General features: G+C 61.5%; 105 protein-coding genes and 4 tRNA genes (1 of these 109 only partly in view). 56 read left to right on the top strand and 53 right to left on the bottom strand.

Annotation, left to right across the window (positions count from 1 at the left end; translation table 11 throughout):
* Both QMX88_RS06790 and QMX88_RS06785 read left to right on the top strand, forming a co-directional pair.
* Positions 1-415 carry the final stretch of an NCS1 family nucleobase:cation symporter-1 gene (locus QMX88_RS06790; RefSeq protein WP_282367560.1) on the top strand. The gene continues 1037 nt to the left of window position 1, outside the view, so the window shows 415 of its 1452 coding nt (coding positions 1038-1452); its start codon lies beyond the left edge, outside the window; the stop codon is at positions 413-415.
* Positions 416-597: 182 nt separating this feature from the next.
* Positions 598-723: a PA1414 family protein gene (locus QMX88_RS06785; RefSeq protein ID WP_122535674.1), complete on the top strand. Its 126-nt coding sequence runs from the start codon at positions 598-600 to the stop codon at positions 721-723.
* A 125-nt stretch (positions 724-848) separates the two neighbouring features.
* On the opposite strand, the gene QMX88_RS06780 is transcribed toward QMX88_RS06785, so the two are convergent.
* On the bottom strand, positions 849-1139 hold the full coding sequence (locus QMX88_RS06780; RefSeq protein WP_282367555.1) for a hypothetical protein: 291 nt from the start codon (positions 1137-1139) through the stop codon (positions 849-851).
* A gap of 352 nt (positions 1140-1491) precedes the next feature.
* Positions 1492-2442: an agmatinase gene (gene speB, locus QMX88_RS06775; protein ID WP_282367553.1), complete on the bottom strand. Its 951-nt coding sequence runs from the start codon at positions 2440-2442 to the stop codon at positions 1492-1494.
* A gap of 165 nt (positions 2443-2607) precedes the next feature.
* Here speB and QMX88_RS06770 point away from each other — a divergent pair, with 165 nt between their 5' ends.
* Together QMX88_RS06770 and QMX88_RS06765 are read left to right on the top strand one after the other, a co-directional pair.
* Positions 2608-3501 (top strand): LysR family transcriptional regulator, encoded by an 894-nt coding sequence (locus tag QMX88_RS06770; protein ID WP_282367551.1) that lies wholly within the window; start codon positions 2608-2610, stop codon positions 3499-3501.
* 10 nt (positions 3502-3511) lie between these two features.
* Complete coding sequence (locus QMX88_RS06765; protein ID WP_282367549.1) at positions 3512-4102, top strand: tRNA-uridine aminocarboxypropyltransferase; 591 nt, start codon at positions 3512-3514, stop codon at positions 4100-4102.
* Between the two features lie 12 nt (positions 4103-4114).
* Here QMX88_RS06765 and QMX88_RS06760 read toward each other — a convergent pair whose 3' ends face one another.
* The 3 genes from QMX88_RS06760 to QMX88_RS06750 all read right to left on the bottom strand — a co-directional run bounded on the left by QMX88_RS06760 (position 4115) and on the right by QMX88_RS06750 (position 6491).
* Positions 4115-4336, bottom strand: a complete 222-nt coding sequence (locus QMX88_RS06760) for a DUF6316 family protein (RefSeq protein ID WP_192172835.1) — start codon at positions 4334-4336, stop codon at positions 4115-4117.
* Positions 4337-4489: 153 nt separating this feature from the next.
* Entirely contained in the window at positions 4490-5104 is a 615-nt protein-coding gene (locus QMX88_RS06755) for an NAD(P)H-dependent oxidoreductase (RefSeq protein ID WP_122535668.1), read from the bottom strand.
* Positions 5097-6491, bottom strand: a complete 1395-nt coding sequence (locus QMX88_RS06750) for a class II fumarate hydratase (protein WP_282367543.1) — start codon at positions 6489-6491, stop codon at positions 5097-5099. Before QMX88_RS06750 ends, QMX88_RS06755 begins: the two co-directional genes overlap by 8 nt.
* A gap of 261 nt (positions 6492-6752) precedes the next feature.
* On the opposite strand from QMX88_RS06750, the gene QMX88_RS06745 reads away from it, so the two are divergent.
* Complete coding sequence (locus tag QMX88_RS06745) at positions 6753-7289, top strand: DUF2059 domain-containing protein (protein ID WP_065992947.1); 537 nt, start codon at positions 6753-6755, stop codon at positions 7287-7289.
* 12 nt (positions 7290-7301) lie between these two features.
* Positions 7302-7598 carry a BolA family protein gene (locus tag QMX88_RS06740; protein ID WP_065992949.1) on the top strand — a complete coding sequence of 99 codons (297 nt, stop codon included), beginning with the start codon at positions 7302-7304 and terminating at the stop codon, positions 7596-7598.
* A 51-nt stretch (positions 7599-7649) separates the two neighbouring features.
* Here the strand turns inward: QMX88_RS06740 and QMX88_RS06735 are convergent, their stop codons facing one another.
* From QMX88_RS06735 to QMX88_RS06725, 3 genes are all read right to left on the bottom strand, one after another.
* On the bottom strand, positions 7650-8213 hold the full coding sequence (locus QMX88_RS06735; RefSeq protein ID WP_192172833.1) for a TetR/AcrR family transcriptional regulator: 564 nt from the start codon (positions 8211-8213) through the stop codon (positions 7650-7652).
* Positions 8214-8318: 105 nt separating this feature from the next.
* Positions 8319-9020 (bottom strand): glutathione S-transferase family protein, encoded by a 702-nt coding sequence (locus QMX88_RS06730; protein ID WP_192172832.1) that lies wholly within the window; start codon positions 9018-9020, stop codon positions 8319-8321.
* Positions 9021-9154: 134 nt separating this feature from the next.
* The gene (locus QMX88_RS06725; RefSeq protein ID WP_282367534.1) at positions 9155-9781 is read right to left on the bottom strand and encodes an FMN-dependent NADH-azoreductase; all 627 of its coding nucleotides are present in this window, start codon (positions 9779-9781) and stop codon (positions 9155-9157) included.
* Positions 9782-10005: 224 nt separating this feature from the next.
* Between QMX88_RS06725 and trhO the strand changes: the two genes are divergently transcribed.
* The 5 genes from trhO (at position 10006) to QMX88_RS06700 (ending at position 17014) form a co-directional block, all read left to right on the top strand.
* On the top strand, positions 10006-10977 hold the full coding sequence (gene trhO, locus QMX88_RS06720; RefSeq protein WP_282367532.1) for an oxygen-dependent tRNA uridine(34) hydroxylase TrhO: 972 nt from the start codon (positions 10006-10008) through the stop codon (positions 10975-10977).
* A 36-nt stretch (positions 10978-11013) separates the two neighbouring features.
* On the top strand, positions 11014-11616 hold the full coding sequence (locus tag QMX88_RS06715) for a DsbA family protein (protein ID WP_192172951.1): 603 nt from the start codon (positions 11014-11016) through the stop codon (positions 11614-11616).
* Complete coding sequence (locus tag QMX88_RS06710; RefSeq protein WP_282367530.1) at positions 11564-13450, top strand: ABC transporter ATP-binding protein; 1887 nt, start codon at positions 11564-11566, stop codon at positions 13448-13450. Before QMX88_RS06715 ends, QMX88_RS06710 begins: the two co-directional genes overlap by 53 nt.
* Positions 13451-13715: 265 nt before the next feature.
* On the top strand, positions 13716-16181 hold the full coding sequence (locus tag QMX88_RS06705; RefSeq protein WP_282367528.1) for an EAL domain-containing protein: 2466 nt from the start codon (positions 13716-13718) through the stop codon (positions 16179-16181).
* Positions 16182-16216: 35 nt separating this feature from the next.
* Positions 16217-17014 (top strand): TenA family transcriptional regulator, encoded by a 798-nt coding sequence (locus tag QMX88_RS06700; RefSeq protein WP_282367526.1) that lies wholly within the window; start codon positions 16217-16219, stop codon positions 17012-17014.
* A gap of 4 nt (positions 17015-17018) precedes the next feature.
* Here the strand turns inward: QMX88_RS06700 and QMX88_RS06695 are convergent, their stop codons facing one another.
* From QMX88_RS06695 to QMX88_RS06675, 5 genes are all read right to left on the bottom strand, one after another.
* The gene (locus tag QMX88_RS06695; RefSeq protein ID WP_282367524.1) at positions 17019-17945 is read right to left on the bottom strand and encodes a GGDEF domain-containing protein; all 927 of its coding nucleotides are present in this window, start codon (positions 17943-17945) and stop codon (positions 17019-17021) included.
* 286 nt (positions 17946-18231) lie between these two features.
* Positions 18232-18978, bottom strand: coding sequence for a YciK family oxidoreductase (locus tag QMX88_RS06690; RefSeq protein WP_282367521.1), 747 nt, complete (start codon positions 18976-18978; stop codon positions 18232-18234).
* 58 nt (positions 18979-19036) lie between these two features.
* Positions 19037-19708, bottom strand: a complete 672-nt coding sequence (gene mupP / locus QMX88_RS06685; RefSeq protein WP_282367519.1) for an N-acetylmuramic acid 6-phosphate phosphatase MupP — start codon at positions 19706-19708, stop codon at positions 19037-19039.
* A gap of 3 nt (positions 19709-19711) precedes the next feature.
* Positions 19712-20410 (bottom strand): bifunctional 2-polyprenyl-6-hydroxyphenol methylase/3-demethylubiquinol 3-O-methyltransferase UbiG, encoded by a 699-nt coding sequence (ubiG, locus tag QMX88_RS06680; RefSeq protein WP_192172823.1) that lies wholly within the window; start codon positions 20408-20410, stop codon positions 19712-19714.
* 67 nt (positions 20411-20477) lie between these two features.
* Positions 20478-21809, bottom strand: coding sequence for a TRZ/ATZ family hydrolase (locus tag QMX88_RS06675; RefSeq protein WP_282367515.1), 1332 nt, complete (start codon positions 21807-21809; stop codon positions 20478-20480).
* A gap of 163 nt (positions 21810-21972) precedes the next feature.
* Here QMX88_RS06675 and mtnA point away from each other — a divergent pair, with 163 nt between their 5' ends.
* From mtnA to fabF, 17 genes are all read left to right on the top strand, one after another.
* A complete protein-coding gene (mtnA, locus tag QMX88_RS06670; RefSeq protein WP_282367513.1) occupies positions 21973-23049 on the top strand; it encodes an S-methyl-5-thioribose-1-phosphate isomerase in 1077 nt (358 codons plus the stop codon).
* Positions 23050-23354: 305 nt separating this feature from the next.
* Positions 23355-26150: a DNA gyrase subunit A gene (gene gyrA, locus QMX88_RS06665; protein WP_282367511.1), complete on the top strand. Its 2796-nt coding sequence runs from the start codon at positions 23355-23357 to the stop codon at positions 26148-26150.
* A 259-nt stretch (positions 26151-26409) separates the two neighbouring features.
* Complete coding sequence (serC, locus tag QMX88_RS06660) at positions 26410-27495, top strand: 3-phosphoserine/phosphohydroxythreonine transaminase (RefSeq protein ID WP_282367509.1); 1086 nt, start codon at positions 26410-26412, stop codon at positions 27493-27495.
* Positions 27495-28589, top strand: a complete 1095-nt coding sequence (pheA, locus tag QMX88_RS06655; RefSeq protein WP_192172818.1) for a prephenate dehydratase — start codon at positions 27495-27497, stop codon at positions 28587-28589. The genes serC and pheA overlap by 1 nt, the downstream gene beginning before the upstream one ends.
* A gap of 54 nt (positions 28590-28643) precedes the next feature.
* On the top strand, positions 28644-29756 hold the full coding sequence (gene hisC, locus QMX88_RS06650; RefSeq protein ID WP_282367506.1) for a histidinol-phosphate transaminase: 1113 nt from the start codon (positions 28644-28646) through the stop codon (positions 29754-29756).
* A gap of 28 nt (positions 29757-29784) precedes the next feature.
* Positions 29785-31992: a bifunctional prephenate dehydrogenase/3-phosphoshikimate 1-carboxyvinyltransferase gene (locus QMX88_RS06645; protein WP_282367608.1), complete on the top strand. Its 2208-nt coding sequence runs from the start codon at positions 29785-29787 to the stop codon at positions 31990-31992.
* A complete protein-coding gene (gene cmk / locus QMX88_RS06640; protein ID WP_282367504.1) occupies positions 31989-32678 on the top strand; it encodes a (d)CMP kinase in 690 nt (229 codons plus the stop codon). The genes QMX88_RS06645 and cmk overlap by 4 nt, the downstream gene beginning before the upstream one ends.
* A gap of 121 nt (positions 32679-32799) precedes the next feature.
* On the top strand, positions 32800-34491 hold the full coding sequence (gene rpsA, locus QMX88_RS06635) for a 30S ribosomal protein S1 (RefSeq protein ID WP_065992985.1): 1692 nt from the start codon (positions 32800-32802) through the stop codon (positions 34489-34491).
* A gap of 201 nt (positions 34492-34692) precedes the next feature.
* On the top strand, positions 34693-34992 hold the full coding sequence (gene ihfB, locus QMX88_RS06630; RefSeq protein ID WP_037011901.1) for an integration host factor subunit beta: 300 nt from the start codon (positions 34693-34695) through the stop codon (positions 34990-34992).
* Between the two features lie 17 nt (positions 34993-35009).
* Entirely contained in the window at positions 35010-35249 is a 240-nt protein-coding gene (locus QMX88_RS06625) for a lipopolysaccharide assembly protein LapA domain-containing protein (RefSeq protein WP_192172815.1), read from the top strand.
* Positions 35250-35445: 196 nt separating this feature from the next.
* Positions 35446-36819, top strand: coding sequence for a phosphomannomutase (locus QMX88_RS06620; RefSeq protein ID WP_282367493.1), 1374 nt, complete (start codon positions 35446-35448; stop codon positions 36817-36819).
* 123 nt (positions 36820-36942) lie between these two features.
* Entirely contained in the window at positions 36943-37911 is a 969-nt protein-coding gene (locus tag QMX88_RS06615; protein WP_282367491.1) for a UDP-glucose 4-epimerase family protein, read from the top strand.
* Positions 37908-38924 (top strand): MraY family glycosyltransferase, encoded by a 1017-nt coding sequence (locus tag QMX88_RS06610; RefSeq protein WP_192172812.1) that lies wholly within the window; start codon positions 37908-37910, stop codon positions 38922-38924. Before QMX88_RS06615 ends, QMX88_RS06610 begins: the two co-directional genes overlap by 4 nt.
* A gap of 109 nt (positions 38925-39033) precedes the next feature.
* Positions 39034-41028, top strand: a complete 1995-nt coding sequence (locus QMX88_RS06605) for a polysaccharide biosynthesis protein (protein ID WP_407073233.1) — start codon at positions 39034-39036, stop codon at positions 41026-41028.
* 198 nt (positions 41029-41226) lie between these two features.
* Positions 41227-41571: a ComEA family DNA-binding protein gene (locus QMX88_RS06600; protein ID WP_192172811.1), complete on the top strand. Its 345-nt coding sequence runs from the start codon at positions 41227-41229 to the stop codon at positions 41569-41571.
* A gap of 171 nt (positions 41572-41742) precedes the next feature.
* Positions 41743-42546 carry an SDR family NAD(P)-dependent oxidoreductase gene (locus tag QMX88_RS06595; protein WP_282367487.1) on the top strand — a complete coding sequence of 268 codons (804 nt, stop codon included), beginning with the start codon at positions 41743-41745 and terminating at the stop codon, positions 42544-42546.
* Positions 42547-42586: 40 nt separating this feature from the next.
* Positions 42587-43861 carry a beta-ketoacyl-ACP synthase II gene (fabF, locus tag QMX88_RS06590; RefSeq protein WP_282367485.1) on the top strand — a complete coding sequence of 425 codons (1275 nt, stop codon included), beginning with the start codon at positions 42587-42589 and terminating at the stop codon, positions 43859-43861.
* A gap of 57 nt (positions 43862-43918) precedes the next feature.
* Here the strand turns inward: fabF and QMX88_RS06585 are convergent, their stop codons facing one another.
* A complete protein-coding gene (locus tag QMX88_RS06585; protein WP_192172808.1) occupies positions 43919-44482 on the bottom strand; it encodes a TetR/AcrR family transcriptional regulator in 564 nt (187 codons plus the stop codon).
* 140 nt (positions 44483-44622) lie between these two features.
* Positions 44623-45390 carry a thiol:disulfide interchange protein DsbG gene (gene dsbG / locus QMX88_RS06580; RefSeq protein ID WP_442969438.1) on the bottom strand — a complete coding sequence of 256 codons (768 nt, stop codon included), beginning with the start codon at positions 45388-45390 and terminating at the stop codon, positions 44623-44625.
* Between the two features lie 201 nt (positions 45391-45591).
* Here dsbG and QMX88_RS06575 point away from each other — a divergent pair, with 201 nt between their 5' ends.
* On the top strand, positions 45592-46275 hold the full coding sequence (locus tag QMX88_RS06575) for a response regulator (RefSeq protein WP_282367483.1): 684 nt from the start codon (positions 45592-45594) through the stop codon (positions 46273-46275).
* Positions 46272-47606 (top strand): ATP-binding protein, encoded by a 1335-nt coding sequence (locus QMX88_RS06570; protein WP_282367481.1) that lies wholly within the window; start codon positions 46272-46274, stop codon positions 47604-47606. The genes QMX88_RS06575 and QMX88_RS06570 overlap by 4 nt, the downstream gene beginning before the upstream one ends.
* A 70-nt stretch (positions 47607-47676) precedes the next feature.
* On the opposite strand, the gene QMX88_RS06565 is transcribed toward QMX88_RS06570, so the two are convergent.
* Complete coding sequence (locus tag QMX88_RS06565; protein ID WP_282367479.1) at positions 47677-48126, bottom strand: SgcJ/EcaC family oxidoreductase; 450 nt, start codon at positions 48124-48126, stop codon at positions 47677-47679.
* A 357-nt stretch (positions 48127-48483) separates the two neighbouring features.
* On the opposite strand from QMX88_RS06565, the gene QMX88_RS06560 reads away from it, so the two are divergent.
* The 3 genes from QMX88_RS06560 to QMX88_RS06550 all read left to right on the top strand — a co-directional run bounded on the left by QMX88_RS06560 (position 48484) and on the right by QMX88_RS06550 (position 51205).
* Entirely contained in the window at positions 48484-49761 is a 1278-nt protein-coding gene (locus QMX88_RS06560; RefSeq protein WP_282367477.1) for a serine/threonine transporter, read from the top strand.
* Between the two features lie 30 nt (positions 49762-49791).
* Complete coding sequence (locus QMX88_RS06555) at positions 49792-50355, top strand: GNAT family N-acetyltransferase (RefSeq protein ID WP_192172802.1); 564 nt, start codon at positions 49792-49794, stop codon at positions 50353-50355.
* A 67-nt stretch (positions 50356-50422) separates the two neighbouring features.
* Positions 50423-51205 carry a DeoR/GlpR family DNA-binding transcription regulator gene (locus QMX88_RS06550; RefSeq protein WP_282367473.1) on the top strand — a complete coding sequence of 261 codons (783 nt, stop codon included), beginning with the start codon at positions 50423-50425 and terminating at the stop codon, positions 51203-51205.
* On the opposite strand, the gene QMX88_RS06545 is transcribed toward QMX88_RS06550, so the two are convergent.
* The 4 genes from QMX88_RS06545 to QMX88_RS06530 all read right to left on the bottom strand — a co-directional run bounded on the left by QMX88_RS06545 (position 51183) and on the right by QMX88_RS06530 (position 57440).
* Positions 51183-52748, bottom strand: a complete 1566-nt coding sequence (locus QMX88_RS06545) for a sensor domain-containing diguanylate cyclase (RefSeq protein ID WP_282367471.1) — start codon at positions 52746-52748, stop codon at positions 51183-51185. The genes QMX88_RS06550 and QMX88_RS06545 overlap by 23 nt on opposite strands.
* Before the next feature lie 392 nt (positions 52749-53140).
* Entirely contained in the window at positions 53141-54466 is a 1326-nt protein-coding gene (locus tag QMX88_RS06540; RefSeq protein ID WP_282367469.1) for an MFS transporter, read from the bottom strand.
* Positions 54467-54762: 296 nt separating this feature from the next.
* Positions 54763-56316, bottom strand: a complete 1554-nt coding sequence (locus tag QMX88_RS06535) for a UxaA family hydrolase (protein ID WP_282367467.1) — start codon at positions 56314-56316, stop codon at positions 54763-54765.
* Positions 56317-56531: 215 nt separating this feature from the next.
* Positions 56532-57440: a LysR family transcriptional regulator gene (locus QMX88_RS06530; protein ID WP_282367465.1), complete on the bottom strand. Its 909-nt coding sequence runs from the start codon at positions 57438-57440 to the stop codon at positions 56532-56534.
* A 257-nt stretch (positions 57441-57697) separates the two neighbouring features.
* Between QMX88_RS06530 and QMX88_RS06525 the strand changes: the two genes are divergently transcribed.
* The 3 genes from QMX88_RS06525 to QMX88_RS06515 all read left to right on the top strand — a co-directional run bounded on the left by QMX88_RS06525 (position 57698) and on the right by QMX88_RS06515 (position 60239).
* Entirely contained in the window at positions 57698-59011 is a 1314-nt protein-coding gene (locus QMX88_RS06525; RefSeq protein WP_282367463.1) for an L-fuconate dehydratase, read from the top strand.
* Between the two features lie 452 nt (positions 59012-59463).
* Positions 59464-59892: a YidH family protein gene (locus QMX88_RS06520; RefSeq protein ID WP_282367462.1), complete on the top strand. Its 429-nt coding sequence runs from the start codon at positions 59464-59466 to the stop codon at positions 59890-59892.
* On the top strand, positions 59889-60239 hold the full coding sequence (locus tag QMX88_RS06515; protein WP_282367461.1) for a DUF202 domain-containing protein: 351 nt from the start codon (positions 59889-59891) through the stop codon (positions 60237-60239). Before QMX88_RS06520 ends, QMX88_RS06515 begins: the two co-directional genes overlap by 4 nt.
* Positions 60240-60353: 114 nt before the next feature.
* On the opposite strand, the gene QMX88_RS06510 is transcribed toward QMX88_RS06515, so the two are convergent.
* From QMX88_RS06510 to QMX88_RS06455, 12 genes are all read right to left on the bottom strand, one after another.
* The gene (locus tag QMX88_RS06510; RefSeq protein WP_282367459.1) at positions 60354-61949 is read right to left on the bottom strand and encodes a gamma-glutamyltransferase family protein; all 1596 of its coding nucleotides are present in this window, start codon (positions 61947-61949) and stop codon (positions 60354-60356) included.
* A gap of 70 nt (positions 61950-62019) precedes the next feature.
* Entirely contained in the window at positions 62020-62928 is a 909-nt protein-coding gene (locus QMX88_RS06505; protein ID WP_244655934.1) for an ABC transporter permease, read from the bottom strand.
* A complete protein-coding gene (locus tag QMX88_RS06500) occupies positions 62928-63872 on the bottom strand; it encodes an ABC transporter permease (protein WP_037011865.1) in 945 nt (314 codons plus the stop codon). The genes QMX88_RS06505 and QMX88_RS06500 overlap by 1 nt, the downstream gene beginning before the upstream one ends.
* Positions 63873-63915: 43 nt before the next feature.
* On the bottom strand, positions 63916-65415 hold the full coding sequence (locus QMX88_RS06495; protein WP_282367453.1) for an ABC transporter substrate-binding protein: 1500 nt from the start codon (positions 65413-65415) through the stop codon (positions 63916-63918).
* Complete coding sequence (locus QMX88_RS06490; RefSeq protein WP_282367451.1) at positions 65412-66545, bottom strand: ABC transporter ATP-binding protein; 1134 nt, start codon at positions 66543-66545, stop codon at positions 65412-65414. The genes QMX88_RS06495 and QMX88_RS06490 overlap by 4 nt, the downstream gene beginning before the upstream one ends.
* The gene (locus QMX88_RS06485; protein ID WP_282367450.1) at positions 66542-67546 is read right to left on the bottom strand and encodes an ABC transporter ATP-binding protein; all 1005 of its coding nucleotides are present in this window, start codon (positions 67544-67546) and stop codon (positions 66542-66544) included. The genes QMX88_RS06490 and QMX88_RS06485 overlap by 4 nt, the downstream gene beginning before the upstream one ends.
* Complete coding sequence (locus tag QMX88_RS06480) at positions 67543-68280, bottom strand: FadR/GntR family transcriptional regulator (protein WP_282367447.1); 738 nt, start codon at positions 68278-68280, stop codon at positions 67543-67545. Before QMX88_RS06480 ends, QMX88_RS06485 begins: the two co-directional genes overlap by 4 nt.
* 331 nt (positions 68281-68611) lie before the next feature.
* Positions 68612-69415 carry a 2,5-didehydrogluconate reductase DkgB gene (dkgB, locus tag QMX88_RS06475; protein ID WP_282367445.1) on the bottom strand — a complete coding sequence of 268 codons (804 nt, stop codon included), beginning with the start codon at positions 69413-69415 and terminating at the stop codon, positions 68612-68614.
* Between the two features lie 395 nt (positions 69416-69810).
* On the bottom strand, positions 69811-70371 hold the full coding sequence (locus QMX88_RS06470; RefSeq protein ID WP_282367443.1) for a DUF1003 domain-containing protein: 561 nt from the start codon (positions 70369-70371) through the stop codon (positions 69811-69813).
* Between the two features lie 102 nt (positions 70372-70473).
* The gene (locus QMX88_RS06465; protein WP_065993044.1) at positions 70474-70680 is read right to left on the bottom strand and encodes a hypothetical protein; all 207 of its coding nucleotides are present in this window, start codon (positions 70678-70680) and stop codon (positions 70474-70476) included.
* A 123-nt stretch (positions 70681-70803) separates the two neighbouring features.
* Positions 70804-71286, bottom strand: coding sequence for a GreA/GreB family elongation factor (locus QMX88_RS06460; RefSeq protein ID WP_282367603.1), 483 nt, complete (start codon positions 71284-71286; stop codon positions 70804-70806).
* 54 nt (positions 71287-71340) lie between these two features.
* Positions 71341-71736, bottom strand: a complete 396-nt coding sequence (locus tag QMX88_RS06455; protein WP_282367440.1) for a hypothetical protein — start codon at positions 71734-71736, stop codon at positions 71341-71343.
* A 123-nt stretch (positions 71737-71859) separates the two neighbouring features.
* Here QMX88_RS06455 and earP point away from each other — a divergent pair, with 123 nt between their 5' ends.
* Together earP and QMX88_RS06445 are read left to right on the top strand one after the other, a co-directional pair.
* Positions 71860-73005: an elongation factor P maturation arginine rhamnosyltransferase EarP gene (gene earP, locus QMX88_RS06450; protein ID WP_282367438.1), complete on the top strand. Its 1146-nt coding sequence runs from the start codon at positions 71860-71862 to the stop codon at positions 73003-73005.
* A gap of 87 nt (positions 73006-73092) precedes the next feature.
* On the top strand, positions 73093-73662 hold the full coding sequence (locus QMX88_RS06445) for an elongation factor P (RefSeq protein WP_037011849.1): 570 nt from the start codon (positions 73093-73095) through the stop codon (positions 73660-73662).
* 348 nt (positions 73663-74010) lie between these two features.
* On the opposite strand, the gene QMX88_RS06440 is transcribed toward QMX88_RS06445, so the two are convergent.
* The 3 genes from QMX88_RS06440 to QMX88_RS06430 all read right to left on the bottom strand — a co-directional run bounded on the left by QMX88_RS06440 (position 74011) and on the right by QMX88_RS06430 (position 76130).
* Positions 74011-75030 carry an alpha/beta hydrolase gene (locus QMX88_RS06440; protein WP_282367433.1) on the bottom strand — a complete coding sequence of 340 codons (1020 nt, stop codon included), beginning with the start codon at positions 75028-75030 and terminating at the stop codon, positions 74011-74013.
* A gap of 51 nt (positions 75031-75081) precedes the next feature.
* A complete protein-coding gene (locus tag QMX88_RS06435) occupies positions 75082-75501 on the bottom strand; it encodes an organic hydroperoxide resistance protein (RefSeq protein ID WP_065993050.1) in 420 nt (139 codons plus the stop codon).
* A 155-nt stretch (positions 75502-75656) separates the two neighbouring features.
* A complete protein-coding gene (locus QMX88_RS06430) occupies positions 75657-76130 on the bottom strand; it encodes a MarR family winged helix-turn-helix transcriptional regulator (RefSeq protein ID WP_282367425.1) in 474 nt (157 codons plus the stop codon).
* Between the two features lie 238 nt (positions 76131-76368).
* Between QMX88_RS06430 and QMX88_RS06425 the strand changes: the two genes are divergently transcribed.
* Entirely contained in the window at positions 76369-77100 is a 732-nt protein-coding gene (locus QMX88_RS06425) for a sulfite exporter TauE/SafE family protein (protein ID WP_423572919.1), read from the top strand.
* Between the two features lie 20 nt (positions 77101-77120).
* Here the strand turns inward: QMX88_RS06425 and QMX88_RS06420 are convergent, their stop codons facing one another.
* Positions 77121-77975, bottom strand: a complete 855-nt coding sequence (locus QMX88_RS06420) for a LysR substrate-binding domain-containing protein (RefSeq protein ID WP_065993052.1) — start codon at positions 77973-77975, stop codon at positions 77121-77123.
* Between the two features lie 96 nt (positions 77976-78071).
* Here QMX88_RS06420 and QMX88_RS06415 point away from each other — a divergent pair, with 96 nt between their 5' ends.
* Both QMX88_RS06415 and QMX88_RS06410 read left to right on the top strand, forming a co-directional pair.
* A complete protein-coding gene (locus QMX88_RS06415; protein ID WP_282367422.1) occupies positions 78072-78305 on the top strand; it encodes a DUF1127 domain-containing protein in 234 nt (77 codons plus the stop codon).
* A 49-nt stretch (positions 78306-78354) separates the two neighbouring features.
* Positions 78355-79602, top strand: a complete 1248-nt coding sequence (locus tag QMX88_RS06410; RefSeq protein WP_282367420.1) for a winged helix-turn-helix domain-containing protein — start codon at positions 78355-78357, stop codon at positions 79600-79602.
* Positions 79603-79839: 237 nt separating this feature from the next.
* Here the strand turns inward: QMX88_RS06410 and QMX88_RS06405 are convergent, their stop codons facing one another.
* Positions 79840-81186 carry a class II 3-deoxy-7-phosphoheptulonate synthase gene (locus tag QMX88_RS06405; RefSeq protein ID WP_282367418.1) on the bottom strand — a complete coding sequence of 449 codons (1347 nt, stop codon included), beginning with the start codon at positions 81184-81186 and terminating at the stop codon, positions 79840-79842.
* Positions 81187-81414: 228 nt separating this feature from the next.
* Here QMX88_RS06405 and QMX88_RS06400 point away from each other — a divergent pair, with 228 nt between their 5' ends.
* Positions 81415-82170, top strand: a complete 756-nt coding sequence (locus tag QMX88_RS06400) for a spermidine synthase (protein ID WP_192172778.1) — start codon at positions 81415-81417, stop codon at positions 82168-82170.
* Here the strand turns inward: QMX88_RS06400 and QMX88_RS06395 are convergent, their stop codons facing one another.
* Positions 82171-82962, bottom strand: a complete 792-nt coding sequence (locus QMX88_RS06395) for a crotonase/enoyl-CoA hydratase family protein (RefSeq protein ID WP_282367414.1) — start codon at positions 82960-82962, stop codon at positions 82171-82173.
* Positions 82963-83378: 416 nt separating this feature from the next.
* On the opposite strand from QMX88_RS06395, the gene QMX88_RS06390 reads away from it, so the two are divergent.
* Entirely contained in the window at positions 83379-85055 is a 1677-nt protein-coding gene (locus tag QMX88_RS06390; protein WP_133776427.1) for a DEAD/DEAH box helicase, read from the top strand.
* Positions 85056-85227: 172 nt separating this feature from the next.
* On the opposite strand, the gene QMX88_RS06385 is transcribed toward QMX88_RS06390, so the two are convergent.
* From QMX88_RS06385 to QMX88_RS06375, 3 genes are all read right to left on the bottom strand, one after another.
* On the bottom strand, positions 85228-85461 hold the full coding sequence (locus QMX88_RS06385) for a DUF7683 domain-containing protein (protein WP_192172775.1): 234 nt from the start codon (positions 85459-85461) through the stop codon (positions 85228-85230).
* A complete protein-coding gene (locus tag QMX88_RS06380; protein ID WP_282367409.1) occupies positions 85458-86591 on the bottom strand; it encodes a colicin E3/pyocin S6 family cytotoxin in 1134 nt (377 codons plus the stop codon). The genes QMX88_RS06385 and QMX88_RS06380 overlap by 4 nt, the downstream gene beginning before the upstream one ends.
* Positions 86592-87004: 413 nt before the next feature.
* A complete protein-coding gene (locus QMX88_RS06375; protein ID WP_282367407.1) occupies positions 87005-87772 on the bottom strand; it encodes a DODA-type extradiol aromatic ring-opening family dioxygenase in 768 nt (255 codons plus the stop codon).
* 105 nt (positions 87773-87877) lie between these two features.
* Here QMX88_RS06375 and QMX88_RS06370 point away from each other — a divergent pair, with 105 nt between their 5' ends.
* Positions 87878-88534, top strand: a complete 657-nt coding sequence (locus tag QMX88_RS06370; protein ID WP_282367405.1) for a thiopurine S-methyltransferase — start codon at positions 87878-87880, stop codon at positions 88532-88534.
* Between the two features lie 73 nt (positions 88535-88607).
* On the opposite strand, the gene htpX is transcribed toward QMX88_RS06370, so the two are convergent.
* Positions 88608-89495 carry a protease HtpX gene (gene htpX, locus QMX88_RS06365; RefSeq protein WP_037011815.1) on the bottom strand — a complete coding sequence of 296 codons (888 nt, stop codon included), beginning with the start codon at positions 89493-89495 and terminating at the stop codon, positions 88608-88610.
* Between the two features lie 220 nt (positions 89496-89715).
* Positions 89716-90927 carry a pyridoxal phosphate-dependent aminotransferase gene (locus QMX88_RS06360; protein ID WP_065993069.1) on the bottom strand — a complete coding sequence of 404 codons (1212 nt, stop codon included), beginning with the start codon at positions 90925-90927 and terminating at the stop codon, positions 89716-89718.
* A gap of 192 nt (positions 90928-91119) precedes the next feature.
* Here QMX88_RS06360 and msrB point away from each other — a divergent pair, with 192 nt between their 5' ends.
* Positions 91120-91518 (top strand): peptide-methionine (R)-S-oxide reductase MsrB, encoded by a 399-nt coding sequence (gene msrB, locus QMX88_RS06355; protein ID WP_192172770.1) that lies wholly within the window; start codon positions 91120-91122, stop codon positions 91516-91518.
* 84 nt (positions 91519-91602) lie between these two features.
* Positions 91603-92103, top strand: a complete 501-nt coding sequence (locus QMX88_RS06350; protein WP_282367383.1) for a glutathione peroxidase — start codon at positions 91603-91605, stop codon at positions 92101-92103.
* 12 nt (positions 92104-92115) lie between these two features.
* Here QMX88_RS06350 and QMX88_RS06345 read toward each other — a convergent pair whose 3' ends face one another.
* Complete coding sequence (locus QMX88_RS06345; RefSeq protein WP_282367381.1) at positions 92116-94434, bottom strand: hybrid sensor histidine kinase/response regulator; 2319 nt, start codon at positions 94432-94434, stop codon at positions 92116-92118.
* Positions 94435-94520: 86 nt separating this feature from the next.
* On the opposite strand from QMX88_RS06345, the gene QMX88_RS06340 reads away from it, so the two are divergent.
* Both QMX88_RS06340 and QMX88_RS06335 read left to right on the top strand, forming a co-directional pair.
* The gene (locus QMX88_RS06340) at positions 94521-95414 is read left to right on the top strand and encodes an ATP-binding protein (RefSeq protein ID WP_282367379.1); all 894 of its coding nucleotides are present in this window, start codon (positions 94521-94523) and stop codon (positions 95412-95414) included.
* A complete protein-coding gene (locus QMX88_RS06335) occupies positions 95411-95893 on the top strand; it encodes a GAF domain-containing protein (RefSeq protein WP_282367377.1) in 483 nt (160 codons plus the stop codon). Before QMX88_RS06340 ends, QMX88_RS06335 begins: the two co-directional genes overlap by 4 nt.
* 48 nt (positions 95894-95941) lie before the next feature.
* Here the strand turns inward: QMX88_RS06335 and QMX88_RS06330 are convergent, their stop codons facing one another.
* On the bottom strand, positions 95942-96715 hold the full coding sequence (locus QMX88_RS06330) for a hypothetical protein (RefSeq protein ID WP_192172765.1): 774 nt from the start codon (positions 96713-96715) through the stop codon (positions 95942-95944).
* A gap of 264 nt (positions 96716-96979) precedes the next feature.
* On the opposite strand from QMX88_RS06330, the gene QMX88_RS06325 reads away from it, so the two are divergent.
* From QMX88_RS06325 to QMX88_RS06300, 6 genes are all read left to right on the top strand, one after another.
* Positions 96980-97055: transfer RNA gene (locus tag QMX88_RS06325), tRNA-Glu, on the top strand.
* A gap of 2 nt (positions 97056-97057) precedes the next feature.
* Positions 97058-97133, top strand: a tRNA-Gly gene (locus tag QMX88_RS06320).
* 103 nt (positions 97134-97236) lie between these two features.
* Positions 97237-97312 (top strand) — tRNA-Glu (locus QMX88_RS06315).
* 3 nt (positions 97313-97315) lie between these two features.
* Positions 97316-97391, top strand: a tRNA-Gly gene (locus QMX88_RS06310).
* A gap of 239 nt (positions 97392-97630) precedes the next feature.
* The gene (locus QMX88_RS06305; RefSeq protein WP_442969437.1) at positions 97631-98632 is read left to right on the top strand and encodes an ABC transporter substrate-binding protein; all 1002 of its coding nucleotides are present in this window, start codon (positions 97631-97633) and stop codon (positions 98630-98632) included.
* Positions 98633-98680: 48 nt separating this feature from the next.
* Positions 98681-100969: a molybdopterin guanine dinucleotide-containing S/N-oxide reductase gene (locus tag QMX88_RS06300; protein ID WP_282367374.1), complete on the top strand. Its 2289-nt coding sequence runs from the start codon at positions 98681-98683 to the stop codon at positions 100967-100969.
* 120 nt (positions 100970-101089) lie between these two features.
* On the opposite strand, the gene QMX88_RS06295 is transcribed toward QMX88_RS06300, so the two are convergent.
* From QMX88_RS06295 to QMX88_RS06275, 5 genes are all read right to left on the bottom strand, one after another.
* On the bottom strand, positions 101090-102277 hold the full coding sequence (locus tag QMX88_RS06295) for an acyl-CoA dehydrogenase family protein (RefSeq protein WP_282367372.1): 1188 nt from the start codon (positions 102275-102277) through the stop codon (positions 101090-101092).
* Positions 102274-103644 carry an LLM class flavin-dependent oxidoreductase gene (locus QMX88_RS06290; protein ID WP_282367370.1) on the bottom strand — a complete coding sequence of 457 codons (1371 nt, stop codon included), beginning with the start codon at positions 103642-103644 and terminating at the stop codon, positions 102274-102276. The genes QMX88_RS06295 and QMX88_RS06290 overlap by 4 nt, the downstream gene beginning before the upstream one ends.
* Positions 103645-103668: 24 nt before the next feature.
* Positions 103669-104691: an ABC transporter substrate-binding protein gene (locus QMX88_RS06285; RefSeq protein WP_192172758.1), complete on the bottom strand. Its 1023-nt coding sequence runs from the start codon at positions 104689-104691 to the stop codon at positions 103669-103671.
* Between the two features lie 331 nt (positions 104692-105022).
* Complete coding sequence (locus QMX88_RS06280) at positions 105023-106603, bottom strand: rhodanese-related sulfurtransferase (protein ID WP_282367362.1); 1581 nt, start codon at positions 106601-106603, stop codon at positions 105023-105025.
* Positions 106600-107208, bottom strand: a complete 609-nt coding sequence (locus QMX88_RS06275; protein ID WP_282367360.1) for a cysteine dioxygenase — start codon at positions 107206-107208, stop codon at positions 106600-106602. The genes QMX88_RS06280 and QMX88_RS06275 overlap by 4 nt, the downstream gene beginning before the upstream one ends.
* A 201-nt stretch (positions 107209-107409) precedes the next feature.
* Between QMX88_RS06275 and QMX88_RS06270 the strand changes: the two genes are divergently transcribed.
* Complete coding sequence (locus QMX88_RS06270; RefSeq protein WP_282367358.1) at positions 107410-108315, top strand: LysR family transcriptional regulator; 906 nt, start codon at positions 107410-107412, stop codon at positions 108313-108315.
* Positions 108316-108394: 79 nt separating this feature from the next.
* Here QMX88_RS06270 and QMX88_RS06265 read toward each other — a convergent pair whose 3' ends face one another.
* Genes QMX88_RS06265 through QMX88_RS06255 form a run of 3 tightly spaced genes read right to left on the bottom strand, consistent with a single transcriptional unit; the run spans position 108395 to position 112600 of the window.
* Positions 108395-109051, bottom strand: a complete 657-nt coding sequence (locus QMX88_RS06265; RefSeq protein WP_282367356.1) for a DUF1266 domain-containing protein — start codon at positions 109049-109051, stop codon at positions 108395-108397.
* 10 nt (positions 109052-109061) lie between these two features.
* On the bottom strand, positions 109062-110282 hold the full coding sequence (locus tag QMX88_RS06260) for a hypothetical protein (RefSeq protein WP_282367354.1): 1221 nt from the start codon (positions 110280-110282) through the stop codon (positions 109062-109064).
* Positions 110273-112600, bottom strand: coding sequence for a hypothetical protein (locus tag QMX88_RS06255; protein WP_282367352.1), 2328 nt, complete (start codon positions 112598-112600; stop codon positions 110273-110275). The genes QMX88_RS06260 and QMX88_RS06255 overlap by 10 nt, the downstream gene beginning before the upstream one ends.
* 531 nt (positions 112601-113131) lie before the next feature.
* Here QMX88_RS06255 and QMX88_RS06250 point away from each other — a divergent pair.
* A complete protein-coding gene (locus QMX88_RS06250) occupies positions 113132-113950 on the top strand; it encodes a class II aldolase/adducin family protein (RefSeq protein WP_282367350.1) in 819 nt (272 codons plus the stop codon).
* Positions 113951-114048: the final 98 nt, after the last annotated feature.

Here is a 114048-nt window from a genome sequence, read left to right as displayed (position 1 = left end):
CGGGATGATCGCGGCAGTGGCGTCGGTCTTCATTACGCCCTGGAACCTGTTCAACAACCCCGCCGTCATCCATTACACGCTGGACGTGCTGGCGGCGTTCATCGGGCCGTTGTTCGGCATCCTGCTGGTGGACTATTACGTGATCAAGAAGCAGCAGATCGACGTCGATGCGCTGTTCAACGATGGGCCGACCGGGCGCTATTGGTACACCGGCGGGGTGAACTACACGGCGGTCAAGGCATTGATCCTGGCAACGGTGGCGGGCATTGCGATCACCTTCGTCCCGGCGTTGCAGCCGATGGCCAACTTCGCATGGTTTACAGGATGTTTCCTTGGCGGCGGGCTGTTCTATCTGTTCGCCAGACGCCGCCAGGCCCATGAATGTGCGGCTTTCACGGCTGTGGGCGCCGGTTGACCGCCTTGCCGTTTGTCGCGTGAAGTCTTCGAATGGGCGATTAGCAGTGTCATAACGTCATGTAGGGCAAAAAATTCCTGCCGCGACACTCGGTAGCAGGCGTAAAGTGCGCCTTAGCACTATGATCTGCTCTAGGCAGTTCGGACATTGGCTGCCGAGTATTTCCCTGAAGGGGGCGTTATATGAACAGCAAATTGCAAGAATGGCTTCACGATGTAGGCGTCGCGCTCGGGTTGATCGAAAAGCCAAAGCTGCAACCCATTCCCGTGCGCAGCAATGATGATGAGCGTCGTCGTCCACGGCGCTAAGCGCTCTTCGCCAGACGCGCTGAAAAGCGGCGCTATCGCCCGATAGCCCGCTCTGTTTCCTCCGACCGTTCGGTCAAACACCCAGCTCGCCTCACTATCTTTTCTAAATCAATCCCATCTGCGGCTCAGTGATGAGTTCTGCGTTTCATCTCGACGAGAATCAGGTCGACCAGGCCCTGCAAAGTCAGTTGGTCATTGGCTGAATGTGCTGACATCCCTGCAATATCGGCTTTGATTTGGTTGGGCAGGACGATGCCGAAGTCGCTTTGCAGAATCGAGAAGAACTCTCTGAAGTCTTCTTCATCCAGTTCAAGCGCACTTAGCATCACGTCGTCTTCTTCCTGAATGAGGGTCTTGTCGACCAGGATCTTTCCGATCGTGTCGATCACATGCTGTCTGACTTCTCTCCGCTTCATGGCAGGCCTCTGCTTTGATTTAAGTGGTAATCACCCCAGCATCAAAATACAGAGGGTTGTGGCAGGAATCCCCAAAAGCAACCACCCTGAAAAACCCGCGCTGCGTTGCACAACGCCGACGGTCTCGCATTAAGGCTAGCCCAAGTTCGCGGAAGGGGAATGACAGGTGTGGGGAGATTTTTTGTATCGGCGCGCAATGGAGGAGCGGCGCGCCCGATGCAGGGCACTCATTGAGGGACCGGCTTTAGCCGGGAAAGCCTCAGTCGTCACGCCGCGAAAATTGAGGGCACTCGGACGGGCCTTTCCCGGATGAAGCCGGTCCCACTAAACAGCGAAGCATCCACGCCCGCTGTCAGCGGTGCGCCACACCCGGCAGCACGCAGAGCATTTCATACAGCAGGTTCGCGCCCAGTAGCGAGGTGTTGCCGGTGGTGTCATAGGGCGGCGAGACTTCAACAAGGTCACAGCCAATCAGGTCCAGCCCCTGGCACCCACGAATGATCTCGATTGCCTGAATTGTGGTCAGCCCGCCGATTTCCGGTGTGCCAGTGCCCGGTGCCCAGGCCGGGTCGATGCCGTCGATGTCGAAACTGAGGTACACCGGACCGCCGCCCACCTTCTCGCGCACCTCGGCCATCAGCGGCGCCAGCGACTTGTGCCAGCATTCCTCGGCCTGGACCACCCTGAACCCCTGCTTGCGGCTCCAGTTGAAGTCTTCAGCGGTATAACCCTGAGCGCGCAGACCGATCTGAACCACGCGATCGCAGTCCAGCAGACCTTCCTCCACCGCCCGGCGGAACGTGGTGCCGTGGGCGATCTTCTCGCCAAACATGTGATCGTTGACGTCCGCATGGGCGTCGATGTGCACCAGCCCGACCTTGCCGTACTTCTTCTTCATGGCGCGCAGGATCGGCAACGTGATGGTGTGATCGCCGCCGAGGGTCAGCGGGATGATGTCGTGCTCGAGAAAACCGTCGTAGGCCTCTTCGATGATGCGCACCGCATCCAGCAGGTTGAAGGTGTTGATCGCCACGTCGCCGATGTCCGCCACTGACAGCGAATCAAAAGGGGCGGCGCCGGTGGCCATGTTGTAGGGGCGAATCATCACCGATTCAGCGCGGATTTCCCGTGGGCCGAAACGGGTGCCGGCGCGCAGGGATGTGCCAATGTCCAGCGGCACGCCAACGAAAGCCGCGTCCAGACCGGCCGCGGTTTGCAGGTGCGGCAAGCGCATCATGGTGGCGATGCCGGCGAAGCGCGGCATTTCGTTGCCGCCCAGTGGTTGATGGAAAATCTTGTCCACGGGAATGCCTCATCGGTGGTAATCAAAAGGGCGGAAGCGGGCTTCCAGCATGGCCCCGATTCTGTTTACCGCGCCCGCTGCGAACAATCGGCCAGGCGAAATACTTAGTTCAGATATTCCTGAAGTATCGGGTAAGCTGCGCGCAAAACCCACCCTGGAACGACCATGGCCAGCGCGCTTCCCGACCTCAAATTGCTGCGCATCTTTGCCTGCGTGGTGCGCCATCAGGGCTTTGCCAGTGCTCAGCAAGAACTCAATCTGTCGACGTCGGCGATCAGCACCTACATGAGCCAGCTCGAAGCGGCGTTGGGTATCGTGCTCTGTCATCGCGGGCGCGGCGGGTTCAGCCTGACCAGCAAGGGCGAGCTGTTTCATCAGGAAACCCTGCGCCTGCTCGGCGAGCTGGAAGGTTTCGAACTCTACGCTGCGGCGCTCAAAGGCGAGCTGCGCGGCACGCTGAACCTGGGGGTGCTGGACTCGACGGTCAGTGACCGCGCTTTGCCCTTTGCGGAAGTCATCGGCGCCTACAGTGCGGAGCATCCAGCCGTGCATTTGCACCTTGCTGTGATGAGCCCCTATGAACTGCAGCTGGGCGTGCTGGACAACCGACTGGACCTGGCGATCGGCTCGTTTTCCACGCGCATGAACGGCCTGCTCTATCAGCCGCTGTACCGCGAGCAGCATTGGCTGTACTGCAGCAATCGCCACGCGCTGTATGCCGAACGGCGCATCCCGGAACCGGTCATCACCCAACAACGCATGGTCGGACGCGGCTACTGGAGCCAGGCCGAGCTCGCCCGACACGGCTTCAAGCACAGCGCAGCGACCGTCGAGAGTATGGAAGCGCAGCTGATTCTGGTTCTGTCCGGCGCCTACATCGGTTACCTGCCCGAGCACTACGCCCAGTCGTGGGTGGATTCGGGGCACCTGCGCGTGTTGCTCCCGGCGACCTTTGGCTATCAGGCACCGTTTTCGATGATCCTGCGTCGCGGACGCAGCCGTGAGCCTTTGATCCAGACCTTTCGCGATCTGCTGAAAGCACAGCTCAATCCACTGTAGGAAACCGACAATGTCCCGTGCCCGCTGCGAACGCTGCCTGCGTCCGACCGATCACTGCCTGTGTGCGCTGATTCCTGCGTTGGGCAGCCGCACGCGCGTGTTGATCCTGCAGCACCCCAGCGAAGTCAATCACGCGCTCAACACGGCGCGCCTGGCAGCACTAGGCCTGACGAATGCGCAATTGCAGGTGGGGGAGGTGTTTGAGGATCTGCCGCAATGGCTGAGCCAGCCCGGTTACCAAGCGTGTTTGCTGTTTCCGGGGGAGGAGGCTGTTTCGCTGAAGGCTAACCGTGTCGACGATGCACCCGTGCTGCTCGTCGTACCCGATGGCACCTGGCGCAAGGCGCGCAAGCTGCTGCACCTTAATCCGCTGCTGGCGGCGCTGCCCAGAGTGGTGCTGACCAACGCGCCAGCGTCGCGCTACCGATTGCGCAAGGCACCGGGCCCCGAGGCGTTGTCGACACTGGAGGCCATCGTCCATGCGCTGCACACGCTGGAGCCGGAGACGTCATTCGATGGCTTGTTGCGTCCCTTCGATGCACTGATCGACGGACAGATCGCAGCGATGGGCGAGGAGACCTTTCGCCGCAATCATTCCTGAAAGCGGGCTGAATCAGCCGTTGAGCGAGGAGGGCATGCCTGGCTGATACGCGCTGGCGGCCTGCATGCGCCGGACATAGACCTCGGTTTCCCGAGCAGCGTCTTCCTTGCTCATGAATGGACCCTCGAGGGTGTTTTCCCGGGTGCTGAAGAAATACAGGCCATTGACGCGGGATACGCGGTCGCTGCGAAAACGTACGGTGGGAGCTGGATCTTGTTCACGCTTGCTTAACATGGCCTTCTCCGGGCATTAGTTCGGTACGCGAGTGATCTGGGTGGGCGACAAGTGTCGCCACAGGTAAGTCAGAGCATTTGAATAGTAGCGTTCTTAACGGTTCCATCAACGTGCGAGCCCGCGCAACCTGCCTGGCGATGCGGGCCTCGGGTTTCAGCGTTTGCCCAGCGCCTCGGCGTCGCGAATCCACTGTTGACGCTGCTCTTCGGTAGAGGTGCGTACCGGCGAGAACTCCGTCAGCCGTGTGGTCTTGATCCCACAGAACTCAAGGATCGTCCTGACCATCTGCCGGTGGGCAGGGGCCTTGAAGACCCAGCGAAAATAGCGCGACGGCGTGTCCATTGTCACCAGCAATTCTGCTGTTCGGCCCTTCAGCAGCTCATTGGAGGGGTGATGCCTGCCATGGGCCTTGAAGGCAAAACCGGGCATGAACACCCGGTCGAAGAATCCACCGAGCAGGCTCGGCAAACCGCCCCACCAGACCGGATAAACGAACACCAGATGCTGGGCCCAGTGCACCTCGCGCTGGGCTTCAAGCAGATCGTGTTCCAGTGTCTGGGCGGATTCGTAGCCACCGCGCAGCACCGGGTCGAAATCCATCTCGTCAAGTTTGAGCACCCGCACCACATGACCTTTGCTCCGCGCGCCCTGGGCATAAGCCTCGCCCAGCGCGTGGCCGAGGCTGATGCTTTTCGGCGTGCCGATGATCATCAGAATGCGTTTGCCGTAGCCTTCCAGTGGCGTGGCGCCGCTGATGGGTTCAGCCATTGCTGCCGGCCTCGAGCATTTTTTCCGGGCGCACCCAGGCGTCGAACTCGGCGTCGGTGAGGAAACCCAGTTGCAGCGCCGCTTCACGCAGGGTCAGGCCTTCGCTGTAGGCTTTCTTGGCGATTTGCGCCGATTTGTCGTAGCCGATGTGAGGGTTCAGCGCGGTCACCAGCATCAGGCCGCGTTCCAGATGCTCGGCCATCTTGGCGGCATCTGGTTCCATGCCTGCGATGCAGTGCTCGTTGAAGTTGCGGCAGCCATCCCCCAGCAAGCGGATCGATTGCAGCAGGTTGTGGATGATCACCGGCTTGAACACGTTCAGCTGCAAGTGGCCCTGACTGGCGGCGAAGGTGATCGTGGTGTCGTTGCCCATGACCTGGCATGCCAGCATCGACAGCGCCTCGCACTGGGTCGGGTTGACCTTGCCCGGCATGATCGAGCTGCCTGGCTCGTTGGCTGGCAGCTTTACTTCAGCCAGGCCCGCGCGGGGGCCGGAACCCAGCAGGCGCAGGTCGTTGGCGATCTTCATCAGGGTCACGGCGAGGGTTTTCAGCGCGCCGGACAGCGCGGTCAGCGGCTCATGCCCGGCCAGCGCGGCAAACTTGTTCGGCGCGGTGACGAAGGGCAGGCCGGACAGCGCAGCCAGTTCGGCGGCCACCGCTTCGGCGAATCCATGGGGCGAGTTCAGGCCAGTGCCGACGGCGGTGCCGCCCTGGGCCAGCTCGCACACGGCCGGCAACGCGGCGCGAATGCTTTTTTCGGCGTAGTCCAACTGAGCGACGTAAGCCGAGAGCTCCTGGCCGAAGGTGATCGGTGTGGCGTCCATCATGTGCGTGCGGCCGGTTTTCACCAGCTTCATGTGCCGCGAAGACTGCTCGGCGAGGCCGGTGGACAGTTCGGCGATGGCCGGCAGCAGTTGCTCTTTCACCGCTTGCACGGCCGCGATGTGCATGGCGGTGGGGAAGCAGTCGTTGGAGCTTTGCGAGCGGTTGACGTGATCGTTGGGGTGAACCGGCGATTTGCCGCCGCGAACGCCACCCGCCAGTTCGTTGGCACGGCCGGCAATGACTTCGTTGACGTTCATGTTGCTTTGCGTGCCGCTGCCGGTCTGCCAGACCACCAGAGGAAACTGGTCGTCGAGCTGGCCCTGCAGCACTTCGTCGGCGGACTGCTCGATCAGGTTGGCGATGTCGGTGGGCAGGTCGCCGTTGCGGTTGTTGACCCGGGCGGCGGCTTTTTTGATCAGCGCCAGCGCGTGCAATACCGGCAACGGCATGCGTTCCTGGCCGATGGCGAAATTGATCAGAGAGCGCTGCGTCTGCGCCCCCCAGTAAGCGTCTTCGGGGACTTCGATCGGACCTATGCTGTCGGTTTCGGTACGGCTCACTGGACTCTCTCCTTAAGATCGATTTGCGCAGTTTAGTAACCGGGGAGCCGGTGGGGTTCCCCGTGGCTGCTGTGCGGTCGGAACAGGTGCGGACAGTGTGCGACAAAAGCCCCGGACTGGTCGCCCTAAACCTTCATGCGCGCGAGTGCGTCAGGTCCGCGGGATAACCGCTCGTAGGGTCAGGGGTTGAGGGAAATGCGCAAAGGGGCGCAGAATGGCCGGCCTTGGGGTTCTGCCTCGCCTGCTAGATAAGGAAACTCGATGACCCGTCTTCGTGCCATTTGTGCTGCGGTTGCTCTGGTATGTGCCAGCGGCCAGGTTCTTGCCGATACCGCCAGCCATGAAGCCAGTGCTGTAGCGTTCCTCAAACTGGCTCACGCCGATCAACTGGGTGCGCCGGTTTACATGCAAGTCCAGCAGATGTTCGCTCAGCGCTTCGCTGAAACCAAAGCACCTGCGTCCAAGCAAGCCACCCTCGAAACCTATCAGGGCAAGGCCAATGCCGCGCTGGATCAGGTGATCAGCTGGCCAAAGCTGCAGCCTGACATGGTCAAGCTGTACACCTCCAACTTCACCGAAAGCGAGCTGAAAGATCTGGTTGCCTTCTACCAGTCTCCACTGGGCCAGAAAGTCCAGGCCAAGATGCCGCAGATCAGCCAGCAGTCGTTCCAGCTGACCCAGAGCAAACTGGAAAGCGCGGTGCCTGTGGTCAACAAGCTGCTCGCCGACATGACCAAGGAACTGACCCCGGCTGGCGCCAAGCCTGCTGCACCGGCTGCTCCTGCCAAGAAGCCATAAGCGAAGCCTGACATGAGCATGCAACAGCGAATCGAATCCGCGTTGACGGTCTTTCAGCCCGAGTACCTCCAGGTGCTCAATGAAAGCCACATGCACAGTCGCGGCACGGACACTCACTACAAAGCGGTGGTGGTCAGCGAGCAGTTCGCCGGCCTCAACGCGGTCAAGCGTCATCAGAAGGTCTATGGCCTGCTCGGTGGCCTGATGGGTGAGTTCCACGCGCTGGCGCTGCACACCTACACCCCGGAAGAATGGGCGAAGCTCGGCGCCGCGCCGTCTTCCCCGACCTGTGCGGGTGGGCACGACTGACGCGCGCCGCCCGAAGAAGGTGTTCAGCCTTCTTCGGGCGGCAAGCGACTGTTACGCCGGCAGGGGACCATAGGCACGGTAGGCTTCAATCAGCGTGTCGAAAACCGAAATGTCTGACGTGCTTCTCGCGATCAGTTGCGCACCCGCGACGGCCGAGAAAATGGCGCGCGCGCGGATGTCGCTGTTGGCTTCCTCGCAGTATTTCGCCGAGACGAGCAGTCGGCTCAGCCATTCAACGTTCACCTGAGCGAAAGCCTGCATCTCCTTGACCATTGCGGGGGGAAGATTATCGGCTTCAGCCCCTACAAAACTTCCCAGGCACAGCCGGTTGTCGGCCTCCAGCGAACGACGAAAAATTTCGGGGAATCGGCGCAATGCCTCCACCGGATCCGGCGTCTGCTCGCTGAGCGTTTCCAATGCGGCCGCACCGTCCTGCCAGTATCGTTTGGCGACAGCAATGCCCAGATCGGCCTTGCTCGGAAAGTGGTAGTAGATACTGGCTGCCTTGATGCCAACCTCATGGGCCAGGTCGCGAAAATTCAGGCCGTTGTAACCCTGTGACTGGGCAATGTTTCGGGCAGCCAGGAGTATGGCCTCGCGGGCGTTGATGCTCATTGTCTTGCCTTTCATGGGTCGGACGAGTTGCAGTGGAGCCGGCCATCTTAAAGCAAAAGCTCCAGCCCTCGTCCTCTCAGATCATGACGTGCCCATCCAGCCGGATCACGCGGAAGGCGAATCCAGCTCCGGTATGCCACTGCTGCGATCGGCGTAAGCGGCCTGGAAAGCCGGACGTTTCTGCCAGCGCTGCCAGTAGCTGTCCAGGTGCTCGAAGCGCTCGTCCAGCGGAGTGGCGTTTACCGGGAACTTGGAAAAGGCAATGGCGGTGGCCAGCGTGATATCGGCAAACGTCGGTTCGGCCCCGCCCAGCAGCCATTCGCGACCGTCGGCCAGATGACGATTCACCAAGGCAGCATGCATCAGTGCCTCTTTGCGGCAGTGCTCACCCCATGCCTCATTCTTCGTCAGCTCCAGCTTGAAGCCCAGCCCGGTGTGCAAGACGTGAAAAGCCGTGACGATCCGATAAAGGATATGCACCCAGATGCGGTTATCCCACATGTTGTCCAGGCCCTGCTCCAGCGCGGTTTCGCCCATGATCTTGCGGCCGGGATAAGACTGGTCGAGAAAACGGGCAATGGCCGGTGTTTCGGAAATAAAGCTGCCATCCGCCAACTGCAGCGTAGGGGTTTCTCCCCACGGGTTCATATTCAGGTGACGCCAGCCACGCTGCTCGCCTCCGGGCGCCATGTCATAGATGGTTTCATCGAACTGATCGGCGATGCCCTTTTCGTGCATGAACAAGCGCAGTCGCTGGGGATTGGGGTACGCCGAAGGAGAGGTGAATAGCTGCAGTCTGGTCGTCATGGCGCTGTCCTGTGGGGGAAGATTAATCACCTAACGGTTGTTAGGTAGGCCAACCTTAGGCTTGAATACCGCCTCGGTCAATAGGCTACCTAACATTCGTTAGGTACGAATGCCCCCCCTGATTTGACGGGCGTTCATGTCAGGTCGGCCGCCAGCTTCGAGGCCTGCGCCAGCGCCGCGTTGAAATTCTTCTCCGCCGTCGTCGCATCCGCGAGGGTGGCTTCCGAGATCACTGCATCGATGGCCGGAATACCCACCATCCGGGCCCAGGTTTTCAGGTAAGCGACCTGATGATCGTAGTCCTCCGTGGGGAAGTCCTCCCCAAGCGCTACCCCACGGGTAGCAAACACCACCACTTTCTTGCCTTTGAGCAGACCGCGCATGCCCTGAGCGTCGAAATCGAACAGCACGCCCCGCTGCGACACGGCGTCGATCAGATGCTTGAGGCGGTAAGGAACACCGAAATTCCACATCGGCACGCTGAAAACGATGACGTCGGCGCGATGGAAGCGCTCGCCCAATGTGTGGATCTGCTCCCACACCGCCTGTTGCTCGGCGTTCATCTGCACGCCTTGCAGATCGGCGTACTTGGCCTCCAGCGCGGCACCGTCGAAGGGCAGCAGATCGGTCGTCCAGACGTCCATGACATCCACCGTGGCGTCGGCGTGCAACGAGGTCAGGGTCTCGAGATAGCGCGCAGCGAGTTTGAGAGAGGCAGAGCGATCGCCGCGGGGAGAGCTGGCAAGGTGAAGAATATGCATGGGATTCGTTCCTGTGAGGGTGGGCAAGCGATGTCATTTAGTCCGTGACGCTCAGGCCGATGTTCCCGGCAGGTGGACGGGGTGATGAGGCGATTGATCAACCCTCCTGCCTGCCCACGTTCGATTCTTGATAGAATCCGCGCCGCGTTGCCCGGTCGGCACGCGTTCATCTGAATCATTCACCCGGTAGGCCCTTTGCGAGGGTCACCACCTGGAGACGCCACATGACCCAACCCGCACCCATCGTCGTCGCGGCGCTGTACAAATTCGTCACCCTTTCCGATTACGTCGCACTGCGCGAGCCACTGCTGCAGGCGATGGTCGACAACGGCATCAAAGGCACCTTGCTGATCGCCGAAGAAGGCATCAACGGCACGGTGTCCGGCAGCCGCGAGGGCATCGACGGCTTGATGGCCTGGCTGAAGAAAGACCCGCGCATGGTCGACATCGACCACAAGGAATCGTACTGCGACGAGCAGCCGTTCTACCGCACCAAGGTCAAACTCAAGAAAGAGATCGTGACCCTCGGCGTCCCGGGCGTTGACCCGAACAAGGCCGTCGGCACTTACGTCGACCCCAAGGACTGGAACGCGCTGATCGCCGACCCAGAAGTGCTGCTGATCGACACACGAAACGATTACGAGGTGTCCATCGGCACTTTCGAAGGCGCGATTGACCCCAAGACCACTTCATTCCGTGAATTTCCCGATTACATCAAGGCGAATTTCGATCCGGCCAGGCACAAGAAGGTCGCGATGTTCTGCACCGGCGGCATTCGCTGTGAGAAGGCCTCCAGCTACATGCTCGGTGAAGGGTTCGAAGAGGTCTATCACCTCAAGGGCGGCATTCTCAAATACCTGGAAGAAGTGCCCCAGGAAGAAACCCGCTGGCAGGGCGACTGCTTCGTGTTCGACAATCGCGTCACCGTCCGCCACGACCTGACCGAAGGCGACTACGATCAATGCCATGCCTGCCGCACGCCGATCAGCGCAGAAGACCGTGCCAGCGAACATTATTCGCCGGGCGTCAGCTGCCCGCACTGCTGGGATTCGCTGAGCGAGAAAACCCGTCGCAGCGCCATCGACCGGCAAAAGCAGATCGAACTGGCGAAGGCGCGCAATCAGCCGCACCCGATCGGTCGCAATTACCGTGCGCTTGACGGCCAAGCGACTGAAACCCACAACAACGAGGCCTGAGCCATGTCCACCCGCCTGCTGTATGTGATGGACCCGATGTGTTCGTGGTGCTGGGGTTTTTCTCCGGTGGCCGAAGCATTGGTCGAGCAGGCGGCAGCGGCGGGGGTGCCGCTGCATCTGGTGGTGGGCGGATTGCGCACGGGCAGTGGCGCGGCCCTGGAGCCGACGACCAAACGCTACATTCTTGAACACTGGCAAGCGGTGCACGACGCCACGGGGCAGGCATTCCGTTTCGACGGCGCCTTGCCCGACGGTTTCGTCTACGACACCGCGCCGGCCTGCCGTGCCATCGTTGCGGCGCGCAGCCTAGCGCCGGATGTCGCCTGGCGGCTGGTCAAAGAAATCCAGCAGGCCTTCTACCTGCACGGCCGCGACGTCACCCACGGCTCGGTGCTGGCCGAGCTGGCGGAAAAAGCCGGCCTGCCGCGCATCGAGTTCGCCGAAGCCTTCGACAGCGTCGAACAGCACACCGCGACCGCGTCGGATTTCTCCTGGGTTCAGGACTTGGGCATTGCCGGCTTCCCGACGCTGCTCGCTGAGCGCAATGGCCAGCTGGCGCTGCTGACCAACGGCTATCAACCCCTCGATGTCCTCGGGCCTTTGCTGGGTCGTTGGCTGGAGCGCAACGCCAGTGCCTGACGCCCCCGACCTGGAACATCGCAGTAGCGCCGCATCGGCACATGAGCGTCCGGCCGGTGATCGCCTGAACTGGGAGCAGATCCGCCGCCTCGTCCTGCAGCACAAAAAGGCGCTGTGGGTGGCCAATGGTGTCGCTGTCCTGGCGGTCCTCTGCTCAGTGCCGATCCCGCTGCTGCTGCCCTTGTTGGTCGATGAAGTGCTGCTGGGCAAAGGCAATTCGGCGCTGATCTTCATGAATCAGTTCCTGCCCGACAGCCTGCACAAGCCTGTTGGCTACATCGGGCTGATGCTGGTGGCGACACTCTGCCTGCGACTGGGCGCGCTGGTCTTCAACGTGATTCAGGCGCGGTTGTTTGCCGGGCTGGCCAAGGACATCGTCTACCGCATCCGCACGCGCCTGATCGAACGGCTCAAGCGCATCTCGCTGAGCGAATACGAAAGCCTGGGCAGCGGCACCGTCACCGCGCATCTGGTGACGGATCTGGACACCGTGGACAAATTCGTCGGCGAGACGCTGAGCAAGTTTCTCGTGGCGATGCTCACCCTCACAGGCACCGCTGCGATCCTGATGTGGATGCATTGGCAACTAGCGTTGCTGATCCTCCTGTTCAATCCGCTGGTGGTGTTCGCCACGGTGAAGCTCGGCAAGCGCGTCAAACACCTCAAAAAACTGGAAAACGACAGCACCTCGCGGTTCACCCAGGCGCTCACCGAGACCCTCGACGCCATTCAGGAAATCCGTGCCAGCAACCGTCAGGGCTATTTCCTCGGTTTGCTCGGCCTGCGCGCCCGGGAAGTGCGCGATTACGCGGTGTCATCCCAGTGGAAAAGCGACGCGTCGGGCCGCGCCAGCGGCTTGCTGTTTCAATTCGGCATCGACATCTTCCGCGCTGCCGCCATGCTCACGGTGCTGTTCTCCGACCTGTCCATCGGCCACATGCTCGCAGTGTTCAGCTACCTGTGGTTCATGATCGGGCCGGTCGAACAACTGCTGAATCTGCAGTACGCCTATTACGCGGCCGGCGGCGCCCTGACCCGCATCAATGAACTGCTGGCCCGCGCGGACGAGCCTCAGTACCCGGGAAAGACCAATCCGTTCGTGGGGCGGCAGACGGTGAGCATCGACGTGCGCGGTTTGAGCTTTGGCTACAACGACGAGCTGGTCCTCGATCAGCTGGACCTGTCGATCAATCCCGGCGAAAAAGTCGCGATCGTGGGGGCCAGCGGCGGCGGCAAAAGCACGCTCGTCCAGTTGCTGCTTGGCCTGTACACCGCCCGATCCGGGGTCATCCGTTTCGGAGGTTCAAGCTTGCAGGAGATCGGCCTGGACACCGTCCGCGAGAACGTCGCGGTGGTGTTGCAGCACCCGGCGCTGTTCAACGACACCGTCCGCGCCAACCTTCTTATGGGCCGCGAGCAGGATGACATTGCCTGCTGGCAGGCGCTTGAAATCGCTCAGATGGATGCGACGATCCGCGCGCTGCCCCTGGGGCTGGACAGCGTGGTCGGGCGTTCGGGGGTTCGACTCTCCGGCGGGCAACGCCAGAGGCTGGCCATCGCGCGCATGGTGCTGGCTGACCCCAAGGTGGTGATTCTCGACGAGGCCACTTCTGCGCTGGATGCCGCCACCGAGTACAACCTGCACCAGGCCCTGAACCGTTTCCTCAGCGGCCGCACGACGCTGATCATCGCCCACCGGCTGTCAGCGGTGAAACAGGCCGATCGCGTGTTGGTGTTCGATGGCGGGCGCATCGCCGAAGACGGGGATCATCAGCAATTGATTGCAGACGGCGGGCTCTACGCTAGGCTCTATGGACACCTGCAACAGGTGTGATACGACCGGGCGAGCTACGGGGCAGTACGCAATAGCGTATTGCCACTGGAGCACGTCAATTCTTGGGCTATGCTTGCTCAGGCACTTACCGAAAATGTGAAAAGCGTCATATTTACGTCTTCGCACCCAATTGGCTGGTTACGTCTTGTAAAAGATGTGAGAGATTGTCTGCTGCGTCGTGGAATTAGCGAAGTCCCTCAGGCTCCAGGAAGGTTGCCTGGCGTGGGGGGACTGAGAATCTGGCAGTGCTGATCAAAGGGACACCATGAAGCAAAAGCGGATCCTCGGGAAGCCTCGTCTTCTGGGCATCGTCTGGCCGTTTATCGCTGTTGTGCTGTTACAAGCACTGCTCGGCTGCGTCAGCTTGTCCATGATGTCCGCGGTCCGCAGCTACATCGGCGGTGAGAGCCTGTGGTCGAAGGGCCAGAAAGACGCCATTTATTATCTGAATCTCTACGCCAACAGCCGCGACGACATCAACTACCTGAAATACCAGCAGGCGATCGCCATTCCTCAGGGCGGGCATGACTTGCGCCTGGCGATGGATCAGCCGGTGCCCGACATCGTGCGCGCCAAGGCCGGGATTCTGCAGGGGGGTAACCATCCCGACGATGCGCAGAGCATCATCTGGCTCTATCTGAACTTCCAGCACTTCAGCTACCTGGAAAAGGCCATCGACCTGTGGAAGGTCGGTGACAACTATCTCGTGCAGCTCGATGAAGTCGCCCGTGAAATGCACGCCCGGATTCAGGAAGGCAACGTCACCAACAGTGAAGTCCTGGGCTGGCGCCAGCGCATCAGCGCCATCAACGAAGGTGTCACGCCGGCGGCCATGGCTTTCAGCGACGCACTGGGGGAGGGCTCGCGGGTCATCCTGCGGATTCTGCTGGTGGTCAACCTCGCCACGGCGCTGTGCCTGATCATCCTTGCGCTGCTGCGCACCCATAAACTGCTGGAGCAGCGCCACGCCTTTGCGATCGCGCTGCAGGCGGAAAAAGAGCGCGCGCAGATCACCCTGGAGTCCATCGGTGACGGCGTCATCACCACCGATGTCGACGGCTCCATCGTCTACATGAACCCCGCCGCAGAGCTCATGACCCACTGGAAGAACGAGCAGGCGGCCGGTCTGCCGCTGGCCGCGCTGTTCAGCCTGCTCGACGAGAACGATCAGAAAGACACCTCGACCCTGATCGAGCGCATGCTCAGTGGCAATCTGGGCGGCGGCAGTGAAAGCTCACGACTGATTCAGCGCCTGGACGGCAGTACCGTTTCGGTCGCGTTGGTCGGCTCGCCGATCCGCACCGAAGGCAAGGTCAGTGGCGCGGTGCTGGTGTTGCACGACATGACCCAGGAGCGTCAGTACATCGCCAACCTGTCCTGGCAGGCGACCCACGATGCGCTGACCGGACTGACCAATCGCCGCGAGTTCGAATACCGCCTCGAGCTGGCCCTCAACGGCCTGGCCGAGCAGCCGGCGCAGCATGCCTTGATGTTCCTTGACCTCGATCAGTTCAAGCTGGTCAACGACACCAGCGGCCATGCCGCGGGTGATGAGCTGCTGCGGCACATTTGCACGCTGCTGCAGCAGGGCGTGCGCGAAGGCGATACGCTGGCGCGCCTTGGGGGCGACGAGTTCGGCATCCTTCTCGAACACTGTGCGCCGGAGGCCGCCGAGCGCGTAGCCGAAAGCCTGCGGCAAACCGTGGAAAGCCTGCACTTTGTCTGGAAAGGCCGGCCGTTTGTCACCACCGTCAGCATCGGTCTGGTGCACATCGACGATGTCCCGACCACGCTGGAGACCTCGCTGCGCGCCGCCGACATGGCCTGCTACATGGCCAAGGAAAAGGGCCGCAACCGGGTTCAGGTCTACCACGACGACGACTCTGATCTGTCCACCCGCTTTGGCGAAATGGCCTGGATTCAGCGCCTGCACATGGCCCTCGAAGACAACCGCTTCTGTCTGTACTCCCAGGAAATTGCAGCACTGGGCCGCAACGCCGTGCAAGGCCCTGGCCATATCGAGATTCTGCTGCGGCTGCGCGACGAGTCCGGGCGCATGATCCTGCCGGACAGTTTCATCCCCGCCGCCGAGCGCTACGGCATGATGACCACCCTGGACCGCTGGGTCGTGCAGCACGTTTTCATGATCATCGCCGACTGTCTCAAGTCCGGACACGGCAAAGGGCCGATGGCCGTATGTGCGATCAACCTGTCCGGGACCAGCATTGGCGACGACGCCTTTCTTGAGTATTTGCGACAGCAGTTCCAGATCTACGCAATCCCTCCTGAACTTATCTGTTTTGAAATCACCGAAACCAGTGCGATCGCCAATTTGGGCAGCGCCATTCGGTTCATCAATGAACTTAAAAGTCTGGGATGCCGTTTCTCTCTGGATGACTTCTGTGCAGGCATGTCGTCATTCGCTTACCTGAAGCACTTGCCTGTGGACTTCCTGAAGATTGATGGCAGTTTCGTAAAAGACATGCTCGACGATCCGGTCAACCGGGCGATGGTGGAAGTGATCAACCATATCGGGCACGTAATGGGCAAACAGACGATCGCCGAGTTCGTCGAAAGCCCCCAGATAGAGCAGGCGTTATTGGAAATCGGTGTGGACTACGCTCAGGGGTACGTTATCGAGCGACCGCAATTATTCACCTGTGAATGTCTGCACGCACGGCCCGCGAGGCAGACCCCACTGTTGTTCAGCGCTCCCGGGACTTTTCGCTGAACACATCCTACGCAACTTACATAAGGAGCTACACAGTGATCGATATGTTCATTAGAACCGGTCCGCTGATGGATGCCAGCAGTTACCCCGCTTGGGCACAGCAATTGATTGACGATTGCAGTGACGCCAAGGCCAAGGTGGTAGGGCATGAACTTTATCAACGCATGCGTGACGGGCGGCTCAGTTCTAAGACCATGCGCCAGTACCTGATTGGGGGCTGGCCGGTCGTCGAACAGTTCGCGGTCTATATGGCGCATAACCTGACCAAAACCCGATTCGCCCGACACCCGGGTGAAGACATGGCGCGACGATGGTTGATGCGCAACATTCGGGTCGAACTCAACCACGCCGATTACTGGGTCAACTGGAGCGCTGCCCACGGGGTGACGCTGGAAGACTTGCAGGCGCAGTTGGTGCCCTCGGAACTCCACGCACTGAATCACTGGTGCTGGCACAGTTGTTCGTCGGATTCACTGGTAGTCGCCATCGCGGCGACCAACTACGCCATCGAAGGTGCCACCGGTGAATGGTCGGCGGTGGTCTGTTCCCAGGACACCTACGCGGACATGTTCCCGCCGGACACACGAAAGCGGGCAATGAAGTGGCTGAAGATGCATGCGCAGTACGACGATTCCCACCCTTGGGAAGCGCTGGAAATCATCTGCACCCTGGCCGGCAACAACCCCAGCGAGCAATTGCAGAGCGACCTGCGAATGGCGGTCTGCAAGAGCTATGAGTACATGTTCCTGTTCCTTGAACGGTGCATGACGCTGGAACGATCCCAGGAAAGTAGCGGCTCGGTCCGTGAACACCGGATCCCCGCCCGCGCCTGATCGGTCAGCCCGCCATTTCCAGGCGGTTGCGGCCCTTGCGCTTGGCGGCGTACAGGGCCGTGTCGGCACGGCGCAACATGCTGTCGGACGATTCGCCCGGCAGCAGCGTCGAGCAACCGAGGCTCACGGTCAGATCCAGAGGCCGTCCTGTCACCGGATAACTGAGTTGCAGTGCCGCACTGCGCAAGCGCTCGCCTACCAGCGCGGCTGACTCACGGCTGGTGTTGGTCAGCACGATGAGAAATTCCTCACCGCCAAATCTGAACACCTGATCGATATTGCGCAGGCGATCCTTGACCGCGTTGGTCACCGCCCGCAGCACTTCATCGCCCGTGGCATGGCCATGGGTGTCGTTGATGCCCTTGAAGTGGTCGATGTCGAGCATCAGCACCGACAGCGGTTGTTGCTGGCGGCGTGCGATCTCGAACTCCCGAATGAGAGACTGCTCCATGGCGATCCGGTTACCGGCGCCGGTCAGCGGGTCACGCAGCGCACTCAGGCTGGCGTGGCGATACAGCAGGGCGTTGCGCAGGGGATACAGCAGGCTGGACAGCAACGATTCGAGTTGCTCAAGCTCATCCTCGGCGAAACGGTGGTCGCGCTGGAACGACAGCTCGCCCAACTGCTCGCCTTCGTGGGTCATGCGGTAGATAGCGCTGTGCCGGGCGCGCTCCCCAAGTTCCAGGCGCAGATCGGTGGGCAGGTGTTTGTAGCTGAGGGCATTCAGCGGGATGAGTTGCTGAACGCTCTGGAAAAGCATCGACAGGATCTTGTCCGCTTCGAGGCTGGTCTGCAGTTGCAGATCGAGCTGACGCCTGAGCTGTTCGTAATCGAGGGCAGGCCGGACGAGGCTGTGGGGCGGCGCGAAACCATGGCGTTGCAGCCGGGCGCTGTCGAAATCTATGGCATTGGTGTTGGTTGGAAAACTCATGGTTCCGCTCCTTCGCCTCTACGGGCTTGAAATGGAGAGAGCGAAACTCGTGCCAATTCGACTGCCTGCGTGAAAAGTATTGTCAATCAATAAGTTGCGGCGGATTGTGACAGGTTTGATACCTTTCCGCGCCTTGGATTTGACTAACGTATCGATCCTGAAGGCATTCTGCTACACAAGACGGCAGGAAACTGCCGAGTGGAGGGTGCCCGGCGTTGTCTGATATTCAGATGAGGGAGCGCGTTCGGGAGCGCCCCTTGTGGTTAGCGGACGACTGGCCCCAAAGTCAGCGGGTCTGCGCATCCAGTGCCTGTCCGTTGATGCCTGTGCTGTCCGGGCCCATCAGGTACAGATACACCGGCATGATCTCGTCCGGCGTCGGGTTGCTGGTCGGATCTTCCGCCGGGTACGCCTGGGCGCGCATGTCGGTGCGGGTTGCGCCCGGATTGATGCTGTTGGCGCGTAGCGACCCAAGCCCGTCGATTTCATCGGCCAGCGTCTGCATCAGCCCTTCGGTGGCGAACTTGGACACACCATAGGCGCCCCAATACGCGCGGCCTTTGCGCCCGACGCTGCTGGAAGTGAAGGCGATAGACGCGTCACCCGAGAGCTTGAGCAGCGGCAGCAACGCGGTTGTCAGCATGAAGGTGGCGTTGACGTTGATGTGCATCACCTGCATGAACTGCTCGCCGGTGAGCTGCTCGATCGGCGTGCGCGGGCCAATGATCGAGGCGTTGTGCAACACGCCATCGAGCCGGCCGAACTCCGCTTCGATCATCGCGGCGAGTTCGTCGTATTGATGGGGCAGGGCGGTCTCGAGATCGAACGGGATGACCACCGGCTGCGGATGACCGGCAGCTTCGATCTCGTCATACAGCGCGCTCAGGTTCGCTTCGGTCCTGCCCAGCAGCAAGACTGTCGCGCCGTGGGCGGCGTAGGTTCTCGCGGCGGCGGCACCGATGCCTCGGCCGGCGCCGGTGACCAGAATCACCCGGTCCTTGAGCAGATCGGGGCGGGCGGAATAATTGAACATGGGGGCTCCTCTCTCTATGTAGTGCGCTGTGTCTATGCCGAGCTGCGCTGATGAGCGATCAGCAGCTGCACAACGCATCATCCAGCACCCGGCGCAGCTCCAGTGGGTGATTCACCACCACGTCAGCCCCCCAGTGATCGGGATTGTCGTTGGGATGGATGTAGCCATAGCGTACGGCGGCGGTCTTGGTGCCGGCGTCGCGGCCAGATTCGATGTCACGCAGGTCATCGCCCACGAACAGCACGCTGGCCGGGTCCAGATCGAGCATCTTGCAGGCCAGCAACAGCGGCTCCGGGTCGGGTTTGCTCCTAGTCACATGGTCCGGGCAGATCAGCACCGCAGAACGCTCCGACAAACCCAGCTGCTCCATGATCGGCTGAGCGAAACGCACCGGCTTGTTGGTCACCACGCCCCAGATCAGCTTGGCTTTTTCGATGTCGGCGAGCAAGTCGGCCATGCCGTCGAACAGCTTGCTGTGCACGGCGCAATCGGTCTGGTAGCGCGCCAGAAATTCCAGTCGCAGCGCCTCGAATTCAGGCGCCTCGGGGGACATGGCGAACGCCGCCGAGACCATCGCCCTGGCCCCGCCGGAGATCTCGTCGCGAATCAGTTTGTCGTCCACACGCGGGAAGCCGCGTTCGGCCAGCATCGCCTGGCAGATCGCGATGAAGTCCGGCGCGGTGTCGAGCAGCGTGCCGTCCATGTCGAAGAGAACTGCCCTCAAGCGCATGGCTCAGACGCCTCTCAGTGTCTGGATCATGTAATTGACGTCGACGTCGGACGCCAGCTTGTAGTGCTTGGTCAGCGGGTTGTAGGTCAGGCCGATGATGTCCTTGACCTGCAGCCCGGCATCGCGGCTCCACGCGCCCAGCTCGGAAGGGCGGATGAATTTCTTGAAGTCATGGGTGCCGCGCGGCAGCAGGTTCATGATGTATTCGGCGCCGATGATGGCGAACAGGTACGCCTTCGGGTTTCGGTTGATGGTGGAGAAAAACACCTGACCGCCCGGCTTGACCATCTTGTAGCAGGCGCGAATCACCGACGACGGGTCCGGCACGTGCTCCAGCATTTCCAGGCAGGTCACGACATCGAACTGCTCGGGCATTTCGTCGGCCAGTGCTTCGGCGGTGATCTGCCGGTATTCCACGTTCACGCCAGATTCGAGCTGATGCAGGCGCGCCACGGCCAGCGGCGCCTCGCCCATGTCGATGCCAGTCACGGTGGCGCCGCGCAAGGCCATGGCCTCGCTCAGAATGCCGCCGCCGCAACCGACGTCGAGCACCTTCTTGCCGGCCAGATTCACGCGCTCGTCAATCCAGTTCACCCGCAACGGATTGATGTCGTGAAGCGGCTTGAACTCGCTGTTGCGATCCCACCAGCGATGGGCGAGGGCTTCGAATTTGGCGATTTCGGCGTGGTCGACGTTGCTCATGTGTGATCCTCTAAAACTTGAATTCGTTGTCCGGCCACGGTATCTGACCGTGGCGGTGCTCAATGGGTCAGGCTTTGTCTGCCGCGATGCGGTTGCCCCAGGCTTTGGCGGTTCGGGTCAGCGCTTCTTCGTCCATGCGGGTCAGGCGTTTGTCCTGCAGCAATGGCTTGCCGGCGACCCAGACGTGCGTGACGCAGTCGCGACCCGTCGCATAAATAAGTTGTGACACCGGGTCGTAGACCGGCTGTTGCGCCAGGCCCGAGAGGTCGAACGCGACCATGTCGGCGGCCTTGCCGATCTGCAGCGAGCCGGTGTGATCATCGATGCCCAGGGCGCGGGCGCCGTTCAGCGTGGCCATACGCAGCGCACGGTGGGCGTCCAGCGCAGTGGCCGAGCCGGCCACCGCCTTCGCCAGCAGCGCGGCGGTGCGGGTTTCGCCGAGCAGGTCCAGGTCGTTGTTGCTGGCCGCGCCGTCGGTGCCGATGGCGACGTTGACCCCGGCCTGCCATAGGCGCTCGACCGGGCAGAAGCCGCTGGCCAGTTTCAGGTTCGATTCGGGGCAGTGAATGACGCTGGAGTTGCTTTCGACCAGCATCGCCAGGTCGTCATCGCTGATCTGGGTCATGTGCACCGCCTGGAAACGCGGGCCCAGCAGGCCCAGACGCTGCAGCCGGGCGATAGGCCGTTCCTGGCGTTGCTGAACGGCCTCGTGTACTTCAAAAGCGGTTTCGTGAACATGCATCTGGATCATTGCATCCAGTTCATCGGCGATGACCCGGATCTTCTCCAGGTTCTCGTCGCTGACGGTATAAGGCGCGTGGGGCCCCATGGCGATCTTGATGCGATCGTGGTGGGCGAGGTCGTTGAACAGCTCGATACCGATGTGCAGCGATTCATCGCTGTTGCGCGCGCCGGGTATCGGGAAGTCCAGCACCGGCACGGTGATCTGTGCGCGAATGCCACTGTTGTGCACCCGCTCGCAGGCGACCTTCGGAAAGAAATACATGTCGGAGAAGCAGGTGATGCCGCCTTTCAACTGCTCGGCAATGGCCAGATCGGTGCCGTCGCGGACGAAATCCTCATCGACCCATTTCGCCTCGGCTGGCCAGATATGGTCCTGCAGCCAGGTCATCAACGGCAGATCGTCCGCCAAGCCGCGGAACAGCGTCATGGCCGCATGGCCGTGGGCGTTAATCAGCCCGGGACTGAGCAGCATGCCCGGCAACTCGCGCACTTCGATGGCCGGCTGGCGCAGGGCCTCGGCGCGGGGGCCGATGTAAACGATCAGGCCATCGCGGATGCCGATTCCGTGCTGCTTCAACACAACGCCGGCGGGTTCGACCGGTACCAGCCAGTCCGGCAGCAACAACAGGTCGAGCGGGGCAGCGGAATGGGGCATGGGGCGGGCATCCAATGGCTTATTACGGGGACGGCGAAGTATACCCGAGCGTCTTCGCAGGCGGCTCGCTATAATCGGCGGCTTTTTAAGGTGCTGGCGATTTGCTTCTTTGCACCGTCGCTGTGGCGGCAGCTTTTCAAAAATTCATCAAGTGGGGTGTGCAATGCGCGATCGATTACTGGCTGCGGAGAAGGTAAAGGCCATCGATTGGCGGGACGGCACGTTGCATCTGCTGGATCAGCGGGTCCTGCCCTTCGAAGAAACCTGGCATCCCTACACCACAGCTGAAGGCGTGGCCGAAGCCATTCGCACGATGGTTGTGCGCGGCGCGCCAGCCATCGGTATCAGTGCGGCCTACGGCATCGTATTGGCGGTCATTGATCGTCTGGCCGAAGGCGGCGACTGGCAAATGGCCCTGGAAGAAGACTTCGACCTGCTGGCCAACTCCCGGCCCACGGCGGTCAACCTGTTCTGGGCGCTGAATCGCATGCGCGAACGCCTGTATCGCCTGAAGGATCATGAAGATCCGCTGAAGGCCATGGAAGCCGAAGCCGTGGCCATTCACTTGAGCGACCGCGAAGCCAATCTGACCATGGCGCAACTGGGTGCCGAGCTGATCCGCAAGCACCAGGGCAATCTGCAGACCGTGCTGACCCATTGCAACACCGGCGCGCTGGCCACTGGCGGCTTTGGTACCGCGCTCGGCGTCATCCGCGCGGCACATCTGGAAGGCATGATCGAACGCGTCTACGCCGACGAAACCCGTCCCTGGCTGCAGGGCTCCCGTCTGACCGCGTGGGAATTGGTCAACGAAGGCATTCCGGTCACCCTCAATGCCGACTCCGCGGCCGCGCACCTGATGAAAACCAAAGGCATCACCTGGGTCATCGTCGGCGCCGACCGCATCACCGCCAACGGCGACGTCGCCAACAAGATCGGCACTTACCAGTTGGCGGTGGCGGCGATGCACCACGGCGTGCGCTTCATGGTCGTGGCGCCGAGCTCGACCATCGACATGAACCTTGCCAGTGGCGACGACATTCCCATCGAAGAGCGCGACGGCCGTGAATTGCTTGAAGTCGGCGGCAAGCGCGTGGGTGCCGACGTCGACGCCTTCAACCCTGTGTTCGATGTGACGCCCGCCGATCTGATCGACGCCATCGTCACCGAGAAGGGCATCGTCGAACGCCCCGACACGACCAAAATGGCCCTGTTGATGTGCCGCAAACGCCTGCATTGATCACCCCGCAGCCGATAATGCCATTCGTCGCCAAACGCGCTATCGGGCTCTGTGAGCGCGTATCAGGCGTCTGCTGGCGAAATGGCGTGTTCACGGCGCCTGCAAAGACTTCGTGCCTGACGGCGATTGTGGTACCATCCGGCGCTTTCCAAAGGGGCGCATGGCGACCCTTATGACTGCGCACATTCATGGCATAACTCGCTGATTTGTCGTAAGTCGTTGCCTGACAATCGTCGGCAGCGGCAAGCCTTGTTCATCCCGGATGGCTGAGCGAGGTTTCACCAGAAAAAGGAATCAGGCTTCTCATGGGCGAACTGGCCAAAGAAATCCTCCCGGTCAATATCGAAGACGAGCTGAAGCAGTCCTACCTCGACTACGCGATGAGCGTCATCGTCGGACGAGCTCTGCCCGATGCGCGCGACGGCTTGAAGCCCGTGCACCGGCGGGTACTGTTCGCGATGAGCGAACTGGGTAACGACTGGAACAAGCCGTACAAGAAATCCGCCCGTGTGGTCGGTGACGTCATCGGTAAGTACCACCCGCATGGCGACACCGCGGTCTACGACACCATCGTTCGTATGGCCCAACCCTTTTCCCTGCGCTACCTGCTGGTAGACGGCCAGGGCAACTTCGGTTCGGTGGACGGCGACAACGCCGCTGCCATGCGATACACCGAAGTGCGCATGACCAAGCTGGCCCATGAGCTGCTGGCCGACCTGCACAAGGAAACCGTGGACTGGGTGCCGAACTACGACGGCACCGAACAGATTCCTGCGGTCATGCCGACCCGTATTCCCAACCTGCTGGTCAACGGCTCGAGCGGCATCGCTGTGGGCATGGCGACCAACATTCCGCCGCACAACCTCGGTGAAGTCATCGACGGCTGTCTGGCGCTCATCGACAACGGCGACCTTACCGTCGACGAGTTGATGCAGTACATCCCCGGCCCCGACTTTCCGACTGCCGCGATCATCAACGGTCGTGCCGGCATCGTCGAAGCCTACAAGACCGGCCGTGGCCGCATCTATATGCGCGCCCGCTCCATCGTCGAAGACATCGACAAGGTCGGTGGTCGCCAGCAGATCGTCATCACCGAACTGCCGTACCAGCTGAACAAGGCCCGTCTGATCGAGAAGATCGCCGAGCTGGTCAAAGAGAAGAAGCTCGAAGGCATCACCGAGCTGCGCGACGAGTCCGACAAGGACGGCATGCGCGTGGTCATCGAGCTGCGTCGCGGCGAAGTGCCTGAGGTCATCCTCAACAATCTCTACGCCCAGACCCAGCTGCAAAGCGTCTTCGGCATCAACATCGTTGCGCTGATCGACGGCCGCCCACGCATCCTGAACCTCAAGGACCTGCTGGAAGCCTTCATTCGTCACCGTCGCGAAGTCGTTACCCGCCGCACCGTGTTCGAACTGCGCAAGGCCCGCGAGCGGGGTCACATCCTCGAAGGTCAGGCCGTTGCCCTGTCGAACATCGACCCGGTCATCGCCCTCATCAAAGCCTCGCCGACCCCGGCTGAAGCCAAAGAAGGCCTGATCAGCACGCCGTGGGAATCCAGCGCCGTGGTCGAGATGGTCGAGCGCGCAGGCGCCGAATCGTCCCGCCCGGAAAACCTCGATCCTCAGTACGGCATGCGTGACGGCAAGTATTTCCTGTCGCCGGAACAGGCTCAGGCGATCCTTGAGCTGCGTCTGCACCGCCTGACCGGTCTGGAACACGAGAAGCTGCTGACCGAGTACCAGGAAATCCTGACTCAGATCGGCGAGCTGCTGCGCATCCTCAACAGCGCCACGCGCCTGATGGAAGTCATCCGCGAAGAGCTGGAGCTGATCCGCGCCGAATACGGCGATGTGCGTCGCACCGAGATCCTTGATGCGCGCCTGGACCTGACCCTCGGCGACATGATCCCCGAAGAAGAGCGCGTCGTGACCATCTCCCACGGTGGCTACGCCAAGACTCAACCGCTGGCCGTTTATCAGGCCCAGCGTCGCGGCGGCAAAGGCAAGTCGGCCACCGGCGTCAAGGATGAGGACTACATCGCTCACCTGCTGGTCGCCAACAGCCACACCACGCTGCTGATGTTCTCCAGCAAGGGCAAGGTGTACTGGCTCAAGACCTACGAGATCCCGGAAGCGTCCCGCGCTGCCCGTGGTCGTCCGTTGGTCAACCTGTTGCCGCTGAGCGAAGGCGAATACATCACCACCATGCTACCGGTCGACCTCGAAGCCATGCGCAAGCGGGCTGACGAAGAAGAAGCCGAAGGCGTGGACACCGACGCCGAAGACCTCGAGAACAGCAACGAGACCGAAGAAGAGCGCAAGGCGCGCATCAAGGCCGCCGACAAGAAGAAGGCGCCGTTCATCTTCATGTCGACCGCCAACGGTACCGTCAAGAAGACCCCGCTGGTGGCGTTCAGTCGTCAACGCAGCGTCGGTTTGATCGCGCTTGAGCTGGACGAAGGCGACATCCTGATTTCCGCCGCCGTCACCGATGGCGAGCAGGAAATCATGCTGTTCTCCGACGGCGGCAAGGTCACCCGCTTCAAGGAATCCGAAGTGCGCGCCATGGGCCGTACGGCTCGCGGTGTGCGCGGCATGCGTCTGCCTGAAGGGCAGAAGCTGATTTCGATGCTGATTCCGGAGCAGGGCAGCCAGATCCTTACAGCTTCCGAGCGTGGCTACGGCAAGCGCACGGCGATCACTGAGTTCCCCGAGTACAAGCGTGGCGGTCAGGGCGTCATCGCCATGGTCAGCAACGAGCGTAACGGCCGTCTGGTCGGCGCGGTCCAGGTGCAGGACGGCGAGGAGATCATGCTGATTTCCGACCAGGGCACGCTGGTGCGTACCCGCGTTGGCGAAGTATCGAGTCTGGGCCGTAACACTCAGGGCGTGACCCTGATCAAACTGGCCAAGGACGAGAAACTGGTCGGTCTGGAGCGCGTGCAGGAGCCATCGGAAGTTGAGGGCGAAGAGCTGGAAGGCGAAGCGTTCAAGGGCGAAGAGGTTGATGGCGACGTGATTGGCGCCGTTGACACCGACGAGTCCGCTGACGATGTGCAGGCGGATCCCGCGGCTGACGAAGAAGAGCCGCAGGAATAACGCTTAGAGGGGGGCTGGTGATCCGGCCCCCTCCTTAGAATCGTGGGACGCATTCTGTCAGACAGATCGCTTTCGCGACCGTCGCAAACTCCGATTGCTCCTACAGTCGATCTCAGCGCCCGACCAGGGAACGTCTGTAGGAGCAATCGGAGGTAACGACGGTCGCGATGCGGATCTTCTGACACAATACAGTCCCTGTTTCGCACTTCCCCGCATTTCACCCGTTCCAAATTAATTCAGTGACACGACGAGAGTGGATATGAGCAAGCGAGCCTTTAACTTCTGCGCAGGTCCTGCCGCGCTCCCTGAAGCTGTTCTGCTGCGCGCCCAGGCCGAACTCCTGGACTGGCACGGCAAAGGCCTGTCCGTCATGGAAATGAGCCATCGCAGCGACGAGTTCGTCTCCATCGCCACCAAGGCGGAGCAGGATTTTCGCGATCTGCTGTCTGTCCCCTCCAATTACAAAGTGCTGTTTCTTCAAGGTGGCGGCAGTCAGCAATTCGCTCAGGTTCCGTTGAACCTGCTGCCGGAAAACGGCAGGGCCGACTACATCGACACCGGCATCTGGTCGCAGAAAGCCATTGAAGAAGCATCGCGCTACGGCAACATCAATGTCGCCGCCAGCGCCAAACCCTCCGATTACTTCGCCATTCCCGGCCAGAGCGAGTGGAAGCTGTCGAAAGACGCGGCCTACGTTCACTACGTGCCCAACGAGACCATTGGCGGTCTGCAATTCAACTGGATTCCGGATACCGGTGACGTGCCGCTGGTCGCCGACATGTCCTCGGACATCCTCTCGCGCCCTGTCGACGTCTCGCGTTTCGGCATGATCTTCGCCGGTGCCCAGAAGAACATCGGCCCGAGTGGCATCGTCGTGGCGATCATTCGCGAAGACCTGCTGGGTCACGCACGCGCGCTCTGCCCGACGATGCTCAATTACAAGGTCGCGGCCGACAACGGCTCCATGTACAACACGCCACCAACGCTGGCCTGGTACCTGTCCGGTCTGGTCTTCGAATGGCTGAAAGAGCAGGGCGGCGTCGAGGCCATGGCCAAGCGCAATGGACTCAAGCAACGCACGCTGTACGACTTCATCGACGCCAGCGGTCTGTACAGCAACCCGATCAACCCCTCCGACCGCTCGTGGATGAACGTGCCGTTCCGTCTGGCCGATGATCGCCTGGACAAGCCGTTCCTCGCGGGTGCCGAAGCGCGCAACCTGCTCAACCTCAAAGGCCACCGTTCTGTCGGCGGCATGCGCGCGTCCATCTACAATGCCATCGACCTCAGTGCGGTCAACGCCCTGACCGCGTACATGGCAGAGTTCGAGAAGGAACACGGCTAATGTCTGAACAAGAGCTCAAGGCACTGCGGGTCCGCATCGACAGCCTGGACGAAAAGGTTCTGGAACTGATCAGCGAGCGCGCCCGCTGCGCCCAGGAAGTGGCGCGGGTCAAGATGGCTGAACTGCCGGCAGGCGAAGAGCCGGTGTTCTATCGGCCCGAGCGTGAAGCGGCGGTGCTCAAGCGCGTCATGGAGCGTAACCGTGGCCCGCTGAGCAACGAAGAGATGGCGCGGCTGTTCCGCGAAATCATGTCCTCGTGCCTGGCGCTGGAGCAGCCGCTCAAGGTCGCGTATCTCGGCCCTGAGGGCACCTTCACTCAAGCCGCTGCGCTGAAGCATTTCGGCCACGCCGTGATCAGCAAGCCCATGGCAGCGATCGACGAAGTGTTCCGTGAAGTGGTCGCCGGTGCGGTCAACTTCGGCGTGGTCCCGGTGGAGAACTCCACCGAAGGTGCGGTCAACCACACTCTGGACAGCTTCCTTGAGCACGACATGGTCATCTGTGGCGAAGTCGAGCTGCGCATTCACCATCATCTGCTGGTGGGCGAGAACACCAAGACCGACAGCATCAGCCGCATCTACTCCCACGCCCAGTCCCTGGCGCAATGCCGCAAGTGGCTGGACGCACATTACCCGAACGTCGAACGCGTCGCCGTGGCCAGCAACGCCGAAGCGGCCAAGCGGGTCAAGGGTGAGTGGAACTCGGCGGCGATCGCCGGTGATATGGCGGCGGGCCTTTATGGCTTGACGCGGATTGCCGAGAAGATCGAGGACCGTCCGGACAACTCCACGCGCTTCCTCATGATCGGCAATCAGGAAGTGCCGCCGACCGGCGACGACAAGACGTCGATCATCGTCTCGATGAGCAACAAGCCGGGCGCGCTGCATGAGCTGCTGGTGCCTTTCCACCAGAACGGCATCGACCTGACGCGCATCGAAACGCGTCCCTCGCGAAGCGGTAAATGGACCTACGTGTTCTTCATCGATTTCGTTGGCCACCACCGCGACCCGCTGATCAAGGCCGTTCTCGAGCAGATCAGTCAGGAAGCCGTGGCGCTCAAGGTGTTGGGTTCCTATCCGAAAGCAGTGCTTTGATCCTGCGTCCGGACTTGCAGCCCCACGGGTTTTTCTGAAGAGGTAAAGCGGTACATGAGCGGCGACTTCCTCGCGCTGGCACAGCCCGGCGTGCAAAAACTATCGCCTTACGTTCCCGGCAAACCGGTGGACGAACTGGCGCGTGAACTGGATATCGATCCGGCGCGCATCATCAAGCTGGCGAGCAACGAAAACCCCATGGGCGCCAGCCCCAAGGCGTTGCAGGCGATCAAAGACGCACTGGCGGAGTTGACCCGCTACCCTGACGGCAACGGTTTCGAGCTCAAGCAGCGCTTGTCGCAAGCCTGTGGCGTGCAGCCCGAGCAAGTGACGCTGGGCAACGGCTCCAACGACATTCTGGAAATTGTCGCCCGTGCCTACCTGGCGCCGGGGCTCAATGCGGTATTCAGCGAACACGCGTTTGCGATCTATCCGATCGTCACCCAGGCCGTGGGCGCCACCGCCCACGTCGCCAGGGCGAAAGAGTGGGGTCACGACCTGCCGGCCATGCTCGCCGCAATCGACAGCAACACCCGGGTCGTCTTCATCGCCAACCCGAACAACCCCACCGGGACCTGGTTCGGACCGGGCGCCCTGGCTGACTTCCTCGCGCAGGTGCCCGACAACGTGTTGGTCGTGCTGGACGAGGCCTACATTGAATACGCCGAGGGCGCTGACCTGCCTGACGGCCTCGACTTCTTGAGCGATTACCCGAACCTGCTGGTGTCGCGTACGTTCTCCAAGGCCTATGGCCTGGCCTCTTTGCGCGTTGGTTATGCCCTGTCCTCGCCGGTCGTGGCCGACGTGCTGAACCGCGTGCGTCAGCCATTCAACGTCAACAGCCTCGCACTGGCCGCTGCGTGCGCCGCGCTGGACGACGTTGACTATGTTGCGCATAGCCGTCAGTTGAATGAAGCCGGCATGCAGCAGCTGGAAGCAGGGCTTGGTCAGATGGGCCTAAGCTGGATTCCTTCCAAAGCCAATTTCATTGCCGTTGACCTGGGCCGCGAAGCCGCTTCGGTCTATCAAGGATTGCTGCGCGAAGGCGTGATCGTTCGCCCGATCGGCGGTTACGGCATGCACGATCACCTGCGGGTGAGCATTGGTCTGCCGGCCGAGAACAGTCGTTTCCTCGAGGCGTTGAGCAAGGTTCTGGCGCGTGGTTGATGTCACGTCGCCGCAACCCGCTGCGCCTGTGATCGGCCGCCTGGTGGTGGTCGGTCTCGGATTGATCGGTGGTTCGTTCGCCAAAGGGTTGAAGGAAAGTGGCCTGTGCCGCGAAGTCGTGGGTGTCGATCTCGACCCGCAATCGCGCACGCTGGCCGTCGAACTGGGCGTGGTCAATCGCTGTGAAGACAATCTCGCGGCCGCCTGCGTGGGGGCTGACGTCATTCAGTTGGCCGTGCCGATCCTGGCCATGGAAAAGCTCCTCGGCGTACTGGCGGGCCTGGACCTGGGCAATGCCGTGCTGACCGATGTCGGCAGCGCCAAAGGCAACGTGGTCCGCGCTGCCCGCGAAGCATTTGGCGTGATGCCGGCGCGCTTCGTGCCGGGTCACCCGATTGCCGGCTCCGAGCAGAGCGGGGTGGAAGCCTCCAACGCTGAGCTGTTCAAACGGCACAAAGTCATTCTCACTCCTCTGGCGGAAACCGATCCGTCGGCGCTGGCTCTGGTCGACCGTCTCTGGTCGGCTCTGGGCGCAGACGTCGAGCACATGCAGGTCGAGCGCCACGATGAAGTGCTGGCGGCGACCAGTCATCTCCCGCACCTCCTGGCGTTCGGTCTGGTGGACTCGCTGGCCAAGCGCAACGAAAACCTCGACATCTTCCGTTATGCGGCGGGCGGTTTCCGCGACTTCACGCGCATCGCCGGCAGTGATCCGGTGATGTGGCATGACATCTTCCTGGCGAACCGCGAGGCCGTGCTGCGCACCCTCGACACCTTCCGCAGTGATCTCGATGCGCTGCGCGACGCCGTGGATGCAGGCGATGGCCACCAGTTGCTCGGTGTGTTCACCCGGGCTCGCGTCGCCCGGGAGCATTTCGGCAAGATCCTCGCCCGTCGCGCCTACGTTGAAAAAGCAGCGTGCGCCGACCTGACGTTTATTGCCCAGCCGGGCGGCGTTGTCCGGGGGCGGGTCCGCGTGCCGGGTGACAAGTCGATTTCTCACCGGGCGATCATGCTCGGGTCACTGGCCCAAGGCACCAGCGTCGTCGAAGGCTTTCTCGAAAGTGAGGACGCGCTGGCGACGCTGCAGGCATTCCGCGACATGGGCGTAGTCATCGAAGGGCCGCACCACGGTCGCCTCACCATTCACGGCGTCGGTCTCAACGGGCTTCAACCGGCGCCGGGGCCGCTTTATCTGGGTAACTCGGGCACGTCGATGCGCCTGCTCTGTGGCCTGTTGGCCGCGCAGCGATTCGACAGCGTGCTGACCGGCGATGCCTCGCTGTCGCGGCGCTCGATGACCAGCGTCGTTGAGCCGCTGCGCCAGATGGGCGCCGTGATTGAAACCGCAGAGGACGGCCGGCCGCCGCTGACCCTTCGCGGCGGGCAGGGTCTTCAGGCCATCCGCTACGACATGCCGTTGCCCAGCGCTCAGGTGAAATCCGCGCTGTTGCTCGCCGGTCTCTACGCAAATGGCACAACGATGGTGCATGAGCCCGCGCCGACCCGGGACCACACCGAGCGCATGCTGCAAGGCTTAGGTCATTCGGTTGCCGTTCATGACGCGACAGTGGCGCTGCATTCAGGGGTTGAGCTCAAGGCCGCACCCATCGAAGTGCCCGGCGACATGTCCTCTGCGGCGTTCTTTATGGTGGCAGCGTCCATCGCTGAAGGCTCCGACCTGATTCTGGAAGGCGTGGGTGTCAACCCGACGCGCTCCGGCGTTATTGATGTCCTGCGTCTGATGGGCGCGGACATCACGCTGCACAACCCGCGCGATGCGGGCGGCGAGCCGGTGGCTGATCTGCACGTGCGCCCTGCGCGCCTCATGGGTATCGCCGTTCCGCGGACGCTAGTGTCTCTGGCGTTCGACGAGCTTCCAGCACTCTTTATTGCCGCCGCGTGCGTGGAAGGGCGAACAGTGTTTAACGGTGTCCAAGGCTCACGCGTCAGGGAATCCGGCCGTCTTGAGGCCATGGCCGACGGTCTGGCGACGCTCGGTATAAACGTTGAATCCACCGCAGATGGCATCATTATTGATGGTGGAACCGTTGGCGGTGGTGAAATCAATGCGCAGGGTGATCACCGTATCGCCATGGCATTCAGTATCGCGTCGTTGCGCGCGGCCAGTCCGATCCGCATCCGGGACTGCGCCAATGTGGCGACTTCATTTCCCAGTTTCCTGACGCTGTGTGCTCAGGTGGGTATTCGTGTAACGCAAGAGGGGCAATCGTGAAAGTTCAAGCTCCGGTCATTACGATCGACGGACCCAGCGGTTCCGGGAAGGGCACGGTGGCCGGCAAGCTGGCCAAACGTCTGGGCTGGTCCCTGCTGGATTCCGGCGCGCTGTATCGGCTGCTGGCCTTCGCCGCGGTCAATCATGGCGTCGATCTGACCAATGAAGAAGCATTAAAGCTGCTGGCTGCGCATCTGGACGTGCAGTTCATGGCAGCGACCGACGACCACGGTCAGCGCATTATCCTGGAAGGGGAGGACGTCACGTCAGCCATCCGCAATGAGCATGTCGGCAGTGGCGCGTCGCAGGTGGCCTCGTTGCCGGCTGTTCGCGAAGCACTGCTGCAGCGCCAGCGGGCTTTTCAGGAGTTTCCGGGCCTGATCGCCGACGGCCGCGACATGGGCACGGTGGTCTTTCCCGGCGCGCCACTGAAGATTTTTCTGACGGCCAGCGTCGACGAGCGTGCCCGTCGGCGATATTTGCAGTTGAAGGCCAAGGGTGACGATGTTAGTCTGCCGAGTCTGCTAGATGAGATCCGTGTCCGCGACGAGCGCGACACCCAGCGAGCGGTAGCCCCGCTCAAGCCGGCGCATGACGCCATTCAGCTGGATTCCACCGAATTGTCCATCGAGCAGGTGCTTGAACGCATCCTGAGTGAAGTCGCACTCCGCGATATCGCCGGATGACCAGAAAGCCATGTGGGAGACCAGTCATAGTCCCGCAGGCTTTCTTTCATATGAACGAAACCCACGTTGTCTGGAGCGTGGCAGATGGGCGTATTCTTCGCCCTTATCAACAGGAATTAAAATGAGCGAAAGCTTTGCTGAACTTTTCGAAGAAAGCCTAAAGACTCTTAACCTTCAGGCCGGTTCGATCATCACCGCGATCATCGTCGATATCGATTACCAGGCTGGTTGGGTCACCGTTCACGCTGGTCTGAAGTCTGAAGGCCTCATCCCGCTGGAGCAGTTCCACAACGATGCTGGCGAGCTGACCATCAAGATTGGCGATGAAGTCCACGTTGCGCTGGACGCGGTCGAAGACGGCTTTGGCGAAACCAAGCTGTCCCGCGAAAAAGCCAAGCGTGCTGAGTGCTGGATCGTTCTGGAAGCGGCTTTCGCAGCTGAGGAAGTGGTCAAGGGCGTTATCAACGGTAAGGTTAAAGGCGGCTTCACAGTCGACGTTAACGGCATCCGTGCGTTCCTGCCAGGTTCTCTGGTTGACGTCCGTCCAGTGCGCGACACCACGCACCTGGAAGGCAAAGAGCTGGAATTCAAGGTCATCAAGCTGGACCAGAAGCGCAACAACGTTGTCGTTTCCCGTCGCAGTGTCCTGGAAGCCGAAAACAGCGCCGAGCGCGAAGCTCTGCTGGAATCGCTGCAGGAAGGCCAACAGGTCAAGGGTATCGTCAAGAACCTCACCGATTACGGCGCATTCGTCGATCTGGGTGGCGTCGATGGCCTGCTGCACATCACCGACATGGCCTGGAAGCGCATCAAGCATCCATCGGAAATCGTCAACGTTGGCGATGAGATCGATGTAAAGGTTCTGAAATACGATCGCGAGCGCAATCGTGTTTCCCTGGGTCTGAAGCAACTGGGTGAAGATCCATGGGTTGCTATCAAGGCTCGTTACCCGGAAGGCACTCGCGTTACCGCGCGTGTTACCAACCTGACCGACTACGGCTGCTTCGCAGAGCTGGAAGAAGGCGTGGAAGGCTTGGTACACGTTTCGGAAATGGACTGGACCAACAAGAACATCCACCCGTCTAAAGTCGTTCAGGTTGGCGACGAAGTGGAAGTCATGGTTCTGGACATCGACGAAGAGCGTCGTCGTATCTCCCTGGGCATCAAACAGTGCAAATCTAACCCGTGGGAAGATTTCTCTGGCCAGTTCAACAAGGGCGACAAGATCTCCGGCACCATCAAGTCGATCACCGATTTCGGTATCTTCATTGGTCTGGACGGCGGCATCGACGGCCTGGTTCACCTGTCCGACATCTCCTGGAACGAAGTGGGCGAAGAAGCCGTACGTCGTTTCAAGAAAGGCGACGAGCTTGACACCGTGATCCTGTCGGTTGATCCAGAGCGTGAGCGCATCTCGCTCGGTATCAAGCAGCTGGAAAGCGATCCGTTCTCCGAGTACGTCACTGTCAATGACAAAGGCGCTATCGTCCGCGGTATCGTTAAAGAAGTTGACGCCAAAGGCGCCATCATCACTCTGGCCGACGACATCGAAGCGACCCTCAAAGCCTCCGAAATCAGCCGTGACCGCGTTGAAGACGCGCGTAACGTTCTGAAAGAAGGCGAAGAGATCGAAGCCAAGATCATCAGCGTTGACCGCAAGAGCCGCGTGATCAGCTTGTCCATCAAGTCGAAAGACGTTGAAGACGAGAAAGAAGCGATTCAGAGCCTGCGTAGCAAGCCTGAAACCGCTGAAAGCACTGGTCCTACCACTCTGGGTGACCTGCTGCGTGCTCAAATGGAAAAACAGAACTGAGTTCTGTCTGACCATTGAAAAAGGGCGACTTCGGTCGCCCTTTTTTGTGGGCGGGTGTTTTTGCGCTGTGTTCGGCCAATGCCTGGTGAGGATCTTCAATCTCCACTCATTTAAGTCTGGACATACTCTGTTCAAATCCTTCTGGTCATGCTAAAACCTTCAAAGCGCTTTACCTAGCTGCTTGAAAAAGAAGGGAAAAATATGACGAAGTCGGAGTTGATCGAACGAATTGTCACCCATCAAGGACTGCTCTCATCCAAGGATGTGGAGTTGGCCATCAAGACCATGCTCGAGCAGATGTCGCAGTGCCTGGCGACGGGCGACCGTATTGAAATACGCGGCTTCGGCAGCTTTTCCCTGCACTATCGCGCACCTCGCGTCGGCCGCAATCCGAAGACAGGTCAGTCTGTCAGCCTCGACGGCAAGTTCGTACCTCACTTCAAACCAGGCAAAGAGCTCCGCGACCGGGTGAACGAAGAAGAGGAGCATGAGCTCCAATAGCTCTTTGAGGAGTTCTCATGCGAAATGTGAAGCGTCTGATCTTTCTGGCTATCGCCCTGTTGATCGCAGCGGTGATTGTCGTATTTGTGCTGGAAAACCAGCAGAACGTCGCCCTGGTGTTCTTTGGCTGGAACGCACCCGAGCTGCCGGTCGCCGTGCCGGTGATCTTTGCATTGCTGGTGGGCATGTTGATTGGCCCCCTGTTGGTTTCAGTTGCGCGTCTGCGCAGGAAACCCAAGGCGTCACGTCTACCCTGATAGAATCCCCGCGCGCCAGACACCTCGACGCTTGCGTTGAAGATAATTACAAGCGCACCTATAACTAATCTCCTTTTTCAATGCCTAACCCACGCCTCAAGCTTTCAGGCGCGAGGGTTGCGTGCAGTTCATCATTCGAGCTGCTTCTACTGAACAGAGGAACCTTCGGGTTTTTTCGTCGCATAGGTTTTTACACATGAATTCCGACTATCCCGCTCTTCAGACTCGCTGCTTCAAGGCCTACGACATCCGTGGTCAGGTGCCCAATGACCTTGACGATGACATTGCATACCGCATCGGCCGGTCCATGGTGGTTGAACTGGGTGCCAAAAATATCGTAGTGGGCCGAGACATGCGTCTTGAAAGCCCGGCCTTGGCTCAGGCGTTGATCAAGGGCATTCAGGAAGCCGGCGCGGATGTCATCGACATCGGCCTGTGCGGCACCGAAGAAGTCTACTTCGCCACCAGCCACTACGATGCAGACGGCGGCGTGATGGTCACGGCCAGTCATAACCCGAAGGGTTATAACGGCATGAAACTGGTGCAGAAATCGTCACGTCCCATTAGTGGTGATACAGGCCTTGATGCCATTCGCCAGCGCGTGGATGCGGGCGACTTCGGTCAAGTGGCCGCTCAGCACGGCAGCGTCCAGTCCAAGCCGGACAAGACCGCCTACATCGAGCATCTGCTGACCTACGTCAAAGGTGCCGACCTTCGTCCATTGAAGATCCTCGCCGATCCGGGCAATGGCGCTGTCGGTCCTGCACTGGACGCGATCCGCTCCCAGCTGCCGTTCGAGTGGGTGATCATCAACGCCGAGCCGGATGGCAACTTCCCGAACGGCGTGCCGAACCCGCTGCTGCCGGAAAACCGCAGCATCACCCGCGACGCGCTGCTCAAGCACGGCTGCGATCTGGGCCTGGCGTGGGACGGCGATTTCGACCGCTGCTTCTTCTTTGACGAGCAAGGCCGTTTCGTCGAGGGCTACTACCTGGTGGGCCTGCTGGCTGAAATGCTGCTCAAGCAACACCCGGGTTCGAAAATCATTCACGACCCGCGCCTGACCTGGAACACCATCGATCAGGTCAAGCAGGCGGGCGGTACGCCAGTGCTGTGCAAAACCGGTCACGCGTTCATCAAGGAGCGCATGCGCCTGGAAGACGCCGTGTATGGCGGCGAAATGAGTGCTCACCACTACTTCCGCGATTTTGCCTACTGCGACAGCGGCATGATCCCGTGGCTGTTGGTCGCCGCGCTGATGTCGGTGTCCGGCAAGAAGTTCTCGCAACTGGTTGATGAACGCATGGCGGCCTACCCGTGCAGCGGCGAAATCAACTACAAGGTCGACGACGTCAAATCCATCATCGCCAAGATCCTGGAACACTACACGCCGTCTTGCTCGAACATCGACAGAACCGACGGCATCAGCCTTGAGTTCGCCGAATGGCGTTTCAACCTGCGCGGCTCCAACACCGAGCCGCTGCTGCGTCTGAACGTCGAGAGCCGTCGTGATCCAGCCCTTGTAGAAGTCAAGGTCAAAGAGATCGAAGCGCTGATCAACGGCAAGTGATGCACCGGGCGCGCGGTCCCTCTTGCTGATTGGCGGGGCCGCACGCCAATCGTCTACAATGGCGCCGCTGTTTCGCAGCGGCCGTCATGATGGACGGCGAATTCTTATGTGCATGGATCGGATATGACCAGAAAAATCCTGGTAACAGGCAGTTCGGGATTTTTGGGAACAGCGCTGGTTGACCACCTTGCACACCTGCCCGACGCGCACATTTTCGCGGTCAGCAGACGGGCGACGCCCCATTCTTCTCCAAACGTGACGACGGCCAGTGTTGCCGGGCTGACTGCCGACACCCCATGGCAGGAAGTTCTGCACGGCGTCGATACGGTCATTCACGCCGCAGCGCGGGTGCATGTCATGCACGACACCGCGGCCGATCCGCTTTCGCTGTACCGGGAGGTCAACACCCTCGGCACGCTGAATCTGGCTGAGCAGGCCGCCGCCGCAGGCGTCCGGCGTTTCATCTTCATCAGCACGATCAAGGTCAACGGTGAGTCCACCGCGCGGGGCGACTGCTTTCGTCCGGACGACGCGCCCAATCCGAGCGACCCCTACGCCATCTCCAAGCACGAAGCGGAACAAGGCCTTCTGGCCCTGGCCACGACCTCGGCAATGGAAGTGGTGATCATCCGCCCGGTGCTGGTTTACGGCCCCGGCGTCAAAGCCAACTTCCTGCAACTGATGCGCACGTTGCGCAAAGGCGTGCCGCTGCCGCTGGGCGCGGTGAACAATGCGCGTAGCCTGGTCTCGCTGGACAACCTGACCGACCTGATCCGCGTCTGCATCGATCATCCTGCCGCCGCGAATCAGGTCTTTCTGGTCAGCGATGGCCAGGACCTCTCCACGACCGAACTGGCCAGCCGCCTCAAGGCGCAGATGGGGGCATCGGGTTGGCTCATTCCCGTACCCGAATCCCTTATCATGCTCGGCGCCACACTGTTGGGTCGCAAATCGGCGGCCGAGCGTGTGCTGGGTTCGCTGCGCGTGGACATCAGCAAAACCCGCGAGCGGTTGCAGTGGCAGCCGCCGGTGTCGGTAGAGGACGGCCTCAAGAAGACCGTCGAGCATTTTCTGGTGACGGATCGAGCATGAATTATTGGTGGGTCGCGGTTGCGGTTGTCGTGTTTTCGTTTGCGCTGACGCATGTATTGCGACGCTATGCGCTGCACAAAAGCTTGCTTGATATCCCGAACGGTAGAAGCTCCCACACCCTTCCCACGCCACGGGGCGGCGGCGTGGCGATTGTCATCAGTTATCTGGTCGCGCTGGTCTGGATGCTATGGGCGGGGCTGATGGGCCGCGACCTGTTCCTGGCCATGTTCGGCGCGGGCGCGTTGATCGCGGCGCTGGGGTTTCTCGACGATCACGGCCATATCGCCGCGCGATGGCGCCTGCTGGGGCATTTTTTCGCAGCGGCGTGGGCGTTGTTCTGGCTGGGGGGGCTTCCGGCAATCAGCGTGTTCGGCATGACCCTCGATCCGGGCTTGATCGTTAATGTGCTGACGGCGTTCTACCTGGTGTGGCTGCTCAATCTGTATAACTTCATGGACGGCATCGACGGCATCGCCAGCGTAGAGGCAATCTGTGTCTGCGTTGGCGCTGCGATCATCTACGCCCTGAGCGGCGTTGCCACTCTGGTGTGGCTGCCGATCCTGTTGGCGTGCGCCGTCGCGGGGTTTCTGTTCTGGAATTTTCCTCCGGCGAAGATCTTCATGGGCGACGCCGGCAGCGGATTCCTCGGCATTATGCTCGGTTGTCTGTCACTGCAGGGGGCGTGGATTTCCTCGCAGTTCTTGTGGGTATGGCTTATTCTCCTCGGGGTTTTCATCGTAGACGCTACAGTAACCCTCATCCGTCGGCTCGTTCGGGGCGACAAGGTCTATGAGGCGCACAGAAGTCACGCTTACCAATTCGCCTCGCGACGGTTTGGCAAGCACCTTCCGGTGACGTCCGCAGTCGGTGTAATCAATCTGTGCTGGCTGTTGCCGGTCGCTGTGTGTGTCGCCCGTTTCGGGCTGGATGGCGCACTCGGCGTGATCATTGCTTACGCTCCATTGCTCGCTCTGGCAGTCATCTTTAAAGCAGGGGCGCTTGAAAAGGGCTGAGCCCGGACATTGGCGCTGATGCTGTTGATCCGATTCCCCTGTGGGGCAGGAATCAATGGCCGGTGCAGGGGTCGACTGAAAGGAGTTTGAACGCGTGCTTGAGGGGATGATGGGAAAAATACGCACTTCGCTGCTGGCGTTGCCTCGCCGGCACAAGCGGATCATGCAGGTCGCCGCAGACGTCTGTCTGATCTGGTTCGCGTTGTGGATGGCGTTTGTCGTCCGCCTGGGCATCGATGAACTCATCAACCCTTTGGAAATCCATACCTGGCTGTTCGCAAGCGCGCCTGTGGTCGCGATCCCGTTGTTCATTCGTTTCGGCATGTACCGCGCGGTGATGCGCTATTTCGGCAACGACGCGCTGATCGCGATCATCAAAGCCGTCAGCCTGTCGGCCCTGATTCTCGGGGTCGTGGTCTATCTCTACAGCAACCACCAGCATGTGGTGCCGCGATCGGTGATGTTCAATTACTGGTGGCTGAGCATGGTCATGATCGGTGGCTTGCGCCTGGCGATGCGTCAGTATTTTCTCGGTGACTGGTTTTCCGCCGCTCGCCATGTGCCCTTTGCAACCCGCGACGATGGCCTGCCAAAAGTCGCCATCTACGGTGCCGGCGCGGCAGGTAACCAATTGGTCGCTGCACTGCGCATGGGCCGGTCGATGCGTCCGGTAGCGTTCATCGACGACGACGACTCGATCTCCAACCGGGTCATTTCCGGGCTGCTGGTCTATAAGCCCAAGCACATTCAGCAGATGATCGACGTCACCGGCGCCCAGGAAATCCTGCTGGCGATTCCGTCGTCGGCACGAGCCCGTCGCCGGGAAATCCTCGGCTTCCTGGAAGGCTTCCCGCTGCATGTTCGCAGCGTACCGAATTTCTCTGATCTGGCGGCTGGTCGAGTGAAGGTTGACGATCTCCAGGAAGTCGACATCGCCGACCTGCTCGGGCGCGACGCCGTGCCTGCGCAAGAGGAACTGCTCGAACACTGCATCAAGAACCAGTGCGTACTGGTCACCGGGGCCGGGGGGTCGATCGGCTCGGAGCTGTGCCGGCAGATCCTGCTGTTGAAGCCGACCACGCTGTTGCTGCTCGATCACAGCGAATTCAACCTGTACACGATTCTTACCGAGCTGGAGCGGCGGGTGGCCCGCGAGTCGCTCAAGGTCAAACTGCTGCCGATCCTGGGCTCCATCCGCAATCACGCCAAGCTGCTGGATGTGATGAAGACCTGGCAGGTCAACACCGTGTACCACGCGGCGGCCTACAAGCATGTGCCGATGGTCGAGCACAACATCGCCGAAGGCGTGCTCAACAACGTGGTCGGTACGCTTAACGCGGCCCAAGCGGCGCTGCAGGCGGGCGTGGCCAACTTCGTGCTGATTTCCACCGACAAGGCCGTGCGTCCGACCAATGTGATGGGCAGCACCAAGCGCCTGGCCGAGCTGACGTTGCAGGCACTGAGCCGGGAAACCGCGCCGGTCATGTTCGGCGACCGCTCCAATGTGCATCAGGTCAACAAGACGCGATTCATTATGGTGCGGTTCGGCAACGTACTGGGTTCATCCGGCTCGGTGATTCCGCTGTTCCATCAGCAGATCAAATCCGGTGGCCCGCTGACGGTGACGCACCCGAAAATCACCCGCTACTTCATGACCATCCCGGAAGCGGCGCAGTTGGTGATCCAGGCCGGCTCCATGGGGCAGGGCGGCGACGTGTTCGTGCTCGATATGGGCGAGCCGGTGCGCATCATCGAGCTGGCCGAGAAGATGGTGCACCTGTCGGGCCTGAGCATCCGCTCGGAGCACAATCCCCAGGGCGACATTGCCATTGAGTTCACCGGTCTGCGGCCTGGCGAGAAGCTCTATGAGGAGCTGTTGATCGGCAACAACGTGGCGGCGACTCGCCACCCGATGATCATGAGCGCGCAGGAAGACTTTCTGTCGTGGGACGTCTTCAAGCAGAGCCTCTCGCAGCTGCTCAAGGCACTGGACGACGACGATTACACCCGCGTTCGGCAGATCCTCGGCGACACCGTCGCTGGCTATGCGCCAGAGGGCGATATCGTCGACTGGATTCATCAGCAGCGTCGCCGGGAACCGTAGACGCTCGCGTTCCGGAAACCTTTTCTTACGCAGCGACATGGGGCACTGCAACCGGCGCGAGGCCCGGCGGTACGGGGCCTGCGAGTCGATACATATCCGGTCACCGATCCCTGCGTTGACGGTCTGTCGCCATCGGCTAGGTTTGGGAAGCAGCTCAGGAATGCTGCTTCCACTTACGATGCCCATGGAGCATGACTCATGCGTACTTCTTATCTGTCCTCCCTGATCTTCGCGCTGCTGGCGGGTACGTCCCTCGCTGTGACTGCCGCGCCTTCTGCCACCCCTGCCGTCACCCCGGCAGACGCCACCCAACCTGCCATTTCCGCGCCAGCGGGTGCACAGGGCTCAAAGGTTAATCTTAACGCCGCGAGTGCGGAAACCCTTCAGAAAGAGCTGTCCGGGATTGGCGCAGCCAAAGCCAACGCCATCGTTGCTTACCGTGAAGAACACGGCGGATTCACGGCCGTGGATGAGTTGATCGAAGTGAAGGGCATCGGCAAGGCGCTGCTGGACAAGAACCGCGACAAGCTGGCAATTGACTGAGACCCCATGAGCCCAAGGCCGATCTTTTGATCGGCCTTTTTTATGCCCTTCATGACTCCAGGCGCACCGTTTACCCACCAACATAGAAAAATGTCGACCGACATATTATTTTTTAAATTACGGGCGTAATATCCCTCCGCAGCTACGCTCACTTTCCCACGGAGAACGTTCATGACTACTCAGACTCAAGGCAAAGCTGTCATCACCGGCGCGTCGTCGGGCATTGGCTTCACCTATGCGGACCGCCTGGCGCAGCGCGGATTTGATCTGCTGCTGGTGGCCCGTGACCAGTCGCGACTGGAAGCACTGGCGACGGATCTGCGCGCAAAACATTCGATCAATGTCGAGGTGATCAAAGCCGACTTGACCCGGCCCGCTGATGTCAGCGTCCTCGAGCAGCGTCTGCGCTCGGACGCATTGATCACGCTGCTGGTGAACAACGCCGGGGTTGCGCTGAGCACGCCCCTCGCCGAATCGGATCTGGGCGAAGTGGACCGTCTGATTCAACTCAACATCGTTGCGCTGACCCATCTGGCGTCCGCCGCAGCCGCCGGTTTTGCGGCGCGCGGTACCGGCGCGATCATCAATATTGCGTCGGTGGTGCCACTGTTGCCGGAGCGCTTCAACGCGGTGTACGCCGCCAGCAAGGCGTACGTGTTGAGCCTGACCCAGTCGCTCGCTGCCGAGATGAGCGAAAAGGGCGTGCAGGTTCAAGCCGTGCTGCCCGGCGCCACTCGCACTGAAATCTGGGAGCGCGCCGGTCTGGACATCAACGCCTTTCCGCCGGAAATGGTCATGGACGTCAACGAGATGGTCGACGCTTCGCTGGCCGGGTTCGATCAGAAAGAGCTGATCACCATTCCATCGTTGCCGGATGCCGCTGACTGGCAGGCCTTCACCCAGGCACGCCTGGCGCTGGGCCCGAATCTGTCGCTGCAGCACGCGGCGCAACGTTATAAAACGGCTGGCGCTTAACGGTGTCGGCGACTGCCAAAAATGAGGAAAAGGTGAACCCATGAGCGAGCGTCGCATCGTAGTGACGGGTATGGGGCTGGTGACGCCATTGGGCTCCGGCGTCGAAGCGGTATGGAAGCGATTGCTTGAAGGCCGCTCGGGCATTGTGCAGTTGCCTGAGCAGACGGTGGCTGACCTGGCAGGCAAGGTCGGCGGCCCGGTGCCGACCCTGGAGCAAGACCCTGAAGCCGGGTTCGACGCTGACGCCGCCGCGCCGCCCAAGGAGCAGAAGAAGATGGACCGCTTCATCCTGTTTGCCCTGGGCGCTGCGCAGCAGGCGGTCAAACAGGCAGGCTGGGCGCCATCGACTGAAGAGGAGCGGGAGCGTACTGCGACCATCATTGGCGCCGGCGTAGGTGGTTTTGGTGCCATCGCCGAGGCGGTTCTCATTACGGATACCCGTGGGCCGCGGCGGTTGTCGCCGTTCACCATTCCTTCGTTTCTGGTCAATCTGGCGGCCGGGCATGTGTCAATCCAGCACGGTTTCAAAGGCCCGCTGGGCGCGCCGGTGACGGCATGTGCGGCGGGCGTTCAGGCGATTGGCGATGCCGCGCGGCTGATCCGCAACGGGGAAGCGGATGTGGCCATCTGCGGTGGCGCCGAAGCCTGTATCGATCGCGTCGCCTTGGGTGGTTTCGCTGCCGCGCGGGCGCTTTCCAATGGCTTCAATGACACACCGGAGCGCGCCTCACGGCCCTTCGACCGTGACCGCGACGGCTTCGTCATGGGCGAGGGCGCGGGGATCATCGTCATCGAAACCCTGGAGCACGCACTCGCTCGCGGTGCAACGCCCATCGTTGAACTGGTCGGTTACGGCACCAGCGCGGACGCCTATCACCTGACGGCCGGGCCTGAAGATGGCAGTGGCGCGCGTCGGGCGATGCAGGCAGCGATTCGGCAGGCCGGCATTCAGCCCTCCGATGTCCAGCACGTCAACGCCCATGCCACGTCCACCCCGGTGGGCGACAAGGGTGAAATGGCGGCGATCAAAACGGTGTTCGGTGACCAGAATGGCGTCGCGGTGACGTCGACCAAATCAGCCACCGGGCACTTGCTCGGCGCGGCAGGCGGCATCGAGGCGATTTTCACGGCGTTGGCGATTCGCGATCAGATCGCGCCGATGACGCTGAATCTGGAGAACCCTGATGAGGCGGCGGCAGGCATCGACATCGTCCACGGCAAGGCACGCCCGATGGACATCGAGTACGCCCTGTCGAACGGGTTTGGCTTCGGCGGTGTGAACGCCAGCGTGCTGTTTCGTCGCTGGCATCCCTGAGCGGTGCTGAGACAAGCAAGACACTTCCCTGCCGCGAGAAGGGCAGGGAAGTGAGCGTCAGCCTTCGATCAGTTGCTTGAGCTGATCGCGGGTGGTTTCCAGAATTCGCTCGGCCAGCGCCGGATCTTTTGCGCTGCGCGCCAGCACCATGGCCCCCACCAGCCCGGACATCAGCATTACGCTCTTGTCGCTGTTTTGCCCATCGGCTGGCATGCCTGCTTCGAGGGTGGCGAGCATGCGGTTGATCAACTCGTCGGTAATCTCGCTCGGTTGCCCGCGCTGGCCCAGCTCGGACGCCATGGTCGGCAGCGGGCAGCCCTTTTCCGGGTGATCGCGATGGGCGGTCGACAGGTACATGTCGATGAACGCCTGGGTCGAGCTGTCTTCGGCCAGTTTCTCGGCACGTGAGGCCTGCAGCTGGTCGACGGCGCAGCGCAGGGATTTCTCGACCAGATCGTCCTTGGATTTGAAGTGGGCATAAAAACCACCGTGGGTCAGGCCCAATGCCTTCATCAAAGGCTGCAAACCGGTGGCGCCGATGCCGTCACGGCGAAAGCGTGCGGCGGCTTCCTGAAGGATGCGCTGGTGGGTCTGGGCTTTGTGATCTTCGGCGTAACGCATGGAGCGAGCCTCCTGACTGTGGCTCTTGAAATGGTGATCGACATTTTTACACGGATGACTCGTCGACGCAGTACCCACGTTGTCACGCGCGTCGCCACCGGTCAGGAGGCCCCACGCCAGACGGCCTCACTCATGCGCAGCTATTTGGGACCCATCATCTTCGCCAGTGCCTCAGGCCGGGGCGCGCCTTGTTGCTGCTGAAGGTGTCCGGCCTCGTCCTTGTAGAAGATCGACGGGGTGGCTGACAGGCCCATGTCTTCCATCAGTTTCATGTTGGCGTCGAGTTTGGCCTGAATGTCTTTGGGGATGTTCTGCATGGCCTTGAGCGTGCTGGCTTTGCCCGCCTGTTCGTGGTTCTGCAAGGCCACTTCCGGGTTCGCGTCGGCCAGCAGGCTCGCGGCTTTGGCGGCGCTGTCTTCGCGAATCACGCCGACCATGATGTGACGCAATTGCACGTTGCCGGACTTCACCCAAGGCCGCGCCTGCTCCCAGAACAGGTTGCAGTATGGGCAGTTGGCGTCGCTGAACAGGTAGATGACTTTGGGCGCGGTTTTGGCGCCGTCGGCGATCCAGGTGCTGTTTTCCATGCGACTCCACATCGCCTCGGCCATCGGTCCATAGACCAGCTTCTGCAGGGGCGCGGTGCTCAGGTCCTCGCCCTTTTCATCGAACAGATTGCCGGCCAGCACGTGCGTGCCGTCAGGGGTCAGGTACAGCGCCATGCCTTGATTCTGATACTCGGCGGCATAACCCTTCAGCCCGCCCGGTGCGTCGAAGCTGCCTTTGATGGTTGCGCCCTTGGCTTCGAGCGCCTTGATCGGGGCGGGGAGATCTTCGGCGTGAACCAGCGCGCCTGGCAGGCTGAGCGAAACGGCGATGGCGATAAGCGCAGGGCGCATGAAGTTCATGGGGTGGTCCTTGCAGAGAGGAGGCAGACATGCGCTGATGCTGCGGGAAGAGTGTGTGCAGCGCGTGCTCGGTTGCCCGATGCTGAGCAGCGGCGATTAACAGTCGATTAACCCTACGGGGCGCGTCGTGTCTGCGGCGGCTGGTGCATAATCCGCCGTTAATCCCTCTGCGCTTCAATCGCCTTTTTTTCGGGGCCGACCATGCACGTACTGCTTTGTGAAGACGACGACCTGATTGCCAGCGGCATCGTCGCGGGCCTCGACGCCCAGGGCCTGACGGTGGATCGCGTGGCCACGGCCTCGTCCGCGCGGGCGATGCTGTCGGCCGCACATTTCGACGTGATGATTCTCGACCTCGGCCTGCCCGATGAAGATGGCCTGAAGCTGTTGCGGCAGTTGCGCCAGCAGGGGGTCGAAATCCCGGTGCTTATTCTCACCGCTCGCGACACCGTGACCGACCGCGTCGACGGCTTGCAGGCCGGAGCGGACGATTACCTGCTCAAGCCCTTCGACCTGCGTGAACTCAGCGCGCGCCTGCACACCCTGGTGCGCCGCATGGCCGGGCGCAGCGTCAACGTGATCGAACACGGCGTGCTCAGCTACGACCCGAGCAGCCGGGAAACCCGCCTTGCCGGTCAGCCGGTTGATCTCTCCCGTCGTGAACAGGCCTTGCTGCAAGCGTTACTCAACAACAGCGGCCGCGTGCTTTCTGGCGAACAGTTAAAGGACTGCGTGTACGGCTTCGGCGACGAAGTCGAGAGCAACGCCCTTAACGTTCACATTCACCACCTGCGGCGCAAACTGGGCGGCCGGATCATCGAAACCGTCCGCGGTCTGGGCTATCGCCTCGGCCCGGCCGGCCTTGATTCGGAGTCAGCGCCATGATGAGCCTGCGCACGCGGCTGAGTCTGATCCTGGGCTCGGCGTTCATCCTGATCTGGGTGCTGGCCGCAGCGTGGATGCTGAGGGACTTGCGCACGCAGATGATGCAATCCCTCGATCAACGCCTTGAGGCCTCGGCGCGCATGGTGGCCGGGCTGCTCGAACAGATGCAGATGCCCACCGGCAGTGAAACCCGCTCGCTGCGGGCCGACGATCCGGCGCTGCCCAGTGGCATGGCCTGTCAGCTGAGTTCCCTGCGCGGGCAGGTCCTGGCGCGCACCGACAGCTCGCCGAGTGAACCGCTGAAGGCCGACGCCAGCGGCTTCCATGACCAGATGATCAACGGCGACCACTGGCGCGTGTACACGATGATGCATGACAACGTGCGGGTGACGACCGCCGACCGGCAGATCGAGCGCGACGTGCTGGGGCATTCGGTGCTCCTGGCGGCGTCGGTGCCGGTGCTGGTCGCGCTGTTCGGCAGTCTGGCGCTGGTCTGGTTCGGCATCAGCCGGGGGCTGGCGCCGCTCAACCGCATGCGCGACGCCTTGAATCGCCACAGCGCCGACTCGGTCGAACCGCTGGACGTGCCGAACCTGCCCAGTGAGTTGCAGCCACTGCTGGTCAGCCAGAATCAGCTGTTTCAGCGCATCGCCCAGACCCTCGAGCGCGAGCGGCGGCTGACCGGGGACGCTGCCCATGAACTGCGCAGCCCGCTCACGGCCATCAAGACCCATCTGCAAGTGGCGCGCATGACCGACGGCCAGAAGCGTGACACGGCGCTGGCCCATGCGGAGGAGGGCGCCGACCGGATGCATCGCACCCTCGAACAGCTGCTGCTGTTGGCGCGGGTCGAGGGCAGCCTGTCGTTTGACGACGGAGTGCAGTGCGACGCCGAGCAGGTCGCGCGGCTGGCCATCCACGATGCCAGTCACGGCGACGAACAGCGCATCGAACTGATCCTGCCGTCGCAGTTGTCCCGCGCCGCCGTGCAGATGCCGGCGGCACTGGCGGTCGCCGCGTTGCGCAATCTGCTGGACAACGCGCTGCGCCACAGCCAGGCCGATGCGAAGGTGGAACTGAGTGTCGAAACCTTCGACGGGCAGGCCCATTTCCGCGTTCGCGATCACGGCCCCGGCATTCCCGAGCCGGACCTGGACAAGCTCACCCAGCGCTTCTGGCGCAACGGCAAGAGCCCCGGCGCCGGGCTGGGATTGGCGATTGTTCAGGCCATTGTTCAGCGTTGCGCGTGCTCGCTGCGCTTTGACAGCCGTCACGACGGTTTGCGGGTGGAGCTGAGCATGCCGTTGCGGCGGGATGTCGCAGGCGAGTGACGTGTGGGAAGGGTCTGAAAGTGGAGTCGGCCGACGTTGGACGTCAGGCCGAGGGTTTGCTGAATGTTCGCTACTCCGGCATGGCCGAAGAGTGGTGGGAGGTAATCAGCCATTGGTTATTCACAAGTGCGTAAGTAAAGGTGTACCGCGCCTGGACTTCTGAATTGTCGCTGAAACGAAACGTGTAAAGGCCGGTATCGATTGCGCTATTGCAACTTGTAATAACAGTGCTGCTGTCGAGGGTGCCGACCGGTTTGTTTTTAAGGAAGTGATTGAAGTAATCGACTTTGCCGGCAAGATCTGTTCTGGGCTGGTTGGAGAGGGTCGGCAACAGCACGGCGTCTGGCGTGTAGTTCGCGGCGACCTTTCCGGAATCGCCAGTCTGCAGTGCGTTGTTCCAGCGGTCGAACAGGATTTTCGCTTGTTGCTCATCAAGTGTTGCGCATTGTGCGGGAGCGTTGTTTGCACTCGCGTAAGTGCTTGCAGTGAGAAACGTGATGACGGCAAAAGTCTTGAGCACGCGTTACCTTCCATGGGCGGTTGAATGTGGGACGAGAGCCTAATGGAGGGTTAACGGAAGTTGTACTCCCATGGATTTACAATACGTTTCGCACACTAATTCGTCCGTTTTCGGTGTGGGAATTGTCTGGTTTGTTAGGTAAGAAGCGTTGCTGATTTGTGCAGGAAGTTAAGCGGGTTTGTAACTTCCATCATCCGGCCCCGCAGGCTTTTGGTCCGACAAGCCTTTGATTCTGCTCTCTAATCCCGGACAATCGCGCCCCTTTCCCTGTAGAGAACCGGTCAGGGGCGCCGACTGCCACGTTTTTCGACGCGCTTTTGACCATGTAGCTATCACCGGCAACGGAGAATCGACCGGATGAATGATCAGGCCAACAGCGTCGAACACACCGTCGACGCCGCACCCGCGAGCGTGACTACCTGGAACCGCAACGACACCACCTGGATGCTCGGACTGTTCGGCACCGCCATCGGCGCGGGCACGTTGTTTCTGCCGATCAACGCGGGCATCGGCGGGTTCTGGCCGCTGGTGATTCTGGCCCTGCTGGCCTTCCCGATGACCTTCTATGCGCACCGCGGGCTGACCCGGTTCGTGCTCTCGGGCCGGGATGGCGCGGACATCACCGAGGTGGTCGAGCAGCATTTCGGCAAGAAAGCCGGTGCCCTGATCACGCTGCTGTATTTCTTCGCCGTGTTTCCGATCCTGCTGATCTACAGCGTGGCGCTGACCAACACGGTCGGCAGTTTCATGGAGCACCAACTGCACGTGCAGCCGCCGCCGCGAGCGCTGCTGGCGTTCGTGCTGATCCTCGGCCTGCTGGCGGTAGTACGTTGCGGTGAGCAGATCATCGTCAAGGCCATGAGCCTGATGGTGTACCCGTTTATCGTGGCCTTGCTGTTCCTCGCGGTGTTCCTGATTCCCCACTGGAACGGCGGCATTCTCACCACGGCAAGCAGCCTTCCGGCACCTTCGGCGCTGCTGCACACGCTGTGGCTGGCGATTCCGGTGATGGTGTTCTCGTTCAACCATTCACCCATCATTTCGGCGTTTGCCGTCGACCAGAAGCGCCAGTATGGCGAGCAGGCCGAACCCCGCAGCGCGCAGATCCTGGCCCGTGCCCATCTGCTGATGGTGGTCATGGTGCTGTTCTTCGTCTTCAGCTGCGTGCTGACCCTGGCGCCGGAGCAACTGGCGGAAGCCAAGGCGCAGAACCTGTCGATCCTGTCCTATCTGGCCAACCATTTCAGCAACCCGACCATCGCGTTCGCGGCGCCGTTGATTGCATTCGTCGCGATCACCAAGTCGTTCCTGGGCCACTACATCGGCGCCAGCGAAGGCCTCAAAGGTCTGGTGATAAAGACCGGCCGCCGTCCTTCGCCACGTACGCTGGACCGGCTGACCGCAGGCTTCATGCTGGTGGTCTGCTGGCTGGTGGCAACCCTCAACCCAAGCATTCTCGGGATGATCGAAACCCTTGGCGGCCCGGTGATTGCGGCGCTGCTGTTCCTCATGCCGATGTACGCCGTGCGCAAAGTGCCCGCCATGCGCCGCTACGCGGGAAAACTGTCGAACGTGTTTGTGGTGGTGATAGGGTTGATCTCGATCTCGGCGCTGGTTTATTCGTTGATGCAGTGATCAACAATCGCAGTCAGGGAAGCGGCGAACATGGCCAATAGCGACACACTCGATTTTACCCTGCGCCCTGCCACGCAATCGGATGTGCTCACGATTGCGGTGTTGGGGATGCAGGTGTTCATGGATACCTATGCGACCGAGGGCGTGCGTGACGCCATCGCTCGGGAAGCGCTCGAGTCGTTCGCGCCCGAAACCATTTCTTCGATTATCGAGCGGCCTGACTCCATATTCCTGCTCGCGGAAGTCGATGAGCATCTGGTCGGCTTTACGCAGATCTGTCTGCAAACGGGTCACCCTCTGGTTAGCGACCAGCATGCGGCCGAGCTCAAGCGCCTTTATGTGCAGGAGCGATTTGCCGGGCATGGGATAGGGTGGCAGTTGCTCCGCAGCGCGGAACGTGAAGCAGCGGCCAGGGGCGCTTCAAAGATATGGGTGACGGTTTGGGCGAGGAACACCCGTGCCTTGCAGTTTTACCCTCGACAGGGCTACGAAGAAACCGGCATGGCGGTACATCGCCTGCAGGCTGAATCCCACCCAAACGTGTTTTTCTGCAAGTCGCTTAGCGTGTCAGGACATGTCCAGCCTGTGGTTTGACAGGGCGCCAGAGTGCGCCCCATGATCCTGCTCGTTTCTGATCGATTCAGCTCTCTATCGAGGCCTTATGTCCGCCAACCCCGAAGCATTCCCCGGCGAGCGTCAGCGTTTGATCTCCGAGCGTCTGGCCGTGCACGGTCGGGTGATTGCGGCGGAGCTGGCGGCCGAGTTCAATGTGTCCGAGCATTCCATTCGCCGCGATCTCGGCGCTTTGGCGTCCGCCGGCCTGTGCAAACGCGTGTACGGCGGGGCGATTTCGCTGGCGTCGGACGGGCCGATCGCTGCGCGAGTCGAGCATGAGCCCGGGCGCAAGCGTCAGTTGGGTATCGCGGCGGCGGGATTGATCAGCGCCGGGCAGCACGTGTTTATCGACGGCGGCTCGACCAATCTGGCGATCGCCAAAGCCCTTGATCCGCACATGCCGTTGACCGTCACCACCAACGCGCCGCTGATCGCCGTCGAGCTGATGAAGCTGCCGTCGGTGGAGGTGATTCTACTCGGCGGGCGGCTGAGCCCCGTCGCGGGCAGCACCTACGGCTTCACCACCATTCAGCAACTGGCCCACTTCAATTTCGATCTGTGCTTTCTCGGCGCCTGTGCGCTGGATGCGCTGAAGGGCGTAACCGCGTTCGACATGGACGTCGCCGAGTTCAAGCGCGCCGTGGTGGCGCGCAGCGGTCAGGTGGCGGTGGCGGTGATCAACGAGAAGCTCTCCAGCATCGCGCACTATCAGGTCGCGCAGTGCGAGGAAGTCGGCGCGCTGGTGGTCGAACACGACGCGCCCGATGACCGGCTGGACCTGTTTCGCGGCAAGGTCGCGCACATCGTTACGGCGCGGGCAGCGCACTGAGCACCGTCGATTCCTGCCAGGCAACGGTGCGATTGCGGCCTTGGTGCTTGGCGGCATACAGCGCGGCATCCGCGCGTTTGACGAAGTCTTCCATGGTCTGGCATTCCTGCGCTTTACAGCCATAAACCCCCAGGCTGATGCTGACGATGCCGATCGGATTGCCCTGATGTTCGAGGGCTCGGGTGAGCACGGCCAACCGGATCTTTTCCGCCAGGCTCACCGCGCCGTGCACGTCGCTGTAGGGCAGGAACACGGCCATTTCTTCCCCGCCGTAGCGCACCGCCAGGTCGCCGGTACGGTTGAGGTTGCTGCGAATGCACTCGGCCACGGCGACGATGCATTTGTCGCCGGCGACGTGGCCGTAGTTGTCGTTGTAGCTCTTGAAAAAATCGATGTCGATCATGATCAGGCTCAGCGGATGCAGGTTGGGCTCACCGTTGCGAAACTCCAGGCTGAGAATCTCCTGAAAATGCCGACGATTGGCCAGGCCGGTGAGGCTGTCCTGCAGCGCGAGTTTTTCCAGCGAGTGGCTGGCGATGCGCAGCTGTGATTCGGCGTTGAGGCCGAAACGGATCTGCTGGAACAGCAAGACGCCAAACAGCAAGTTGGCGACCACTACGCAGATGATGATCGCCAGCGAGCGCCATGCGTATTGCCGCCACTCGTCGAGTACTTCGCGCTGGGACAGGCCGGCGAGCACCACCATCGGGTAGCGGTCCAGTTTCTTGTATCCATACGGGCGCTGTTCGTGGTCAAGCATCGACACGACGTTCGCCGTGCCTTCGTAGTGTTCCCTGACGTGAAGACGGAACAATTCGCCGTCGGCGATGGACGTACCGCGTACGTTTTCGAGAAGCGGGCGTCGCGCCAACAAGGTCCCGTCGGCCATTGCCAGGGTGATGACACCATGCTTGCCGATGTCGAAGCGCTCGAAGAACCGTTCGAAGTAGTTCAGCTCGACGGTGGCCAGCACCACACCGGCGAAGTTGCCCATCTCATCGTTCACCCGTCGCGACACCGGGATGATCCAGTCACCGGTGGAACGGCTCTGGATGGCCGCCCCGATATGGGGGAGGGTGCTGTCGATGGATTGGTGAAAGCGGAAATATTCTCGGTCCGCGTTGTTGGCGTTGGCCGGCATGTGGTTGAGAGAGGTTGCCGCCCAGTTGCCGTCCTTGTCGTAGATGAACAGGCCCTGGATCTGCTCGACGCTGGCGGCCGTGGCACGCAGATAATCGTGCATGCGCGAACCACTGGCGGCGCCGAAGCCATCGAAGGAAAGCCGTTCGACCACCGACGACACGGCGATGTGGGCCTGGTCGAAGGCGTCATCGGCGTGCTGCGCCATTGAGCGCGAAAGGTTGGCGACGTTGGTATTGGCGATTTCCAGCTCGTGCATGCGCGTCTGGCGTAACTGCCAGACGGTGATGCTGGTGATGGAGATGCACACCAACAAGGTAAACAGCCCCGCCAGCCACAACACCGGCATGCGTTTGAGTCGTCGGTTTCTGACGCCGAACTCCGATCCTTCTACCTGTCTCAAACCCCACCCTCGCTGACTGCCACGATTTCAGACCCGCCACTGTGACGAACAATCCTCTCGTTCGGACACGCAGCATCGCAACAGCGACCCGTCTGACTCACAGCGTAGGACAAGTGCGGGATTTTGAAGGGAAATTTATGACGTATAAATCATCTGCGGGAGATGTGCTGCGGTGTGGGCGTGACGTGGTTATAGGGCCGTGTGCGAGTTTGGCTGATGTTGACATGTGGGAGCGAGCTTGCTCGCAAAGGGGCCAGTACATCCGCTAAATGTTCAGCGGGTGGAATGCCGTCTTCGCGAGCAAGCTCACTCCTACAGGGATCGCGTTCACCGGGCTATAACTGCGTTCTTGGGGCCGCGTGCGTTCCCAGCAATACGTTGCAGGTTATCAATCAAACCCGACGCCCTTGCACCTCATCCAGATTCGCCTGCCAGTCCTTCTGCGCCGTGGTGGTGTGTTCGGGGATCGGTGCCTTGAGCAGCACGAAGTAGGCGACCGCCGACAGCAACGCGACAATGGCGCTGACCGCGAAGGCCGTGGCAAAGGTGCCGGAATATTGCACGCTGAACCCGGTGACGATCGGCGCGATGGAGCCGGCGATGTAGCCGCCGAAATTCTGGATCGACCCCAGGGACGCCACGCGTTTGGTGTCGACCACGGTATTGACCACCATCCACGCCGTGGCGCTGGACAGGTTGATGCCGAACAGCGCCAGGCAGAGCAGGGCGACGCAACCGCTCAGGCCGGTGACGAACGTCAGCGGCAGGGTGAACACGGCGGCAAACACCAGCCCGCCGATCACTGTGTATTTACGGCTGTTGAGCACGCCGACGCCGCGCTTGACCAGCCGATCGCAGATTCGCCCGGCGGCAATGGTGCCGATCGCGCCGAACACGTAGGCGAACGACACCACCCAGGCGGTTTGGTAGGGGTCGAGGCCGTGTTCGCGCTGGAAGTAGCCGGGCAACCAGGTCAGTTGCAGCCAGAGCATGTAGATCACGCCCATGAAACCGAGGAACGTGCCCCAGGTGCTGCGGTGCTTGAACAGGTCGAGCCAGCCGGCGAAGAACGAAGCCTTCGGCCCGGCATCGGCCTGAACCACCTGAACGATCGGTTCGCGCCCCTCGGCTGCCAGCTCTTTCAGGTACTGCGCACGGCTTTTGTAGAACATCAGCCAGCACAGCGACAGCACGATGCCGAGCACGCCGGTGATGATGAACATCCCGCGCCAGCTGAAGTTGACCATGAACAGCGTCAGCAGCGGCGGCGCCAGGCACGGGCCGATGCAGGTGGCCGACCAGACGATGCCCGTCGGCGTGCCGCGCTCGTGCTCTTCGAACCACTCGTTGAGGGTTTTGGCGGCCGACGGAAACATCGGTGCTTCGCCAATCCCAAGCAAAACGCGCAGGGCGAAGAAGCCGCTAAAGCTGTTGACGAAGCCCGACGCCGTCTGCGCGATAGACCACACCATCAGCGCGCCACCCAATGCGATCTTGCTGCCGAGCTTGTCGATGATCATGCCCATCGGCAACTGCGCGAAGGCATAGGCCAGCGAGAACGCCGACAACAGAATGCCCATCTCTGACGGGCTGATGAGCATGTCTTTCTGGATCGTCGTGTTGGCAATGGACAGCGCGCTGCGGTCCAGATAATTGACCACGCCGAACAGCATCAGAAAGACGATGGTGATCGTCTGGTAGGTCTTGAGGGATTTCATTGCGCACCTTTTTTTATTGTTTTAAGGCTTGAAAGCTTTGTTCGTGTAGGACCGGCTTCAGCCGGGAAGGGGCCGGTTTGAGCACCATCGATCTTGCGGTGTGACGCTTGAAGAGCTTCCCGGCTAAAGCCGGTCCTACCAGGCGAACGCAGTCCAGCAGGCGAACGCATTTCCCTGTGGGACCGGCTTCAGCCGGGAAGGGGCCGGTGTGGGCACCATCCATATTGCGGTGTGACGTTTGAAAAGCTTCCCGGCTAAAGCCGGTCCCACGAAGAGCGTCGATTGCTCGACAGACCTCAGGTCACCGCACCGATGTGCCACGGAACAAACTCGTTTTGCCCATAACCGTGCTGCTCGCTTTTGCTGCGGGCGCCGGAGGCGATGTCCAGCATCATCTGGAACACATACGCGCCGCGTTCTTCAATGGTCGTGGTGCCATCGGCGATGCCGCCACAATTGACGTCCATGTCCTCCTGCTGAAATTCGAACACGCGGTTATTGGTCGCCAGCTTGATCGACGGCGTCGGCGCGCAACCGTACGCAGAACCGCGACCGGTGGTGAACGCGATCAGATTAGCGCCGCCGGCCACTTGCCCCGTGGCAGAGACCGGGTCGTAGCCGGGGGTGTCCATGAACACCAGGCCTTGGGCGCTAACGGCTTCGGCGTATTCATACACGCCCATCAGGTTGGTCGAGCCGGCCTTGGCCACGGCGCCTAAGGATTTCTCCAGAATGGTCGTCAGCCCGCCCGCCTTGTTGCCGGCGGAGGGGTTGTTGTTCAGCTCGGCGTTCATGCGCTGGCAGTAATCCTCCCACCAGTGAATCCGCTGGACGAGCTTCTCGCCGATGGGCTGACTGGCCGCCCGCCGCGTCAGCAAATGCTCGGCGCCGTAGATTTCCGGGGTCTCCGACAGAATCGCCGTACCGCCCGCCGCCACCAGCCGGTCCACCGCATTGCCCAGCGCCGGGTTGGCGGTGATGCCGGAATAGCCGTCGGAGCCGCCACATTGCAGACCGACGATCAAGTGCCGGGCGCTGACGGTTTCGCGGGTGATCCGGTTGGCCTGGGGCAGCAGCGATTGCACCTGGGCGATGCCGCTGGCGATGGTCTTCGACGTGCCGCCGGTGCCCTGAATGGTGAACGCACGTAGTTGATCACTGGCCTTCAGGCCCTGGCTGTCGAGCATGTCCTGGATCTGGTTGGTCTCGCAGCCCAGGCCCACCACCAGAACCGCCGCAAAGTTCGGGTGCACGGCGTAGCCCCCGAGGGTGCGGCGCAGCAGGTCGATGGCCTCGCCTTTGGAATCGATGGCGCAACCGGAGCCGTGGGTCAGCGCGACCACGCCGTCGATGTTCGGGTAGTCCGCGAGGGCCTCGGGGAAAATGTCACGACGGAAACGGTCGGCGATGGCACGGGCCACGGTGGCCGAGCAGTTCACCGAGGTGAGAATGCCGATGTAGTTGCGCGTCGCCACACGGCCGTCGGCGCGCACGATGCCTTGAAAGAACGCCTCGGTTTTCGGCGTCTCGTGGGCGTCGACGCCAAAGGCGTAGTCACGGGAGAAGTCGCCCATCTCGACGTTGTGCACATGCACGTGCTGCCCGGCCTCGATGGGCTGTGAAGCGAAGCCGATGATCTGGCCGTAACGCCGCAGCGGCTGACCCTGCTCGACCCGGACCGCCGCGACCTTGTGCCCGGAAGGAATCGGCTGCGAGACCGTGACGTTTTCTTCGTCCAGGCGCGTGCCTTCGTTCAGCGCCTGGCGAGCGATCAGCACGTTATCGAGGGGGTTCAGGCGGATGAACAGCGCGCTGCTGTCGAACGCGGCGGTTTTGGCAATGAGTTCCATGCGGCCTCTCATGACGGTGGCGGCCTGCGTCAGCAGTGCGAGGCGACGGCTCCCCGTGGGAGCGCACCGTGGCTGGCCGGTTATTGTTATCACGACGTACACGACGCCGCTTCATAAGCGCGGACGTTGTTGGCCGATTTTCAGCCACTCTATGAAGCCAGCGGGTAATTTCCCAATGAAAGGTTTCGATTACGCGATAACGCAGGGTTATCAATTCATGCCGCTATCGGAGACTTTAGAAATGTCAGCAGTGCCTTCACCGCTGCCGACATCGGTCGGGCTTTCGACGTCATCAGCCCAAGATTGGCCATGCTCAGCGGCAGCTCGACCGGCAGGATGGCGATCATGCCGTAACGGGCGTAATGCTCGGCGACGTCATTGGGCACCACGGCGACCATGTCCGAAGATTCGAGCATCGAGGTGGTGGCCAGAATCGAACGGGTTTCGATGATGTCCAGCGGCTCAATCAATTGCGCCGCCTGCAACGCGTTTTCAACCTGGCGCCGCATGGGGCTGCCGATGGGATGAAGGATCCAGGTCAGCGGCGCCAGCTCCGTCAGGGTCAGGCCGCTGTGGTCGACCAGCGGGTGCCCCGGCCGGGCGATGATGCGCATGCGTTCGCCCTGTTCGAACAGCTGAATGTCGAGGCTCTGGCCGTCGAGCTGATCCGGCAGCCGACCCAGCACCACATCGAAATCGCCACGAATCAGTGCAGGCAGCAGCTCATCGCTGGTGCCGACTTCCAGGGCGATGCGCACTTTCGGGTGCGCGGTCTTGAACGCCAGCACGCCGCGGGTCAGCAGCGTCGGCACCGGGCCCATGACCGTGCCGATGCGCACCATCCCCGTCGCCCCTCGTGCCAGCTCGGCCAACTGCGCTTCGGCGTATTCGAATTCATGCAGCGCGCCCTGGGCGTAGCGAATCATCACCTCACCGAATAGCGTCGGCTGCATGCCGCGCGGCAAGCGCTCGAACAGTTGCACGCCGAGGCGTTCTTCCAGCTGTTGCAACAACAGGCTGGCGGCGGGCTGGGTGGTGTGAATGGCAGCGGCGGCCTTGCGCAGATTGCCCAGTTCGCCCAACGCGTTGAGCAATGCGATCTGCCGGCTGGAAATTTTCAGCATCGGGAAGGTGCCAGGCAGACCAGCGGAGGGTAACGTGTCTGACATATCGGATTTGGTATCGATGATTAGGATTTGGCGATTATGCCTGTATCGCGGTTCGGCCTACAGTTGGCTATGACTGTAGGAGTGAACTTGCTCGCGATTGCGATTGATCAGGTACTGAAGCGTTGACTGGCACGCTGCAATCGCGAGCCAGGTGGAACGCCACCCCGGTCACTCCTACAGGTATGCGTTGCCACAAACAATAAGAGCCCACTATGCAGATCACCTCCATTTCCGTCCGCGACATCCGCTTCCCCACCTCCCTGTCCCTCGACGGCTCCGACGCGATGAACAGCGCGCCGGACTATTCAGCCGCCTATGTCGTGCTGCACACCGATTCGTCCGACGGGCTGGAGGGCCATGGCCTGACGTTCACCATCGGCCGTGGCAACGAAATCTGCGCGGCAGCGATTCACTCCCTGGCGCCCTGCGTGGTGGGGCTGACCCTGGAATCGATCACTGCGGACATGGGCGCCTTCTGGCACAGCATCACCGCAGGTGACAGCCAGTTGCGCTGGTTGGGGCCGGAAAAAGGCGTCATTCATCTGGCCACCGCCGCGCTGGTCAATGCGGTCTGGGACCTATGGGCCAAGGTCGAGGGCAAGCCGGTCTGGAAGCTGCTGGCCGACATGACCCCCGAGCAGTTGGTGAAATGCCTGGACTTCAGCTACGTCACCGACGCCATCACCCCCGAAGAGGCTATCGCGCTGCTCCGGCGCCAAGTGCCGGGCAAAGCGAAGCGCGAGGCCCAGATGCGGGAGGAGGGCTATCCGGGCTACACCACCGCGCCGGGCTGGCTGGGTTATTCGGAAGAGAAGATGCGCCGTCTCGCCCGCGAAGCCGTTGCCGAAGGCTGGACCCACATCAAGCAGAAGATCGGTTCGGACATCGAAGAAGACATGCGCCGCGCCGCGATCTTGCGCGACGAACTGGGCTGGGAGCGCACGCTGATGATGGATGCCAATCAGGTCTGGAGCGTCGAGCAATCGATCAGCAACATGCGCCGGCTGGCGGCGTTCGAGCCGTGGTGGATCGAAGAGCCGACCCACCCCGATGACATCCTCGGCCACGCGACGATCCGTCAGCGCATCGCGCCGATTGGCGTGGCGACCGGCGAGCATTGCCACAACCGGGTGATGTTCAAGCAGATGTTCCAGGCCGGCGCGCTGGATTTCTGCCAGCTCGACGCGGCCCGGCTGGGCGGGCTGAATGAAGTGCTGATCGTGCTGCTGATGGCGGCCAAATTCGACATCCCGGTATGCCCCCACGGCGGCGGCGTCGGGTTGTGCGAATACGTGCAGAACATCTCGCTGTTCGATTACATCGCCGTATCGGGCTCCCTGGACAAACGCGTGCTGGAGTACGTCGATCACCTGCACGAGCATTTCCTTGATCCGGTGGTCATCCGCCGCGGCCGCTACATGCCGCCGCAACGGCCGGGGTACAGCATCGAAATGCACGCCGAAACGCTGGAGCGGTATCAGTATCCCGATGGCGCAGTGTGGGTGGAGTTGGCTGCCAACAGATGATTTAAATGTTGGTCACTCCGTCTCACGGATGCTGCACGGTGGCGCAGCAAACATAGACCCTGTGGGAGTGAGCTTGCTCATGAAGACTGACTTTCAGCCATCAGAGAAAGTGGCTGAATGTCCCGGCCCCTTCGCGAGCAAGGTGGAGCGCCACCCCGGTCACTCCCACAGGTCCTCCGAACTGGCCGAAATATCGAGGCAGCCCACTATCCGTGGGAGTCGAGCTTGCTCGCGAAGACTGCGTTTCAACCGCTGAAAATTTAGCGGATGTACTGGCCCCTTCGTGAGCAAGCTCACTCCCACACGCTCGTCATCGCCACGAATATCGGTGACATGGCCCTATTTGAGAAACCCCGCGCTGCGCCAACAGACACCCCCATGTCGCTGTGGACACGGGCCTTTCCCGGGCATGACCGGTATGATCCGTCGCATCTACCCGACCACGGTGCGACATGAATTCCCCTGAGCCCGGCAACGTCATCCCTCCCGCCCATGCCCCCGTCACGCCGCCGGAGCGTGATCGGCTGTCGGCTTCGCTGCTCGGTGGCGGTTGCGAGCCTGACCCGCGCTTCACCCTCGCCAACGAACGCACCTTTCTCGCCTGGATCCGCACGGCGCTGGCTTTTCTGGCCGGTGGCATCGCGGTCGAAGCCTTCACCAGCGACGTGTTCAGCCCCGGCCTGCGTCGGGCCGTGGCGCTGTCGTTGCTGGTGCTGGCCTTGTTGGTGAGCGCCAGTGCCTGCGTGCGCTGGCTGAAAGTCGAGCGGGCGATGCGTCAACGCAAGCCGCTGCCGTTACCGGTGCTGGTGCCGATTCTGTCGATGGGGGGCGCACTGGTGGCGGCGGGGCTGATCGTCTTTCTGATTTACGGCGCGTCGTGAACCGGCGCGGACATGCCGTATCGTCGACGCCCTTGCGCCACGACGATCCCGGCCTGCAACCCGAACGCACACTGCTGGCGTGGCGCCGCACGCTGCTGACGTTGATCGGCGTGTGCCTGTTGTTCCTGCGCTGGATTCCGCCGTTTGGGTGGGTGGCCCTGCTGCCGGTCATCCTTTCCCTGATCGCGGGCATCCTGATCCAGATCGGTCTCAACGCCCGCTACCGCAAAAGCGCCCGAGGGATGACCCAAGAGCGCATCCCACCGCCGTTGCGTGAGGTGGCGGTGCTGGGTTGTACGGTGATGGTGTTGAGTCTGGTGGGGATTGTTGCGGTGGTGTCTGGCTGATCAATCTGATCAGGCAGACATCTATTTCTCCGGATTGACGCATCAGCCGCAACATAATTGGCCAGCAGGACCTGCCTCTTCCCGGCTGAAGCCGGTCCTGCAATGCCGGGAGACTCAATACGCCGCCACCAGCCCATCTTTCCTCGGATCGGTCCCGCCCACATACCCATGGGCCGTGCGCTGGATGATCTGCGCGCCGCCAAACGCAAACACGCCGCTCGGGTCTTCAACCTCCACATCGTGACCCCTGGCGCGCAGGGCTTCGATCACCTTCGGATCAAACGAGCGCTCCACCGCGACCTTCAGGCCTGACTCGATACGCCAGCGCGGTGCGTCGGCGGCGGCTTGGGGGTTCTGCTTGTAGCGCAGAATGCGCAGCATCATCTGCAAATGCCCCTGGGCCTGCATCGGCCCGCCCATCAGGCCAAAGGACATCAACGGCGTGCCGTCGGCGTTCATCACGAAGCCCGGAATGATGGTGTGAAACGGCCGCTTGCCCGGTGCCACGGTGTTGACGTGATCAGGGTCCAGGGTAAAACCCGCACCGCGATTCTGCAGGCTGATGCCCGTGCCCGGCACCACCACACCGGAACCGAAACCCATGTAGTTCGACTGGATGAACGAAACCATCATCCCGCTCTCGTCCGCCGCCGACAGGTACACCGTGCCGCCGGCCTTGGGCGCGCCGTGCAGCGGATCTTGTGCCTGTTCGCCTACCAACGCTGCGCGGTCGCGCAGGTACGCAGGGTCGAGCATGTGTTCAGCGGCGACGCGCATGTGATCGTTGTCGGTGACGTGCTGGTTGAGGTCGGCCAGCGCCAGTTTCATCGCTTCCAGCACAGGGTGCACGGTCTCGATGCTGTCCACCGGCTGCTCACCCACGCCCAGCGCTTCGAGGATGCCCAGACCCGCCAGCGTGGCAATGCCCTGACCATTCGGCGGCAGCTCGTGGACCACGGCACCGGCATACGGCACCGACAAAGTATCGATCCAGTCCACCCGGTGGTTCGCTAGATCTTCGAGGCTCATGACGCTGCCATTGGCGTTGGCGTGGCTGATCATCGCCTGGGCCAGCTCGCCGCGATAGAACGCTTCGCCCTTGGTCTGAGCAATCAGCTCCAGGGTTTTCGCGTGATCCTTCAGCGTGACTTTCTCCCCGGCCTTTGGCGCTTTGCCGCCTTGCAGAAAGCACTCGGCAAAGCCCGGTTGATCCTTCAGCAGTGCGGCGCCGCGCCGCCACAGTTCGGCGATGATTGGGGTCACCTGGTAACCGTCCCGCGCATAGCCGATGGCCGGTACGGCGAGGGTGGCGAAGGGTAGCTTGCCGTAGCGCTCGGACAACGCGACCCAGGCCGACACCGCGCCCGGCACCGTCACCGAGGCCCAGCCGCGCTGGGGCATTTCCTGCTGACCGGCAAAATGCTCCGGCGTCCAGGCGTTCGGCGAGCGGCCCGAGGCGTTCAGGCCCTGCAGCGTCTTGCCGTCCCAGACGATGGCAAAGGCGTCGCTGCCGATGCCGCAGCCGGTGGGTTCGACCACGGTCAGCACCATGGCGGCGGCGATGGCGGCATCAACGGCGTTGCCGCCGTGACGCAGCATGTCCAGCCCGGCCTGTGCGGCCAGGGGTTGGGAGCAGGCGACCATGTTGTTGCCCATCACCGGCGAGCGGGCGGACGCGTAAGGTTGGCTGTAATCCAGATCATCGAACATGCAGTCGTTCTCTTCTTGGCAGTTGATCGGTTATCGAGTGGGCGGCTTCGGCGGATGAGCGCGAGCGCTGTCAGCTTTTCGGGTCGAGGGCATCACGCAGCCCGTCGCCCAGCAGGTTGAAACACAGCACGGTGATGTAGATCGCCACACCCGGGGCGATGGACATCCACGGCGCCTGTTCCATGAAGTTCTTCGCGGTGTTGAGCATCGAGCCCCAGGACGGTGAGGGCGGTTGCTGGCCCAGGCCGAGGAACGACAGGCTCGCTTCCGCCAGAATCGCCGACGCGATGGTCAGCGTCGCTTGCACCACCAGCGGCGAGAGCACGTTCGGCAGCACGTAGCGCAGGATGATCCAGCGATCCGGCAGGCCGATGGCGCGGGCGCCCTCCAGGTAATCTTCGTGACGGATTGCCAGCACCTGACCGCGGGTCAGGCGCGAAAAGATCGGCATCGCCGACAGCCCGATGGCGATCATCGCGTTGCTCAGGCTCGGGCCGAGAAACGCGCCCAGGGCAATCGCCAGCACCAGAAACGGACATGACAACAGCGCTTCCATGATGCGCGAAATCACCGCGTCGAGTTTGCCGCCGAAGTAACCGGCCAACAGGCCCAGCGGCACGCCGATGACCATGGCAATCGCTACCGAAACCCCGCCGGCCAGCAACGAACTGCGCGCACCCCAGAGCAGGCGGGAAAACAGGTCACGTCCCAGCTCGTCGGTGCCCAGCCAGTAGATCAGCGACGGCGCCTTGCGCACGGCGAGGAAGTTGGCTTTCAGCGGATCATGGGGCGCAATCCACGGCGCCAGCAGCGCGGCAAGAATGAAGATGATCAGCACCACCGCGCCGACCACCGCGCCCTTGTTGGCGAGGAATTTCTTCACGAACGGCGAACGGGTGCGCGGCCGCAATGGTTCTTTCAACGGTGCCTGAGACGGCGCGTTCAGCGGCGCTGAAGGATGGGTCGCAATCGAAGTCATCAGGCAGTCCTCAGACGCGGATTGATCAGGCGGTAGAGCACGTCGGCCAGCAGATTCAGCAGCAGGAAGCCGATCGCGACGCACAGCACCACGCCTTGCACCACGGCGTAGTCGCGGTTGAACACAGCATCGACAATCATCTTGCCGAAGCCGGGAATGCTGAAGACCTGCTCGGTCAGCACCGCGCCCCCGAGCAATTCACCGAACAGCAGCGTGGTGAGCGTAACGATCGGCATCAGCGCGTTGCGCAAGGCGTGCTTCAGAATCACCGTCCGTGGAAACAGCCCCTTGGCCCGCGCGGTGCGCACGTAGTCGGCGCGCAGCACTTCGAGCATCGCGCTGCGGGTGTGGCGCATCAGCACGCCCGACAGCCCGGCGCCCAGCACGAAGGCCGGCAGGATCAGGGTTTTCAGGTTCTGCCCGACGTCTTCACCCAGAGGCACGAAGCCCGACGCCGGCAGCCACTGCAGCTTCACGGCGAAGATCATGATCAGCAAGATTCCCAGCCAGAAGTGCGGAATCGAGATCCCCGACAGGGCGAACACGTTGGCCGCGTAGTCCACCGACGTGCCCTTGCGCACTGCCGAGATCACTCCGGTGGGAATGCCGATCACCAACGCGATGATCAACGCCAGCACCGCCAGCTCGATGGTCACCGGCAGCTTCGACGCCAGCAGCACGGTCACCGGTTGTTCGGTGCGCAGCGAAGTGCCGAAGTCGCCCTGCAGGACATTGCCGACCCAGTGCACATATTGCAGCGGCAGCGGGTCGTTGAGCCGGTATTTCTCGCGCAGGTATTCCATCACCGCCGGGTCGCGCTCTTCACCCGCCATGGCCTGGACCGGATCACCGGGCAGCAGCTTTTGCAGGGTGAAGACGAACAGCGAAACCAGGATCAGCGTCGGAATGGCACTGAGCAGGCGTCGCAGGATGAAAGTCAGCATGACGAATCCTCGCGGCCGAAGCGGTTATCCACGGGCGCCGCTGTCATTTGAAAGCGACGTTGTTCAAGCGAATCAAACCATCGGGATTGGGCACGAAACCGGTGAGGTTGCTGCGCATGGCGATGATTCGTGGATCGAAATACAGGTAGCTGGTCGGCACGTCTTCGGCGAGCAGGCGCAGGGCCTCGAAGTAGATGGCCTGACGCTGGGCCTGATCATTCACGGTGCGCGCCTTGTTCAGCAGCTCGTCGAGTTTCGGGTCACAGAAATGCCCGTCGTTCTGGCCGCCCTTGCAGGTCACGAACTGGTGGATATCACCATCCGGATCAGGACGGCCCGACCAGGCGCTCATGCCGATCTGGAAGTTGCCGGTCTGTTGCTCGCTGAGCAGCGTGGCGTATTCGGTGGCGATCAGATTGACCTTGAAGCCGGCCTCTTCGGCCATCGCCTGAATGATCTGGCCGACCTGCTGGGCGATGGGGTTGTTGGCCACTTTCAGCTCGACGCTGAGGGGCGTCTTCACCCCGGATTCGGCGAGCAGTTTTTTGCTGGCTTCGACGTCGCGGGTCGGGACCGGCAGATCCTTGTCGTAATACGGGCTGTTTTTCGGGAACGGCTGGGCGCTTGGCGCGTACAGGCCTTCGAAGACCACCTGATTGATCGCGTCACGGTCGATGGCCAGCTCGAAGGCCTTGCGCACGCGCTTGTCCTTGCCCAGCGGGTTGTTGGCCTTGTCGCCGTTGTTGGTGTTGTACATCAACTGCATGTAGCCCAGGCCCGGCGTGCTGAACACCTGCACGTGGCTGTCCGCCTTGGCGGTCTTCACGTCGGTGGGCGCGACGCGCTCGATGATGTCCAGGTCGCCGGAACGCAGGTTCGCCAGGCGCACCGAGGTGTCCGGAATCGGCAGGAAAATCACCTTGTCGAAGTGGTACGCCTGCTTGTTCCAGTAGTTGTCGAAGCGCTCCAGCACGATGCGGTCCTGCTGCACGCGCTGAACGAATTTGTACGGCCCGGAACACACCGGTTTCGAAGCCACGTCGGTCGCCGAGGCCTTCGGTGCGAGCATCATCCCGGCGCGGTCCGACAGTTGCGAGATCAGCGTCGCGTCGGGCTGCTTGACCTTGATCGCCACGGTTTTCGCGTCGATCACCTCAACGCTGTCCACCGACGCCAGTTCGCTCTTGCGCAGGGAGTCGGGAAGGGTGCGGGCGCGGTCGAGGTTGAACTTCACGGCGGCGGCGTCGAACACCTCGCCGTCGTGGAAGGTCACGCCGTCGCGCAGGGTCATGGTCAGCGTCTTGCCGTCCTCGCTCCAGTTCCAGGCGGTGGCCAGTTGTGGCGCGTAGGTCAGGTCCGGGTTGACGTCGACCAGCTTGTCGCACAGCGCGGTGTAGACCAGACGCCCCGAGTAAGTGCGCGAGCGGTGCGGGTCGAGCATGTCAGGGTCGTCCTGAATGCCGATGCGCAGGGTGGTTTCGGCGACAGCCGCATTCGCAGCGAGTAGCAACAACGTGGTTGTCATCAGGTGGGCGAATTTCATGGCTGACTCTCCAGAGAAAGGGCTTGATGGCTTTTGAACAGGTTCAGGCGCTGGCTGTAGGCGGCGCTGGGCGTCGGCACGATCAGCGAACCGGCGCCGGCGTTGGCGATTTCGCGCCAGTAATGGCAGGCCACCTGACGCCCCGGCTCGACGGTTTCGAAAAGCGGTTTCACTTCGCGGCACAGCGCTTTCGCGTGGGGGCAACGGGTGTGAAAGCGGCAACCTGAGGGCGGCTTGCTCGGGCTTGGCATGTCGCCGCCGAGCAGCGGGCGCGGGCGGCGCAGGTCCGGGTGACTGACCGGCACCGCGGCCATCAGCGCCTGGGTGTAAGGGTGAAACGGCGTTTCGAACAGCGCGTTGACCGGCGCCAGTTCGACGATCTCGCCGAGGTACATCACGGCCACGCGGTCGCTCATGTGGCGGATCACCGCGAGGCCGTGGGCGACGATCAGCAGGGTCAGGCCGAACTGGTGCTTGAGGTCTTCCAGCAGATTGACCACCTGGGCCTGCACCGAGACGTCCAGCGCCGAGACCGGCTCGTCGCCGAGGATCAGCCGTGGCTCCGAGGCCAGCGCGCGGGCGATGCCGATGCGCTGGCGCTGACCGCCGGAAAATTCGTGGGGGAAGCGGCTGCCGTGCTCCGGCGCCAGACCCACCGTGCGCAGCAGCTCGGCAACCTTGTCCTGACGCGCGCTGCGGCTGTCGTCGCGGTGCAGCCAGATCGGCTCGCCGATGATCGATTCGACACTCATGCGCGGGTTCAGCGAGGCGAACGGGTCCTGGAAAATGATCTGCAGATCGCGGCGCACCTGACGCAGCTTGTCGGCGGGCAGATTACCGAGGTTGCGGCCTTCATAAATAACGTCGCCCGCAGTGGGCTTGAGCAGGTTCAACAGCACCCGGCCCAGGGTCGATTTGCCCGAGCCGGATTCACCCACCAGCGCCAGAGTCTCGCCCCGGCGCACGGCCAGGGACACCTCGTTGACCGCCTGCACCGGCGGCTTCTTGCGCTGGAACAGTCCGGCTTCGCTGTGAAAGTGTTTGCTCACCGCGATGCTTTCCAGAATCGGCTTTTCGAGGGCCGACTCCGCACTCCCGGTGTCGACGATTTGTTGTCCTGACAGGCTCATGCGCTGACTCCCAGATGCTGTTCAAGTGGCACGCGGATGCAGGCGGCGAAATGCCCGGCGGAGACTTCCAACAACGGCGGGCGGGCTTCCCGGCAGGCGCCGATGACGAACGGGCAACGGCTGGCAAAGCGGCAACCGGTGGGCATTTCAGCCGGCGTCGGGACGCGTCCGTTGATCGTCGCCAGCCGCCCTTCGCGAGGGCCGACCGAGGGCATCGAACCCATCAGTCCGATGGTGTAGGGGTGCTGCGGATCATCGAACAGTGTCTTCACCGAACCGCTTTCGACGACGCGCCCGGCGTACATCACGATGACCTCGTCGGCCACTTCGGCGACCACGCCGAGGTCGTGGGTGATCAGCATCATCGAGGTGCCGGTTTCGGCCTGGAGGCTGGCGACCAGCGAAAGAATCTGCGCCTGAATGGTCACGTCCAGGGCGGTGGTGGGTTCGTCGGCGATGATCAGTGCGGGGTCATTGGCCAGCGCCATGGCGATCATCGCGCGCTGACGCATGCCGCCGGACAGCTCGTGGGGGTAGGCATCAAGGCGCTGGAGGGCATCGGGCACGCGGACCTTTTCCAGCATTTCCAGCGCGCGCTGGCGGGCGGCGCTGGCGGACAGGCCCTGGTGGCGAATCACGCTTTCGGCAATCTGATCACCAATGGTGAACACCGGATTGAGCGAGGTCATCGGCTCCTGAAAGATCATCGCCATGCGATTGCCGCGTACGTCCAGCAGGCGCTCGTCGGACATGCCCAGCAGCGGCTCGCCCAGCAGGTTCGAAGCACTGGCCTGGACCGTCGCGGTGTCGGGCAGCAAGCCCATCAATGCCATGGACGTCACGCTTTTGCCGCAGCCGGACTCGCCGACGATGGCCAGGGTCTTGCCCGACTGAATGGCGAACGACACGCCGTCGACGACGTTGGCCGGTGCATCCTTGAAGCGCACGGTGAGGTCGCTGACGCTCAGTACCGATGGGGTGTTCGCGGGTGAAGCACTCATACGCTGGCCTCGAGGTCTTGCTGGATGACGTGATCGAGCGCCTGTTGCAGCGCACGCAGATGACCGCGCATGGCGGTGGCGGCCTTGGCCGGGTCGCGACCTTCGATGGCGCCGATGATGTCGTGGTGATCGTGGCTGTAGGTGCTCAGGCGGTCGGTGTTGCGGGCGCGTTGGCGCAGGTCGCGCCATGCCGGATCAAGCCGGATCGCGTCGAGCATTTCGAATATGTCCAGCATCAGCCGGTTGCCGGCGGCTTCAGCGATCCCGCGATGCAAGGCGCTGTCCCACAGCTCGATGCCTTCGGCGTCGGGTTCGCTGGCGTGTTGCTGATGGGTCGTGCGCTCGGCCAATCGGCGCAGGATCGCCATCTGTTCGCCGCTGGCGCGCAGGGCGGCCAGTGAGGCGAGCGCCGGCTCCAGATAGATACGGGCTTCCATGACCTCGCTGAAATTGGTCCGGCTCGACAGCTTGGCAAAGCTCATGGCCGCGCTCGGCGGGGTGGGGCCGACGAAAGTGCCCTTGCCCTGCCGCCGCCAGATATGACCCTCGGCTTCGAGCACCGCCAGCGCGCGGCGAATGGCCCGGCGACTGACGCCGAAATCCACTGCCAGGTCGCGCTCGGTCGGCAACGGCCGCTGGGGAAACGCCGCCTGCTGCGCAACCAGCTGGCGCAGCGCGTCGAGGGCCATCTTCGACGAAGTGTCGTGGGTTGCGTCGGTGTCGATGCTGTCCATCTGCGTCTCTCGTCACGGGGTGAACCGGAGGCCTGGCCGTTTTGTGAAGCACGGCTGGGCTGTAGAGGACGAGTGCAATAGCGATGCCAATGGAAATTGGTTCACTGGCGAGGTCCGATGGCCGGGCGTGCGGTCAGCCGTGCTCCCGGCGCTTCGGGCCAATCGGCAATGGTTCGGAAGTCTGGTTCGCGGGGAGGGGCGGGATTGGTTCAGGCGGGAAACGAACCAATTTCAGCAATGGGCCAGGCAGGGCGCCTGTTTATGGTTCGGCTGCGTTATTAAGGGGCGTTGATTGGGGTGATTCTGGCCGAAGCCAGAATCAGGGCTGACATCAATCCCACTGCGGCGCGAGGCTGGCCGGGCTGGTCAGGCGATGACCGCGGTCCAGCTGGGCAATCTGCGCCATGTCGTCTTCGCTGAGCTTCAGGTCCACGGCTTTCAGGTTGCTTTCCAGATTGGCGCGTTTGGTCGACGACGGGATCACCGCGTAACCCAGCTGCATGGCCCACGCCAGCGTCACTTGTGCAGGCGTCGCATTGTGGCGCTGGGCGATCTGCTCGATCAACGGGTCCTTCAGCACTTCGCCGTAGGCCAGGGTCATGTACGACGTAATCTTGATCCCGTGCTGTTTGGCGAAATCGGCCACGGTGCGGTTTTGCAGGTAGGGGTGCAACTCGATCTGGTTGGTGGCGATGTTTTCGGCGCCGACCGCGGCAATGGCTTCTTTCATCAGCGCCACAGTGAAGTTAGAGATACCGATCTCGCGAGTCAGGCCTTGCTGTTTGGCTTCCAGCAGCGCGCCCATGAATTCGGCGACCGGCACCTGGCCTTTCGGCGATGGCCAGTGGATCAGCGTCAGGTCGACGTGATCGGTTTTGAGCTTGGTCAGGCTTTCCTTCAGGCTCGGGATCAGCTTGTCGGCGGCGAAGTTGTCGGTCCAGATCTTGGTGGTGATGTACAGCTCGTCACGGGGCACGCCGCTTTGCGCGATGGCCTGACCGACCTCGGCTTCATTGCCGTAGATCTGCGCGGTGTCGATCACGCGATAGCCCAGGTCGAGGCCGTTGCTTACCGAGTCGATGACGACCTGATCTTTCAGGCGGAAGGTGCCGAGGCCAAATGCGGGAACAGTCATGGGAAGACTCCAGGGTTCAAGGGGGAAGGGGAGGTACGAATCAGATGCCCAGTATCCCGCGTCGGCTGGCAGGGAAAAACCACAGCGCGGGCACGGGACTTTTGACGGGGGATCATGAATGCCATGGAGTTTGGGGCAGCGTGTAGGTGTGATCGTTCAGTGAAATGTGATTTCCGCAGGGGCCGCGCCTCTCCTCAGACGCTGCGATGCATGTAGGAAATGAAGATCCTGTGGGAGTGAGCTTGCTCACGAAGACCCTGGTTCAGCCACTGGCAATTCTGAGGATGTGCCAATGCCTTCGTGAGCAAGCTCACTCCCACAGGTATCGCGTCTGACTCCAGATTACACGTGCGCCGCCGGCCGTGATGGAAGCGCGCTAGCACATGAACCTCAGATCAAACATGCCCATCCCGCTTTACGAAATGCTTGTGCATGTCCGCCGTCAGCGCTTCGACCCGTTCGGTCAGCACTTTGGTCATTTCGGTGAGTCGGGTGTTCTGCTCCAGCAGCTCGAGCATCTGCGCGGTGTTTTGCGCCGCGCGGGCCATACGCTCTTCGTTGGCCGTCGCCAGCGCTTCACGGTGCTCCGCGTCGGCATCGGCACTGGCCTTGTCCCGGGCGGCCTGTCGAGTCTGGGCCAATAGAATGAGCGGCGCGGCATAGGCCGACTGCAGGCTGAATGCCAGGTTGAGCAAGATGAAGGGGTAGAGATCGAACGACACCAGCCCGCTCAGGTTGGCGCCCACCCACAGCAACACCAGCAGCGTCTGTGCGCCGAGAAAAGTGGGCGTGCCGAAGAAGCGCGCGAACGCTTCGGCCTTGAGGGCGAAGGCATCGGTGCCAAAGGTCGGCGCCAGGTGCGCGTGGCGTTTGTGAAAGCGCAGGTGATCCACCGGCGCGTTGGCGGCGGGCGTGCCCGGTTCTGTGGGCGAAGGGACAGACGTTGCAGTGGGCATGGGGCTTTCCTGAAGACAGAGACATCTGCCCACTATAGGGCCACGCCCCCTGGCGTTGTACTGAACCTCTGCTGAACCGGCGTCTGTCCCGAGTGAGCCGCGTCAGTCCACCGGTTCGGGGTACAGCGGCTTGGATCGCTGCATGATGCTGGCGTAGTCGTAAACATACTGGCGCCCGGCGTGACTGGTCATGCGCAGGCGGTCGATCAGTTGTCGCTCTTTCTTGTTCAGGTATCTCAACCCGTGGTGGTCACTGGACTTGAGGCGATCACGTTCATGGGCGTCAGGGAAAGTGATGACGTTCGTCATGAAATATCTCCTTGGTTAAATCCGTGTCCCCGGCTCCGTGTTCCGGGGTTCACCCTTTGTGGTGCGACCCTGCACCTTACCCACAAAAAGTCAGACGCTACAACCCTGCAAATGATCAGTGGGTCACAGGATTTGCGTGATCTCGAACGATTGACGGCTGCCGTTCACCACCACTTCCACCTCATCGCCATCGAACTTGCCAAGCAGGCTCTGACCCAGCGGCGAGCGTGCCGTGATCACCGTTATCACCTGCTCGTCCACGGTGATTTTTAGCCCCGCCGCGTCAGGCGCCAGAAACAACCGCTGTTCCGCACCGTTGTCCGCCAGGAGGGCAATAAGATCGCCGGTCTGGATGCCGCGCTGTTCATCAAACGGCTTGAGCACCAGGTTGCAACACAGGTTCAGCGACTGGCGGATTTCCTCCACGCGCCGCGCCTGACCCGCCGCCAGATACGACGCCTCCAGTCCCAGGGTGTCGTACTTGTTCTCGGCGATGTTCTCTTCGTGGGTCGCGGTTTCGTAGGCGGTTTGTGCGGCCCGCACCGCCACATCGAGATCGACCTGGAGCTTCTCGACGATGCACTGCAGGACGGTTTGCTTGTTCACGGGCATGGCGGACATGGAGTGTTCACGGACATGGGATGGCTCGACAAAGGGGATTCAACCGCAGAACTGATAGACGCTCGCACGGCTTTTCTCGCTGGGGGCGGTCTGGTTCTGCTGCATCCAGAACTGGCACTTGGGCCCGTTGAAGCTGCGTTGCCGCTCCGCCTGTTCGGCCTCCTGGGTCTGTCGCGCTTCGCTGTCGCGCAGAATCTGCCGGTACTGATCGAACATCGGGTTATCACTTTCCGGCTTAGGCTTGGCCGCAGGCGGGGCGGTGATCTGCGCGGCCGCATTGTTCAGCGCCTGGGTCTGCTCGGCGGGGAGCATTTTATAGATCAGCCACAGGCTCACCAGGACGGCGAGAAAGCCCAGCCAGATACCGGCGGCGATCGACAGGATCAGCTTAAGCGGGCGCAGCGTGACGGACAGTTCGCGGTGGTTGACGTACATGACAGACTCCAGACTTGTATGCATGTGGCCAGCGGTGGCAGCGATTGTCGCACGACCGGGGCTGGTGATTCTGCGCCGCAATGAAGGACAATCGGTTTTTTTGAACATCCTCAGGGAGCCCGGATGAAAGCCTCTTGGGATATTTTCTGCAGCGTTGTCGATAATTTCGGCGACGTCGGCGTGACCTTTCGCCTGGCCCGACAACTGGTCGCCGAACACGACCTGAATGTTCGGCTCTGGATCGATGACCTGAACGCCTTCGCGCGGCTTTGCCCGGGCGCCGACCCGCTGGCGCAAGCGCAAGTACGCGACGGCGTGACCGTCTGTCACTGGCCGAAGGAATGGCCCAGGACCTGGCAACCGGCCGAGCTGCCGGACGTCGTGGTCGAAGCCTTCGCCTGTCGCCTGCCGCCGGACTACATCGAGGCCATGCTCGGGCGGGAGAGGCGGCCGCTGTGGTTCAACCTCGAATACCTCAGCGCCGAGGACTGGGTCTCCGGTTGCCACGGCCTGCCGTCGATCCAGTCCTCGGGCTTGCGCAAGTATTTCTTCTTCCCCGGCTTCACCAACAAGACCGGCGGGTTGCTGCGTGAAGCGGGCCTGATTGAAAAGCGTCAGGCGTTTCAGGCGGATCCTGCCGTGCGGCAGTCCTTTCTCCAGCGCCTGAACATCGCGCCCCACGCCGACGCGCGGCTGATGTCGCTGTTTGCCTACGAACACGCCGGCCTCGGCAGTTGGCTGGATTGCCTGGCCCGGGCTGATCGGACGACCCATCTGCTGGTGCCTGAAGGCCGTATTCTGAGCGACGTTCAGCGTTGGTTGGGCGTGGAAGAATTGAAGGCGGGCGCCGTGCAGGTGCGCGATGGCCTGACGATTCAGGTGCTGCCGTTTGTGCGCCAGGAAGACTATGACCAGCTGTTGTGGTGCTGCGAATTCAACGTGGTGCGCGGTGAAGACTCATTCGTCCGCGCGCAATGGGCGGGGCGGCCGCTGATCTGGCACATCTATGAGCAGGACGACGACGCCCACTGGGCCAAACTCGATGCGTTTCTGGAGTTGTATCTGGCGGGATTGTCGGAGGAGGCGCAGCAGGCGCTGACCGAGGTCTGGCGCAGCTGGAATGGCGGAACAGACATGACTCAGGGCTGGCATGCGCTGGAACAACACACCGACGAACTGGCCGCCCATGCCCAGCGCTGGTGTCTGGAACAGGCCTTGCAGGACGATCTGACGACTGCGCTGGTAAGGTTTTACCAAAGTTGGATATGATACGCGGCCTTGTATTAAGCCCTGTACGAAAAGTGGCTTTTCGTACAGGGCTTAGAAAGATCTTTCATCCAAATTCGGATACTCGTAATGAAAACTGGTAAAGAGCTTAAACCCGGTACCGTGATCAAGCTGGAAAACGATCCTTGGCTGGTTCAGAAAGCTGAATTCACCAAGTCGGGCCGTAACAGCGCGATCATGAAGACCAAGCTGAAGAACCTGCTGACCGGCTACAAGACCGAAATCGTCTACAGCGCCGATGACAAGCTGGAAGACGTGATCCTGGACCGTAAAGAAGCCACGCTGTCTTTCATCAGCGGCGACACTTACACGTTCATGGACACCACCGACTACACCATGTACGAACTGAACGCTGAAGACATCGAAGCCGTTCTGCCATTCGTTGAAGAAGGCATGACCGACGTTTGCGAAGCGATCTTCTTCGAAGACCGTCTGGTTTCCGTAGAGCTGCCGACCACCATCGTGCGCACCGTCGACTACACCGAAGGTTCTGCTCGTGGCGACACGTCGGGCAAGGTCATGAAGCCGGCCAAACTGGCCAACGGCACCGAGCTGCAGGTAGCTGACTTCATCGAAATCGGTGACAAGATCGAAATCGACACCCGTGAAGGCGGTTCCTACAAAGGCCGTGCCAAATAAGCACTGCGTTTGTAATGCCGGTAATGTGATGCCGGAAACGAAAAAGCCCGACCATCGAGTCGGGCTTTTTTGTGGGTGATGTAAAAGCGAGCTGCGAGACACGCTGACCTTGTAGGAGCAGGTGACGCCGCCGCAGATGCAGCTGTCGACAAAGAACTGGGGGAGCGAGCTTGCTCGCGAATAGGCCGGTACATCCGCCAAGTCTTCAGCGGCTGGAAATACGTCTTCGTGAGCAAGCTCACTCCCACAGGGACTGCGAATGCTGCGCGACAGTGCGGGATATGAACGACGGAATCCAGCAATGCAAACGGGTCGACCATTGCTGATCGACCCGTTTTTATACTGCGTTTACTTCAGATGAACCTTCAGCTCTTGGGACGCCTGCAGCAGCGCCGAGCGCACTTCCGGCACCTGGCTGACCACGTTCAGCAAGCCGTAGTCGTGAATCATGCCGTTGTAGCGAACCGCTGTTACCGGCACACCGGCCTGGTCCAGTTTGCGAGCGTAGGCTTCACCTTCGTCGCGCAGCACGTCAGCACCCGCCGTTTGCACCAGGGCAGGCGGCAGACCTTTCAACTGATCGGTCGTGGCCCGCAGCGGTGAGGCATAGATCTCGGCGCGCTGTTTCGGATCGGTGGTGTAGTTGTCCCAGAACCACTTCATCATGTTGCGGGTGAGGAAGTGACCCTCGGCAAACTGATCGTAAGAACCCGTATCGAAGTTGGCATCGGTCACCGGCCACAACAGCACCTGGTAACGGATGGCCGGGGTGCCTTTGTCTTTGGCCATCAGGCTGACGACCGCCGCCATGTTGCCGCCGACGCTGTTGCCCGCCACCGCCAGACGCTTGCCGTCGACGTTGATTTCCTTGCCATGCTCGGCGACCCATTTGGTCGCCGCATAGGCCTGGTTGATCGCCGTCGGGTAGTGGGCTTCAGGTGAAGGCGTGTAGTTGACGAACACCGCCACTGCGCCCGAACCCTCCACCAGATCCCTCACCAGACGTTCGTGGGTCGGGTAATCGCCGAGCACCCAGCCGCCGCCATGGAAGTACATGAACACCGGCAAGGTGCCTTTGACGCCAGCCGGACGAACGATCGTCAGGCTGATGTTCTGGCCGTCCACCGAAATGGTCTTCTGGCTGACATCGGCCTTGGGCAGGGTCAGCTTGACCCCGGCCTGGGCACCGGTCAGTACGGCGCGGGCATCTTTGGGCGAAAGCTGTTCGATCGGCTTGCCGCTTCCCGAATTCAGTGCGTCCAGAAACGCCTGCGTGTTGTGCTCGACGCCCGTGTCGGTCGCCGCGAAAGCGTTGCCGACGGACAGTGCGAGGAGCGAGCCAGCCAGAATCTTGCCAAACGTTTTCATGTTCTTCTCCCGGTCAGACGAGGTGTGGGGGCGGAGGTTTTACGCCAGTGTTTACACAGTCACGTGCAGACGAACGTCGACGTTGCCGCGTGTGGCGTTGGAGTAAGGGCAGACCTGGTGGGCTGCATCGACCAGCGCCTGGGCTTCGGCTTGTTCAAGGCCCGGCAGGCTGATGTGCAGGTCGATGTCCAGACCGAAACCGCCGGGGATCTGGCCGATGCCGACGTGGGCAGTGATCGAGGCGTCAGCCGGGATGGTTTTCTTGCTCTGACCGGCGACGAATTTCAGTGCGCCGATGAAGCACGCCGAGTAACCGGCAGCGAACAGCTGCTCAGGGTTGGTTGCTTCGCCGCCTGCGCCGCCCAGTTCTTTAGGGGTGGCCAGTTTGACGTCGAGGATTTTGTTGTCGGAAACAGCGCGGCCATCACGGCCACCGGTTGCGGTTGCGACTGCAGTGTAGAGAGCTTGCATGGTAATTCCTCACGTGCTGATGGTATGGGATTCGAGCTTTAGCTTGGCGCTAAATGTTTGTGCGCTAAGCAAGTGAGGGAGAATGTACTGCGCTAATGTTTAGTGCGCAAGATAAATTTTTGAGATTTTTTCAGAGGGGCCGATTACGGGTCTGATCAGATGCTTTCGTGCAGATTTCCACGCAACGCGAGCAGGTCTTTCTGCAGGGCCTTGAGCTGCTCAAGGTTGATGCCGCTGGCGGCCAGAATGCATTGCGGAACGCTCTGGGCTTTTTGGTGCAGCGCCTTGCCTTGCTCGGTCAAGGTCAGCAGCACAACGCGCTCATCTTCCTTGCTGCGGGTCCGGCGGATCAGGCCTTCGACTTCCAGCCGTTTGAGCAGCGGCGTCAGTGAGCCAGGATCGGTGAGCAGGCGGGTGCTGACTTCTCCGACGGTCAGGCCGTCGCGCTCCCACAACACCAGCATCGCCAGGTATTGCGGGTAAGTCAGGTTCAGCGCCTGCAGCAACGGCTTGTAGACCTTGGTCATCATTAGCGACGTCGAGTACAGGGCGAAACACAGCTGGTTATCCAGCAGCAGTTCGTCGCAACTGCCAGCGCCGGCCGTGCGGGTGGGCTCGTTGGCGTTCATGGGTGTCCCTCGCTCAGTCAGTAATGCCCGGTAATTTAGTGCCCTGATGTTTAATGCACCAGATAATTTCAGTAATCGCCCGGCGTGTGGCTCTCTATCGACTGGAGGTAAACGCCGCTGTTTGTGCGTCGGTTGGACATCCTGGATATCGCCAAAGCGGATTTCCTCGGCGGCGCTGACTGCGTAGCATGCGCGCTGAAATCGGTTCAGAGGATCGCCCGTGATTGTCGATGTATTGATGTACCTGCTGCTGGGCGCCGCCATGGGCACGCTGGGCGGACTGTTCGGCATCGGCGGCGGGCTGGTGGCCATTCCCGCGCTGGGCGTGTTGTTTGGGCTCGATCAGCAACTGGCCCAAGGCACGGCGTTATTGATGGTGCTGCCCAATGTGCTGCTGGCGCTGTGGCGTTACAACCAGCGCAATCGGGTGTCGGTGCGTCATGCGCTGATGCTCATCGTGCCCAGTTTCACGATGTCCTGGCTGACCTCGCTGTGGGCCGTGCGCGTTGATCCGCAAAGCATGCGCCTGGGCTTCGTCGGGTTTCTCGTCGTGCTGACGCTGTTCAACCTGATCCAGATGGTGTGGCGCAAAGGCGTCGCCAGCGCCGAGCTGCGTCACACCCGATGGTTGTGGCTGCTGGGCCTCGGTTCGGGTGTCACCGCCGGGCTGTTCGGCGTTGGCGGCGGAGTGATTGCGACGCCGATTCTGACCGGCCTGTTCGGCGCGACCCAGGTGGCGGCCCAGGGCCTGGCGCTGGCACTGGCGGCGCCGAGCACCACGATCACGCTGGCGACCTACGCGTTGCACGGCCACGTCGACTGGCTGATGGGCATTCCGCTGGCGATTGGCGGGCTGGCCAGCATCAGTTGGGGCGTCGCGCTGGCCCACAGTTTGCCGGAGCGCGTGCTGCGCTCGCTGTTCTGCGGCTTTCTCGTGATCTGCGCGATCATGCTGTGCTTCAAGCTGTGATCTAACGCGATGAGTACTTGTTACAGCCTGAACCCTTCAGCAATGTGATCGGCCAGGCATTCGGTGATCGGCGATGGGTTATTGGGGTTGCGCAGCAGCACGATGCTCGCCGACGGCAATTGCGGCAGCCCGTGCTGTTCACCCAGCACTTCCAGGTCCGAGGTGATCAGGCTTTGCAGCTGCGCCGTTACTGCCAGCCCTGCGCTGACCACTGCCATGATCGCTGACAGGCTCGCGCTGGTGTAGGCCACCCGGAATTCACGGCCGGACGCCTGCAGCGCGTTGATTGCCCACTGCCGGCAAAAGCAGTCGGTGTTGAACATCGCCAGCGGCATCGGCGTCTGCTCCTGTGGGCAAAAGCCTGCGCCGACGGCCCAGACAAATCGCTCCTGGCGAAGGATCTGGCCGATTTCCTTGCCCGGCTCACGGGTGACGATGCTCAAGTCCAGGTCTTGGCGTTGCAGTAACTGTGATGACGATTCGCAATGCACTTCCACCTGCACCAGCGGATACGCTTGGGCAAAGCGCTGCAGAATCCCCGGCAGAAAGCGCATCACGTAATCATCCGGCGTACCGATCTTCACCGTGCCGACCATGTGCGGCTCGCGCAGGGTATTGAACACTTCGCTGTGCAATTTCAGGATCCGGCGCGCGTAGCCCAGCAGCACCTGGCCTTCCGCCGTGAAGCTGATGGTGCGGCCGTCTTTGAGAAACAACGGGCGGCGCACCACGTCCTCCTCCAGCCGTTTCATCTGCATGCTCACGGCCGACTGCGTGCGATTCACCACCTCGCCGGCCTTGGTGTAGCCGCCCTCATCGGCGATCGCGACAAAGGTGCGCAGCAGCTCGCTGTCGATACTCGGGTAAGTGGTCATGCATCAATCTCCCAGATGCAGTGCATAAGAAACATTCGTTGGATTGATCTTAGGCGCGGCGAGAGAATCTGCCCATCCCCACTGGAGGGCAAGACGATGAAAGGTCAAAAAGGTTACGTACTGGTCGCAAAACCTCTGTCGCGGGAATCCGCGCCGGAACGTTGGTGGAAATCGGCCGTGGCGCAGGTCGCTCGCTGGCGCAAGCTGCATCACCAGCGTGTCGAACTGGCCACGCTGAGCGATGACGCGCTGAAGGACATGGGCCTGAGTCGGGCGGATATCTACGAAGAAGTGGAGCGTCCTTTCTGGGATGACCCGATGAAGCACTGACAGAGCAGCGGGTGATCGGTTAGCGTTGGGCACCGCCATGGAGGTCGAAATGCCCGCCGAACCGCCGCTCAACCCGCCACTTTCCCTCAAGCACGCGCGCCGTCTGGCGCTGGCCGCCCAAGGTTTTAACAGCCGCCAGCCGCCTGCGACGATCAAGGCGGCGCACGTCACGCAGTTGATCCAACGACTCGGCGTGCTGCAGATCGACTCGGTCAATGCGCTGGTGCGATCCCACTACTTGCCACTCTTCTCCCGGCTCGGCCCTTATTCGCGCACATTGCTGGAGCAGGCGGCGTGGAGCCAGGGTCGGCACCGCAATCTGTTTGAATACTGGGGCCACGAGGCGTCGTTGCTGCCGGTCGAGCTGTACCCGCTGATGCGCTGGCGGATGCAGCGCGCGTCCCAGGGCGAGGGCATTTATCAGCAACTGGCGAAGTTTGGCCGCGAGCAGCAGACCGTTATCGCCCGGGTGTTGCAGACCGTTCGCGAGCAGGGGGCGTTGGGCGCGGGCAGCATCAGCACCCGGCAGGATCGCGCCGGACCCTGGTGGGACTGGAGCGCCGAAAAGCATGCGCTGGAATGGTTGTTTGCAGCGGGTGAGGTGACGGTTGCCGGCCGTCGCGGTTTCGAGCGGCTGTACGATTTGCCCGAGCGGGTTCTGCCGTCGGCAATCGTCAATCACCCTGACATCGAGGAAGCCGATGCCCAGCGTGGCTTGCTGCTGCATGCGGTCAAAGCGCTGGGCGTCGGTACCGAAAAGGACGTGCGCGATTATTTTCGGCAGGACCCGGCACCGGCCAAGCGCGGGTTGGCGGAGCTGGTAGAGGAGGGCGCGGTTCAGCGGGTTCAGGTGCAGGGCTGGAAGCTACCGGCGTACGCTCTTCCGGGTCTGACCGTGCCGCGCAAGATTGCCGCCAGCGCGTTGCTGTCGCCGTTTGATTCACTGATCTGGGAGCGGGCGCGCACCGAGCGGCTGTTCGATTTCCGTTACCGGCTGGAGATCTACACCCCGGCGCACAAGCGGGTTTACGGCTATTACGTGCTGCCGTTTCTGCACAACGAACGCATCGCCGCGCGCATCGACTTGCGGGCTGAAAGGGCGGCGGGGCGTCTGGCGGTTCATGGGGTTCACGAAGAGCAACCCGGACTGGATGGCGAAGGCATGCACGCCCTCGCATTCCACTTGCGGCAACTGGCCAACTGGCTGGAATTGCCAGATGTGCTGATCAACTGCAAGCGCGCCAGTGCGGCGCGCTTGCGGGAGGCGTTTATGGCCAGCGGTTTTGATCACCTGTGACGGCAGCTGCCTGATTTTGTAGGACCGGCTTCAGCCGGGAAAGGGCCAGCGCGAGCACCCTCAATTCTAGGGTGTGACATCCGACGCTTTCCCGGCTAAAGCCAGTCCTACAGAAATAGCGCGCCGTTGTGGGACCGGCTTCAGCCGGGAAGGGGCCAGCGCGAGCACCCACAATTCTATGGTGTGACATCCGGCGCGTTCCCGGCTAAAGCCAGTCCTACAGACGCACCAACCCCTTTACCGGCGCACTTGCTTTAACGTCTCGGCAATCAAAAACGCCAGTTCCAGCGACTGATCGGCATTCATCCGTGGATCACAATGGGTGTGGTAACGGTCCGACAAGCCATCTTCGGTAATCGGACGCGCGCCGCCGATGCATTCGGTGACGTTCTGACCGGTCATCTCGATGTGGATGCCACCGGCGTAGGTCCCTTCCGCCTGATGCACCTGAAAGAACTGCTTCACTTCCGCCAGGATCTGGGCGAAGTCGCGGGTCTTGTAACCGCTGCTGGCCTTGATCGTGTTGCCGTGCATCGGGTCCGAACTCCACAGCACCTTCTTGCCTTCGCGCTCCACGGCACGGATCAGCCCCGGCAAATGGTCGCCGACCTTGTTGGCGCCCATGCGCGCAATCAGGTTCAGGCGGCCCGGATCGTTGTCCGGGTTGAGGATATCGATCAGGCGAATCAGGTCATCGGTGTTCATGCTCGGGCCGACCTTGACGCCGATCGGGTTCTTCACGCCGCGCAGGAATTCCACGTGGGCGCCATCCAGTTGCCGCGTGCGGTCGCCAATCCACAGCATGTGCGCCGAGCAATCGTAGAAGTCATTGGTCAGGCTGTCGCGGCGAACGAAGGCTTCTTCGAAATTCAGCAGCAGCGCTTCGTGGGCGGTGAAGAAACTGGTTTCGCGCAACTGCGGCGAGGTGTCCATGCCGCAAGCGCGCATGAACGCCAGGGTCTCGTCGATGCGATCGGCGAGCTGGCTGTATTTGTCCGACAGCGCCGAGTTGGCGATGAAATCCAGGTTCCACTTGTGCACTTGATGCAGGTCGGCGAAACCGCCCTGGGCGAAAGCGCGCAGCAGATTGAGGGTGGCGGTGGACTGGTGATACGCCTGCAGCAGACGATCCGGGTCGGGCACGCGGCTCTTCTCGTCGAAACCGATGCCGTTGACGATGTCGCCGCGATAGGCCGGCAGCGTGATGCCGTCTATTGTCTCGTCGTTGGAAGACCGCGGTTTGGCGAATTGCCCCGCCATGCGCCCGACCTTGACCACCGGGCAGCCGGCGGCAAAGGTCATGACGATCGCCATTTGCAGCAGCACCTTGAAGGTGTCGCGGATTTTTGCAGCGGAAAACTCGAAGAAGCTCTCGGCGCAGTCGCCACCCTGCAGCAGAAAAGCCCGGCCCTCGGTCACCTCGGCAAACTGCCGGCGCAGCTCGCGTGCTTCCCCGGCAAACACCAGCGGGGGATAGCTGGCGAGGGTCTGCTCGACACGGCGAACATGGTCGGCGTCAGGGTATTGAGGTTGCTGCTGGATAGGCAGGTTCCGCCAGCTGTCGGGGCTCCAGGGTTGGCTCATGTTGAACTCGAAGTCAGTGCGATCGGACAGGCATGTTAGCAGCTCACCCCGAGAATTTGCGTGACCTGCGGGGCGCGATTCGCCGACAATCCGCGCTTTTCCGGGGCGCGTCCTGCGTCTGTCTGCACCCGAGGTCCGCCGCGCGGCTACGGCGATCGCTGAGTGCGGCGATGCTGATCCCCGCGGGCGCGGTCCCGAATCACTTTGACCATGGGCACGAGAACAGCAATGACCGAGGAACGCGTAGAGCACGTGTTGGCCGAAGTTCACGACGAATTCGGTAAGATCCGTGTACTTGAAGTGGCCGACTACCGCTTCCTGGAGTTCGGTGACGCCATCGAGCAGAGCTGCACGTTCACGGCCGATCCGGCCTGGCTCGAATACGACTACACCCGCGCCATGTTCATTGGCGCCCTGTGCCATCCGGCCCCGGAAAGCGCGCTGTTCATGGGGCTGGGCGCGGGCACACTGACCCAGGCGTGCCTGAAGTTTCTGCCGCTGGACGACGTCGAGGCCATCGAACTGCGCCCCGACGTGCCGCGTCTGGCCATGGAATACATGGGCCTGCAGGACGATCCCCGGTTGTATGTGCGCATCGGCGATGCGCTCGATCTGCTGCCGACCGCCGAAGACGCGGACCTGATCTTCGTCGACCTGTACACCGACACCGGTCCCGCCGTGGGCCATCTGGCCTGGGGGTTTCTCGAGAAATGCCAACAGCGCCTCAACCCCGGCGGCTGGCTGATCATCAATCAGTGGGCGTCGGACGATGGCAAACCTTTGGGCGCGGCGCTGCTGCGCGGTTTGTACCACCGTCATTACTGGGAGCTGCCGGTGAAGGAGGGCAACGTCATCCTCATCGTGCCTGCCGACCTGGACCAGACGCTAGACATCGACGCGCTGACCCTGCGCGCCGAAAACCTCGCGCCGCACCTGGGCTATTCGCTGTTGCCGCTGATCAAGACGCTGCGGCCTGCGACCTGATCAGCAACCCCTGAACAGCGGCGGGCGTTTTTCCAGCAGCGCCTGCAGGCCTTCTTTGGCGTCCTCGCTGTCGAGCACCCGCCGGACCAGCGCCGGCAACGCCTTGGCCGCCACGTTTTCACCTTCGAGCAGCGCCTGACGTGCGGACTCCAGAGTGGTGCGAATCCCCAACGGCGCGCGGTCGGCAATGTGTTGGGCCAGGCGCAGCGCCGAGGGCAGAAGGTCCTCGGGTGCCATCACTTCCTGCACCAGGCCCATGCGGCAGGCTTCGTGGGCGTCGAATTCATCGCCCGTCAAAAGCCAGCGCATGGCATTGCCCCAACCTGCGATCTGGTGCAGCCGCAGGGTCGCGCCGGCGCAGGCAAAAATGCCGCGCTGCACTTCCAGATGGGCGAAGCGGGCATTGCTCGCGCACAGGTTGATATCGGAGGCGAGCATCAGCTCGATGCCCATTGTCAGGCACCAGCCCTGGGCCGCGACTATCACCGGCTTGCTGACCCGCGGACCGATCGACAGCCCCCAGGGATCGTAACCGCCGGGCGGCAGCGTCCAGCCTTCTCTCAATGCCGGCCCGGCCTCGGCCAGATCGAGCCCTCCGGTGAAATGCTCGCCATGGGCAAATACCACCGCGACCCGTGCCTGGTCGTTACGCTCGAACTCGCCGTAGGCCAGGCTCAGTTGATTGAGCATGTTCAAGTCGAAGGCGTTGCGTTTGGCGACCCGGTCCAGGCCGATGAGCATGATTGCGCCGCGCTGTTCCCGGCTGACGTGGCCTTTGATCGAAGAGGTCATGTCGCTATGTCCTGCAGATGAGGAGAAAGGGAGGGTGGGGTGTCGCACTGTCTGGGTGAATCGTTTAAGCTCTGCTCGCAACCGATACCGGGCACTTGAAAAGTAGACACTGACGCAGCTTTGCGCAAAGCCTGTGACAGTTGGCCGCAAGGGGCTGTTTCGCAAAAAAAATCCTCACTTGTTTCAGCAATTCCGGTATAGTGCGCGCCGGCCTTTCATAGGGCCCTCGTCACGGTTTAGGTTCGCGAAGCCATCTTCTCGAACCGGTTCGGTCACGAACCACCCCATGACGATCCATTCATCAATACGTTTTCGCAAATCCCCGCCGACAAAGCAGCCAGGGTGACTCTAGGGTCTTACACGGCACGCGCAGCTTTGAAGCATGGGTCTTTGCGGATGCACTCAGAGGCAGACCCATGACCCAGGAATCCGGCGGCTTCGCCGCTCTTAACCTTCACCCGACCATTCTTGCAGCTGTTATCGCTACCGGCTACGAAGAGCCTTCGGCCATTCAGCAGCAATCGATCCCGATTATTCTCGCTGGTCACGACATGATCGGTCAGGCGCAGACAGGTACCGGTAAAACCGCCGCCTTCGCTCTGCCCATTCTGAGCCTGATCGACCCGACGAAACGCGAGCCGCAAGCGCTGATCCTCGCGCCGACTCGTGAGCTGGCCCTGCAAGTGGCCACCGCGTTCGAAACCTACGCCAAGCAAATGCCGGGCGTTACCGTTGTGGCTGTCTACGGCGGCGCGCCGATGGGCCCGCAGCTGAAAGCCATTCGTAACGGCGCTCAAATCGTCGTCGCTACCCCGGGCCGTCTGTGCGACCACCTGCGTCGTGACGAGAAAGTCCTGGCGACCGTGAACCACTTGGTTCTCGACGAAGCCGACGAAATGCTCAAGCTGGGCTTCATGGATGACCTCGAAGTCATCTTCAAGGCCATGCCTGAGACGCGTCAGACCGTACTGTTCTCGGCGACCCTGCCGCAGTCGATCCGCGCGATTGCCGAGCGTCACCTGAAAGACCCGAAACACGTCAAGATCCAGAGCAAGACCCAGACCGTCACCGCGATCGAGCAGGCTCACCTGCTGGTTCACGCTGACCAGAAGACCTCTGCCGTACTGAGCCTGCTGGAAGTCGAAGATTTCGACGCCCTGATCATGTTCGTGCGTACCAAACAGGCCACTCTGGACCTGGCCAGCGCCCTTGAAGCCAAAGGCTACAAGGCTGCTGCGCTGAACGGCGACATCGCCCAGAACCAGCGTGAACGCGTCATCGACTCCCTCAAGGATGGCCGTCTGGACATCGTTGTTGCGACTGACGTTGCTGCCCGTGGTCTGGACGTTCCGCGTATCACCCACGTGTTCAACGTTGATATGCCGTACGACCCGGAAGCCTACGTTCACCGTATCGGCCGTACTGGCCGTGCCGGTCGCGAAGGTCGCGCGCTGTTGCTGGTAACGCCGCGTGAGCGTCGCATGCTGCAAGTGATCGAGCGCATGACCGGTCAGAAAATCGCCGAAGTCCGCCTGCCGGATTCCCAGGCCGTTCTCGATGCCCGCATCAAGAAACTGACCAACAGCCTGTCGCCGCTGGTCGCTGATGCCGAAGCAAGCCATGGCGAATTGCTGGACCGCCTGACTGCCGACATCGGTTGCACCCCGCGTGCCCTGGCCGCTGCTCTGCTGCGCAAGGCCACCAATGGTCAGGCGCTGACCCTGGGCGCGATCGAGAAAGAACGTCCACTGGTGCCGAACAACGCGCCACGTGGTGATCGTCCTGAGCGTCCAGCCGGCGACCGTCCTGATCGTGGCGACCGCGAACGTCGTGCCCCGGTGCCGTTGGCCGAAGGCCGTGCTCGCTGCCGTACCGCGCTGGGTGCCCGTGATGGCATCGCTGCGAAAAACCTGCTGGGCGCCATCCTCAACGAAGGTGGTCTGGCTCGCGAAGCAATCGGTCGCATCCAGGTGCGTGACAGCTTCAGCCTCGTCGAGCTGCCGGAAGACGGCCTCGAGCGCCTGCTGGCCAAGCTGAAAGACACCCGCGTTGCCGGCAAGCAGCTGAAGCTGCGTCGCTATCGCGAGGACTGATCTGCTCTTGAGCTGGTCGTCTGAATAAAAAATCCCCGACTGGTTCGGGGATTTTTTTTGTGTTCAAACTGTATGGCCAACAAGTAAATACAGACTGCGTGAATGGGACTGACCGTTAAAGCGACCCGCTCGCCCATGAAAGCATCTGATGCGTGTCATCTTCAATAGACCGTCATTCGACGTTGCAGGTGAGTTGGCAAATATGGCGGTCATCAAAGAATTTCCTGCCAGCCAACGCCTCAATCGCTAAAGCCTGCTGAGGATTCAGGTTGTAACCTTCGTCGCCACGTTGTGGATTCAACCATCCCATGATGTCGCTCAGGTCGGCATCGCACCCCTCCGGCAGGTTGATTTCAAGCTCCAGCAGTTCGCTCTCTCTGTCGAATACTTCAACAATGTATTTCAAGGTTCAACCTCGCGTGTGCTGTCTGCACTTTTGGTTTGAGTGCCTGTTTCTACGTCGAACTCTCCCAAGTGTTTTCCTCGCTTGTTGTATTTTTCAACTGTCCCGTGCTGGCTGTCCCATTCGAAAATCTCGCCTGCCTGGGTTTTCCACCGTTTGCGCAGACCTCCACCGCCCTTGATCGACGTCTTCCGAGGCGCAACCTTTGCATCGGGAAATGCCGCGAGCTCTTTCGGAGGCGGATGATACCCATGATCCCCATTAAACGGCCGCGCATACACCACATACATCGACCTCAGCCCCGAATCAGCGGGGAAGACCAGGATGCAGTCTTCTGCGGTGATGTCGTCGCCGGGGAGGCCTTCGAGCTGGCTGTCGGCGTCGTCCGGGATCGGGTGGACGAGAATGGTGCCTAAACGGGCATCGCTGTTTTCAGGGTAGACCAGCGGTTCCAGCGTCCCGTATCGACCTCGGCGGGGCGTCATGAGAATGGTGACGCCGTTGAGATGGGCTTCCATCGCGCTTTTGTCGGCATTCCAGCGGGCTTGCACGGTGCGGACCGAATCGTCGCCGGATGCCTTGGAATGGATGCCGTAAATCTGCAACTCGCCTCCGGCATCCAGGCGCAGCTGGAAACGCACCCGTGTTGTCGCCTGAGTCAGGTTGCGCAATTCGTCATCGGTGTAGAGCGTGCCGTCGCCCATCTTCACCGGGAGCATGCCCACGATGAACAGACTTGCCGGGCCGCCTGCTCCGCGAAGCAGCCAGGTATGGCTGCGTTGCATGATGCCGCCGCCGGCCATGCGGCCCAATCCCATGTCTGCGCCCAGGGCGGCAGCAATGGCGTCGGAGGCAGAGGGCAGCAGCATGGCGCCCGCCATCATGATCGCGCCGAAGTTGGAGGCGGGTTCTACGGTGGTTCCGGCGGCAGTGCTGCACCATTCCCCGGTACAGGACTTGGCGAATACCTTGTCGGTACGCTCCTTCTGTGCGGGCCAGCGCTCAGGTATCGGAGTGGGCACCCGCACGGGTTCGGGAGGCGGGTTCCACGCTGCCCACGACGCGCCTCCGTTGGGAAGCCCTTTAAAAATCGGGTGTTCGCTAAAGGGATCTTTTTTGTCGTCCTTGAACATGACCGTCCTGATGTCCGCCAATTTAGGGCGGCGCAGGATGCAGGCGGTCCGACGAGTGGTCAACGGTAGGGCGGTTACGGGATGTTGCCGTGCGGACAGGCTTTTGATGTCAGTGGGACCGGCTTCAGCCGGGAATGCGTCAGATGGCACACCACATAATTGATGTCGACTGAGCTGGCCTCTTCCCGGCTAAAGCCGGTCCCACATGAGTCTGCGTCGTCCGGGCTGGACCTGCCGTCTGAACTTGAACAGATAGACGCGTGGGGCGTATCTAGCACGCCGCCGACAGGCTTTTGATGTTGGTAGGACCGGCTTCAGCCGGGAAGGCGTCATATGCCGCAGCGCAAAATCGATGTCGCCTAGGTTGGCCTCTTCCCGGCTAAAGCCGGTCCTACAGGGTTGTATCCATCCCCTCAACCAAACCGATAAATGTCCATCCCCAGCGCACCCATCGTGAACCCCTGGTGCTCAATACTGAATTCCCCGCCCGCCGCCCGCGCGAAATACAGCGGCAGCAGGTGTTCATCTGTTGGGTGATTGCGCGCGGCGTGGGGTGCCCGGTCTCGATAGTCGTGCAGGGCTCCAAGGTCGTCCGCCGCCAGCTTGTCCACCATCCAGTCGCGAAACGCCAGAGCCCACGGTGTAATGCTCTCCGGCCCCGCCTGCCAGTCCAGCTCTCGCAAGTTATGGGTGATGCTCCCCGAACCGATCAGCAACACGCTCTCCTCGCGCAGTCGGTTCAATGCCTGCCCCACCTTCGTCTGCAGGGCAGGGCCCATGCGCGAGGGCAGTGAAACCTGCACGATGGGGATGTCCGCGTGCGGGTACATCAACGACAGCGGCACCCAGACCCCATGGTCGAACGGCCGTTGGGTGTTCATGCGCGCCGGCAGGTCAGCCTCCGCCAACAGTTCCAGCACGCGGTGAGTCAGCTCCGGCATGCCGGGCGCCGGATACTGCACGGCGAAGAGTTCAGGAGGGAAGCCGCCGAAGTCATGGCAGGTCTCCGGCTGCGGATTGCCGTTGACCAGCAGTTCATTGCTTTCCCAGTGCGCCGAGACAATCACGATGGCCTTGGGGCGCGGGAGGGCGGCGGCCAGACGCGCGAGTGCAGGCCCGCTCTCGCCCGGTTCGAGCGCAAGCATGGGCGAGCCGTGGGAAATGAACAGGCTAGGCAGCATTTGCAGTGTCCTGAGCGTATAAGGTGAGTGGCATGATCGGGCAGTACATCCATCTAAATCTAATATAAGTTTTCGTCCGTTTTGATCGGGATATCAGGAGTGTCTATGGAGCCGCGTTTTTGGCATGAGCGCTGGGCGATCAATCACATCGGTTTCAATCAGGCGTCTGTGAATTCGCATCTGTTGCGCCTGTGGCCAGAGCTCACCGCCATGCCGGGGGAACGCGTGCTGGTGCCGTTGTGCGGCAAAAGCATCGACATGGTCTGGCTGCTCAACCAGGGTTTTCACGTGGTGGGCGCGGAATTGTCTGAGATAGCGGTGGCGGGATTCTTCAGCGAGAACGGCTTGCAGCCGACGATCGAGGAGCGTGGCGCGCTCAAGCTTTATCGTGCGGAGGGCTGCGAGATCTGGTGCGGCGACTTCTTTGCCCTCAAGCCCGAAGACGTTGGCGACTGCACCGCATTCTACGACCGAGCCGCCCTGATCGCGCTGCCACCGGACTTGCGCTGGCGTTATGTCAAACAGCTCAATCACTTACTGTCCAACGACGCCTGCGGCTTGCTGGTGACGCTGGACTATGATCAGTCGCTGATCGCCGGTCCGCCGTTCTCGGTGGATGAGGATGAGGTGCTGCAGCTGTTGTCCCCCGATTGGCGGGTCAAGCGCGTCGCGGATCTGGACGTGCTGGAGCAGGGCGTGAAGTTCAAGCAGGCGGGCGCGACGTCCCTGATGGAATATGCGTATCGGCTGTATCGCCGATAGCGCAGCGCCAGGAAACGAGCACAAAAGAAAAGGGCGACTTCACGTCGCCCTTTCTCGTACAGCTATCACGGAATCAACCGCGGCGACGAAGCGCCTCGATGCGTTCTTCCAGCGGCGGGTGGCTCATGAACAGCCCGGCCAGGCCGTGCTTCAAACCACCGTTGATGCCGAACGCCGTCATGCTCTCAGGCATTTGCACCGGAACGCCCTGTTCCGAACGCAGACGCTGCAGAGCGCTGATCATCGCGCCCGTGCCGGCCAGGCGGGCACCGGCGTCGTCGGCGCGGTATTCACGCTTGCGCGAGAACCACATGACGATGGCGCTGGCGAGGAAGCCCAGCACGATTTCGGCAAAGATGGTCGCGATGTAGAACGCGATGCCACGGCCTTCTTCGTTCTTGAAGATCACCTTGTCGACGAAGTTGCCGATGATCCGCGCGAAGAACATGACGAAGGTGTTGACCACGCCCTGGACCAGCGCCAGCGTGACCATGTCGCCGTTGGCCACGTGACCGATCTCGTGAGCCAGCACCGCCTTCACTTCATCGGGCGAAAAGCGCTCCAGCAGGCCCTGACTCACCGCAACCAGCGCGTCGTTCTTGTTCCAGCCGGTGGCAAAGGCGTTGGCCTCGTAGGCGGGGAAAATACCCACTTCGGGCATCTTGATGCCCGCATCGCGGGACAGTTGTTCTACGGTCTGCAGCAGCCATTGCTCATGGCGGGTGCGGGGTTGGGTAATGATCTCGGTGCCCGTGCTCATCTTCGCCATCCACTTGGAGATGAACAGCGAGAACAGCGAACCGGCGAAACCGAACACAGCGCAGAAGATCAGCAGCTGATTGAGGTTCAAATCAACCCCGTTGGCCGCCATGAACCCGTTGAAGCCAAAAAGGCTCAGGGTGATGCTGGCAATCAGCACGACCGCAAGGTTAGTGGCCAAAAACAGCAAAATGCGCATCATGGTTAAGAGTTTCTCCTCAGGAAGAATATGTAACGTACTGCGGGGGTATATAAGGTGATGTCGGGGCGTATTCAACCGGGCGATCATTTCAAACTGTGTCGTTTGCTGTCGCCCCGGCGATAAGTGTCATCGGCGAGAGGGTAGGGGCAGAGCGATTGCGCTTGAATCGCCCGGAGCCAGCTTGCGGGCGGGCACCTGCGAGCCGGCTCCATCAGGTCCGTTACTGCTTGTAAGTCTTCAGAAAATTGCCGATCCGGCCAATGGCCTGCTCCAGGTCATCCACCCGCGGCAGCGTCACCACGCGGAAGTGGTCCGGCCACGGCCAGTTGAATGCCGTACCCTGAACGATCAGCAGTTTTTCCGAGAGCAGCAGGTCCAGCGCGAACTTCTCGTCGTTGTGGATCGGGCAGACTTTCGGGTCGATGCGCGGGAAGGCATACAGCGCCCCCATCGGCTTCACGCAACTGACGCCCGGGATGTCGTTGAGCAATTCCCAGGTCCGGTTGCGCTGTTCCAGCAAGCGGCCCGGCGGCAGGATCAGGTCATTGATGCTCTGATAGCCACCCAGGGCGGTCTGGATCGCGTGCTGGCTGGGCACGTTGGCACACAGCCGCATGTTTGCCAGGATATCGATGCCTTCGATATAGCTGACTGCGTTGTGCTTGGGCCCGGAAATGGCGATCCAGCCCGAACGGAAACCCGCCACGCGGTAGGATTTCGACAGCCCGTTGAAGGTCAGGCACAACAAGTCTGGAGCCAGAGACGCGGTGCAGATGTGCACGGCGTCGTCGTAGAGAATCTTGTCGTAGATTTCGTCGGAGAAGACCACCAGATTGTGCTGACGGGCAATCTCCAGCATCCCCAGCAACACTTCACGGGAATAGACGGCGCCGGTCGGGTTGTTCGGGTTGATGATCACCATGGCCTTGGTGTTCGGCGTGATCTTGGCCTTCATGTCTTCCAGATCAGGCCACCAGTTGGCCTGCTCGTCGCACAGATAATGCACCGGGTTGCCGCCGGACAATGCCACAGCTGCGGTCCACAGCGGGTAGTCCGGCGCCGGCACCAGTACTTCGTCGCCGTTATTGAGCAAGGCCTGCATCGACATCACGATCAGTTCCGAGACGCCATTGCCCAGATAGATGTCTTCGATGCCAACACCTTCGACCTGCTTCTGCTGGTAATACTGCATCACCGCCTTGCGCGCGCTGAACAGACCTTTCGAATCGCTGTAGCCCTGAGCCATAGGCAGGTTGCGGATCACGTCCTGCAGGATTTCGTCCGGCGCCTCGAAACCAAACGGCGCCGGGTTGCCGATGTTCAGCTTGAGGATACGATGGCCTTCCTCTTCCAGGCGCTTGGCGTGCTTGAGCACCGGCCCGCGAATGTCGTAGCAGACGTTGGCGAGCTTGTTCGATTTGCTGAACTGCATGGTGATTGGTCCCGAAAAGAGACGGCCCGCTGTGTGAAGAAGCGCAGACCGCTGAGCATGACGCCATCAAAATGGGTTTGTACGCGAGAAACGCGGGTGACAGACTGGCGTCCAACGAAGGCGCAATCATACGTGCCACCCGATCCGTGGAAAAGACACAGATCGGGCTTTTTCATTTACGGAGGTCTACCCGTGGCTAAGCTGGATAAAACCCTTGAAGAATGGAAAGCGATGCTCGATCCGGAGCAGTACAACGTCTGCCGGCTGAAGGGCACGGAGCGTCCATTCAGCGGCAAATACAACGAGACCAAGACCGACGGCATTTACCACTGCATCTGCTGCAACGAGCCCCTGTTCGATTCGAAGACCAAGTTCGATTCGGGTTGCGGCTGGCCGAGCTTCTACGCGCCGCTTGAAGGGAGTGCAGTGGTCGAAGTGCGCGACGTCAGTCACGGCATGATCCGCACCGAAGTGGTCTGCAGCAAATGCGATGCTCACCTCGGTCACGTGTTCCCGGACGGTCCGCCGCCCACCGGTCTGCGCTATTGCATCAACTCCGTGTGCCTGGACCTGGTGCCGCGCAGCGCCTGATGCAGGCTTATCACCGGCAACAATGGGATAGCGCGCCGGACAATGGCGCGCTAGCTTGGCGGTTTACAATTTCGAGGCATCGCCATGAGCGACGAACTGCTGAACATTCCGGTGCAAACGATCAAGGGCGAGCAAAAGACCCTGGCTGATTTCGGCGGCAAGGCGGTACTGGTGGTGAACACCGCCAGCAAGTGCGGTTTCACCCCGCAATACAAGGGCCTTGAGGAGTTGTGGCAGGGCTACAAGGATCGCGGGCTGGTGGTGCTGGGCTTTCCGTGCAACCAGTTCGGCAAGCAGGAGCCGGGCAACGGAGGCGCGATTTCCGACTTTTGCGAACTGAACTACGGGGTGAGCTTTCCGCTGTTCAAGAAGATCGACGTCAACGGCAGCCACGCCCACCCGCTGTTCGTGCAGCTCAAGAAGCGCGCGCCGGGGCTGCTGGGTTCGGAAGGCATCAAGTGGAACTTCACCAAGTTTCTGGTGGGCCGTGACGGCAAGCTGGTCAAGCGTTATGCCCCATTGACCAAGCCGGAAGACATCAAGGCCGACATCGAAGCGCTGTTGAAAGAACACGCGACCGGTTGATCGAAGCAGCCTTTAATGCGGCTGTTCCACGGGGATCCACTGATCCAGCAACGCCATCAATTCCTCGCGACGAAACGGCTTGGCCAGGTAGTCGCTCATGCCCGCGGCCTTGCAGTGTTCGCGTTCTTCCGGCATCGCGTTGGCCGTTAGCGCGATGATCGGCAGATCCGACCAGCGCCTGATTTCCCGGATTCGGCGGGTGGCGTCATAGCCGTTCATCACCGGCATGTTGCAGTCCATCAGCACCAGATCGAAGTGGTCCTGCTCGAGTTGCTGCAGCGCCTCGGCGCCATTGCTGCTGATGACCACATCGCAGCCGAGCTTGCCGAGCATGCCCTTCGCCACCAGTTGATTAACCGGGTTGTCCTCCACCAGCAAAATACGCGCCCGATGGGTGGGTGAGGGGCCACCCTGTTCGTGGCTGATACCTGCCTGACCGTCGGCATCCAGAATGCGCTCAAGGCTTTGATGCAGGACGTTGCGCGGCAATGGCCGCGCCTGCTGCTGCAGCGGTGCCAGGATCGCAACCTGCTCGCCGGGCATGAAATTGCCGTACGCCGTCACCAGCAACACCGGCACCGTGCAGGCCTCGCGGATGGCCACCAGGCATTGCGGGCAATCGGTGATCAGCAGGTCTGCGTCGGCGTCGGGTGGCGCGCCTTCTGCCAGCGGCTGACAGGTAACGCCCCATTCCGGCAGCAGTCCGCTGAGCATTTCCAGCAAACCGCTGCCTGTGTCGCTGGCCACCAGTACCTTGCCCTTCAGCAACGGCCATTGCAGCGCGGGCGTGTGTGCCGGCAGCGGCAGGTCCACACGAAAGCGGCTGCCGACGCCGACAGCGGACTCGATACTCAATTGCCCGTTCATGGCATCGGTCAGGTTGTGGGTCAGGGTCAGGCCCAGGCCGGTTCCGCCGTACTGCCGGGTGATCGCGGCTTCGGCCTGGGTAAACGGCTGGAAGATTTTCGCCTGAGCGTCCTGCGCGATGCCGATGCCGGTGTCGCAGACCTCGATGCGCACGTGGTCGCCGTGCTGACTGAGGCGCACGTCCACGCGGCCGGCGCGGGTGAACTTCAGCGCGTTCGAGAGCAGATTGCTGACGATCTGCCGCACCCGGGTCGGGTCACCCAGCACGGACGCCGGAAAGCGCGGGTCGATCAGGCAGGTCAGCTCGACATTCGGCGCCGCGTTTTGCGACAGCAGGCTGGCGGTGTCTTCGATCAAGGCGGCGAGATCGAACGGAATGCGCTCAAGCTCTACCTGGCCGGCGTCGAATTTCGACAGGTCGAGAATGTCGTTGAGCAGTTCGACCAGCACCTTGCCCGAGTCGTGGGCGATGGACAGCTGCTGGCGCTGTTCTGCACTCAGCGGGCCATCGAGGGACAGCGCCAGCATGCCCAACAAGCCATTGAGCGGCGTGCGGATTTCATGGCTCATGTGGGCCAGAAACGCCGAGCGCGCGTGGGCCATGTCCAGCGCGGTACTGCGCGCGATCTGCAGTTCTTCGTTGGACTGACTGAGCCGGGCGTTGCTGGCTTCGAGCTGATTGGTGCGCGCGGAGACGATGTCTTCCAGCTCGTTGAGATGATCGGTGAGCCGGTTTTCCGCCTCCCGCCGCCGTGCGAACTCACTGGCCACGCTCTCGAACTGCCGATTGGTGACCGCCACCAGCACGCCGATTTCGTCTTGCTCATGGCCGCGCGGGCAGGGCACCGGCGGCTGAACGGGGCTGCGCGGATCCCGTTCGGACAGTGCACGGATCATGCCCGTCAGCGGTTTGGTGAGGGTGAAGTAAAACAGCGCCAGCAACAGGCCGGCCAGCACCAGGCTGCGCACGAAGCCGTTGACCAGGGTAATCACGGCCCGCTGCAGGAAATGGCTGCCGAATGCGAAGGTGTCGACGTCCAGGTGCAAGGTGCCGATCGACTCGTCAGGCATGTGGTCCAGATGCAGCATGTCTTCGAACTGCCGACTCCCGCCGAACAGGAAATCACTGACCATCCGGTAAGCGCTGTTCGCCAAGGGTCGAGACACGGCAGCGAGCTGAACGTTGTTGTTATCGGTCAGCCGCGCGCCGACCACGGCCGGGGAGTGCAGCAGGCCGAGGGTCAGCTCTTGCGCCAGTTCTGCGTCCAGGTTGTACGCAATACGCGAGGCGGGGTTGTGGCTGATTTGCAGCAAGGAGCGAATTTCACGATCGATGGACGCGTCTTCGCTGGCATAATCGAGGGCAATTTGAAACAGACTGAGCAGCGTGCCCAATACAAAGCCGATCAGCACAGTCAAACGGGCCTGTTTGAATGACAGCCGGTGGGTGATCGGTATATCCATAAAGGCACTGTCACTTCTTGTGTCCGTCGCATGGCAAGCATAGCTGATCGCGGCCGGGCGTTAACCCGTTAAATCAAGGAGAAACCGTGGATTCTCGATTGAACGCATTTCTGGAACGCGCCGAGTCGGTACTGGCGCGTCTCGAACCTCTGTTGCCGGCGGTGCGTCAGCCCGTCGATTGGGAGACGACGCTGGCCGCGCGCTGGGTGCACGAAGGCCGCGGCGGTTACCTGATGCCGCTGGAAGTCACGCTGGACATGCGCCTGTCCGACCTCATCGGCGTCGACCGCCAGCGCGAGCAACTGGGCCGCAATACCCAGCAGTTCATCGACGGCCTGCCCGCCAACCATGCGCTGCTCTGGGGATCCCGTGGCACGGGCAAGTCGTCGCTGGTCCGCGCCTTGCTGGCCGAGCACGCCAAAGCCGGCCTGCGCCTGATCGAGATCGAGCGCGATCATCTGGGTGATCTGCCTCGTGTGGTCGAGCAACTGCAGAAGTTGCCCCAGCGCTTCGTACTGTTCTGCGATGACCTGTCGTTCGAATCCGGTGAAGGCGACTACCGGGTGCTCAAAAGCGTGCTCGACGGTTCGCTGGAGCAAGCGCCGGACAACGTCCTGCTGTACGCCACGTCCAACCGCCGTCATCTGGTGCCGGAGAAGGAGAGCGATAACGCTCACTGGCAGCGTGGTGACGACGGCGAGATTCACCCGAGCGAAGCGGTCGAGGACAAAATTGCGTTGTCGGACCGCTTCGGCCTCTGGCTTTCGTTTTATCCCTTCACCCAGGAGCATTTCCTGGATGTGGTGGAACACTGGATTGGCGAACTGGCGACCAAGGCCGGCCTGCAATGGCAACGCGATGAAGCGCTTGAGATCCACGCCGTGCGCTGGGCGACCGGCCGTGGCAACCGCAACGGTCGTTGCGCGTATCAGTTCGCCCGTTATTGGGTAGGTTTGAAAATGCTGGAGCAAGACGCATGATTGATTTGAATTCTGCAGGGGAGGGCCTTGATGGCTACCGCCTGCTGGCTGCACAACTGGAATCCCTGCTGGCCGACGAGCGCGACTTCATCGCCAACGCGGCGCAGTTTTCGGCCTTCCTTTATAGCCAGCTCGACGACTTGAACTGGGCAGGCTTCTACCTCAATCGCAACGAAGAGCTGGTGCTGGGTCCGTTCCAGGGCCAGATCGCCTGCGTGCGCATTCCGTTCGGCAAGGGCGTCTGCGGCACGGCGGCACAGAGCCGCGAAACCCAGCGCGTGCACGATGTCCATGAGTTTCCCGGACACATCGCCTGCGACAGTGCTTCCAATAGCGAGGTGGTGGTGCCTTTGATAAAGGACGGAAAGCTGATTGGCGTTCTGGATCTGGACAGCCCGAGTGTCGGGCGCTTCAGCGAGGAAGATCAGGCGGGGATTGAGCGGCTGGCGGCGATTTTCCTGGAATCAACCGATTGCTGAGATGAAGTCCTGACGCACCGTGTTGCGCGGTGCGTCAGGCGTCAGCCATCAGTCGTAGATAGCTTTCTTTTTCCACTCGGCGTCGGCGTCCACGACCTTCAAGCCTTCGGTCAGCTCGTTATTGTCGTCTTCAGTCGGTGCAATGGTGTCCAGTACCATGGAGTTGGCCTTGGCCAGTTGCCGTTCCATGGCCTGCAGGTGGGCTTTCCACGGCGCGGGCTCAGGCTGATTTTTCAGATATTGAACGCCGCGCTCAAATGCCAGACGGGCCTGGCCAGGCTGCTCCTGACTCATCGCGTGCTGGCCCAGGTTGTTGAAGAACTCGATGTGCAGCAGCACCAGCAAATTGCGGATCTCGCGAATCCAGTGCTTGGCTTCAGCTGTTTGCAGGAAACCATCGTGGGCCGCTCGCGTGACCTGGCCGTGCATGGCTTCTAAAAGAAAGCGCACGTCCTTGGCCTTGGCTTCGGTCTGAATCGGGCTCGCCGGGTTGCTGACCGTGATCGCGTCACCCTGGGCCACCAGCGCTTCCAGTTCAGCCTGGCGTTCCTGAAGGTTCGGGTTGTTCCTTTTTTCCAGAGCGAGCAGGCGCTTGACCACGTTCAGCTCCAGGCGCACCAGCAGCAGCTTGAGCGCCGGTGTCATCAGCTGACCGGGGAAGGTTTCCGACAGCTCGCTGCAGCGACGCAACCGATCATTGAGCTCGACCATGCTTCGCGCGCGCTCGACCTTTTTGCCTTCTGCGACATGATTCAGATAGCCCACCGCAATGAGGAGCACGATGCCTGCTACAACCAAGAAGGTGATAAAGAGTGGTGTCACCGCACAAGCCTCAGTCAAGTAATTTGCGCGAGTGTAGTGGCTATCCACTATCGCGGGAAGGTGGTCCTGTCACTCCGCCTGATATTCCCCATGGCGGCTGACACGTGTGTATCGGCCGTTCATTGCCTAAATAGAGGGCGAAGTCATTGATTTGAATATATTTTCACTGAGGGGTTGACGACCCCTATATCCATCCATAGAATGCGCGCCACTTGCAGCGTAAAGCACACAGCAGAGCGTAGCAGGGAGTGAATGTTGTAGCGTGTCCCCTTCGTCTAGTGGCCTAGGACACCGCCCTTTCACGGCGGTAACAGGGGTTCGAGTCCCCTAGGGGACGCCATTGCGGGAATAGCTCAGTTGGTAGAGCACGACCTTGCCAAGGTCGGGGTCGCGAGTTCGAGTCTCGTTTCCCGCTCCATTTTTAAGCAGCTTTGCTTTCGGGCGAAGTTGAGTGAAACCAGAAAGCGTCTTCGGATGTATTTCTGGAACTGGAACACAACACCATGGTGTTTCCAGGCTGTGTCCCCTTCGTCTAGTGGCCTAGGACACCGCCCTTTCACGGCGGTAACAGGGGTTCGAGTCCCCTAGGGGACGCCATTTGCGGGAATAGCTCAGTTGGTAGAGCACGACCTTGCCAAGGTCGGGGTCGCGAGTTCGAGTCTCGTTTCCCGCTCCAAATTCTCAAAAACGCCGCTCACTAGAGCGGCGTTTTTGTTTGTGCGGGATTTGGGTAGTGATCCAGTCTACCGCTACCTTGATCTGCACATTTCGCATATTTATATATAGCTATATTGAATTTAATTAATATAACCTTCGATGCTATGGTTCTGATCCCTGACGCTGCTTCACCCGGCGCAGGCCCAAGAATCGGCTACCGCACAGGCGGACCGGCGTTCATTTCATGATCCGGTTCCGATGGAGCCTCCCCGGAGATTGCCTGTGTCGATCAAATCCCTTCTGTTGCGCCCTGTGTTATCACTTCTCCTATTCACCGGCTCACTCAGCGCGGTGCATGCCGCAGAACTGGTGGTGGGCGATCAAAGCTATGGCGCCCGAACCGTCATGGAAGCCGCTGGCGTTCTCAACGATTTGCCCTATACGCTGGAATGGAAGCAGTTCACCGCCGGCTCGCCCGTCGCGGAAGCGCTGAATGCCGGCAGCCTCGACGTCGGCTTGCTGGGTGATGCGCCGGTGTTGTTTCTCGGCGCGTTGGGGGCGCCCATCAAGGTGATTGGCGTTTCACGGCAGAACCTGGCGGGGGTGGCGATCGTGGTGGGCAAGGATTCGCCGATCAAATCGGTGGCCGACCTTAAAGGCAAGCGGGTGGCGATCTGGAAGGGTTCGTGGAGCCAGCAATTGATGCTGACTGCGCTGGACAAGGCCGGCATCGCGCGGGATGCGGTGGAATATCGATATTTGAGTGCGCTGGACGCTTCCCATGCTCTGGACGGTGGTTCGGTTGACGCTATCGCCACGTGGGATCCCTACGTGATTCAGCAGGAGCGCCAGGGCGGGCGGGTGATCACCACCGCGCAAAACCTGATCCCGGCGCAGAGCTTTGTCGTCGCCAATGACCGCTCGATCAAAGACAAGCGCCCGGAAATCACCGACTTCCTCCAGCGCCTGCAAAAAGCTCGGGCCTGGTCGGTCGCCAACAAGCAGAACACCGACACGTACGCTAATGCGTGGGCGGTCCTGTCCAAGGCCGACCCCGAGGTGGCGCGGGGCTGGTTCGAGCGTTCGGCGACGGTGGTGCTGCCGATTTCACCCCAGGTCATTACCCAGGCGCAGCAGACCATCGACTTTTTCAACGCTGCGGGGCTGACGAAGTCCTATCCGGCTGGCACTGTGTTCGACGACTCCTTTGCCGCTGCGCTTGACGCCGGGGCTGACGCGTCGGCACAAGCGGCGCGTTGATCGATCACGGCAGTCACCGCACAGGCCCACTTGCTGGAGCATTGACCCATGAGTTTCACCTCGTTGCATTGGGGCGCTTACCGTCCGCGGGTTGTTGACGGACGGCTTCAGGCCATGGATCCGGTGGAGTGGGACGCGGACCCTTCGCCGATTGGTTCGTCTATTCCCGGGGCAATCGACTCGGCCACGCGTATCCGTCGGCCGGCCGTGCGCCGCAGTTTTCTCGAGCGCTTCGACGATCATCCGGCCCTGCGCAACCCGCACTTGCGCGGCCACGAAGCCTTCGTCGAGGTGCCGTGGGATGTTGCGCTGGATCTGGTCGCCACCGAGTTGTCGCGGGTAAAGAGTGAGCATGGCAACAAAGCGATATTCGGCGGCAGTTACGGCTGGGGCAGCGCGGGGCGGTTTCATCATGCGCAAAGCCAGTTGCACCGTTTCCTCAACAGCTGCGGCGGCTACGTCTACAGCGTTGACAGTTACAGCCTCGGCGCGGGCCGGGTGTTGATGCCGCACATCGTCGGCAACATGGACTGGCTGCTCGCAGCGCACACCTCCTGGCAGAATCTGGCGGAGCATTTCGAGCTGTTCGTCGCGTTTGGCGGGTTGCCGTTGAAGAACGCGCAATGCAGCCCCGGCGGTGCCAGCGATCATCTGGTCAGCAACGGCATTCGCAGGATGTCGGATGCCGGCGTGCAGTTCGTCAATGTCAGCCCACTGCGTGATGATTTAACCGGACCGCAGCGCAATGAGTGGCTCGCCGTGCGGCCCGGCACCGACACTGCGCTGATGATGGCGCTATGCTGGGTGCTGGTGGACGAAGGACTGCACAACGTAGATTTTCTGCGTCGTTATACGGTGGGGCATGAGCGCTTCATCGAATATGTGCTCGGCGCGGTAGATGGCGTGGCGAAGACGCCGGAGTGGGCGGCAGCGCTGACGGATATTCCGGCGCAACGGATCGTCAGCCTGGCGCGGGAGATGGCCGGCAAGCGCACGATGATCAACGTCGCCTACTCGCTGCAGCGGGCGCAGTTTGGCGAGCAACCGTTCTGGATGACCGTGACGTTGGCGGCGATGCTTGGTCAGATCGGTCTGCCCGGCGGCGGCTTCGGGCTGGGTTATGGCTGCATGAACAACACCGGCAGCGGGCGCAAGGCGTTTTCCGGGCCGCGCTTTTCCCAGGGCGTGAACCCGGTCAAGGATTTCATTCCGGTGGCGCGGGTCACTGACATGCTGCTCAATCCCGGCGAGGCGTTCGATTACAACGGCAAGGGTTATCACTACCCGGACGTCCGACTGGTGTACTGGGCCGGCGGCAACATTTTTCATCATCACCAGGACATCAATCGACTGCTGCAGGGCTGGCAGCGTCCGGAAACCATCATCGTTCACGAGCAGTTCTGGACCGCTCAGGCCAAACACGCGGACATTGTGCTGCCTGCGACCACTGCGCTGGAGCGTGATGACATTGGTAGCGCGGCGTCCGACCGTTTCATGATCGCCATGCACAAGGTGATCGAGCCGGTGGGGGAGGCGCGGGACGATTATGCGATCTTCGCCGAGCTGTCCCGTCGGCTGGACTGCGAGCAGGTGTTTACTGAGGGCCGTGATGCCGGGCAATGGCTGCGCTTGCTGTATGAAGAGTCGCGACCACGTGCCGGAAGCTTTGCCATCGAGCTGCCGGATTTTGAGGAGTTCTGGCGCAAGGGCGTGTTCGAAGTGGATTACCCGGCAGACGGTACTGTGCTGCTCAAGGCCTTTCGGGATGATCCTCAGAGGAATCCGCTGCAGACGCCGTCGGGCAGGATCGAGATTTTCAGTGAGAAGATCGCAGGCTTTGGCTATGCCGACTGCCCCGGCCATCCCGTGTGGCTGGACAAGCCCGCCCAGCCACTTCCCTTGCATCTGCTGTCGAACCAGCCGAAGACGCGCCTGCACAGTCAATACGATCACGGGGCTTACAGCCAGGCCTCGAAAATTCAGGGTCGGGAGCCGTTGACGATCAACCGGCAGGACGCCTTGGCGCGCGGGATTGCCGAGGGGGATGTGGTCAGGGTGTTCAACGATCGCGGTGCTTTTCTGGCGGGGGTGATTGTGTCCGACGACATTCGCCCGGGCGTGGTACAGATCGCAACGGGGGCCTGGTTTGATCCGTTGGTGAAGGGTCAGCCGAACAGCCTGGAGAAGCACGGCAACCCGAATGTGCTGACTGAAGATGTCGGGGCGTCGAGGCTGTCTCAGGGCTGCTCGGCGCAGACAGTGACGGTTGACGTTGAAAGGTGGCACGGCGAAGTACCGCCGATCACCGCGTTCGAGCCGCCTGAAATGCTGGCTTGATCGGCGAACGTAGGACTGGCTTTAGCCGGGAAGACGTTGGACATGACGCTGCAAGATTGAGGGTGTCGCAACTGGCCTCTTCCCGGCTGAAGCCGGTCCTACTGTGGAATGCAGTGCTACTTACTGCCTGACTGCTCGCCCGGCAAATACGGCCTTGCCCACCCCCTGCAACACCACGTCATTCTGTGGCGTGTGTACTCGGCCGCAGACGACGTTGCGGTAATGGCGTTGCAGCGGGTTGCTGCGCGACAGGCCGGGGTTGCCGGTGGCTTCAATCGCCAGTTCAACCGCGCGAATAGCGTTGCTGGTCACCAGGTATTTGATCTGCGCCCCATGACTGGCCGGCGTCAGCCCATGAGTCGCCGATTCCAGCAGTGTCCGGTTGGCGAACAACAAGGTGTCGATGTGGCCGAGTACTTCTTGAAAGCGCGGCAACGTCGACAGCGAGGCTCCCAGGTTGGACGGCGTGCGCTGCTCCAGAAAATTCACCAGCCAGTCCCGCGCCGATTGCGCAATGCCGTCGTACACCGAAGACAACAACACCGACATCCACAGCAATCCTGTTGCATCCAGTTCAGGCTGCGGCGAACTCGCCGGGCTGGTGTTGACCCTATGATCCAGCGGCACCAGCACGTCGTCGAAAATCACCTCGTGGCTGGAGGTCGCGCGCATGCCCAAATGATCCCAGTCCTCGATGATGCTCACGCCCGGGCTGTCCTTGCGCACCAGCCACACCCCGACCAGCGGATCGGCGTCATCGCTGCGCGCCCAGACGTTGAACCAGGTCAGGCCGCGGCTCCCCGTCGAGTAAATCTTCCGTCCGCTGATCCGCCAGCCTTCCGCCGTCCTGCGCGCAATCGTCGCCGGCAGCCCGCCGCGAGAAGGCGAGCCCAGATCCGGCTCAACGCGCAGCGCATTGATCAGCGCACCTTTATGCACCGCGTCCAGCGCGACCCGTCGGTATAAATGCTCGGGCCAGTTTTTGACCTCCCGAATGCGTGCGTGCTGGATGTACTGCATCACCAGAATCAGCGCAGTGGAGGGCTCGCCGCGCGCCACCGCGCTGATCACTTGCTGTGCCCGCTTAAGATCCGCATCACCGCCCCCCAGCGCGCCTTCGACCGTCAGCCCGAGCAGACCTTGCTCGTGCAGCAAACGGAAGTTCTCGTGTGGGAATTCAGCCGTTTCATCGTAGTGCTGCGCGGTCTCGGCCAGCCGCTCGGTGATCCCCTGCAAACGCGCCACAAAGGCCGCCTCGGTCTCGGCATCAGCTGAAGCATCAGGCTGCCGATTCAATCCTGCGCTCATGCCGGGACCTGCGATTTTTCAGCGTCCGTGACCTTCGCAGCCGCTGCCAGCCGCGCGGCGGTATGACGATTAACGGGAAACTCCAGACCAAAGTGTTCGCGCAGGGTCGAGCCGGTGTAATCACTGCGTTGCAGGCCGCGTTGCTGCAGGACCGGAATCACCAACTCGGTGAAGTATTTCAGCCCATCAGGCAACAGCGAATTGATGATGAAGCCATCACTGGCGCCGTTCTCGAACCAGTGCTGAATCTGGTCGGCGACCTGTTCGGGCGTGCCGACGAACTCGCGGCGGGGGCGGGAGAAATCCAGCGCAACCTGACGCAGGGTCAGGTTCTGCTCCCTGGCCTGCTGCTTGATCCGATCCGAACCGCCTTTCTGGCTGTTGGCGCCCAGATCGCCCAGGTCCGGAAACGGCGCATCCAGCGGGTATTGGCGGAAGTCGTGATCGTTGAACGGCCGGCCCAGCGCGACGATAGCGTCTTCGATGCTCACCAGTTCCACCGCTTGCTGATAACGCTGCTCAACCTCTTCGGCGTCGCGCCCCACGATCGGGCGAATGCCCGGCAAAATCGACAGGTCATCCGGGTTGCGTCCAAAGCCGATAGCGCGGCGCTTGAGGTCGGCGTAATACGCTTGAGTCTCTTCCAGGGACTCGGCGTGGACGAAAATCGCATCGGAATACTCTGCAGCGAAGTTGCGCCCGTCCTCGGAAGTCCCTGCCTGAAACAGCACCGGCTGACCCTGGCGTGAGCGGGCGATGTTCAGCGGGCCTTTGACCTGAAAGAAGTCGCCCGCGTGGTTCAAGGCGTGCAGCTTGCTGCGGTCGAAAAACTCACCCGTCTGCTTGTTGCGGGTGAAGGCGTCGTCCTCCCAGGAATCCCACAGCCCTTTGACCGCCGACACGTGCTCCCTGGCAATGCGATAGCGCACGGCGTGGGGCGGATGCTCGCTCTTGCTGAAGTTTTCGGCGGTGCCGCTGAGCCATGAGGTGACGACGTTCCAGCCGGCGCGGCCGCCGCTGATGTGGTCCAGGGAAGAGATCTGCCGCGCCACTTGAAAGGGCTCGGTGTAGCTGACGGTCACGGTGGCCACCAGGCCGATCTTTGATGTCGTCGCCGCCAGCGCCGAGAGAATGGTCAGTGGCTCGAAACGGTTGAGGTAGTGCGGGCTGGAGTTCTCGTGGATGTGCAGGCTGTCGGCGATGAACACGAAGTCGAATTTCGCGTCTTCAGCCAGTCGGGCCTGGCCTTTATACCAGTCGACGTTGGTGCTGGCGTCGGCCTGCGCGTCCGGGTGGCGCCACTCGCCCCAACCGTGGCCCACGCCATGGACCATTGCACCGAATTTGAGTTGACGAGGCTTGCTCATGATGTGTGCTCCTGAGTCGAGCGCTTAGCGCGCAGCTTGGGGATTGTTCTGGTGGGCGGCTTGCTCGGCTGATTGCTCGGCGGCCAGGCGGATGGCGTTGAAATCCGCATCGAAGCCGTGGGACACGTCGACGTGCTTGTTAAGGATGCCTTCGCGCTGGTAGATGTCCGCCGTGTTCTGCAGGCCCTTGATGACGCCGTCATCGATGCTCACGCGTTCCATTTTGGTGTCCTGGTTGACCGCCAGGTGCACGGCCAATGGCAGCCCGGTGACCTTGGTCTGGGCGGCGGCGTATTCGGCGGGATGGGCGTTGGCCCAGCGGTAGGCGCGGTCGAGGCGCACCACGAAGTCGTCCAGTTGCACGCGCTTGTCGGCGATAGCCTTGCTGGTCGCAGCGAGGTAGGAATGATTGGTCAGCAAGTCCGGGCCGTTGGGCAGAATGCGCGCGCCGTTCTGCGTGGCGACGGTGGTGTAGGGCGCCCAGGTGGCCCAGGCGTCAGCATCGCCGTTGTCGAGGATCAGCCGCGACTCGCTGGGCAGCAGGTAGACGAAATTCACGTCGCTGGTCTTCAGGCCCGCTTCGTTCAGCGCGCGGATGGCCAGGTAATGGCCGATGGAGCCGCGTCCGGTGACGATGCGCTTGCCCTTGAGGTCGGCAACCGACTTGATCGGCGAGTCGTTGCGCACGATCAATGCAGTGGTATAGCGGCCGCTGACGTGGGTGATGCTGATGACCTTCAACGCGGCCCCCGCGCCCAGCGCAAAGACATACGGCGCGTCGCCCAGTGCGCCAACGTCAACGGCCCCTGCGTTCAGGGCTTCGCCCAGTGGCGACGCCGAAGGGAATTCGGAGAACTTGATCTCGTAGGGTACGTCCTTGAGCTCGCCGGACACCTCCAGCAGCACCTTCAGCGCGGACTTCTGGTTAGCGACGAGCAGCGGCTGGAGTGGCTCGGCGGCCTGCGTGATTTGGCTGAATGACAATGCGAGCAGTGCGCCGAGTATCACGTGTCGGACGCGGAGCAGGGGAGTGAAAGGGGCGGACATGATGCGTGTCTCCAGGCGTGGAAGTGGATTCTTGGCCTCCGCCTGGAGAAGGGGTCGGCAAGGGGATTGACCTTATGCCTATAAGAAACGGAATAGAAGTATCTTTTGGTTATATGCTAATTATGTATTTGTGTGATGATGCGGATACTAATTATTAAATTAATGCATAACTATTTTTGGGGCGATGCATTTTGTGCAGGAGCGGTTGCCCACGAGGTGGCGGGCACACGCGCTGAATCTTCAGCGGCTGGAACGCCATCTTCGCGAGCACGCTCACTCCCACAGCGGCTGGCGTCGTCCGCGCGACGGGGGCCAGCCGTCATGCGGCGGCTCAGATCACATAAAACCCGTGGGTCCCGTCGCGGCCCAACTGCTCGACCAATCCATACTCCCAATCCAGATACGCCTGCATCGCCTCACGCGGCGCATCAGTGCCTTCATAAGGCCGGCGATAGCGATCAATGCGCGAGGAGGCCAGATGGCTTTCGCCGTGCTCAAGCTCTAACCCCGCCGCGGCCCAACTGGCGGTGCCGTCCTTGAGCACAAACACCGGCTTGCCCGTAAGCGCTTCGACCTCAGACACAGCCAGGCGCGCCAGTTTGCTGCTGCCACAGGTCAGCACGTAGCGCTCGGCGACCGGAATGTTCTGCAGCGCGCTGGCAAGGTCGGCTCGCAGCGTCCACCAGGCACCCGGAATATGCTGCTTGACGTAGTTGGCGCTGGCGGTGAAATCCAGCACCGCCACGCCACCGTGTTCGCGCCACTGGCGCAGTGTTTCGGCGCTGATCTCCTCGACCTGCGGCGCGGGCGGACTCGGCGCGTTCCAGCCGCCTTTTTCGCTGAAATCCTCAGGGTCCAGGTTGTCCACCACGAACACCTCCCAGCCGAGCTGTGCGAGCCACGAAGCCGACATGTTCGCGCGCACGCCGTCGTCGTCGAGCAAGACAATTCGTGCGCCGCGCACGCTGGCGTAATGGTCAGTCTCCTGCACCAGTTGGCCGCCCGGCGTCGAACGCGCACCCGGCACGTGACCGGCTTCGAATTCTTCCGGCGTGCGCACATCGAACAGGTACGTCGTGCGAGTCGTCTCTGCCTGCCAGACCGGCAGGTTCGCGCGGCTGCCTCGTTTCACTCGTGCTTTGTCCGCCACGTTGCGCGCATCCGCCCGAGCGACTTCCCGGGTCGCGTCGCTGACTTGCGGGAAGCGCCGGGATTGCCCGTGATCCAAGGTCTGCCCGGCCAGCAGCCAGCCGATGGTGCCATTGCGCAGGGCGGAAATCGGGTTGGGCAGGCCCGCGTTGACCAGCGACTGGGTGCCGATGATGCTGCGCGTACGGCCGGCGCAATTGACGATGATCCGGGTGTTGGGATTGGGCGCCAGTTCACGGGCACGCAGCACCAGTTCGGCACCGGGCACACTGACGCCGGTGGGAATGCTCATGGTCTGATATTCATCGAACCGCCGCGCATCCAGCACCACCACGTCGGCCTTGGCGTCGAGCAACTGCTTGACCTCTTCGGCGGCCAAAGACGGCGTGTGGCGACGATGCTCCACCAGTTCGCCGAACGCCTTGCTCGGCACGTTGACGTCAATGAACACCTCGCCGCCAGCGTTGCGCCAGCCCTGCAACCCGCCTTCAAGCAGCTTGACGTCGCTGTAACCCAGTTCCTGAAGACGCTTCAAGGCGCGTTCGGCCAGACCTTCGCCGTTGTCATAAACGGTGACAGCGGTATCGCGACGTGGGATGCGCGCGAGCACCTCCAGCTCCAGCTTCGACAACGGAATGTTGGCGGCGAACAGCGGGTGAGCTTCGGCGAACGGGGCTTCTTCGCGGACATCGATCAGCGCGACCTCCTCATGGGCGAGCAGGGCGCGGCGGATGTCGGCGTATGAACGGGTGTCATGGCTCATTGGGCTTGGTTCTCTTTGGACAGGTCCCAGATGTTCGGGAGAAAAGCGTTGGAATAGCCGGAGATGAACAGCTTTTCGCTGCCATCGGGCTGGTAAACAGCGCGCTTCACGGCGCCGATGTTGGCGCCGTAGACATGAATACTGATCGACACCTGATCGTCGAAGGCGTTGCTGACCTGATGAATGTCGTTGCTGCGCGGCGATAGTGCCTCGACATGACCGGGCTCCAGGCGGATCGCCGGGCCTTCCTGTTCGAGTCGCCCATCGGCGCTGCGGGCGAACCCCTGGGAATACTCGGCGCCGCGCAGCATGCCGATCAAGCCCCAGACGCGATGGTCATGAATCGGCGTGCTCTGGCCCGGCCCCCACACGAAGCTGACGACCGAGAACCGCTGCCGTGAGTCGGCGTGCAACAGAAACTGTTGATAGCGCGCCGGATCGGGCGCGGCGAACTCATCCGGCAGCCAGTCGTCATGACTGACCAGTTGCCCCAGCAGCTTGCCACCCCGGGAGAGCAGGTCGCCTTCCCCCGGGTTGCTATCGATCAGCTCGGCCAACGCGCCGATAAAGGCCCTGAGTCGTTCAGGGTGTCGGATGTGAGTCATATCGGCTCCGGTCGGAAAGGGGATGCTTAATATAAGCATAATGCGCCTGGCTAATATGCTATTTATTGATGATTAGGTTATAACCAAAAAGTCGTTGATAACCGATTCGCAGGGTGCCGGACGTTGTGAGGCTATCCAGCGCCTTCGATAGCCATTATGATTTTTGCCTATCTTGTTTCTCTTATTCCATGTGCGATCCGAATGAAAATTGATGACATCGATGCTTTCGTAGCGGTCATTCGCTGCCAGTCGATCAGCCATGCCGCTGAATCCCTCGACCTGACCCAACCCGCCATCACGCGCCGCGTGCAGAATTTCGAGCAAGCGCTGGGCGTCGAATTGTTTGACCGCAACACCAAGCCGCTCAAGCCGACGCCAATGGGCACGCAGGTGTATCAGAAGTGTCTGGCGATCCTGCGGGAAATGGACTCTCTGCGTGAACTCGTCGCCAGCGACACGCCGCCCAGCGGTTTGCTCAGGCTGGGGGTGCCGCAAACCATCGGCGACGTCGTGCTGCTGGATGCGTTGAAACACCTGCGCGGGCAATTTCCCGACCTGCGCGCCCAGGTGATCACTGGCTGGGGCAGCCACCTGATCGGCAAAATCGAGAATGGCGAACTGGACGCGGCCGCGGCGCTGTTCCCGGCCGGGAAGATCTTCCCTGAAGGCATCGTCGGCGAGTCCATCGGCAAGATGGAGCTGGTGGTGGTGTGCGCCAGGAGCGCGCTGCCGAAAAAGCCGGTGAAGCTGACGGACTGCTACGAGCTGGGCTGGGTGCTCAACCCCGATGGCTGCGGTTTCCGCGCCGGACTGCAACGCACGCTGGCTGATCAGGGGTTAAGCCTGAAGGTCAATCTGGAAACCTTCGGCACCGAGCTGCAACTGGGGCTGGTTGCCGATGGCATGGGCCTGGGTCTGGTGCCGCGTCCGCTGCTGGAACGCAGCGTCCACCGCGATTCACTGGCGGTCATGCCGCTAAAGGATTTCAAGCCGGTCATGGACCTGTGGCTGATCTACCCTCGCTTCCTCGGCAATCTGCAGGCGCCGGTGGCGTCCTTCGGCAGTTTGGTGGCGCAGTCGCTGAAGCAGGAGCGGGATGCAGCTTGAGGGCTGTGACGTGGTGGTGGACGGTCTGACCAAGACACCGTTTTGACTACCAGGAAAAGTCCTCGCCGTAGCACAGGCGTTACTCGGCCAAAACTGGATTCAACGCCGCAGGCGTTTGCCAGTGAATATCGGCCCAAGCACCGCTGCCGGCTGCCAGCAACTGGCGCAGATGCTGCTCGTGGAACGCTTCGCCCAGCGAATCGACGCGAAACGTTGCAACCCACTGCTCGCGCCCCAGCTTATAGGCGCTACCGAAATCTGCCCAACTGTCGAAACAGTCCTGCGCCCGCTGTGCGTTCAGCAGCAGGATACGCCAGGCAAGTTCGGGTTCGAGCCAGCGCATCAGCAATGCACAGCGGACCAGAAACGCCACCCGCGCGCAGGCAAAAGCCATGGCTGCACGGGGTTCATCTTCGGCCGTCAGCGCCTGCAGGTCGAGGCTGTACCATTGCTGTTCGAGCGTCGCACTGAAGTGCTTCCGCACCGCCTCGTCATTGAAATTGCTGCGTATTCCGGCTTGGTAGAGCAACGCTGCGCGCAAGGTCGTCCGCGCTTGCTCGGTGAAGGGATCGCATGCCGGCGAGTAGAAGCCCTCGATTTCCATTGCGTCAGCCATGGGCCTGGCTAACAGTAGCGACCAGTGCTTGCGCGGGCTGAACAACGATGCGCCGCCCCTTGCCCTGAATGTTCGCCACAACAACCAGCCTGAAACAACCGCTGCGATACTTAAAAACATGCCGTTCTCCTTACCTTGCCCGAGCCTGCCATGCTTGGATTTCTCCGGCCAGCGGCGAGGTCATATCAGGCCACTGCACATCTTCGGTCAGGTACAGCGGGGCATCAGACGAACGCTCAACGCGTTCGCAGAATATGTGGCGAGTGGCGTACTTGACCGAAGCCGCGTGCGGGGCAGTCTGCAGGAACTGCTGTGGCTGACGTCCGGCCACCAGCCATTCGACCATGGCCGAGGGCGCATCTAGGCAGTCGTACAGTTGCGGATAACAGGCTACCAGACGACTCTGAGCGGCCGGGTCGCTGACGGTTTCGATTCGCTGCCAACCGACTTCGGTGCGCACGATGCCGATTGCAATGCAGTCGGCGGGCGTCTGCTGGTCGGTGCCGAGGGCATTCAGGCACTGCAGCAAGTCCTGGTAATAACGCTCGACCGGTGGCCGGTTCTGCTTGCCCTTGACCTGCTCGACGGTCAAGGTGCCGTCGGCCTGAACGATCAGGCTGATGGTGATGTGTGGCTGGCCCTGGCTGTCGCGAAAACTGAACACGCGAATGCGCCGCTGCTCCAGCGCTTCTGCATAGCGCTCGCCGTAGCCGCCGGTCAAGGCACGACGATCAGCGAACTGGCCCAGGCAGTGGCGCATCACGTAGCTTTCAAAGGCCATTTCCGCGCGCAGCGAGGGGCTCTCCGGGCGCAGCTCCTGTAATACGTGCTCAGCGGTGGTCACCCGGGCGAGCAATGCCTCGGGGTTGCTCTTGCGCCAGCCTAGCTCGACCCGCTCCGCCATTTGCGCATGTTCTTTTTGCCACAGCGCCAGCGCCTGCGGGCAGTTGATGCGGTCGAGCTTGCCGGCCAGCGCCGTGCCCTGGCGAGAGGTCAGGAACTCCACCAGCAAGGCCTCTTGAGCCAGCAGTGGCGCTTGATGCGGATCGACCCAAACCAGCGGCGCGGGTGTCTGCTGCGAATTTTTGCCGGCGTCGCTCAAATGCCTTGGCACCCATGAGGGCGGCTCGGCGCCCAGTGCTTCGGCAGCCTGCTCCAGGGTCAGGATCCGCCGCGCAGGTTCGAAATTGCCGACCAGATGACGGTAATAATGATTGAGCAACCATTTGCCCACCTCTGGCGCATCACCGCGGGCCTTGCTGCGTTCAGCAATCCCGCGCTTGAGCTGATCAGCATTGAGTGCGTTGCGCGAGGCGTAACCGGATTGTCGTGCTTGCGGTTTCACCGCCATACCTGCCACCAGGTCTTGCAGTCCGGTTTTCCAGCAGCCTCCAGCTCGGCGATGCTCTGGCGGAAAATTTCGATATTGTGCTGGTCGGCCGCGTTGTTCGGGTCACTTTGCAGGATGGAGCGCTGGTAATACGCCAAAGCTTCTTCCTTGCGGCCAAGCCCTTCAAGTACTTCTCCGGCGCAGCCCAGGAGGGATGCCTCGTCGCGTTCGTTAATGTGCGGTGCGTAGCGTAGCCACAAGCTGGTGGCCGCCTCCGGCAAACTGAACGACAAGTACAAGGCGATTTTCGTCCTTACGAACAGCTCCGAGTACTCCAAATCTTGGTCGCGTACGCCGCGCTCTTCCTGCCATTGGAGGATACGCTCCAGCCAGATCAATATTTCGCGGTTGCGGTCCAGGCGGTGCAGGGCACGGGTGACACCCAGTAGGTATTCTTCAGGGTCGTGGCGGCTGTAGCCATAGTCGGCTGCGTAGTGCCAAAGGTGTTCGGCAGCGTCGGCGATGCCCTCGTTGTCCTCCAGCAGAATTCGGTTTTCGAGGATGCCCTGATAATGTTCTGCGAACGAGCTGGCGGCGATGCCTCGGGAATGCAGCTCAATGGCCTGCTCATACATGCGTTGGTCGTTGTAGCGCCGGTAGTTATTTGCCAAGTTGTTGCACAGCATTGAGTACAGGTGCGCACAGGCATCGAAGCGGTGCCCGCGGCCGCTGGAGAAACATTGCTCCATTCGAGCCTGGCCGTGTTCGTAGGCAGCCTTTTGTACTTGGCTCAGCAGCGCCCAGGCTTGGTCTGCCTCATCGCTCGAGAGTTGCTCGACGTGCGTTTCGACCAGACCCTCGGTGTGGACCGCAAACCGGTAGTAGTACATACCACCGGCCAGTGGAGGTAAAGGTTGGCGCAGGGCATTGATAATGCCGAACACACTCGCGTGGGCGCTAAGCAGGCTGAAGGCGCTGCGGTTGTCCTGCATATTGCCGGCGGGGACTGCCTCGCGGAGCATGGCAAGTTCAGTGTTGGCGTCAATTCGTCCGGCAATGCGTTCCCGCACCGCCAACAGGCGATTGATCCACGGGTGGTTTGGCGAGCGGCGCCTGGCTTCAGCAAGGGCCTCGGTGAAGACGTTGTCGATCTGACCAAGCTCGTGGCCTTTGGCATGCATGGCATCAAGCAGCGGCCCCAAGGTCGGCATCGACTCGTCACGCGACGGCAGGCCGGAAATGAACCGCTCCAGCACCGCTTGATCGTCACAGGCACGCATCACGCACAACGGCCACCATGCGGATGCATCCTCGGCATCGAGCAGGCGATCGTGTACCCAAGCAGCCGTGCCCGGCCACATTTCGTCGCGCATTTCATAAATTTCCACGAACGCACGTTGCCCGGCCTCTTCGATCTGGCCGTCCTCAAGCAGCCAAGGCAAATGGAAATCAACGAAGTTGTCACCGCCGTCGGCCCCTAAGCTCAGCGTCGCCACTTCACAGATTTTCAACGCCCCTGCCAGATCGCCTTGGGCGTGCAGTGACCGGGCGGCCAAACGCGCCAGCCGCACTTCATATTCCCGACGTTGGGGCAGTGCCAACTCTGCGATCAGTCGCATCACAGGTTGCTCAAACATCGCCAGGCGCAACGGCACGATTTCGATCAGCGAATCGCCCAGCCACAGCCAGTCGTTAACGTCGACATCCTGATCTTCTTTGGCTGTGCGCAAAGCGGCAACTGCCGATAGCGCGGTTTCACGCGCCTCTTCGTTACGGTCATGGGCGGCCAGTACCCTGGCCCGGCGCCGGTATTGATCGGCATCGTCCCAAGCCCGCAAAGTGTGACGGCAGGGATTGATCAGTGACAGGGTGTGGCTCACTTCGATGGCCCGGAGCGCCACATCGAGCGTTGTGTGCTGCAGATCTTCGAAGATGTGGTGGCGCCAGTACCGCTCGATGTCGAACGGCAGCGGTTCCTTGGTCAGTTGCTGCAGGCTGTCCAACGCCTGCAGCAGGCCCTGCTCGTCTTTCAAATAGTTGCCTAGTCGCAGTTGGTAGAGCAGCAGGTTGAATTTGAGTTCGTTGCGCGCATCGTCAGGCGTAACCTCGATCAAAGCTTGGCCGTCGTCGGTAAGCACCGCTCTGGCTGCTTCAGCGTCACCGGCGTTAACCCACAAAACGTGCAGACGGGTGATCGATTCCAGCGAGATCGCCTTCAGCGGCTGTGCGCGCAACTGGCCCAGTAAAAAGTCGGCGCCGTGTTCTTGATGCTCGACCTCAACACGGTCCATAAATTGATCCAGCGGGATGCCGGACAGCACGGTGCTGTTTTGCGTCATTGTTAACTCCATTTGCTAATGACCGTGCATCGCCATATGCATAACGCGCAGCGTCCTTGAGTAGGGGGCGGCGAGTCCCCGTATCGGAAACGATGACGAAAGGGGAGCGGGCGATACCGCGAGGCGCGGCACGCTACCAGTGGAGGTTTGAAAAACCAAGACTTGGGCGGGGCGGAGTCCAGTAGTTGCGGAGCAATCAGCGGGTAGACGCTGTGCATCGCACTTGAGGCGGCATCGCCTGCAAATGGCTGCTTCTGGGCGATTGCTGCTGCTGGCCTCCACCGGTATGAGACGATTTAGACGCGGTTGAAAGAGGGGCGAAGAACTGTCAGTAAATATTGCGGTAGGCAGTCTGACGGCATCAATGCAGCTGATAGGTCTGATTGTCAGCCGACGCCGCCTGATGGAAAGCTCAGGCTGATAATAAAAAATACTGATAATTAGCTTAGAAGAAAATGTGATTTCTAAATGGTTTGCTCAGCGCATAGGCTGCCCCGATTACGTCTGAAACAGACCACCAGGGAGTCATGCATGAGCAACGTCAGTTCTTTACCCGTTCAGTCCGGCGTCAGCACCGCCGTCAACGCCGGCAGCGTTCGCGATCAAGTCAGCCCGGAAGAATGGGAGGTGCGGGTGAAACTGGCGGCGGCTTACCGGATCGCCGCCCTGAGACGCTGGACCGACCACATCTACACGCACTTTTCCGCGCGCGTGCCGGGGCCTGACGAGCACTTCCTGATCAACGCCTTTGGCTTGCTGTTCGACGAGATCACCGCGTCCAATCTGGTCAAGGTCGACATCGACGGCACCCTCGTCGATGACCCGACCGGCCTGGGCATCAACAACGCCGGCTACGTTATCCACAGCGCCATCCATGCTGCGCGGCCTGATTTACAGGCGGTGCTGCACACCCACACCCGCGACGGGATTGCCGTCTCTGCGCAGAAGAACGGGCTGTTGCTGATCTCCCAGCATTCCCTCGGGTTCTCCGGGCGCGTGGCGTACCACGGTTACGAAGGCATCGCGCAGGACCTCGGCGAGCGTGAACGCTTAGTGGCGGACCTGGGCGACAAGAGCGTGATGATCCTGCGCAACCACGGTCTGCTCACGGCAGGGGTGAGTGTCGAGCACGCGTTTCAGCAGCTGCACAACCTCGAATACGCGTGCAACATTCAGATCGCGGCGCAGGCGGCGGGCAATGCCGAATTGATCTTCCCGCCCGAGGAAGTGGTCAGGAAAGTGGAAGAACAGGCCAAAGTCCTGAAAAGCGGCACCGGTCCGGGCGTGACACGGCACTGGAACGCGCTGATCCGCGAACTGGATCGGCACGGCACGGATTATCAGGCGTGATACCTAATCCTGGCGCGCCGTTACGCGGCGCGCCAGGCATGGGATGTCGATGTACCCCCAGCGCAGGCGGCGATTACGCCACTTTTTCGTTCTTCTCC

Origin of the sequence: Pseudomonas sp. PS02290 (assembly GCF_029960075.1) — a bacterium.
Taxonomy (GTDB): Bacteria; Pseudomonadota; Gammaproteobacteria; order Pseudomonadales; family Pseudomonadaceae; genus Aquipseudomonas.
The sequence above is the reverse complement of the archived record's forward strand: the minus strand, read 5'-3'. Positions and strand labels throughout refer to the sequence as shown.

Coding starts and splice junctions, on each gene's coding strand:
- QMX88_RS06730 (WP_192172832.1), bottom strand. CDS start 9,020: ATGACGACCAGACTGCAGCTATTCACCTCTCCTTCGGCGTACCCCAAT.
- QMX88_RS06480 (WP_282367447.1), bottom strand. CDS start 68,280: ATGGACAGCATCGACACCGACGCAACCCACGACACTTCGTCGAAGATG.
- QMX88_RS06695 (WP_282367524.1), bottom strand. CDS start 17,945: ATGAGTTTTCCAACCAACACCAATGCCATAGATTTCGACAGCGCCCGG.
- fabF (WP_282367485.1), top strand. CDS start 42,587: ATGAGCGAGCGTCGCATCGTAGTGACGGGTATGGGGCTGGTGACGCCA.
- QMX88_RS06400 (WP_192172778.1), top strand. CDS start 81,415: ATGACCGAGGAACGCGTAGAGCACGTGTTGGCCGAAGTTCACGACGAA.
- QMX88_RS06560 (WP_282367477.1), top strand. CDS start 48,484: ATGAATGATCAGGCCAACAGCGTCGAACACACCGTCGACGCCGCACCC.
- QMX88_RS06710 (WP_282367530.1), top strand. CDS start 11,564: ATGTCCTCGGGCCTTTGCTGGGTCGTTGGCTGGAGCGCAACGCCAGTG.
- QMX88_RS06765 (WP_282367549.1), top strand. CDS start 3,512: ATGTCCCGTGCCCGCTGCGAACGCTGCCTGCGTCCGACCGATCACTGC.
- QMX88_RS06270 (WP_282367358.1), top strand. CDS start 107,410: ATGAAAATTGATGACATCGATGCTTTCGTAGCGGTCATTCGCTGCCAG.
- QMX88_RS06470 (WP_282367443.1), bottom strand. CDS start 70,371: ATGCCCACTGCAACGTCTGTCCCTTCGCCCACAGAACCGGGCACGCCC.
- earP (WP_282367438.1), top strand. CDS start 71,860: ATGAAAGCCTCTTGGGATATTTTCTGCAGCGTTGTCGATAATTTCGGC.
- QMX88_RS06555 (WP_192172802.1), top strand. CDS start 49,792: ATGGCCAATAGCGACACACTCGATTTTACCCTGCGCCCTGCCACGCAA.
- htpX (WP_037011815.1), bottom strand. CDS start 89,495: ATGATGCGCATTTTGCTGTTTTTGGCCACTAACCTTGCGGTCGTGCTG.
- QMX88_RS06585 (WP_192172808.1), bottom strand. CDS start 44,482: ATGCGTTACGCCGAAGATCACAAAGCCCAGACCCACCAGCGCATCCTT.
- QMX88_RS06705 (WP_282367528.1), top strand. CDS start 13,716: ATGAAGCAAAAGCGGATCCTCGGGAAGCCTCGTCTTCTGGGCATCGTC.
- QMX88_RS06440 (WP_282367433.1), bottom strand. CDS start 75,030: ATGAAAACGTTTGGCAAGATTCTGGCTGGCTCGCTCCTCGCACTGTCC.
- mtnA (WP_282367513.1), top strand. CDS start 21,973: ATGCGCGATCGATTACTGGCTGCGGAGAAGGTAAAGGCCATCGATTGG.
- QMX88_RS06380 (WP_282367409.1), bottom strand. CDS start 86,591: ATGTTCAAGGACGACAAAAAAGATCCCTTTAGCGAACACCCGATTTTT.
- QMX88_RS06605 (WP_407073233.1), top strand. CDS start 39,034: ATGGGAAAAATACGCACTTCGCTGCTGGCGTTGCCTCGCCGGCACAAG.
- QMX88_RS06625 (WP_192172815.1), top strand. CDS start 35,010: ATGCGAAATGTGAAGCGTCTGATCTTTCTGGCTATCGCCCTGTTGATC.
- QMX88_RS06370 (WP_282367405.1), top strand. CDS start 87,878: ATGGAGCCGCGTTTTTGGCATGAGCGCTGGGCGATCAATCACATCGGT.
- QMX88_RS06600 (WP_192172811.1), top strand. CDS start 41,227: ATGCGTACTTCTTATCTGTCCTCCCTGATCTTCGCGCTGCTGGCGGGT.
- QMX88_RS06260 (WP_282367354.1), bottom strand. CDS start 110,282: ATGGCGGTGAAACCGCAAGCACGACAATCCGGTTACGCCTCGCGCAAC.
- hisC (WP_282367506.1), top strand. CDS start 28,644: ATGAGCGGCGACTTCCTCGCGCTGGCACAGCCCGGCGTGCAAAAACTA.
- QMX88_RS06530 (WP_282367465.1), bottom strand. CDS start 57,440: ATGCTGAAAATTTCCAGCCGGCAGATCGCATTGCTCAACGCGTTGGGC.
- QMX88_RS06785 (WP_122535674.1), top strand. CDS start 598: ATGAACAGCAAATTGCAAGAATGGCTTCACGATGTAGGCGTCGCGCTC.
- QMX88_RS06465 (WP_065993044.1), bottom strand. CDS start 70,680: ATGACGAACGTCATCACTTTCCCTGACGCCCATGAACGTGATCGCCTC.
- QMX88_RS06335 (WP_282367377.1), top strand. CDS start 95,411: ATGATTGATTTGAATTCTGCAGGGGAGGGCCTTGATGGCTACCGCCTG.
- QMX88_RS06675 (WP_282367515.1), bottom strand. CDS start 21,809: ATGCCCCATTCCGCTGCCCCGCTCGACCTGTTGTTGCTGCCGGACTGG.
- QMX88_RS06520 (WP_282367462.1), top strand. CDS start 59,464: ATGAATTCCCCTGAGCCCGGCAACGTCATCCCTCCCGCCCATGCCCCC.
- QMX88_RS06280 (WP_282367362.1), bottom strand. CDS start 106,603: ATGAGCCATGACACCCGTTCATACGCCGACATCCGCCGCGCCCTGCTC.
- ihfB (WP_037011901.1), top strand. CDS start 34,693: ATGACGAAGTCGGAGTTGATCGAACGAATTGTCACCCATCAAGGACTG.
- QMX88_RS06420 (WP_065993052.1), bottom strand. CDS start 77,975: ATGACCACTTACCCGAGTATCGACAGCGAGCTGCTGCGCACCTTTGTC.
- QMX88_RS06490 (WP_282367451.1), bottom strand. CDS start 66,545: ATGAGCCTGTCAGGACAACAAATCGTCGACACCGGGAGTGCGGAGTCG.
- dsbG (WP_442969438.1), bottom strand. CDS start 45,390: ATGAACTTCATGCGCCCTGCGCTTATCGCCATCGCCGTTTCGCTCAGC.
- QMX88_RS06755 (WP_122535668.1), bottom strand. CDS start 5,104: ATGGCTGAACCCATCAGCGGCGCCACGCCACTGGAAGGCTACGGCAAA.
- gyrA (WP_282367511.1), top strand. CDS start 23,355: ATGGGCGAACTGGCCAAAGAAATCCTCCCGGTCAATATCGAAGACGAG.
- QMX88_RS06345 (WP_282367381.1), bottom strand. CDS start 94,434: ATGGATATACCGATCACCCACCGGCTGTCATTCAAACAGGCCCGTTTG.
- QMX88_RS06735 (WP_192172833.1), bottom strand. CDS start 8,213: ATGAGCATCAACGCCCGCGAGGCCATACTCCTGGCTGCCCGAAACATT.
- QMX88_RS06485 (WP_282367450.1), bottom strand. CDS start 67,546: ATGAGTGCTTCACCCGCGAACACCCCATCGGTACTGAGCGTCAGCGAC.
- QMX88_RS06690 (WP_282367521.1), bottom strand. CDS start 18,978: ATGTTCAATTATTCCGCCCGCCCCGATCTGCTCAAGGACCGGGTGATT.
- QMX88_RS06760 (WP_192172835.1), bottom strand. CDS start 4,336: ATGTTAAGCAAGCGTGAACAAGATCCAGCTCCCACCGTACGTTTTCGC.
- QMX88_RS06570 (WP_282367481.1), top strand. CDS start 46,272: ATGATGAGCCTGCGCACGCGGCTGAGTCTGATCCTGGGCTCGGCGTTC.
- QMX88_RS06405 (WP_282367418.1), bottom strand. CDS start 81,186: ATGAGCCAACCCTGGAGCCCCGACAGCTGGCGGAACCTGCCTATCCAG.
- QMX88_RS06350 (WP_282367383.1), top strand. CDS start 91,603: ATGAGCGACGAACTGCTGAACATTCCGGTGCAAACGATCAAGGGCGAG.
- QMX88_RS06375 (WP_282367407.1), bottom strand. CDS start 87,772: ATGCTGCCTAGCCTGTTCATTTCCCACGGCTCGCCCATGCTTGCGCTC.
- QMX88_RS06455 (WP_282367440.1), bottom strand. CDS start 71,736: ATGTACGTCAACCACCGCGAACTGTCCGTCACGCTGCGCCCGCTTAAG.
- ubiG (WP_192172823.1), bottom strand. CDS start 20,410: ATGAGCAACGTCGACCACGCCGAAATCGCCAAATTCGAAGCCCTCGCC.
- QMX88_RS06425 (WP_423572919.1), top strand. CDS start 76,369: ATGTACCTGCTGCTGGGCGCCGCCATGGGCACGCTGGGCGGACTGTTC.
- QMX88_RS06265 (WP_282367356.1), bottom strand. CDS start 109,051: ATGTTTTTAAGTATCGCAGCGGTTGTTTCAGGCTGGTTGTTGTGGCGA.
- QMX88_RS06575 (WP_282367483.1), top strand. CDS start 45,592: ATGCACGTACTGCTTTGTGAAGACGACGACCTGATTGCCAGCGGCATC.
- QMX88_RS06610 (WP_192172812.1), top strand. CDS start 37,908: ATGAATTATTGGTGGGTCGCGGTTGCGGTTGTCGTGTTTTCGTTTGCG.
- QMX88_RS06525 (WP_282367463.1), top strand. CDS start 57,698: ATGCAGATCACCTCCATTTCCGTCCGCGACATCCGCTTCCCCACCTCC.
- mupP (WP_282367519.1), bottom strand. CDS start 19,708: ATGCGCTTGAGGGCAGTTCTCTTCGACATGGACGGCACGCTGCTCGAC.
- QMX88_RS06495 (WP_282367453.1), bottom strand. CDS start 65,415: ATGAAATTCGCCCACCTGATGACAACCACGTTGTTGCTACTCGCTGCG.
- QMX88_RS06410 (WP_282367420.1), top strand. CDS start 78,355: ATGCCCGCCGAACCGCCGCTCAACCCGCCACTTTCCCTCAAGCACGCG.
- QMX88_RS06715 (WP_192172951.1), top strand. CDS start 11,014: ATGTGTTCGTGGTGCTGGGGTTTTTCTCCGGTGGCCGAAGCATTGGTC.
- QMX88_RS06290 (WP_282367370.1), bottom strand. CDS start 103,644: ATGAGCAAGCCTCGTCAACTCAAATTCGGTGCAATGGTCCATGGCGTG.
- QMX88_RS06540 (WP_282367469.1), bottom strand. CDS start 54,466: ATGAAATCCCTCAAGACCTACCAGACGATCACCATCGTCTTTCTGATG.
- QMX88_RS06250 (WP_282367350.1), top strand. CDS start 113,132: ATGAGCAACGTCAGTTCTTTACCCGTTCAGTCCGGCGTCAGCACCGCC.
- pheA (WP_192172818.1), top strand. CDS start 27,495: ATGTCTGAACAAGAGCTCAAGGCACTGCGGGTCCGCATCGACAGCCTG.
- QMX88_RS06415 (WP_282367422.1), top strand. CDS start 78,072: ATGAAAGGTCAAAAAGGTTACGTACTGGTCGCAAAACCTCTGTCGCGG.
- QMX88_RS06725 (WP_282367534.1), bottom strand. CDS start 9,781: ATGCATATTCTTCACCTTGCCAGCTCTCCCCGCGGCGATCGCTCTGCC.
- QMX88_RS06300 (WP_282367374.1), top strand. CDS start 98,681: ATGAGTTTCACCTCGTTGCATTGGGGCGCTTACCGTCCGCGGGTTGTT.
- QMX88_RS06595 (WP_282367487.1), top strand. CDS start 41,743: ATGACTACTCAGACTCAAGGCAAAGCTGTCATCACCGGCGCGTCGTCG.
- QMX88_RS06305 (WP_442969437.1), top strand. CDS start 97,631: ATGGAGCCTCCCCGGAGATTGCCTGTGTCGATCAAATCCCTTCTGTTG.
- trhO (WP_282367532.1), top strand. CDS start 10,006: ATGACCCAACCCGCACCCATCGTCGTCGCGGCGCTGTACAAATTCGTC.
- QMX88_RS06770 (WP_282367551.1), top strand. CDS start 2,608: ATGGCCAGCGCGCTTCCCGACCTCAAATTGCTGCGCATCTTTGCCTGC.
- QMX88_RS06430 (WP_282367425.1), bottom strand. CDS start 76,130: ATGAACGCCAACGAGCCCACCCGCACGGCCGGCGCTGGCAGTTGCGAC.
- QMX88_RS06535 (WP_282367467.1), bottom strand. CDS start 56,316: ATGGAACTCATTGCCAAAACCGCCGCGTTCGACAGCAGCGCGCTGTTC.
- QMX88_RS06740 (WP_065992949.1), top strand. CDS start 7,302: ATGAGCATGCAACAGCGAATCGAATCCGCGTTGACGGTCTTTCAGCCC.
- QMX88_RS06745 (WP_065992947.1), top strand. CDS start 6,753: ATGACCCGTCTTCGTGCCATTTGTGCTGCGGTTGCTCTGGTATGTGCC.
- QMX88_RS06395 (WP_282367414.1), bottom strand. CDS start 82,962: ATGACCTCTTCGATCAAAGGCCACGTCAGCCGGGAACAGCGCGGCGCA.
- QMX88_RS06435 (WP_065993050.1), bottom strand. CDS start 75,501: ATGCAAGCTCTCTACACTGCAGTCGCAACCGCAACCGGTGGCCGTGAT.
- QMX88_RS06780 (WP_282367555.1), bottom strand. CDS start 1,139: ATGAAGCGGAGAGAAGTCAGACAGCATGTGATCGACACGATCGGAAAG.
- QMX88_RS06255 (WP_282367352.1), bottom strand. CDS start 112,600: ATGACGCAAAACAGCACCGTGCTGTCCGGCATCCCGCTGGATCAATTT.
- QMX88_RS06275 (WP_282367360.1), bottom strand. CDS start 107,208: ATGACTCACATCCGACACCCTGAACGACTCAGGGCCTTTATCGGCGCG.
- QMX88_RS06620 (WP_282367493.1), top strand. CDS start 35,446: ATGAATTCCGACTATCCCGCTCTTCAGACTCGCTGCTTCAAGGCCTAC.
- QMX88_RS06500 (WP_037011865.1), bottom strand. CDS start 63,872: ATGCTGACTTTCATCCTGCGACGCCTGCTCAGTGCCATTCCGACGCTG.
- rpsA (WP_065992985.1), top strand. CDS start 32,800: ATGAGCGAAAGCTTTGCTGAACTTTTCGAAGAAAGCCTAAAGACTCTT.
- QMX88_RS06615 (WP_282367491.1), top strand. CDS start 36,943: ATGACCAGAAAAATCCTGGTAACAGGCAGTTCGGGATTTTTGGGAACA.
- dkgB (WP_282367445.1), bottom strand. CDS start 69,415: ATGACTGTTCCCGCATTTGGCCTCGGCACCTTCCGCCTGAAAGATCAG.
- QMX88_RS06505 (WP_244655934.1), bottom strand. CDS start 62,928: ATGACTTCGATTGCGACCCATCCTTCAGCGCCGCTGAACGCGCCGTCT.
- QMX88_RS06360 (WP_065993069.1), bottom strand. CDS start 90,927: ATGCAGTTCAGCAAATCGAACAAGCTCGCCAACGTCTGCTACGACATT.
- serC (WP_282367509.1), top strand. CDS start 26,410: ATGAGCAAGCGAGCCTTTAACTTCTGCGCAGGTCCTGCCGCGCTCCCT.
- QMX88_RS06550 (WP_282367473.1), top strand. CDS start 50,423: ATGTCCGCCAACCCCGAAGCATTCCCCGGCGAGCGTCAGCGTTTGATC.
- QMX88_RS06295 (WP_282367372.1), bottom strand. CDS start 102,277: ATGAGCGCAGGATTGAATCGGCAGCCTGATGCTTCAGCTGATGCCGAG.
- QMX88_RS06285 (WP_192172758.1), bottom strand. CDS start 104,691: ATGTCCGCCCCTTTCACTCCCCTGCTCCGCGTCCGACACGTGATACTC.
- QMX88_RS06445 (WP_037011849.1), top strand. CDS start 73,093: ATGAAAACTGGTAAAGAGCTTAAACCCGGTACCGTGATCAAGCTGGAA.
- QMX88_RS06390 (WP_133776427.1), top strand. CDS start 83,379: ATGACCCAGGAATCCGGCGGCTTCGCCGCTCTTAACCTTCACCCGACC.
- QMX88_RS06510 (WP_282367459.1), bottom strand. CDS start 61,949: ATGTTCGATGATCTGGATTACAGCCAACCTTACGCGTCCGCCCGCTCG.